At 70.5% G+C, this 113,559-nt stretch carries 103 protein-coding genes and 1 pseudogene (2 of these 104 running past the window's edge); 49 read left to right on the top strand and 55 right to left on the bottom strand.

Going from position 1 to position 113,559, the window contains the following annotated elements; all coding sequences use genetic code 11:
- The 3 genes from rocD to OG219_RS07695 form a co-directional block, all read right to left on the bottom strand.
- Positions 1-514, bottom strand: the 5' portion of a protein-coding gene (rocD, locus tag OG219_RS07705) for an ornithine--oxo-acid transaminase (protein WP_266824227.1). 713 nt of this gene lie to the left of the window's left edge; 514 of the gene's 1,227 nt are visible here — the first part of the coding sequence; the start codon lies at positions 512-514; its stop codon lies beyond the left edge, outside the window.
- Positions 511-1,323, bottom strand: coding sequence for a dimethylargininase (ddaH, locus tag OG219_RS07700; RefSeq protein WP_266824225.1), 813 nt, complete (start codon positions 1,321-1,323; stop codon positions 511-513). The genes rocD and ddaH overlap by 4 nt, the downstream gene beginning before the upstream one ends.
- Before the next feature lie 123 nt (positions 1,324-1,446).
- Positions 1,447-1,950: an Lrp/AsnC family transcriptional regulator gene (locus tag OG219_RS07695; RefSeq protein WP_266824223.1), complete on the bottom strand. Its 504-nt coding sequence runs from the start codon at positions 1,948-1,950 to the stop codon at positions 1,447-1,449.
- 146 nt (positions 1,951-2,096) lie between these two features.
- Here OG219_RS07695 and OG219_RS07690 point away from each other — a divergent pair, with 146 nt between their 5' ends.
- The 4 genes from OG219_RS07690 to OG219_RS07675 all read left to right on the top strand — a co-directional run bounded on the left by OG219_RS07690 (position 2,097) and on the right by OG219_RS07675 (position 6,350).
- The gene (locus tag OG219_RS07690) at positions 2,097-2,852 is read left to right on the top strand and encodes a LytTR family DNA-binding domain-containing protein (protein WP_266824221.1); all 756 of its coding nucleotides are present in this window, start codon (positions 2,097-2,099) and stop codon (positions 2,850-2,852) included.
- Between the two features lie 9 nt (positions 2,853-2,861).
- Positions 2,862-3,221, top strand: coding sequence for a hypothetical protein (locus OG219_RS07685; protein WP_266824219.1), 360 nt, complete (start codon positions 2,862-2,864; stop codon positions 3,219-3,221).
- A gap of 2 nt (positions 3,222-3,223) precedes the next feature.
- Entirely contained in the window at positions 3,224-4,951 is a 1,728-nt protein-coding gene (locus tag OG219_RS07680) for a cation acetate symporter (RefSeq protein ID WP_266824217.1), read from the top strand.
- A gap of 193 nt (positions 4,952-5,144) precedes the next feature.
- A complete protein-coding gene (locus tag OG219_RS07675) occupies positions 5,145-6,350 on the top strand; it encodes a sensor histidine kinase (protein WP_266824215.1) in 1,206 nt (401 codons plus the stop codon).
- Positions 6,351-6,353: 3 nt separating this feature from the next.
- On the opposite strand, the gene OG219_RS07670 is transcribed toward OG219_RS07675, so the two are convergent.
- From OG219_RS07670 to OG219_RS07640, 7 genes are all read right to left on the bottom strand, one after another.
- Entirely contained in the window at positions 6,354-6,536 is a 183-nt protein-coding gene (locus OG219_RS07670; protein ID WP_266471043.1) for a hypothetical protein, read from the bottom strand.
- A 93-nt stretch (positions 6,537-6,629) separates the two neighbouring features.
- On the bottom strand, positions 6,630-8,717 hold the full coding sequence (locus OG219_RS07665) for a serine/threonine-protein kinase (RefSeq protein WP_266824213.1): 2,088 nt from the start codon (positions 8,715-8,717) through the stop codon (positions 6,630-6,632).
- 39 nt (positions 8,718-8,756) lie between these two features.
- Entirely contained in the window at positions 8,757-10,307 is a 1,551-nt protein-coding gene (locus OG219_RS07660; RefSeq protein ID WP_266824211.1) for a DUF6777 domain-containing protein, read from the bottom strand.
- A 123-nt stretch (positions 10,308-10,430) separates the two neighbouring features.
- On the bottom strand, positions 10,431-11,384 hold the full coding sequence (locus OG219_RS07655) for a cytochrome c oxidase assembly protein (protein ID WP_266824209.1): 954 nt from the start codon (positions 11,382-11,384) through the stop codon (positions 10,431-10,433).
- A 172-nt stretch (positions 11,385-11,556) separates the two neighbouring features.
- Positions 11,557-12,582: a 6-phosphofructokinase gene (locus tag OG219_RS07650; RefSeq protein WP_266824207.1), complete on the bottom strand. Its 1,026-nt coding sequence runs from the start codon at positions 12,580-12,582 to the stop codon at positions 11,557-11,559.
- A gap of 187 nt (positions 12,583-12,769) precedes the next feature.
- On the bottom strand, positions 12,770-13,498 hold the full coding sequence (locus OG219_RS07645) for a type 1 glutamine amidotransferase (RefSeq protein ID WP_266824205.1): 729 nt from the start codon (positions 13,496-13,498) through the stop codon (positions 12,770-12,772).
- Between the two features lie 19 nt (positions 13,499-13,517).
- Positions 13,518-14,756: a MurT ligase domain-containing protein gene (locus OG219_RS07640; RefSeq protein ID WP_266824203.1), complete on the bottom strand. Its 1,239-nt coding sequence runs from the start codon at positions 14,754-14,756 to the stop codon at positions 13,518-13,520.
- A gap of 153 nt (positions 14,757-14,909) precedes the next feature.
- Between OG219_RS07640 and def the strand changes: the two genes are divergently transcribed.
- Positions 14,910-15,449 (top strand): peptide deformylase, encoded by a 540-nt coding sequence (def, locus tag OG219_RS07635; RefSeq protein ID WP_266824201.1) that lies wholly within the window; start codon positions 14,910-14,912, stop codon positions 15,447-15,449.
- A 133-nt stretch (positions 15,450-15,582) separates the two neighbouring features.
- Here def and OG219_RS07630 read toward each other — a convergent pair whose 3' ends face one another.
- Positions 15,583-16,227 carry a TetR family transcriptional regulator gene (locus OG219_RS07630; RefSeq protein ID WP_266824199.1) on the bottom strand — a complete coding sequence of 215 codons (645 nt, stop codon included), beginning with the start codon at positions 16,225-16,227 and terminating at the stop codon, positions 15,583-15,585.
- Positions 16,228-16,396: 169 nt separating this feature from the next.
- On the opposite strand from OG219_RS07630, the gene OG219_RS07625 reads away from it, so the two are divergent.
- On the top strand, positions 16,397-17,623 hold the full coding sequence (locus OG219_RS07625; protein ID WP_266824197.1) for an acyl-CoA dehydrogenase family protein: 1,227 nt from the start codon (positions 16,397-16,399) through the stop codon (positions 17,621-17,623).
- A 7-nt stretch (positions 17,624-17,630) separates the two neighbouring features.
- Here the strand turns inward: OG219_RS07625 and OG219_RS07620 are convergent, their stop codons facing one another.
- The 3 genes from OG219_RS07620 to OG219_RS07610 are packed head-to-tail and all read right to left on the bottom strand — an operon-like array spanning position 17,631 to position 20,444.
- Positions 17,631-18,152: a cupin domain-containing protein gene (locus OG219_RS07620; protein ID WP_266824195.1), complete on the bottom strand. Its 522-nt coding sequence runs from the start codon at positions 18,150-18,152 to the stop codon at positions 17,631-17,633.
- A 7-nt stretch (positions 18,153-18,159) separates the two neighbouring features.
- On the bottom strand, positions 18,160-19,374 hold the full coding sequence (locus tag OG219_RS07615; protein WP_266836029.1) for a cytochrome P450: 1,215 nt from the start codon (positions 19,372-19,374) through the stop codon (positions 18,160-18,162).
- A 5-nt stretch (positions 19,375-19,379) separates the two neighbouring features.
- Positions 19,380-20,444, bottom strand: a complete 1,065-nt coding sequence (locus OG219_RS07610) for a type III polyketide synthase (protein WP_266824193.1) — start codon at positions 20,442-20,444, stop codon at positions 19,380-19,382.
- Between the two features lie 181 nt (positions 20,445-20,625).
- On the opposite strand from OG219_RS07610, the gene OG219_RS07605 reads away from it, so the two are divergent.
- A complete protein-coding gene (locus tag OG219_RS07605; RefSeq protein WP_266824191.1) occupies positions 20,626-21,300 on the top strand; it encodes a transcriptional regulator in 675 nt (224 codons plus the stop codon).
- 36 nt (positions 21,301-21,336) lie between these two features.
- Here the strand turns inward: OG219_RS07605 and OG219_RS07600 are convergent, their stop codons facing one another.
- The 5 genes from OG219_RS07600 to OG219_RS07580 all read right to left on the bottom strand — a co-directional run bounded on the left by OG219_RS07600 (position 21,337) and on the right by OG219_RS07580 (position 26,046).
- Positions 21,337-21,576, bottom strand: coding sequence for a DUF6213 family protein (locus OG219_RS07600; RefSeq protein WP_266468554.1), 240 nt, complete (start codon positions 21,574-21,576; stop codon positions 21,337-21,339).
- A gap of 25 nt (positions 21,577-21,601) precedes the next feature.
- Entirely contained in the window at positions 21,602-22,990 is a 1,389-nt protein-coding gene (locus OG219_RS07595; protein ID WP_266824189.1) for an NADP-dependent succinic semialdehyde dehydrogenase, read from the bottom strand.
- Between the two features lie 88 nt (positions 22,991-23,078).
- Complete coding sequence (locus OG219_RS07590; protein WP_266824187.1) at positions 23,079-23,546, bottom strand: NUDIX domain-containing protein; 468 nt, start codon at positions 23,544-23,546, stop codon at positions 23,079-23,081.
- Positions 23,543-25,081: an ATP-dependent DNA ligase gene (locus OG219_RS07585; protein ID WP_266824185.1), complete on the bottom strand. Its 1,539-nt coding sequence runs from the start codon at positions 25,079-25,081 to the stop codon at positions 23,543-23,545. The genes OG219_RS07590 and OG219_RS07585 overlap by 4 nt, the downstream gene beginning before the upstream one ends.
- A 29-nt stretch (positions 25,082-25,110) precedes the next feature.
- Positions 25,111-26,046, bottom strand: a complete 936-nt coding sequence (locus OG219_RS07580) for an NAD(P)/FAD-dependent oxidoreductase (protein ID WP_266824182.1) — start codon at positions 26,044-26,046, stop codon at positions 25,111-25,113.
- A gap of 119 nt (positions 26,047-26,165) precedes the next feature.
- Between OG219_RS07580 and OG219_RS07575 the strand changes: the two genes are divergently transcribed.
- From OG219_RS07575 to OG219_RS07550, 6 genes are all read left to right on the top strand, one after another.
- Positions 26,166-26,786 carry a helix-turn-helix domain-containing protein gene (locus OG219_RS07575; protein ID WP_266824179.1) on the top strand — a complete coding sequence of 207 codons (621 nt, stop codon included), beginning with the start codon at positions 26,166-26,168 and terminating at the stop codon, positions 26,784-26,786.
- A gap of 86 nt (positions 26,787-26,872) precedes the next feature.
- The gene (locus OG219_RS07570) at positions 26,873-27,850 is read left to right on the top strand and encodes an NADPH:quinone oxidoreductase family protein (protein WP_266824175.1); all 978 of its coding nucleotides are present in this window, start codon (positions 26,873-26,875) and stop codon (positions 27,848-27,850) included.
- On the top strand, positions 27,847-29,028 hold the full coding sequence (locus OG219_RS07565; RefSeq protein ID WP_266824172.1) for an acyl-CoA dehydrogenase family protein: 1,182 nt from the start codon (positions 27,847-27,849) through the stop codon (positions 29,026-29,028). The genes OG219_RS07570 and OG219_RS07565 overlap by 4 nt, the downstream gene beginning before the upstream one ends.
- Positions 29,025-30,110, top strand: coding sequence for an acyl-CoA dehydrogenase family protein (locus OG219_RS07560; RefSeq protein WP_266824169.1), 1,086 nt, complete (start codon positions 29,025-29,027; stop codon positions 30,108-30,110). Before OG219_RS07565 ends, OG219_RS07560 begins: the two co-directional genes overlap by 4 nt.
- A gap of 205 nt (positions 30,111-30,315) precedes the next feature.
- Positions 30,316-31,170 (top strand): phosphatidylinositol-specific phospholipase C/glycerophosphodiester phosphodiesterase family protein, encoded by an 855-nt coding sequence (locus OG219_RS07555; RefSeq protein ID WP_266824166.1) that lies wholly within the window; start codon positions 30,316-30,318, stop codon positions 31,168-31,170.
- A 145-nt stretch (positions 31,171-31,315) separates the two neighbouring features.
- Positions 31,316-31,510 (top strand): hypothetical protein, encoded by a 195-nt coding sequence (locus OG219_RS07550; RefSeq protein ID WP_266824163.1) that lies wholly within the window; start codon positions 31,316-31,318, stop codon positions 31,508-31,510.
- Positions 31,511-31,551: 41 nt separating this feature from the next.
- Here the strand turns inward: OG219_RS07550 and OG219_RS07545 are convergent, their stop codons facing one another.
- The 8 genes from OG219_RS07545 to xylB all read right to left on the bottom strand — a co-directional run bounded on the left by OG219_RS07545 (position 31,552) and on the right by xylB (position 40,985).
- Complete coding sequence (locus OG219_RS07545; protein ID WP_266824161.1) at positions 31,552-32,781, bottom strand: phosphodiester glycosidase family protein; 1,230 nt, start codon at positions 32,779-32,781, stop codon at positions 31,552-31,554.
- Between the two features lie 76 nt (positions 32,782-32,857).
- Positions 32,858-33,214 carry a DUF779 domain-containing protein gene (locus tag OG219_RS07540; protein WP_266824159.1) on the bottom strand — a complete coding sequence of 119 codons (357 nt, stop codon included), beginning with the start codon at positions 33,212-33,214 and terminating at the stop codon, positions 32,858-32,860.
- An 8-nt stretch (positions 33,215-33,222) separates the two neighbouring features.
- Positions 33,223-34,746: an aldehyde dehydrogenase family protein gene (locus OG219_RS07535; RefSeq protein WP_266824157.1), complete on the bottom strand. Its 1,524-nt coding sequence runs from the start codon at positions 34,744-34,746 to the stop codon at positions 33,223-33,225.
- A 56-nt stretch (positions 34,747-34,802) separates the two neighbouring features.
- The gene (locus OG219_RS07530) at positions 34,803-36,143 is read right to left on the bottom strand and encodes a helix-turn-helix domain-containing protein (protein WP_266824155.1); all 1,341 of its coding nucleotides are present in this window, start codon (positions 36,141-36,143) and stop codon (positions 34,803-34,805) included.
- A gap of 130 nt (positions 36,144-36,273) precedes the next feature.
- The gene (locus OG219_RS07525) at positions 36,274-36,873 is read right to left on the bottom strand and encodes an N-acetylmuramoyl-L-alanine amidase (protein WP_266824153.1); all 600 of its coding nucleotides are present in this window, start codon (positions 36,871-36,873) and stop codon (positions 36,274-36,276) included.
- Between the two features lie 50 nt (positions 36,874-36,923).
- Positions 36,924-37,937, bottom strand: coding sequence for an acetamidase/formamidase family protein (locus OG219_RS07520; protein WP_266824151.1), 1,014 nt, complete (start codon positions 37,935-37,937; stop codon positions 36,924-36,926).
- 340 nt (positions 37,938-38,277) lie between these two features.
- Positions 38,278-39,486, bottom strand: coding sequence for an ROK family transcriptional regulator (locus tag OG219_RS07515; RefSeq protein WP_266824149.1), 1,209 nt, complete (start codon positions 39,484-39,486; stop codon positions 38,278-38,280).
- Between the two features lie 53 nt (positions 39,487-39,539).
- Positions 39,540-40,985: a xylulokinase gene (xylB, locus tag OG219_RS07510; RefSeq protein WP_266824147.1), complete on the bottom strand. Its 1,446-nt coding sequence runs from the start codon at positions 40,983-40,985 to the stop codon at positions 39,540-39,542.
- A gap of 183 nt (positions 40,986-41,168) precedes the next feature.
- On the opposite strand from xylB, the gene xylA reads away from it, so the two are divergent.
- Positions 41,169-42,335: a xylose isomerase gene (gene xylA / locus OG219_RS07505; protein WP_266824145.1), complete on the top strand. Its 1,167-nt coding sequence runs from the start codon at positions 41,169-41,171 to the stop codon at positions 42,333-42,335.
- A 453-nt stretch (positions 42,336-42,788) separates the two neighbouring features.
- Positions 42,789-43,409 carry a hypothetical protein gene (locus OG219_RS07500; protein ID WP_266824143.1) on the top strand — a complete coding sequence of 207 codons (621 nt, stop codon included), beginning with the start codon at positions 42,789-42,791 and terminating at the stop codon, positions 43,407-43,409.
- A 69-nt stretch (positions 43,410-43,478) separates the two neighbouring features.
- On the opposite strand, the gene OG219_RS07495 is transcribed toward OG219_RS07500, so the two are convergent.
- From OG219_RS07495 to OG219_RS07485, 3 genes are all read right to left on the bottom strand, one after another.
- Positions 43,479-44,822, bottom strand: a complete 1,344-nt coding sequence (locus tag OG219_RS07495; protein WP_266824141.1) for an esterase-like activity of phytase family protein — start codon at positions 44,820-44,822, stop codon at positions 43,479-43,481.
- 88 nt (positions 44,823-44,910) lie between these two features.
- On the bottom strand, positions 44,911-46,194 hold the full coding sequence (locus OG219_RS07490) for an SWF or SNF family helicase (RefSeq protein ID WP_266824139.1): 1,284 nt from the start codon (positions 46,192-46,194) through the stop codon (positions 44,911-44,913).
- A complete protein-coding gene (locus tag OG219_RS07485) occupies positions 46,191-49,043 on the bottom strand; it encodes a DEAD/DEAH box helicase (protein ID WP_266824137.1) in 2,853 nt (950 codons plus the stop codon). Before OG219_RS07485 ends, OG219_RS07490 begins: the two co-directional genes overlap by 4 nt.
- A gap of 245 nt (positions 49,044-49,288) precedes the next feature.
- On the opposite strand from OG219_RS07485, the gene OG219_RS07480 reads away from it, so the two are divergent.
- Together OG219_RS07480 and OG219_RS07475 are read left to right on the top strand one after the other, a co-directional pair.
- Positions 49,289-50,332, top strand: a complete 1,044-nt coding sequence (locus OG219_RS07480) for an acyl-CoA desaturase (protein WP_266824135.1) — start codon at positions 49,289-49,291, stop codon at positions 50,330-50,332.
- Positions 50,333-50,435: 103 nt separating this feature from the next.
- Complete coding sequence (locus OG219_RS07475) at positions 50,436-50,618, top strand: hypothetical protein (protein ID WP_266824133.1); 183 nt, start codon at positions 50,436-50,438, stop codon at positions 50,616-50,618.
- A gap of 214 nt (positions 50,619-50,832) precedes the next feature.
- Here the strand turns inward: OG219_RS07475 and OG219_RS07470 are convergent, their stop codons facing one another.
- Both OG219_RS07470 and OG219_RS07465 read right to left on the bottom strand, forming a co-directional pair.
- The gene (locus OG219_RS07470) at positions 50,833-51,711 is read right to left on the bottom strand and encodes a hypothetical protein (protein ID WP_266824132.1); all 879 of its coding nucleotides are present in this window, start codon (positions 51,709-51,711) and stop codon (positions 50,833-50,835) included.
- A 136-nt stretch (positions 51,712-51,847) separates the two neighbouring features.
- Entirely contained in the window at positions 51,848-52,156 is a 309-nt protein-coding gene (locus OG219_RS07465; protein ID WP_266836028.1) for a hypothetical protein, read from the bottom strand.
- A 114-nt stretch (positions 52,157-52,270) separates the two neighbouring features.
- Here OG219_RS07465 and OG219_RS07460 point away from each other — a divergent pair, with 114 nt between their 5' ends.
- Entirely contained in the window at positions 52,271-53,170 is a 900-nt protein-coding gene (locus OG219_RS07460; RefSeq protein ID WP_266824130.1) for an oxygenase MpaB family protein, read from the top strand.
- On the opposite strand, the gene OG219_RS07455 is transcribed toward OG219_RS07460, so the two are convergent.
- Positions 53,147-53,680 carry a PadR family transcriptional regulator gene (locus OG219_RS07455; RefSeq protein WP_266824128.1) on the bottom strand — a complete coding sequence of 178 codons (534 nt, stop codon included), beginning with the start codon at positions 53,678-53,680 and terminating at the stop codon, positions 53,147-53,149. The genes OG219_RS07460 and OG219_RS07455 overlap by 24 nt on opposite strands.
- Before the next feature lie 109 nt (positions 53,681-53,789).
- Here OG219_RS07455 and OG219_RS07450 point away from each other — a divergent pair, with 109 nt between their 5' ends.
- Positions 53,790-54,548 (top strand): alpha/beta fold hydrolase, encoded by a 759-nt coding sequence (locus tag OG219_RS07450; protein ID WP_266824126.1) that lies wholly within the window; start codon positions 53,790-53,792, stop codon positions 54,546-54,548.
- Positions 54,549-54,552: 4 nt separating this feature from the next.
- Here the strand turns inward: OG219_RS07450 and OG219_RS07445 are convergent, their stop codons facing one another.
- The gene (locus tag OG219_RS07445; protein WP_266824124.1) at positions 54,553-55,152 is read right to left on the bottom strand and encodes a class I SAM-dependent methyltransferase; all 600 of its coding nucleotides are present in this window, start codon (positions 55,150-55,152) and stop codon (positions 54,553-54,555) included.
- 152 nt (positions 55,153-55,304) lie between these two features.
- Between OG219_RS07445 and OG219_RS07440 the strand changes: the two genes are divergently transcribed.
- The 5 genes from OG219_RS07440 (at position 55,305) to OG219_RS07420 (ending at position 60,362) form a co-directional block, all read left to right on the top strand.
- A complete protein-coding gene (locus tag OG219_RS07440) occupies positions 55,305-56,078 on the top strand; it encodes an MHYT domain-containing protein (protein WP_266469052.1) in 774 nt (257 codons plus the stop codon).
- A 61-nt stretch (positions 56,079-56,139) separates the two neighbouring features.
- Positions 56,140-58,671: a sensor histidine kinase gene (locus OG219_RS07435; RefSeq protein ID WP_266824122.1), complete on the top strand. Its 2,532-nt coding sequence runs from the start codon at positions 56,140-56,142 to the stop codon at positions 58,669-58,671.
- On the top strand, positions 58,668-59,105 hold the full coding sequence (locus OG219_RS07430) for a roadblock/LC7 domain-containing protein (protein ID WP_266824120.1): 438 nt from the start codon (positions 58,668-58,670) through the stop codon (positions 59,103-59,105). Before OG219_RS07435 ends, OG219_RS07430 begins: the two co-directional genes overlap by 4 nt.
- A 19-nt stretch (positions 59,106-59,124) precedes the next feature.
- Positions 59,125-59,538, top strand: a complete 414-nt coding sequence (locus tag OG219_RS07425) for a DUF742 domain-containing protein (RefSeq protein ID WP_266824118.1) — start codon at positions 59,125-59,127, stop codon at positions 59,536-59,538.
- A 218-nt stretch (positions 59,539-59,756) separates the two neighbouring features.
- Positions 59,757-60,362, top strand: a complete 606-nt coding sequence (locus OG219_RS07420) for an ATP/GTP-binding protein (protein WP_266824117.1) — start codon at positions 59,757-59,759, stop codon at positions 60,360-60,362.
- Between the two features lie 58 nt (positions 60,363-60,420).
- Here the strand turns inward: OG219_RS07420 and OG219_RS07415 are convergent, their stop codons facing one another.
- Complete coding sequence (locus OG219_RS07415; protein WP_266824115.1) at positions 60,421-60,849, bottom strand: PPOX class F420-dependent oxidoreductase; 429 nt, start codon at positions 60,847-60,849, stop codon at positions 60,421-60,423.
- Between the two features lie 94 nt (positions 60,850-60,943).
- Here OG219_RS07415 and OG219_RS07410 point away from each other — a divergent pair, with 94 nt between their 5' ends.
- Positions 60,944-61,357 carry a roadblock/LC7 domain-containing protein gene (locus OG219_RS07410; protein ID WP_266824113.1) on the top strand — a complete coding sequence of 138 codons (414 nt, stop codon included), beginning with the start codon at positions 60,944-60,946 and terminating at the stop codon, positions 61,355-61,357.
- Between the two features lie 128 nt (positions 61,358-61,485).
- A complete protein-coding gene (locus OG219_RS07405; RefSeq protein WP_266824111.1) occupies positions 61,486-62,481 on the top strand; it encodes a DUF6397 family protein in 996 nt (331 codons plus the stop codon).
- Between the two features lie 64 nt (positions 62,482-62,545).
- Here OG219_RS07405 and OG219_RS07400 read toward each other — a convergent pair whose 3' ends face one another.
- Together OG219_RS07400 and OG219_RS07395 are read right to left on the bottom strand one after the other, a co-directional pair.
- Entirely contained in the window at positions 62,546-63,412 is an 867-nt protein-coding gene (locus OG219_RS07400) for an acyl-CoA thioesterase II (RefSeq protein ID WP_266469070.1), read from the bottom strand.
- 19 nt (positions 63,413-63,431) lie between these two features.
- The gene (locus OG219_RS07395) at positions 63,432-65,945 is read right to left on the bottom strand and encodes an RNA helicase (protein WP_266824108.1); all 2,514 of its coding nucleotides are present in this window, start codon (positions 65,943-65,945) and stop codon (positions 63,432-63,434) included.
- Positions 65,946-66,090: 145 nt separating this feature from the next.
- On the opposite strand from OG219_RS07395, the gene OG219_RS07390 reads away from it, so the two are divergent.
- Positions 66,091-66,885: a metal-dependent hydrolase gene (locus tag OG219_RS07390; protein WP_266824106.1), complete on the top strand. Its 795-nt coding sequence runs from the start codon at positions 66,091-66,093 to the stop codon at positions 66,883-66,885.
- Positions 66,886-66,902: 17 nt separating this feature from the next.
- On the opposite strand, the gene OG219_RS07385 is transcribed toward OG219_RS07390, so the two are convergent.
- The 4 genes from OG219_RS07385 to OG219_RS07370 form a co-directional block, all read right to left on the bottom strand.
- Positions 66,903-67,178 (bottom strand): type B 50S ribosomal protein L31, encoded by a 276-nt coding sequence (locus OG219_RS07385; protein ID WP_266824104.1) that lies wholly within the window; start codon positions 67,176-67,178, stop codon positions 66,903-66,905.
- Positions 67,179-67,214: 36 nt separating this feature from the next.
- The gene (locus tag OG219_RS07380) at positions 67,215-67,685 is read right to left on the bottom strand and encodes a DUF5709 domain-containing protein (RefSeq protein ID WP_266824102.1); all 471 of its coding nucleotides are present in this window, start codon (positions 67,683-67,685) and stop codon (positions 67,215-67,217) included.
- A 237-nt stretch (positions 67,686-67,922) separates the two neighbouring features.
- Entirely contained in the window at positions 67,923-69,704 is a 1,782-nt protein-coding gene (locus tag OG219_RS07375; protein ID WP_266824100.1) for an ABC transporter ATP-binding protein, read from the bottom strand.
- On the bottom strand, positions 69,701-71,533 hold the full coding sequence (locus OG219_RS07370) for an ABC transporter ATP-binding protein (RefSeq protein ID WP_266824098.1): 1,833 nt from the start codon (positions 71,531-71,533) through the stop codon (positions 69,701-69,703). Before OG219_RS07370 ends, OG219_RS07375 begins: the two co-directional genes overlap by 4 nt.
- Positions 71,534-71,804: 271 nt before the next feature.
- On the opposite strand from OG219_RS07370, the gene OG219_RS07365 reads away from it, so the two are divergent.
- Both OG219_RS07365 and OG219_RS07360 read left to right on the top strand, forming a co-directional pair.
- Entirely contained in the window at positions 71,805-73,421 is a 1,617-nt protein-coding gene (locus OG219_RS07365; RefSeq protein WP_266824096.1) for a peptide-N4-asparagine amidase, read from the top strand.
- A gap of 159 nt (positions 73,422-73,580) precedes the next feature.
- Entirely contained in the window at positions 73,581-74,984 is a 1,404-nt protein-coding gene (locus OG219_RS07360) for a cation:dicarboxylase symporter family transporter (protein WP_266824095.1), read from the top strand.
- Positions 74,985-75,102: 118 nt separating this feature from the next.
- Here OG219_RS07360 and OG219_RS07355 read toward each other — a convergent pair whose 3' ends face one another.
- Positions 75,103-75,558 carry a MarR family winged helix-turn-helix transcriptional regulator gene (locus OG219_RS07355; RefSeq protein WP_266824094.1) on the bottom strand — a complete coding sequence of 152 codons (456 nt, stop codon included), beginning with the start codon at positions 75,556-75,558 and terminating at the stop codon, positions 75,103-75,105.
- A gap of 137 nt (positions 75,559-75,695) precedes the next feature.
- On the opposite strand from OG219_RS07355, the gene OG219_RS07350 reads away from it, so the two are divergent.
- Together OG219_RS07350 and mltG are read left to right on the top strand one after the other, a co-directional pair.
- A complete protein-coding gene (locus tag OG219_RS07350; protein ID WP_266824093.1) occupies positions 75,696-77,495 on the top strand; it encodes an ABC transporter ATP-binding protein in 1,800 nt (599 codons plus the stop codon).
- A 43-nt stretch (positions 77,496-77,538) separates the two neighbouring features.
- Positions 77,539-78,381 carry an endolytic transglycosylase MltG gene (gene mltG / locus OG219_RS07345; RefSeq protein ID WP_266824092.1) on the top strand — a complete coding sequence of 281 codons (843 nt, stop codon included), beginning with the start codon at positions 77,539-77,541 and terminating at the stop codon, positions 78,379-78,381.
- 16 nt (positions 78,382-78,397) lie between these two features.
- Here mltG and OG219_RS07340 read toward each other — a convergent pair whose 3' ends face one another.
- The 5 genes and pseudogenes from OG219_RS07340 to OG219_RS48245 form a co-directional block, all read right to left on the bottom strand.
- Positions 78,398-79,510 carry an FAD-dependent oxidoreductase gene (locus OG219_RS07340; protein ID WP_266824091.1) on the bottom strand — a complete coding sequence of 371 codons (1,113 nt, stop codon included), beginning with the start codon at positions 79,508-79,510 and terminating at the stop codon, positions 78,398-78,400.
- 52 nt (positions 79,511-79,562) lie between these two features.
- Entirely contained in the window at positions 79,563-80,588 is a 1,026-nt protein-coding gene (locus OG219_RS07335) for an ABC transporter substrate-binding protein (protein WP_266824090.1), read from the bottom strand.
- Between the two features lie 53 nt (positions 80,589-80,641).
- Positions 80,642-81,385: an ABC transporter ATP-binding protein gene (locus tag OG219_RS07330; RefSeq protein WP_266824089.1), complete on the bottom strand. Its 744-nt coding sequence runs from the start codon at positions 81,383-81,385 to the stop codon at positions 80,642-80,644.
- Positions 81,358-82,236 (bottom strand): annotated as a pseudogene (locus OG219_RS07325) (ABC transporter permease). The gene OG219_RS07330 and the pseudogene OG219_RS07325 overlap by 28 nt, the downstream one beginning before the upstream one ends.
- 123 nt (positions 82,237-82,359) lie before the next feature.
- Positions 82,360-82,443, bottom strand: coding sequence for a putative leader peptide (locus OG219_RS48245; protein ID WP_353962413.1), 84 nt, complete (start codon positions 82,441-82,443; stop codon positions 82,360-82,362).
- A gap of 122 nt (positions 82,444-82,565) precedes the next feature.
- Here OG219_RS48245 and OG219_RS07320 point away from each other — a divergent pair, with 122 nt between their 5' ends.
- The 3 genes from OG219_RS07320 to OG219_RS07310 all read left to right on the top strand — a co-directional run bounded on the left by OG219_RS07320 (position 82,566) and on the right by OG219_RS07310 (position 84,762).
- Complete coding sequence (locus OG219_RS07320; protein WP_266824088.1) at positions 82,566-82,988, top strand: secondary thiamine-phosphate synthase enzyme YjbQ; 423 nt, start codon at positions 82,566-82,568, stop codon at positions 82,986-82,988.
- A 125-nt stretch (positions 82,989-83,113) separates the two neighbouring features.
- Positions 83,114-83,896 carry a VOC family protein gene (locus OG219_RS07315; RefSeq protein ID WP_266824086.1) on the top strand — a complete coding sequence of 261 codons (783 nt, stop codon included), beginning with the start codon at positions 83,114-83,116 and terminating at the stop codon, positions 83,894-83,896.
- Between the two features lie 101 nt (positions 83,897-83,997).
- Positions 83,998-84,762 (top strand): YqjF family protein, encoded by a 765-nt coding sequence (locus OG219_RS07310; protein WP_266824084.1) that lies wholly within the window; start codon positions 83,998-84,000, stop codon positions 84,760-84,762.
- 61 nt (positions 84,763-84,823) lie between these two features.
- On the opposite strand, the gene OG219_RS07305 is transcribed toward OG219_RS07310, so the two are convergent.
- Positions 84,824-86,515 carry an FUSC family protein gene (locus OG219_RS07305; protein WP_266824082.1) on the bottom strand — a complete coding sequence of 564 codons (1,692 nt, stop codon included), beginning with the start codon at positions 86,513-86,515 and terminating at the stop codon, positions 84,824-84,826.
- Between the two features lie 103 nt (positions 86,516-86,618).
- On the opposite strand from OG219_RS07305, the gene OG219_RS07300 reads away from it, so the two are divergent.
- Together OG219_RS07300 and OG219_RS07295 are read left to right on the top strand one after the other, a co-directional pair.
- Entirely contained in the window at positions 86,619-87,116 is a 498-nt protein-coding gene (locus tag OG219_RS07300; RefSeq protein WP_266824080.1) for a MarR family winged helix-turn-helix transcriptional regulator, read from the top strand.
- 19 nt (positions 87,117-87,135) lie between these two features.
- On the top strand, positions 87,136-88,458 hold the full coding sequence (locus OG219_RS07295) for an alpha-amylase family glycosyl hydrolase (RefSeq protein ID WP_266824078.1): 1,323 nt from the start codon (positions 87,136-87,138) through the stop codon (positions 88,456-88,458).
- A 149-nt stretch (positions 88,459-88,607) separates the two neighbouring features.
- On the opposite strand, the gene OG219_RS07290 is transcribed toward OG219_RS07295, so the two are convergent.
- Positions 88,608-89,219: a helix-turn-helix transcriptional regulator gene (locus tag OG219_RS07290; protein WP_266824076.1), complete on the bottom strand. Its 612-nt coding sequence runs from the start codon at positions 89,217-89,219 to the stop codon at positions 88,608-88,610.
- A gap of 365 nt (positions 89,220-89,584) precedes the next feature.
- On the opposite strand from OG219_RS07290, the gene OG219_RS07285 reads away from it, so the two are divergent.
- From OG219_RS07285 to OG219_RS07250, 8 genes are all read left to right on the top strand, one after another.
- A complete protein-coding gene (locus tag OG219_RS07285) occupies positions 89,585-89,854 on the top strand; it encodes a phosphopantetheine-binding protein (RefSeq protein ID WP_266824074.1) in 270 nt (89 codons plus the stop codon).
- Entirely contained in the window at positions 89,847-90,614 is a 768-nt protein-coding gene (locus OG219_RS07280; RefSeq protein ID WP_266824072.1) for an SDR family NAD(P)-dependent oxidoreductase, read from the top strand. Before OG219_RS07285 ends, OG219_RS07280 begins: the two co-directional genes overlap by 8 nt.
- Positions 90,615-90,640: 26 nt before the next feature.
- On the top strand, positions 90,641-91,114 hold the full coding sequence (locus OG219_RS07275) for a MaoC family dehydratase (RefSeq protein WP_266824070.1): 474 nt from the start codon (positions 90,641-90,643) through the stop codon (positions 91,112-91,114).
- The gene (locus OG219_RS07270) at positions 91,114-91,920 is read left to right on the top strand and encodes an SDR family NAD(P)-dependent oxidoreductase (protein WP_266824068.1); all 807 of its coding nucleotides are present in this window, start codon (positions 91,114-91,116) and stop codon (positions 91,918-91,920) included. The genes OG219_RS07275 and OG219_RS07270 overlap by 1 nt, the downstream gene beginning before the upstream one ends.
- The gene (locus OG219_RS07265) at positions 91,910-93,190 is read left to right on the top strand and encodes a beta-ketoacyl synthase N-terminal-like domain-containing protein (RefSeq protein ID WP_266824066.1); all 1,281 of its coding nucleotides are present in this window, start codon (positions 91,910-91,912) and stop codon (positions 93,188-93,190) included. Before OG219_RS07270 ends, OG219_RS07265 begins: the two co-directional genes overlap by 11 nt.
- Positions 93,187-94,500: a beta-ketoacyl-[acyl-carrier-protein] synthase family protein gene (locus OG219_RS07260; protein WP_266824064.1), complete on the top strand. Its 1,314-nt coding sequence runs from the start codon at positions 93,187-93,189 to the stop codon at positions 94,498-94,500. Before OG219_RS07265 ends, OG219_RS07260 begins: the two co-directional genes overlap by 4 nt.
- 5 nt (positions 94,501-94,505) lie before the next feature.
- Complete coding sequence (locus OG219_RS07255; protein ID WP_266824062.1) at positions 94,506-95,222, top strand: alpha/beta hydrolase; 717 nt, start codon at positions 94,506-94,508, stop codon at positions 95,220-95,222.
- A gap of 357 nt (positions 95,223-95,579) precedes the next feature.
- On the top strand, positions 95,580-96,593 hold the full coding sequence (locus tag OG219_RS07250) for an ACP S-malonyltransferase (RefSeq protein WP_266824050.1): 1,014 nt from the start codon (positions 95,580-95,582) through the stop codon (positions 96,591-96,593).
- A 39-nt stretch (positions 96,594-96,632) separates the two neighbouring features.
- Here the strand turns inward: OG219_RS07250 and OG219_RS07245 are convergent, their stop codons facing one another.
- Positions 96,633-97,472 (bottom strand): GntR family transcriptional regulator, encoded by an 840-nt coding sequence (locus OG219_RS07245; protein WP_266824048.1) that lies wholly within the window; start codon positions 97,470-97,472, stop codon positions 96,633-96,635.
- 263 nt (positions 97,473-97,735) lie between these two features.
- Between OG219_RS07245 and OG219_RS07240 the strand changes: the two genes are divergently transcribed.
- From OG219_RS07240 to OG219_RS07220, 5 genes are all read left to right on the top strand, one after another.
- Entirely contained in the window at positions 97,736-99,007 is a 1,272-nt protein-coding gene (locus OG219_RS07240; RefSeq protein WP_266824046.1) for an extracellular solute-binding protein, read from the top strand.
- A gap of 59 nt (positions 99,008-99,066) precedes the next feature.
- Positions 99,067-100,053, top strand: a complete 987-nt coding sequence (locus OG219_RS07235; protein ID WP_266824044.1) for a carbohydrate ABC transporter permease — start codon at positions 99,067-99,069, stop codon at positions 100,051-100,053.
- Positions 100,050-100,889 (top strand): carbohydrate ABC transporter permease, encoded by an 840-nt coding sequence (locus tag OG219_RS07230; RefSeq protein WP_266824042.1) that lies wholly within the window; start codon positions 100,050-100,052, stop codon positions 100,887-100,889. Before OG219_RS07235 ends, OG219_RS07230 begins: the two co-directional genes overlap by 4 nt.
- A 42-nt stretch (positions 100,890-100,931) precedes the next feature.
- Complete coding sequence (locus OG219_RS07225) at positions 100,932-102,464, top strand: beta-N-acetylhexosaminidase (protein WP_266824040.1); 1,533 nt, start codon at positions 100,932-100,934, stop codon at positions 102,462-102,464.
- Positions 102,465-102,545: 81 nt separating this feature from the next.
- On the top strand, positions 102,546-103,973 hold the full coding sequence (locus OG219_RS07220; RefSeq protein WP_266824038.1) for a cellulose binding domain-containing protein: 1,428 nt from the start codon (positions 102,546-102,548) through the stop codon (positions 103,971-103,973).
- A 63-nt stretch (positions 103,974-104,036) separates the two neighbouring features.
- Here OG219_RS07220 and OG219_RS07215 read toward each other — a convergent pair whose 3' ends face one another.
- From OG219_RS07215 to OG219_RS07195, 5 genes are all read right to left on the bottom strand, one after another.
- Positions 104,037-104,930: a peptidoglycan-binding protein gene (locus OG219_RS07215; RefSeq protein ID WP_266824036.1), complete on the bottom strand. Its 894-nt coding sequence runs from the start codon at positions 104,928-104,930 to the stop codon at positions 104,037-104,039.
- Positions 104,930-106,492, bottom strand: a complete 1,563-nt coding sequence (locus OG219_RS07210) for a DUF6519 domain-containing protein (RefSeq protein ID WP_266824034.1) — start codon at positions 106,490-106,492, stop codon at positions 104,930-104,932. The genes OG219_RS07215 and OG219_RS07210 overlap by 1 nt, the downstream gene beginning before the upstream one ends.
- 72 nt (positions 106,493-106,564) lie before the next feature.
- On the bottom strand, positions 106,565-108,706 hold the full coding sequence (locus OG219_RS07205) for a hypothetical protein (RefSeq protein WP_266824032.1): 2,142 nt from the start codon (positions 108,704-108,706) through the stop codon (positions 106,565-106,567).
- Positions 108,706-112,524 (bottom strand): putative baseplate assembly protein, encoded by a 3,819-nt coding sequence (locus tag OG219_RS07200; RefSeq protein WP_266824030.1) that lies wholly within the window; start codon positions 112,522-112,524, stop codon positions 108,706-108,708. Before OG219_RS07200 ends, OG219_RS07205 begins: the two co-directional genes overlap by 1 nt.
- Positions 112,521-113,559, bottom strand: the 3' end of a protein-coding gene (locus OG219_RS07195) for a putative baseplate assembly protein (protein WP_266824028.1). The gene runs 2,108 nt beyond the window's last position; 1,039 of the gene's 3,147 nt are visible here — the last part of the coding sequence; its start codon lies off the right edge, out of view — the gene reads right to left on this strand; it ends in the stop codon at positions 112,521-112,523. Before OG219_RS07195 ends, OG219_RS07200 begins: the two co-directional genes overlap by 4 nt.

Raw genomic sequence — 113,559 nt, 5'->3', positions numbered from 1 at the left:
GCGTGAACGGGCCGAAGCCCGCACGGGCCGTCTCGTCCGTGGAGAAGCTGACGATGGTCGTCGTACGGCCGTGGAAGTTGTCGGCGGCCACGACGATCGTCGCCTGGTCCGGTGCGACGCCCTTCACCTCGTACGCCCACTTCCGGGCCACCTTGACGGCGCTCTCCACCGCCTCCGCGCCCGTGTTCATCGGCAGCACCATGTCCAGGCCCGTCAACTCGGCCAGCGACTGGGCGAACTGGGCGAGCCGGTCGTTGTGGAAGGCGCGCGAGGTCAGCGTCAGCCGGTCGAGCTGGCGGTGCGCGGCCTCGATCAGCACCGGGTTGCGGTGACCGAAGTTGAGGGCCGAGTAGCCCGCCAGCATGTCGAGATAGCGACGGCCCTCGACGTCCTCGACCCAGGTGCCCTCGGCGCTTGCGACGACCACGGGCAGCGGGTGGTAGTTGTGCGCGAGGACGGGCGCCTCGGCGCGGATCAGTTCCTCGGACGTACGCGTGAGCGCGGGAGCGGTCATGAGCGGATCTCCTGAGTGCAGCACTTGATGCCGCCGCCGGCCTTGTGGAACTCCGAGAGGTCGACGGGGACAGGGACATAACCGTGGACTGCGAGTTGCCCGGCGAGCGCCTCGGCGCGCGGCGAGACGAAGACGTGCCGGCCGTCGGAGACGGAGTTGAGGCCGAAGGCCATGGCGTCCTCGCGGGTGGCGAGCACCGCGTCCGGGAAGAGCCGCGCGAGCACCTCACGGCTGCCGGGCGAGAAGGCCTCCGGGTAGTAGCAGATGTTCTCGTCGTCGAGCACGAACAGCGCGGTGTCCAGGTGGTAGAAGAGCGGGTCCACCAGCTGGAGGCTGATCACCGGGACGCCGAAGAACTCCTGCACCTCGCGATGGGCCTCGCGGGTCGTACGGAATCCGGTGCCGGCCAGGACGTACCGGCCTGCCGGGATCAGATCGCCCTCGCCCTCGCACACCGACTCGGGGCGGTAGACGTCGAAGCCGGCCGACTTGAACCAGGTCTCGTACGCGGTGGACTCGGGGCGGCGCTGGGGGGCGTGGAAGTACGAGCCGAAGACGCGGCCCGCCAGGACGAGCGCGGAGTTCGCCGCGAACACCATGTCGGGGAGGTCGGCGACCGGCTCGACGGAGTCGACGGTGTGGCCGTGGGTGCGGTAGGCGCGGATCAGCGCCTGCCACTGGTCGCGGGCGAGGTCCACGTCCACGGGGGTGTCCGGGTGCATCCAGGGATTGATCGCGTACTGCACGGCGAAGTGTCTGGGTTCGCAGACGAGAAAGCGCCGGGGGCGTTGCACACGGCTGTCGGGCACAGAGAGGTTCCTCCGCTTCCTGCGGTGTTGGCTGAGGGTGCCTCCACGGTAAGAAACGGGGGATACGTGCGACAAGCGACGAGAGCTGCGTGTCTGCGCAGGATTGCTGCGTGTTCTGGCGTCTCAGCGCATGTTTGATGCGTCACCCGGGGCCGCGTGGGTCGCCCCGGCCTCCGGGGCCTCCGGCAGCAGATGGGACAGCACCATGTAGCTGATCGTCTTCCGGATGAACGGCTCGTCCCGGATCCGCTCCAGCACCTCCTCGAAGTGCTCCACGTCGGTGGCCCGTACGTGCAGCAGCGCATCCGCGCCGCCGGTCACGGTCATGGCCGCGGCGATCTCGGGGTAGTTGCGCACGACCTCGGCGATCCGCCGGGGCGGCGCCGCGCCCTCGCAGTAGACCTCGACGTACGCCTCCGTACGCCAGCCGAGCGCCGCCGGCTTCACCGTGGCCGTGAACCCGGTGATCACGCCCGTCTCGCGCAGCCGGTCCACACGGCGCTTGACCGCCGTGGCCGAGAGCCCGACCGCCGCGCCGATCTCCGCGAAACTGGTCCGCGCGTTCGCCATCAGGGCAGTGATGATCTTGCGGTCGAGGTCGTCGAACATCGCGGGCTTGCTGCTCATGGCCGCACTGTATCCAGCGACACCCTCCAGGCCCGTGCGGCGGCGACGCCCACGCCGGTCCATCGGCGACATCCGCGCCTGTCGTGCGGCAACCTCCACGTCCCGGACATGTCCAGACGTGGGAATTCCTCCTACACTCCACCTTCATGCTGCGCGCCCTCGCCGTCGACGACGAACAACCGTCCCTCGAGGAACTCCTGTATCTGCTGAACGCCGATCCACGGGTCGCAGGGGCCGAGGGCGCGAGCGACGCGACCGAGGCGCTGCGCCGGATCAACCGGGCGCTGGAGTCCGGCCCGGACGGCCCCGAGGCGATCGACGTCGTCTTCCTCGACATCAACATGCCCGGACTCGACGGCCTCGACCTGGCCCGGCTGCTCACCGGATTCGCCAAGCCGCCGCTCGTCGTGTTCGTCACCGCCCACGAGGGCTTCGCCGTCCAGGCCTTCGACCTCAAGGCCGTCGACTACGTCCTGAAGCCCGTACGCCGAGAGCGCCTCGCCGAGGCCGTACGCCGCGCCGCCCAGCTCATGGACGCCGCCCCGCTGATACCCGTGCACGAACCCGACCCGGACCACATATCCGTCGAGCTCGGCGGAGTGACCCGCTTCGTGGCCGTCGAGGACATCACCCATGTCGAGGCGCACGGCGACTACGCCCGCCTGCACACCGCCCAGGGCAACCACCTCGTCCGCATCCCGCTGTCCACCCTCGAAGAGCGCTGGCGCTCCCGGGGCTTCGTCCGCATCCACCGGCGCCATCTCGTCGCGCTGCGCCACATAGGCGAGCTCCGGCTGGACGCGGGCACGGTGAGCGTCCTCGTGGACTCCGTCGAACTCCAGGTCAGCCGCCGTCACGCCCGCGAACTGCGCGACCTGCTGCTGCGCCGGACCACGAGCTGAGGGGGCGGCGTGCCGCAGGATCCGACCGAACGCCGCGTCACGGTCACCGGTGTGCCCCGGCGCACCCGCAGGACGTCCGGCTACTACCGGCCCAGAACCGAGATCGACGAGCAGACCACCCTCGGCCACACCTATGTCCGCTCGCTCATGCGCAGCCAACTCCGGGTGGCACTCGTGGTGTTGGCGGTCCTGGTGCTGCTCGTCGGACCGCTGCCCCTGGTGTTCGCCGCGATGCCGGACGGCGCGAGCCTGGAGTGGGCCGTGCTCGGCTTCTGCGTGTACCCGCCGCTGGTACTGCTCGCCCGCTGGTACGTGCGCCGCGCCGAACGCAACGAGCGGGACTTCGTGCGCCTGGTCGAGGACCGCTGAACGTGGACCAGAACTACGCCGTCCCCGCGGTCGCCCTCGTGGTCGTGGCGACCGTCCTGGTCGGCGCGTTCGGCCTGCGAATCTCCCGGACCACCTCCGACTTCTACGTCGCCTCACGCACCGTGGGGCCACGGCTCAACGCGGCCGCCATCAGCGGCGAATACCTCTCCGCCGCCTCCTTCCTGGGCATCGCGGGCCTGGTGCTCGTCCAGGGCCCCGACATGCTCTGGTACCCCGTCGGCTACACGGCCGGCTATCTCGTCCTGCTCCTGTTCGTCGCCGCCCCGCTGCGCCGCTCCGGCGCGTACACGCTGCCCGACTTCGCGGAGGCGCGGCTCGGCTCACAGGCCGTGCGACGCCTTGCCAGCATCTTCGTCGTCGGCGTCGGCTGGCTGTATCTGCTCCCCCAACTGCAGGGTGCGGGACTGACGTTGGCCGTACTGACCGACGCGCCCGACTGGTTCGGCGGGGTGCTCGTCGCCGTCGTCGTGGTCGCCACCGTCGCCGCGGGCGGCATGCGCAGCATCACCTTCGTGCAGGCCTTCCAGTACTGGCTCAAGCTCACCGCCCTGCTCGTCCCCGCGCTCTTCCTGGTCCTCGCCTGGCAGAGCGACGGCGCTCCGCGCGACGCCTTCGACGAACCCGCCGCCTTCCGCGAGCAGAGCGTCGTCCGCGTCGACGACAGCCTCGACCTGAAGCTCTCCCAGCCGCTGGGCGTCACCGCGACGGGCACCGTCGACGGTCGCCGGTACGAGGACGAGCGCGTCGAACTCCCCGCGGGAGTCCACCACATCGAAAGCGGCACCCGGCTGACCTTCACCAAGGGCGACCCGGTCCCGGCGGCCGACCGCGGCAGCAACGGCGGCATGTCCACCTCGCTGGCGTCGGGCCGCGAGGAACGCCCGCTGTACGCCACGTACGGCCTGATCCTCGCCACCTTCCTCGGCACGATGGGACTGCCGCACGTGGTCGTCCGCTTCTACACCAGCCCGCACGGCGTTGCCGCCCGCCGCACCACGGTCGCTGTACTCGGCCTGATCGGCGCCTTCTACCTCCTCCCGCCCGTCTACGGCGCGCTGGGCAGGCTGTACGCCCCCGAGCTCACCCTCACCGGGCAGGCGGACGCGGCCGTACTGCTGCTGCCCGACCGGATGATCGGCGGAGTCGGCGGCGACCTGCTGGGCGCGCTGGTCGCGGGCGGGGCCTTCGCGGCGTTCCTGTCGACCGCGTCCGGACTGACCATGGCCGTGGCGGGCGTGCTCACCCAGGACGTGCTGCCCTCGCGCGGCGTACGGCACTTCAGGCTGGGCACCGTGCTCGCCATGGCGGTCCCGGCCGCGGCGAGCGCGCTCGTGGGCGGACTGCCTGTCGCCGACGCCGTGGGGCTCGCCTTCGCCGTGTCCGCGTCCTCGTTCTGCCCGCTGCTCGTCCTCGGCATCTGGTGGCGGCGGCTGACCCCGCCGGGCGCGGCCGCCGGGATGCTCATCGGCGGCGGCTCCGCGCTCGTCGCCGTCGGCGCGACCATGGCGGGCTTTCCGGGCACCGGTCCGCTGCACGCCCTGCTCGCCTGGCCCGCGCTGTGGTCGGTGCCGCTCGGGTTCGTGACGATGATCGTGGTGTCCCTCGCCACGCCGGGGCGGGTGCCGGTGGGCACCGCGGCGATCCTGGCGCGCTTCCATCTGCCGGAGGAGCTGGCCCGGGGCCAGGTGCGGGCGGAGGCCAAGGCGTGAGGCGGGACGGCGAGTGGACGCCCGCCGCGTCATGGGGTGGGATGCGCGCGCAGTGGCCACGTCATGAAGCGACAGGTGCTCGCGGAGGGCCAGGTCATGAGGCGACACGTGTTTGCGGAGGGCCAGGTCATGAGGCGACAGGTGCTCGCGGAGGCCAGGTCATGAGACAACACGTGCGCACGGAGATCACGTCATGAGCGGCTTCATCGCGGGGCTCTGCGTCGCCGTACTCCCTCTCCTCGCCGCCGGTTTCTGGCTCGGCAGGCGCACCGCGCGGCCCGAGAGCCTCGGCGGGCTCGGTACCCCCGTCGAGCACGCCACCTTCCAGACCCTGCACACCGCCTCGCTCGCCGCGCCCCCGCTGCGCGCGGGCCTCACCGAGGAGACGGCGGGCCGGTCCGCCCGACGCCTGCGCACACTCCTCGGCACCGACGCGCTGTGTCTGACCGACCAGGAGACCGTCCTCGCCTGGGACGGAGTGGGGGAGCACCACCGCACCGAGATCATGGCGCGGCTCGCAGGACCGCTGGACACGGGCCGCGGCGAGGCCTTCCGCCTCACCTGCGACGAACCCGACTGCCCGCTGCGCTGGGCCGTCGTCGCCCCTCTCACCGTCGACGAACGGGTACACGGAGCCCTCGTCGCCTGCGCGCCCCGCGAGTCCGCCGTCCTCGTGCGGGCCGCGGGCGAGGTCGCCCGCTGGGTCTCGGTGCAACTGGAACTCGCCGACCTCGACCAGTCCCGTACCCGCCTCATCGAGGCCGAGATCAAGGCACTTCGCGCCCAGATATCCCCGCACTTCATCTTCAACTCGCTCGCGGTGATCGCCTCGTTCGTCCGCACCGACCCCGAGCGCGCCCGCGAACTGCTCTTGGAATTCGCCGACTTCACCCGCTACTCGTTCCGCAGGCACGGCGACTTCACCACCCTCGCCGACGAACTGCACGCCATCGACCACTACTTGGCGCTGGTCAGGGCCCGCTTCGGGGACCGCCTCTCGGTCACGCTGCAGATCGCGCCCGAGGTGCTGCCGGTCGCACTGCCCTTCCTCTGCCTCCAGCCGCTCGTGGAGAACGCCGTCAAGCACGGACTCGAGGGCAAGACCGACAAGAGCCACATCAGCATCACCGCGCAGGACGCGGGAGCCGAGGCGCTCGTCGTCATCGAGGACAACGGCACCGGCATGGACCCCGACCGGCTGCGCCGCATCCTGGCCGGCGAGGTCAGCCCCTCCGACGGCATCGGACTGTCCAACGTCGACGACCGGCTGCGCCAGGTGTACGGGGACGACTACGGCCTCGTCATCGAGACCGCGGTGGGAGCGGGCATGAAGATCACCGCCCGGCTGCCGAAATACCAGCCGGGCGTGCATTCGGCCGCGCGACTCCCGCGCCAGTGAGCCTCAGGTGCTGCGCGAGGCCACCATCCCCAGCGTGATCAGGCCGAGCACGACCCAGCCGAACCACAGCCAGCCGTTGCTGCCGAGCGCCACCGTGTAAGCCGTCACGACGACGAGCCCGCCCACGGTGAGCACTCCCATCGTCTTCGTCGAACCAGGCGTAGAACCGGGCATCGAACCGGGCATCTCAGCACCCTCCTCGGGGCGGGTCCGCGACGTGGGCCGTGGCCTTGGGCCCATTTTCACCCGGCAGGGCGCGATTCGCCAGGGCCGGGCCGCCTACTCGCCCCCGCGCATCAGGGTCTTGTCCAGGCGCTCGACGGCGCAGACCACGAGGTAGTACTTCTTGTCCCACAGACCTGTGCTGCGCAGACCATGACTCCAGTACTCGTCGGAGCTGTAGTCGAACTGCTCCGGCCGGGCGTCCTTCGCGCACTGCTTGTCCGCCTCCTTGTCGGGGTCCTGGCCGGGCGAGACGGTCTTGAGGTGAGTGATCTGCACGACCCGCCCCATGTGCTCCTTGTCGCAGGCGACCAGGTCGTAGTGCGTGTTCGCACGCGCGTCCCCGTCCACATGGCCGAGGCAGTCCCCCCGCTGTATCTGGGTCGCGTCCTCGAAGGTCATCCCGTACGGGCGGCGCTCGCCCAGCGGCCCGTACACCGGCCCGTGCTTCCCGACCAGCAGGCAGGCGACATTGCCACCGGCGGCGTCGAAGCCCTCGCGCGTGGGCACCACCGCCATGCTCCGGACGTTCCAGGCGAGCTTCCCCGCGGTCTCCTCCGTCAGCTCCTCGCACCGGGCCGCTCCGCGGTTGCCCGCCTCCTCGTACGAGGCAGCCTTGTACAGCGCCATCACCTGCCCGTCCGGGACCAGGTCCTCGCAGCTCGGATCGAGCGTGAGAGGCGGCACCCCGGCCACGGAGGAGGGAGGCGGATCGCCGCGGACGCAGTCGCCCTTCCGGAGCGGCTCGGAGAGTCCGACCGTGTCGCCGTACGGTTTCACGGGCTTGTTCGCCATGGCGTACCAGACCCCGCCCGCAGCGAGACCCAGCGCGAGGAGCAGCGCCGCAAGGCCTTGCAGGAGGAGAGGACGCTTACGGCGCCGCCTGCCCGAGGGGCCGGACACCCGGGTGGGCGGGCCTCCGTACCAGGGCGGGCCGTAGCCGTGACCGGGCTGCGGGGTGCTCGGGTTGCTCGTCGGCGGTGGGCCGAAGACCTGGCCCGGCTGCGAGCCGTAGGCGGCCGGGGCGGCTGGTGCCTGGGACGTGGGGGCGTACGCGGGATGGGCGGTGGGGGAGGGAGCAGGGGACGGGGTGGCGTGGGCGGGCGGCATGTAGGCGCCGGGTGAGGCGAGGCCCTGGTCCTGGGCCGGGCCGCCGTAGCTCTGGCCCGGTGGGGTCGCACCCGGCGGAAGCAGGCTCGCCGGAGTCCCGTCGGCGGTGACGAGCCCCGCCCAGGGCGGTTGCGACCCTCCGTCGACCTGGGTACGCGGGTGGGGCTCGGGCGTGATGATCCGCGCGAGCGCCGCCGCCGTGTCCTCCGCCGAGATCCGCAGCGCGGGATCCTTGGTCAGCAGTGCCTCGATGACGGGCCCCAGGGCACCGGCCCGCCGTGGTGGCGGCGGCTCCTCCAGGACCACGGCGGTGACCGCGGCGAGATCGGTGTCGCGGTCGAACGGACCGAAGCCCTCCACGCCGAAGTACAGGGTGCAGCCCAGCGAGAAGAGATCGGCCGCCGCGGTCGGCGGCCCGCCCGTGGCACGCTCCGGTGCCAGATACCCGGCCGTGCCCACCAGGATGGACGTCAGGGTCCAGCGCGTCTCGGTTGAGTCCGGCTGGACGGAGATGCCGTAGTCGGTGAGCAGGACCCTGGACCCCGGCGCGCCCGTGCGGTCCGGCGCGAGCAGAATGTTGGCGGGCTTGACGTCCCGGTGCATGATGCCGCGTTCATGACCGGCGGTCAGCGCGTCCAGGACCGCGAGTCCGATGCGGGCGCACTCGTCGGGGGCCAGCGGGCCGCGCCGGGTCAGCCGGTCGCGCAGGTCCTCCGCTCCGGCCACGTACTCCATCACGATCCACGGCAGGCCCTCGTGCTCCAGGACGTCGTGCACGGTCACCACATGCGGGTGCCCCCGCAGCACCGCCGCGTGCCGGGCCTCGGCGCGGGCCCGCGCGATCCGGGACTCGTGCTCCTCACCGGCCTCCGGCGCGGACCGGAACCTGATCTCCTTGAGCGCGACTTCGCAGTCGAGCAGCCGGTCGTGGGCGAGCCAGACATGGCCCATCCCGCCGGAGCCCACCTGGTCCGTGAGCTCGTACCGGCCGGCGATGATCCGGCCCACTCCCGACTGCGGTGATCCTTGTGCCATCCGGTCGCTCCCCGGGTTCTGCGCTGGTTCCTACGCGGGTCAGGACGGTGCGCTCGACGCCGGTGCGCTGCTCGGCGTCAGGCCGGTCGCCGTCGGTGCGGTCGAGGACGGCCCGGTCCCTGTCGGACCGGCCGAGACGGACTCCGTCACCGTGGGGGCGGCCGACGCGCTGGTCGGCGTGCTGGGCGGAGGCGTACTCGGCGTCGGACTGCTCGGCGGGGGTAACGAGCTCGTCCCGCCGCCCGATCCGGACCCTGGCGGGGTCGAGGTCCCCGGCGAGCCGGAGCCGCCGCCGGACGGTGATCCGCCGCCCGGCGACGAGGGGCCGGACGATCCGTTGGAAGGCGTCGGCGACGTCGTACCGGGAGTGGGGCCTGGCCCGCTGCTGGACTCCCCGGGGCCGGTGCTGGACCCGCTCGGTCCGCTGCTGGACTCCCCGGGCCCAGTGCTCGATCCGCCCGGGTCCGTGGTCGCTCCGCCGGAGTCCGGGGGAGTGGTCGAGCCGCCGCCACTGTCTTCGGGCCCGCCCAGCACGAACAGCGTCACGGGCGCGCCCCACTCGAGCGTGCTGCCTTCGGTGGGCTGGGAAGCGGTGACGAGGGCGTCGTCGGCCGGTAGCGAGTCGCCGTCGTACGCCATCGCCAGGCCCGCGTTCGCCAGGCTCTGGGCCGCCGCGGCGAACGTCATCCCTGTGACGGCCGGAACCCCGAGTTCCGCGTGCGTGTCGAAGGACTTGTCGGCCTCGCCCTCGGTGCCGATCGGGCGGTTGATCCCGTGGTCGGGGTCATGGACGTCGACCAGCTGGAGCCGCTCGATCTTCTGGCTACCGGGCGGCGGCTTGACGACCACGATGCGGTCCTGCTGATAGCCGGCCCACTTCGTGTTCCCGTCGGTGAACTGCACCGACGTCTTTTTGACGTTTCCCTCGTAGGGAAGCAGCGGATTACCGCAGGAGCACTTCACCGCGGGCAGTCCCTGCCGGTCGACGAGAATCGCGATTCCCGCCTGCAGCAATGCGTCGAAGGGGACGGCCTTGTCGTCCTTGTACTCGTGATTCGTCACGAGAGTGTCGTGGCGCAGCACGACGGGTGTGAGCTGATCGATATGCGTCGGGATCTCATCGGTGCTGATATTCCGCACCCGCGCCCATTCCCGCGCCTTCGCGGAGTTCTTGTTGTCGGTGAGGAAGTTCTTGAGCTTCTCCGCATCACAGGTGCCGGGTTTCGTCGAGCCGCCGAATTCACCGGTGGCCCCATCGTCATCACCCTGCCCCGACGAACCGTCGTCCCCGCCCGTCGCGCCGTCGTCCCCGCCAGTGTCTCCGCCGGTGGCGCCGCCGTACAGCCCCGGGCTGTTGCTGGCCTGTATGCCGCCGCTCGGTCGGGCCTCGGGTAGGCGCATGTCCTTGCCGAGGTTGCCGTCCTCCGTGAAGAAGGGATTGGCCTGCGATATCCCAGCGGCAATGGCCCGCACCGCGGACAACTGTTCGGATTTGCTGCATCCGCTGACCATCAGCACGCCGACCAGCAGTAAAGCGATCCTGCGGGCCGCCGTTAATCCGGCCCTTTGCATGGACACGCGAAATGTCATGACCGCTCCCCCTGCGGTTTCCCCCGTGGACCTCGCGGGCCGGACACGAGTCCGGACGCGAGGCTTCGCCCCCATGCTACTGAATAGAAATGCGTTTCACGCAAGCGGAAAAAAGAAGGGAATTCAGCGACTGCGTGCGTTGAGTGAGGCCAGATAGGCGTTGTACGCCTCGAGTTCCTTGTCGCCGTCGCGGTCGGCCGCCCGGTCCGTGCGGCGGGCCTGCCTGCTCTCGGAGGCGTACCACTGGAAGAGCAGTGCGAGCAGCACGAGGACGGAGGGGATCTCGCTGAACGCCCAGGCGATGCCGCCCGCCGCGTTCTGGTCGGCGAGCGCGTCGATGCCGAGCGAGGCGGGCGGGTTCTTGTACGTCTCCACCATCGGCCCGGACGCCATCATCAGCGCGATGCCGAAGAAGGCGTGGAACGGCATGCCCGCGAACAGCTCCAGCATCCGGATCAGATAGCCCGGCCGCTGCGGCCCCGGGTCCACGCCCATGATCGGCCAGAAGAACACCAGGCCGACGGCGAGGAAGTGACACATCATCGTGATGTGCCCCACCTTGGAGCCCATCAGGAAGTCGAAGATCGGCGAGAAGTACAGCCCGTAGAGGCTCGCGATGAACAGCGGGATCGTGAACGCGGGGTGCGTGATGATCCGCATGTACCGGCTGTGCAGGAACATCAGCAGCAGCTCACGGGGTCCCTTGCCGCCACGCTTCGACGCGACCGGCAGCGCGCGCAGCGCCAGCGTGATCGGCGCCCCGAGCAGGATCAGGATGGGCGACAGCATGCTGATCACCATGTGCTGCACCATGTGCACGCTGAACATGACCATGCCGTAGTCGTTCAGCTTGGTGCACATCACGAGCATCACGGTCAGCACGCCGATGACGAAGGAGACGGTGCGGCCCACCGACCACTTGTCGCCGCGCCGCGTCAGCCGCACGACCCCCCAGCCGTACAGTGCGAGCCCCACCAGGCAGGCGACGAGGAAGAACGGGTCCGCGGACCACTCGAGCCCCCGCCCCAGCGTGAACGGCGGCAGATCCATGGTCGTGCCGTGCCCGCTGTGATCCATCCGCCGGCTCCTGTTTCGTACTGGTTGTGCGCAGTCTGTCCGCACCAGAGTAGAACTGCCTCCGCAGCCGACAGTGACCGGGGCGCCCCTTTAGGGGCGCGGGGCTGTGTCCATATGCGGCTCCGCCGCGTGGGCGCGACAAGCCACGACGAACCCGCGGCCGCCAGAACTCTTAAAGCACGCACTCCGCTTCCGCGTACCGCTCATCCGGAACCGTCTTCAACGTCTCGACCGCCTCCGCGAGCGAAACCATCACGATGTCGGTCCCCCGCAGTGCCGTCATCTTGCCGAAGTCACCACGGTGCGCGGCCTCCACGGCGTGCCAGCCGAACCGGGTGGCGAGGACACGGTCGTACGCCGTCGGGGTACCGCCCCGCTGGACGTGCCCGAGGATCACCGGGCGGGCCTCCTTGCCGAGGCGCTCCTCCAGCTCGATGGAGAGCTGGCGGGCGATGCCCGCGAACCGCTCGTGCCCGTAGACGTCCTTGCCGCCCTCGTCGTACTCCATCGTGCCCTCGCGGGGCTTCGCGCCCTCCGCGGCGACGACGATGGCGAACCGCTTGCCCGCTTCGAAGCGTTCGCCGACCTTGGCGGCCAACTCCTCGATGTCGAAAGGGCGTTCCGGTACGACGATGGCGTGGGCGCCCGCCGCCATGCCGGAGTGCAGCGCGATCCAGCCGGTGTGGCGGCCCATGACCTCCACGATCAGCACCCGCTGGTGGGACTCGGCGGTGGTCTTCAGCCGGTCAAGAGCCTCGGTCGCGACGCCGACGGCCGTGTCGAAGCCGAAGGTCACGTCCGTGACGGCGATGTCGTTGTCGATGGTCTTCGGCACGCCGACGATCGGCAGGCCGCTGTCCGAGAGGAGGCGGGCCGCCTTGAGGGTGCCCTCGCCGCCGATCGGGATGATCGCGTCGAGGCCGAGCTCCTCGACATGGCCCCTGGCCCGCTCCACACCGTCACGCAGATGCGCGGGCTGGACCCGGGAGGAGCCGAGCATGGTGCCGCCGCGAGCCAGGATTCCGCTCACCGCGTCGAGGTCGAGCTTGAGGTAGTCGCACTCCAGGAGGCCTTTCCAGCCGTCCCGGAAGCCGATGACCTCGTCGCCGTGGTCGACGACGGCACGGTGTACGACGGACCGGATGACGGCGTTCAGACCGGGGCAGTCGCCGCCGGACGTGAGGACACCAATGCGCATAGCCCGAAATACCTTCTCAACGTGGGCCGGGAACCGGACCACGCTGTCCGGCTGGACCCCGCCACCCTAACGGCAGGAGGGGGCGGGGCAGCACTGTGCGTCCGCCTGCTGGACGACCCCGCTCACCTGTGCGGAAGGGCCGTCAGACGGGCTGGTTACAGCAGGTCGGACAGGAGGTGTACGACGATCAGGCGGGCTGCTGGGCCGCTGTGATGCGCTCGTTGCGCAGCGCCTCGTACCAGCGGTCGTCGATCGGCGGCAGCGCGTTCACGTCCAGCGCCAGCTTCAGCAGCAGGTCCGCGATCTGCGGGTTGCGGGCGAGCACGGGCCCGTGCATGTACGTACCGAAGACGGTGTCGTTGTACGCGCCCTCGGTGCCGTCTCCCGTGCCGTTGCCCTTGCCGAGCCGCACGTTCGCGAACGGGCGCGCGGTGGGGCCGAGGTGGGTGACTCCCTGGTGGTTCTCGAAGCCGGTCAGCTGGGGGAGGCCGAGCCGCGGGTCGATGTCCGCGAGCACGTCACCGACGCACCGCTCGCCCTCGCCACGCACGGAGGTCACGTCGAGCAGGCCGAGGCCCGGCTCGCGCTGCCCGAGGTCGTTGATGAACTCGTGGCCGAGGATCTGGTAGCCGGCGCACACCGAGAAGACGATCGCGCCGTTGCCGACCGCGCGGTGCAGACCGCCGTCGCGGCGCAGCCGCTCCGCCGCGAGCCGCTGCGGCCGGTCCTCACCGCCGCCGATCAGGTAGATGTCGCCGGAGGTGGGGATCGGCTGGTCGCTGCGTACGTCGAGACGGGCCACGTCGAGGCCGCGCTGGCGGGCCCGGCGCTCCACGACGAGGGCGTTGCCCTGGTCGCCGTAGGTGCTCAGCAGGTCCGGGTAGATCCACACGAGACGCAGGCTGTTGTCACTCATCTTCTTCGTCCTTCGTGGCTCAGTTGCCGACACGACGCCTCAGGTCCTGGAAAGCGGTGTAGTTCGCGACGACCTCGATGCGTCCGGGCGGTGCCAGCTGCACGGCCTGGTCGAGGCTCTCGCAGACCTGGAACTGCTGGTTCGCGACCTCCAGGCGCACGGCGAGGTCCAGTTTGCGGTCGCCGAGAACGAAGATCGGGTGACCGGTGAGCTGCGTGTAGTCGACGTCCCACAGCCACGAGGTGTCGGTGCCGTCGGCGCCGCGCGCGTTCACCGAGAGGATGACCGGGGTCGGCGGCGGGTCGATCAGCGAGAACGTCTCCAGCCAGCCCGCGGGGTTCTTGGCGAGCAGTAGACGCAGGTCGCGCTGCATGAACTGCACCACGTCGTAGCGCCCAGCCACCGCCTGCACCTGGTACATGCGTTCCAGGGCGACCTGCGGCGGCACGCCGAAGACGGCGGCGACGGCGGCCGAGGAGGCGGCGTTCGCCTTGTTGGCGCGGCCCGGCAGCTGGAGGTGGATCGGCCAGGCGGAGCCGTGCGGGTCGAGGACGTGGTCGCCGGAGAGCGCCCAGCTCGGCGTCGGACGGCGGAAGCCGCAGTCGCCGCAGAACCAGTCGTCACCGGGGCGCTGCATTACACCGCCGCAGGACGGGCAGGACCAGGCGTCGTCCTTCCACATCTGACCGGCGGCGACCCACACCACGTTGGGCGAGGAGGAGGCGGCCCACACGACCAGCGGGTCGTCGGCGTTGGCGATCACGACGGCCTTGGAACCGGCCAGGCCCTCGCGCCAGTGCTCGGCCATCATCCGCGTCTCGGCGGCCCGGTCGAGCTGGTCACGCGAGAGGTTGAGCAGCGCGATGCACTTGGGGTCGGTGTCGCGAGCGACACCGGAGAGGTACTTCTCGTCGACCTCGATGACCGCGTACTTGGCGTCCGAACCCCCGGCGAGCGCCGAGGTGATACCGGCGGGCATGTTGGCGCCCAGCGCGTTGGACACGACAGGGCCCGCGGCGCGCAGCGCCTCCGCGATCAGCCGGGTCGTGGTGGTCTTGCCGTTGGTGGCCGACACCAGGATGACGTCCAGGTGTGTGGCGAGCCGTGCGAGCAGGTCGGGGTCGAGCTTGAGTGCCACCCGGCCGCCGATCACCGATCCGCTTCCGCGTCCGGCGGCCCGCGAGACGGCCGCGGCCGCCTTGCCCGCCGTCACGGCCAGCTTGGCCCGCGGCGTCAGCGGGTCCGAGTTGCCTGACATCGTGTCCGATCCTCCTTGCGTACGCGCCGCGCCTCTGCCCCCGGCATCGTGTGGGCCTCAGCCTATCGAGATCCACTCACGTGCCCGAATCGCGGCACCACGACGGTGCCCGCGCGACATTCGCGCGCCTCCCAGGACCGTACCCTTGCGGCCATGCGACACGGCTCCATCCCGGGCTCCCGAGGGCGCGTCCGGCCCATCACCCTGCTCGGCGACCCCGTCCTGCACACCAAGTGTGCGGAAGTCACCGACTTCGGCCCCCAACTCGCCCGTCTCGTCGAGGACATGTTCGCGACGATGTACGCCGCCGAGGGCGTCGGCCTCGCCGCCAACCAAGTCGGCGAGGCCCTCAGCGTCTTCGTGTACGACTGCCCGGACGACGAGGACATCCGTCACGTCGGCCATGTGGTGAACCCACGTCTCGTCGAGGCGGACGGTGTGGTCCTGCGCGGGCCGGAGGGCTGTCTGTCCCTGCCCGGCCTTGAGGCGGGGACCGAGCGCTACGACCATGCCGTCGTCGAGGGCTTCACCGTGGACGGCGACCGGGTGCGGGTGCACGGCACCGGTTGGTTCGCACGGTGCCTGCAGCACGAGTGCGATCACCTTGACGGTGGGGTGTACGTGGATCGGCTCACGGGGTGGCGCCACCGCCGGGTGATGAGACAGGCGGCGCGGGCGTCCTGGGGGCGTTGAGCTTTGGCGGTCGGCTGCGGGCAAGTGGGGGCTGGTCGCGCAGTTCCCCGCGCCCCTAAAAACCCCGGGGTGCCGGCAGCGCCCCTTCAGGGGCGCGACCAGCCACATACGGCCCGCGGCTGGAAGACGGCCGTCAGAACCCCGGCCCACCGACACGGTCCCCGGCGGCAGCCAACCGCCCCCACAGCAGGTCGGCGAGACTCCGTACCAACTCGGCCCGGGAGCAGGGCCGTTCACCCAGCCACCAGTCCCCGGCCGCATGCATCATGCCGACGATCCCGTGCCCCCACACCCGCGCCAACTGCTGGCTGCCGGGCCCGAGATCCACCCGCTCCTCGATGACCTCCGCCAGCTCCTCGCCCATGCGGCGCAGCAGCGGAGCGGAGTGCTTGCCCACGTCGAACCCCGGGTCGCCTGGCTGGACGCCCTCGGTGGGATGCATCAGGAACCGGTAGACCTGAGGGTGTGACTCGATGGCCGCCAAGTACGTGTCGAGCGTGGCCTCGACGCGTTCGCGGCGCTCGGCCGGCGCGTCGAGCGCGGCGCGCAGCGATCCGAGGAGGGCGTCGGTGTGCCGCTTGGCGAGGGCGGCGTAGAGTCCGCCCTTGTCGCCGAAGTGGCGGTAGAGGATCGGCTTGGTGATGCCCGCCTCGGCGGCGATGGCATTCATCGAGGCTCCGGGGCCGTCACGGAGCACCACTCTGTCGGCGGCCTCCAGCAGTTCGCGCCGTCGGCGTTCGGCGGACCTCTGCTGATCGGTCCGCTGTGTGGTGTCCATGGTCTCTCCCCACCCGTGCTGATTCGGTGACGCCTGCGCAAACTAACACTCAATGGCGCATGTGTATCGAACGGGCTGCCGAGCGCGGTTCGGGAGTTGACTTTTCCTACTGGTCAGTAACAGACTCCAGTTACCGCAAGTAACACTTTAGTGCATTGCTGGAGGGGTCATGGCCGAGTTCACGATGGAGCTCAACGACGATCAGAAGGAGGTCCGGGACTGGCTCCACGGGTTCGCCTCCGATGTGATCCGCCCCGCGGCCGCCGAGTGGGACGAGCGTGAAGAGACGCCTTGGCCGGTCATCCAGGAGGCCGCGAAGGTCGGCATCTACTCCCTGGACTTCTACGCCCAGCAGTACTTCGACCCCACCGGACTCGGCATACCGATGGCCATGGAGGAGCTGTTCTGGGGCGATGCGGGCATAGCCCTGTCGATCGTCGGCACCGGCCTCGCCGCAGTGGGCGTCCTCGCCAACGGCACCGAGGAGCAGATCGGCACCTGGATCCCCCAGATGTACGGCGATGCCAACGATGTCAAGGTCGCGGCCTTCTGCTCCTCCGAGCCCGACGCCGGCTCCGACGTGGCCTCCATGCGCACGCGCGCCGTCTACGACGAGGCCAAGGACGAGTGGGTCCTCAACGGCACCAAGACCTGGGCGACCAACGGCGGCATCGCCAACGTCCACGTCGTGGTCGCGGTCGTCGACTCCGAGCTCGGCTCCAAGGGGCACGCCTCCTTCATCGTCCCCGCGGGCACCCCGGGCCTGTCCCAGGGCCAGAAGTTCAAGAAGCACGGCATCCGCGCCTCGCACACCGCCGAGGTCGTCCTGGAGAACGCCCGTGTCCCCGGCTCCTGCCTCCTCGGCGGCAAGGAGAAGCTGGACGAGCGCCTCGCCCGCGCCCGTGAGCGCGCCAAGTCGGGCGGTGAGCGGGTGAAGAACGCGGCGATGGCCACGTTCGAGGCGTCCCGTCCGGCGGTCGCCGCGATGGCGGTCGGCACTGCGCGTGCCGCGTACGAGGTGGCCCTCGAGTACGCGATCACGCGCGAGCAGTTCGGGCGCCCGATCATCGACAACCAGGGCGTCGCCTTCCAGCTCGCCGACATGCGGACGTCGATCGACGCGGCGCGGCTGCTGACCTGGCGCGCTTCCTGGATGGCGGTCAACGGCAAGCCGTTCACCGCGGCCGAGGGTTCCATGTCGAAGCTGTTCGCCAGTGAGACCGCGAAGAAGGTCACCGGGCAGGCGATCCAGATCCTCGGTGGCAACGGCTACACCCGTGAGTACCCGGTCGAGCGGATGCACCGCGACGCCGCGATCTACACGATCTTCGAAGGCACGAGCGAGATCCAGCGGCTCGTGATCGCACGCACGCTGTCGGGGATGCCGATCCGCTAGGGCGCGCTCAGCGATGCTTGAGGGGCGTGAGCTGCTCGATGTCGTACCGCGCCCTGAGTGCCTCGATCGCCGTGACATCCGGTGGGCCGCCCGTGCCCAGGATCTCAAGGAGTTCCTCGAAGTACCGCTCGTGGTCCGGCGGCGGTGACGCCTGGAAGAACATCTTCGCGGGCGTCTCGGTGGGGTTGGAGAAGGCGTGCGGGCATCCCGGTGGTACGACGATGACCGTGCCCGGGGTCGCCCGCACCACCCGGGTGCCCGAACCCGACTCCCAGCGCTGCCAGTTGTCGGGTGTCCGAACCCGCGGCTCGAAGGCGAGGACGTCGACCTCGCCTTCGAGGACGTAGAACAACTCCTCGCTGCGCGTGTGCACATGGGCGCCCACGTCGAAGCCGGGGGGCACCACGACCTCGAACGTGGACGCCATGCGCGAGTGCGAGCCTGTGACCTTGAACGTCACATGCTGGGCGGGCGTCTGCACGACCCGGCCGTGACCGGGCGGTACGAGCAGCCCCTCGGGCGCGGTCATCCGCCGCTCACCACGTCACGGGCAGGGCCTCGGGTCCGCGGATCAACGCGCCCTTCCTGAAGGGGACCTGCTCCGGCGGTACGGCGAGTCCCAGCCCCGGCAGCCGGTCCAGGAGCGCGTCGACCATCAGCTCGGACTCCAGCCTGGCGAGCATCCCGCCCGGGCAGTAGTGCGGCCCGAATCCGAACGACACATGCGGGTTCGGATTGCGCGAGAAGTCGATCATCTCGGGGTCCGGGAAGACGTCCGGGTCTCGGTTGGCGGCCAGGTACGACACGTACACCGCGTCGCCCTTCCGGATCCGTACGCCATGGACGTCGACGTTCTCCATGGCGATCCGGGAGAGGCCGACGGCGCTGCGGTGCGGGATGTAGCGCAGCAGCTCGTCGATGGCCTGGGGCCGGATCGCCGGATCGGCGCGGAGCTGTTCGGCCAGCTTGGGGCGGGTCATCAGGATGAAGAACATCTGCCCGCTGTTGTTGGTGACCGCCTCGCCGCCGATCTGGAGGAGCACGGCGAGGCCGACGGCCTCCTCCATGGTGATCTCCTCCCGGCCCACGGCCGCGCCGAGCAGCGAACCGACGTCCTCGCCGGTGCTGCCGGCCCGCTCACCGATGAGCTTCGTGAAGTACGCGCCCATCTCGTTCTTGGCCTTCTCGCTGACCTCGGCGCCGTGCGAGGAGGACAGGATCAGCTGGGTCCAGATGTGCATGCTGTGCCGGTCGGCGGCCGGGACACCCATCAACTCGCAGATGACGGCGATGGGGAAAGGGCTCAGGATCGCCTCGGTGAGATCGGCGGGCGGACCGGTGTCGAGCATCTCGTCGACGAGTTCGCCGAGGATCCGCCGGGCGCTGTCGCGCAGCCGCTCGACCCCGCGCGCCGTGAAGGCCGCGGCGACCGAGCGGCGCAGCCGCGTGTGGTCGGGCGGGTCGAGGAAGCCGACCGCGCCCGCCGAGGGGATGAAGTGCGGGGCGAGCCGGGTGACCTGCCGCCCCATGACGGCCTCACGGCTGAAGCGGGAGTCGTTCGTCACCATGCGGACGTCGTCGTACCGCGTCACCAGCCATGCCCAGCCCTCGCCGTTGGGCAGCTGGATCCGGGTGACAGGGCCCTCGCGCATCAGCTCGGTCAGGACAGGGTCGAAGTCCACGCCCGTCAGGTTGAGCGCGGGCCAGTGGCGGACCGGCGGCAGGGCTTCGGTGATCGTCTTCTCGGTCATCCAGGTCACGTCGTCTCGTTGGTTGCGTTGCTCCAGCGGCCCAGCGACATCTCCGCGGTGATGCCGGGGCCGAAGCCCGCGAGCATGCCTCGCGCGGCGTTCTCCGCGCCGCCCTCGTCGAACAGCCGGCGCAGCGCGTCCAGGACGACGGCGCTGGCGATGTTCCCGTACTCGGTGAGGGTGGCCCGGCTGAAGCGGAAGGCCTCCGGCGGGACTTCGAGGAACTTGCTGAGGTCGTCGAGGATTCGGGGGCCGCCGGCGTGGATTATGTAGAAGTCCAGGTCGGAGGCGTTCCAGCCGTGCTGGCGTGCGAGGTTGTGGAGCGCCGGAGCGAGCGGCTCCATGGTGGCCGGCACCCGCTTGTCCAGCAGGAAGTGGAAGCCCGTGGCTCGGACGTCGTACATGATCCAGTCCTCGGTCTTGGGGATCAGGTACGAGGCGTTGCGCTCCAGCTTGATGCCCGTGCCGCCCTTGCCGCGGACGACCGCGGCGGCGATGCCGTCGCCGAACAGGCCGTTGCACAGCAGCGAGCCGACACCGAGGTCGGTGGGCTGGTAGCAGAGCGAGCAGAACTCGCAGGCCACGATGAGCGCGTTGGCCTCGGGGTAGGCCGAGCAGAAGTCGTGCGCCCGGTTGACCGCGGCGCCCCCTGCCGCACAGCCCAGCTGGGCTATGGGTATCTGCCGGGTGTCGCTGCTGAAGTCCATCGCGTTGATCAGCCAGGCCGTGAGCGAGGGCATCATGAACCCGGTGCACGACACGTAGATGATCACATCGATGTCGGTGGTGAGGAGCTCGGCGTCGTCCAGCGCCCGCTGTACGACGGCGGGCACGCGGGCCTTCGCCTCGTTGCCGTAGACCTTGTTGCGGTCCTCGAAGCCCGGGTGCTTGAGAGTCTCCTCGATGGGCTGCACGATGTGCCGGGTACGAACACCGGTGTTCTCGATCAGCCGCAGGGCCAGCGGGAGTTGGGGGTGGTCGGCGTGACGGGAGCGTGCCAGCTCCAGCGTCTCCTCCATTGTGATCACGTACTCGGGGACTGAGACCGCGGGTCTGCACAAAGTCGCCATGAGGAAGCGCCTACTTTCGCCTTCCGGGGAACCGTTCGTCCCCCGGCGGAAGGGTGGTTCCCCCACGATCACCCGGCAGGGCGTGGATATCTCGTCGGATTACGCCAGATCGGGGACATGGCCCGACAAGTGGGATCCTGGCCGAAGGAGCTCGGCGACCGCCGCACCGAAGGGGTACGCGATGACACGGACGGCCAGTGACCTGCGGGAGAGCATCACCGGGAGGCTCGCCCCCGACCCCCACGCCAACCGGCTTCTGCCCCTGATCGCCCGGGGCGCGGCGCAACCCTCCACGCTCGCCGCCCTCGCCCTCGAACAGCGCCATGTGATCGCCGCGGACCACCGCGCGTTCCTGCATCTGGCGCAACGGCCGGATGCCGGGCCCGAGAGCGCGGCCTTCTTCGCCATGCTCGCTGAGGGTGAGGCTCTGGCCGGGGACCGGCTGGGCGCGTACACCGCCGCCTGCGAGGCCGAGGAGGCGTGGGCGGCCGCGTACGAGCCGCTCGCGGACTGCCAGGCCTATCCCGCCTACGTCGCCTGGCTGGCCCTGAACGGTTCACCGGCCGACGTGGTGCTCGCGCTGAGCGCCAACTTCGCGGCGTGGGGCGGCTATTGCGCGACGATCGCGGAGGCCCTGCGCCGCCACTACGGCTTCGACGACGAGGCGTGCGGCTTCTTCGACTTCTTCACCGAGCCCGCGCCGGAGCTGGAGCGGAAGGCACTCGCGGCCGTGCAGGCGGGGCTGGACGCGGGAACGGTCGACGAGGGCGAGGTGTACCGGTACGGCCGCCTGCTGCAGGGCTGCGAGGCGAAGTTCTGGCACGCGCTGTGGGAACTCGACCAGCGACAGGGCTGACACGGCGTCGGCCGACGCCGCGTCGATTCGGGGCGATCAGTCCGACGTCGTCCCGCTGCTGTGCGCGATGCAGGCCACGTCGATGCGGTCGGCGAGCTTGGCGAGTTCGATCGTGAGCGCCGCCACCGTGTCCTCGTCGAGCCCGTCCTGGCCGGCCTCCACCAGATGCAGCCACCGGCCGCCCACCGTGCGCAGCAGTTTGCTGACGTCGGCGGCCGCCACCTGCAACGTGCCGCGGTCGTCGACGATCAGAGGCAGGGTCACTTCGCGGTTCACAGGGGGGATCGTAACCGCGGAACGCTCACGCTCCGTGCCATACGGTGGTGATGTTGCAGAACTCGCGGATTCCGTGCCCCGACAGTTCACGCCCGTAGCCGGACCGCTTCACCCCGCCGAACGGGAACGCGGGGTGGGACGCCGTCATCCCGTTGACGAACACGCCACCCGCCTCCAGATCACGGACGAACCGGTCCACCTCGGCCCCGTCGCGCGTCCACACGTTCGAACTGAGTCCGAACGGCGTGTCGTTGGCGAGGGCCACCGCCTCGTCCAGGTCGGCCACCCGGTAGAGGGTCGCGACGGGCCCGAAGGCCTCCTTCTGGTGGATGCGCATCTCGGGCGTGACGTCGGCGAGGATCGTCGGCGCGTAGTACCAGCCGGGCCCGTCGTCAGGACGTTCCGCGCCGCAGAGGACCGTCGCACCGGCCTCGACCGCGTCGTCGACCAGTTCCTCCAGGTCACTGCGGCCCTGCTCGGTGGAGAGCGGCCCGACGTCCGTGTCCTCGTCGAGCGGGTCGCCGACCTTCAGAGCCTTCATGCCGGCGGTGAAACGCTCGGCGAAGGCGTCGAACACGTCCGTGTGCACGATGAACCGTTTGGCGGCGATGCACGACTGCCCGTTGTTCTGGACACGCGCCGTCACGGCGGTCTTCGCGGCCCGGTCGAGGTCGGCGGACGGCATGACGACGTAGGGGTCGCTGCCGCCCAGTTCCAGCACCGTCTTCTTGACCTCGTCCCCGGCGACGGAGGCCACCGCGCGCCCCGCCGGTTCACTCCCGGTGAGGGTGGCCGCCTTGACGCGCGGGTCGCGCAGGATGCTTTCGACGGCGCCGGAGCCGATGAGCAGCGTCTGGAAACAGCCCTCGGGGAAGCCCGCGCGGCGGAACAGGTCCTCCAGGTAGAGGGCGGTTTGCGGCACGTTCGAGGCGTGCTTGAGCAGGCCCACGTTGCCCGCCATCAGCGCGGGCGCGGCGAACCGGATCACCTGCCAGAGCGGGAAGTTCCACGGCATGACGGCAAGGACCGGGCCCAGCGGGCGGTAGCGCACGAGTACCCGGGAGGCGCCGGAGTCCTTGACGTCGGACTCGGCCGGCTCCTCGTCGGCGAGGAGTTCCTCCGCGTGGTCGGCGTACCAGTGCATCGCCTTGGCGCACTTCGCGGCCTCCGCGCGGGCCTGCTTGACCGGCTTGCCCATCTCGGTGGTCATCACCCGGCCGATGTCCTGCTGATCCTCTTCGAGGAGGTCGGCGGCCTTGTGGAGCAGCCGCGCCCGCTCGGCGAAGGACGTGCTGCGATGGGTGCGGAACGCGGCCTCGGCGGTCGCGAGCCTGCGCTCGATCTCCTCGGCGCCCAGGGCGTCGTACGTCTTGAGCGTCTCGCCGTTCGCCGGGTTCACCGTCGCGATGGGCATGGCCGACCTCCAGAAGCTGGCTGTTCCTCGACCCTCCCGCGCGGCGGGGTGCGGCGCAACGTGGAGGGTCCGGTGCGGACACCGGCTCTCAGCCCGAGTGCTCCACCAGGCGGTCCAGGAACTCGGCCTGTGCCTTCACGATCAGCGCCCGGGCCCGGTCCAGATCGAGCCATTCCACCCGGTCCAGCTCGGGGAACTCCTGTCTGCGTCCCGACTTCGGCGGCCACTCCATCTCGAAGGTGCCGGGGACCACGGTCGCGGGATCGAGGTCGGCCTCGATCGCCCAGGCCGTGACGATCTTGCCGCTGTTCTGCCGGACCTCGCCCAGGGGCAGGGCCTCGCCGTCGGGCGGCGGCAGCCCCAGTTCCTCCTGGAACTCGCGGTGCGCGGCCTCCCAGGCGGTCTCGTCCGGCTCGTACTCGCCCTTGGGCAGGGTCCAGGCCCCGGCGCCCCGCCGCGCGAAGAAGGGGCCGCCCATATGGCCGAGCAACACCTCAAGGCCGTTGTCCGTGTGCCGGAACAACAGGAGTCCGGCGCTGCGCTTGGCGGTCGTCACGGGGTCACCTCCGGGTGCGCGGCGAGCAGGGTCGCGACCGTGTCGGCCTCGGCCGGGGTCTTGTCCTCGCGGTAGCGCACGACGCGGGCGAAGCGGAGGGTGACGCCGGCCGGGTAGCGGGTGGACTTCTGGAGGCCGTCGTAGGCGATCTCGACGACGAGTTCGGGTCGTACGGTCACGACGTGGCCGTTGTCCTCGACGGCCAGCTCCCTCAGGCGCTCGGTCTGCCAGGTCAGCATCGCGTCCGTCATGCCTTTGAACGTCTTGCCCAGCATCGCGAAGGACCCGTCCTCGTTCCGTGCGCCGAGATGCAGGTTGGACAGCTTCCCGGTGCGCCGCCCGTGCCCCCACTCGGCCGCGAGAACCACCAGGTCCAGAGTGTGCACGGGCTTGACCTTCAGCCAGGAGGCACCGCGCCGGCCCGCGCTGTAGGGGGCCTCGAGGCCTTTGACCACAACACCTTCGTGGCCGCGCGCGAGCGTGTCGGCGAGGAACTTCTCCGCCGCGGCGAGGTCTCCGGGGCCTGCCACGAGCGTGCGCCGCACGCGCAGTGGCTCGGGCACCAGCCGCGCCAGCTCCGCGTGCCGCTCGGTGAACGGCAGGTCCAGCAGATCCTGCCCGTCGACGGACAGCGCGTCGAAGAAGACGGGGGAGACGGGCACCGCGGCGGCGGCCGTGGCCACGTCCACGCGGGAGCCCACGCGCCTGGCGATCTCCTGGAAGGAGCGCGGGCGCCCGTCCTCGTCCAGGGCGATGACCTCGCCGTCCAGGATGAACCGCTCACCCTTCAACTCCAGTGCGGCGGTGGTGAGTTCGGGTAGACGGTCGGTGATGTCGTCGAGGGTGCGGGTGTAGATCCGTACGCCGTCGCCGTCGCGGTGGACCTGTACGCGAATGCCGTCGAGCTTCTCCTCGACCGCGCAGGAGCCGAGCTTGTCGACCGCCTCGGACACCGAAGCGGCGGTGTGCGCCAGCATCGGCAGCACCGGGCGGCCGACGGTGAGCCGGAAACCGTCCAGCGCCGCCGGGCCGTGCGAAAGAAGCGCCTGCGCCACTGTCTGCAGCGAACCGGCGAGCATCACCGCCCGTCGTACGTCCCCGGCGGGCGCGCCGGTCGCCTGGGCGAGCCCCTCGACCGCGACCGCGTCCAGCGCGCCCTGTCGGACCTCACCGGTGAGCAGCCCGAACAGGAAGCGCTGCTCGCTCTCGGTGGCCGCCGCCATCAACTCGCCCACCAGACGCGCCCGTTCGGCCTGCGATCCGGTGCCGGAGACCCCGCCGACTGCGGTGAGCCGGGCATCCACCTCGCGGACGGTCAGCGTCGGTTCCGATGCGGGGGAGACGGGTGTGCTGAGGATCCTCCAGCCGATGCCGAGGCGCCCCTGCGGCAGGCGGCCCGCGAGATACGGGATCACGATCGGCACGTCGTCCGCGTCGGCGTCGCGGAAGAGCTCGGCGAGCAGAGCGGTCTTCCGGGACCGCGCCGAGGTGGCGGCGACCTCCTGGGACACATGGGCGAGCCGGCTCAGCAGCATGCAGCCATGGTGCTACGGAGCCGGCCGCTCTACACCCGCACGGCCGCGTCGAGGTCCGCGAAGAGCAGGTCCGCGTTGATCATGGCGCCGGCTCGGTAGCCGCCGCTCGCCGCGTTGACGACCTGCTCCGAGAACCCCATCGCGTTGCCCGCCGCCCACACGCCGGGCACGGTCGTCCGGCCGGTCTCGTCGACCACCGGATACGAGCCGAACGGAGTTTCCCGCAGCTCGGCGCCCAGCCGCTCCAGCAGACCGGTGCGCGGGACCGCGCGGGGCGCGACGAACAGCGCCGTTCGCTCATGGACCGTGCCGTCGGCGAGCTCCACCGCTGTGAGCCGGTCGTCGTCGACGACGAGCCCCGCGACCTCGCCGGGCACCACGGCGACCCCGGCCGCGGCGAGCCGACGCAGGTCGTCATCGCTGAGCTCGTCCTCGGCGACCGTGTGCAGGAACAGGGTCACGTCCTTCGACCACTGGCTGACCATCAGCGCCTGGTGCACGCTCATGGGAGTGGTGGCCAGTACGCCGAAGGCCTGGTCGCGGACCTCCCAGCCGTGGCAGTACGGGCAGTGCAACACGTCCCGCCCGAAGCGCTCGGCGACACCGGGAACGGACGGCAGTTCGTCGGCAAGGCCGGTGGCGACGACCAGCCGCCGCGCGTGCACGGTGCGCCCTTCCGCCAGCCTCACGTCGAACTCCCCGGTGCCGTCCGGGACCACGTCCACCGCACGGTCCCGGACCAGGTCGACCCCGTACCGCTCGATCTCCCGGCGCCCCTCGGCGAGGAACTCGGCGGGCGGCATGCCGTCCCTCGTCAGATAGCCCTGCATGTGTGCGGCGGGCGCGTTGCGAGGCTCGCCCGCGTCGACGACCAGGGTGGAGCGCCGGGCGCGCCCCAGGACGAGTGCGGCCGACAGTCCTGCCGCGCCGCCGCCGATGACGATCGCTTCGTACCTCTCGGTCATGGTGACCACCTCCACGAAGAAGGTCCCTCGCGGGTGGCAGGATTGACAAATGGCTTTGCCGATTCTGCAATATGGAGATGAACGGGATGAGTGGGACGAGCGGGATGAGTGACGCAGGCATGAGCGAGGACTCCCGGACGGGCTCCCCGGAGGGCGCCCAGGAGGCCTCCGGCCCCGACGAGGTCCTGGCCGAGGTCGGGCCGCGGCTGCGGCGGATCCGGAAGGAGCGGGGTGCGACGCTCGCGGGCCTGTCCGAGGCGACCGGCATCTCCGTGAGCACGCTGTCGCGCCTGGAGTCCGGTTTGCGCAAGCCCAGCCTGGAGCTGCTGCTGCCGATCGCCCGCGCCCACCAGGTGGCGCTAGACGAGCTGGTCGGGGCGCCACCGGTGGGCGACCCGCGCGTCCGCTCCAAGCCGATCGTGCGGCACGGTCGCACGTACTGGCCGCTGACTCGGCAGCCCGGCGGACTCCAGGCGTTCAAGGTGCTCGAACCCGTTCGCAGGATGGAGCCCGAGCCGCGGACTCATGAGGGCTACGAATGGCTGTACGTGCTCTCCGGACGGCTGCGGCTGGTGCTCGGCGACCATGACGTCGTACTCGGTCCGGGGGAGGCGGCGGAGTTCGACACCCGCGTGCCGCACTGGTTCGGGTCGACGGGCGAGGGGCCCGCGGAGTTCCTGAGCCTTTTCGGTCCGCAGGGGGAGCGGATGCACGTCAGGGCGCGGCCCACCCGGGCGTGACGGACGCGACTGTTCCCTGATCGGCAAGCGACCGCTTAGTATGCGAGGGACCCCGGTCAGACGAAGAAGTCCCGTGGAGGCCCCGCATGCAGGCATGGCAAGTGCACCAGAACGGCGAGCCGGGCGAGGTGATGCGCCTCGACGACGTGGAGCGGCCGGTGCCCGCCGAGGGCCAGGTCCTGCTCAAGGTGCGCGCGGCGAACATCAACTTCCCGGACGCGCTGATGTGCCGTGGGCACTACCAGGTCAGGCCGCCGCTGCCGTTCACGCCCGGCGTGGAGATCTGCGGCGAGACCGAGGACGGCCGCCGCGTGCTCGCCAACCCCGCGCTGCCGTACGGCGGTTTCGCCGAGTACACCGTCGCGGATGCCGCCGCTGTGCTGCCCGCTCCCGAATCCCTCGACGACGCCGAGGCGGCCGCACTGCACATCGGCTACCAGACGGGCTGGTTCGGTCTGCACCGACGTGCCGGGCTGGAGGCGGGCGAGACCCTCCTCGTGCACGCGGCGGCCGGCGGCGTCGGCAGCGCCGCCGTGCAGCTCGGCAAGGCCGCGGGCGCCACGGTCATCGGCGTCGTGGGCGGGGCCGACAAAGCCGCCGTCGCCCGCGAACTGGGCTGCGACGTCGTCATCGACCGGCGCGCCGAGGACGTCATCGGCGCCGTGAAGGAAGCCACCGGCGGCCGGGGCGCCGACGTGATCTACGACCCCGTCGGCGGTGAGGCCTACACCCAGTCCACCAAGGTCGTCGCCTTCGAGGGCCGGATCGTCGTCGTGGGTTTCGCCAGCGGGTCCATTCCGAGCGCGGCGCTGAACCACGCCCTCGTGAAGAACTACTCGATCCTCGGCCTCCATTGGGGCCTCTACAACACCAAGAACCCGAAGCTGGTCCAGCACTGCCACGAGCGGCTCACCGAGCTGGCCGCGCAGGGTGCGATCAAGCCGCTGGTGAGCGAGCGCGTACCGCTCGGCGGTGCGGCGGCTGCCGTGCAGCGCGTCGCGGACGGTGTCACGACGGGCCGCGTCGTCGTGGTGCCCGCCCTGGAGAACGGAGCGACCGCATGACCGACGCCGCCGAACTGCGCAGTCGTACGCAGGAGTTGCTGGCCGCTCACCCGCCTCGTACCACTGACCGACTGGACTTCCTCAAGGCCCGCTTCGACGCCGGCCTCGCCTGGGTGCACTACCCCGAGGGCCTCGGCGGACTCGGCACCCCGCGCACCCTCCAGGCCGTCGTGGACGCCGAGTTGGAGGCCGCGGGCGCGCCCGACAACGACCCGCGGCGCATCGGCATCGGTCTCGGCATGGCCGCGCCCACGATCCTCGGCTTCGGGACGGAGGAGCAGAAGAGGCGTTTCCTGCGCCCGCTCTGGGTCGGCGAAGAGGTCTGGTGCCAGCTCTTCAGCGAGCCCGGTGCCGGTTCCGACCTCGCGGCACTCGGCACTCGCGCGGTTCGCGACGGCGATAGCTGGGTGGTCAACGGCCAGAAGGTGTGGACGTCCAGCGCCCACCTCGCCCGCTGGGCCATCCTCATCGCCCGCACCGACCCGGACGTGCCCAAGCACCGCGGCATCACGTACTTCATCTGCGACATGACCGACCCGGGTGTCGAAGTGCGGCCCCTGCGGCAGATCACCGGCGAGGCCGAGTTCAACGAGGTCTTCCTCACCGACGTACGCATCCCCGACAGCCACCGTCTCGGCGAGATCGGCGACGGCTGGCGGGTCGCGCAGACCACGCTCATGAACGAGCGCGTGTCCATCGGCGGCATGCGCATCCCGCGCGAGGGCGGCATGATCGGCCCGGTCTCCAAGACCTGGCGCGAGCGCCCGGAGTTGCGCACCCATGACCTGCACCAGCGGCTGCTGAAGCTGTGGGTCGAGGCGGAGGTCGCCCGGCTCACCGGCGAGCGGGTGCGTCAGCAGCTCGTCGCGGGCCAGCCCGGCCCCGAAGGCTCCGGACTCAAGCTCGCGTTCGCCCACCTCAACCAGGAGATCAGCGGCCTGGAGGTCGAACTCCTCGGCGAGGAGGGCCTGTTGTACGAGGACTGGACCATGCGCCGACCGGAGCTGGTCGACTTCACCGGCCGCGACGCCGGCTACCGCTACCTCCGCTCCAAGGGCAACAGCATCGAGGGCGGGACCAGCGAGGTCCTGCTGAACATCGTCGCCGAACGCGTGCTGGGCCTGCCCTCCGAGCCGCGCACCGACAAGGACGTCGCATGGAAGGACCTGGCGCGATGAGCGACCTGCTGTATTCGGAGGAGGAAGAGGCACTGCGGGCCGCCGTTCGCGACCTTCTCAGGGACCACTGCGACGCTGCGGGTGTGATCGCGGGGACCGAGTCGGACGCGCCGCACGACCGCGAACTGTGGAAGGCGCTCTCCGACGGGATGGGCCTCGCCGGTCTCCTCGTGCCCGAGTCGCAGGGCGGCCAGGGTGCCACGCACCGCGAAGTCGCGGTGGTTCTGGAGGAGTTGGGCCGAGTGGTCGCGCCCGTGCCGTATCTGACGAGCGCCGTCGTGGCAACGGAGGCACTGCTCGCATGTGAGGGTGAGGAGGCCGCGGAACTGCTGGGCGCCCTGGCCTCCGGACGGACGGTGGGTGCGCTCGCCGTCGCCCTGTCCGTCGCACCGGGCGGCGCCTACAAGGTCGTACGACATGAAGACGGGTCCCTGAACGGGGAGTTGACCGGCATCGCCGACGCGGTGGCGGCCGATGTGTTCCTGGTTCCGGCAGCGGACGGCGGCCTCTACGCGGTGGACGCGGACGCCGTCACCGTCACACCGCAGGTCTCCCTGGACCTCACACGGCCGGTTGCCACGGTCGCCTTCGACGGAGCGAGGGCCCGTCGTGTGGGCGCTGCCGAACACGCCGTACGACGGGCTCTGCGCGCCGGTGCCGGACTGCTCGTCTCCGAGCAACTCGGCCTGGCCGACTGGTGTTTGACGGAGACCGTCCGCTACCTGAAGGAGCGCAAGCAGTTCAACCGGCCCGTCGGCGGCTTCCAGGCGCTCAAGCACCGGCTCGCCCAACTGTGGCTGGAAGTTGTGCACGCGCGTGCCGCCGCCCGGAACGCCGCCGACGCGCTCGCCACCGGCAGTGAGGACACCGACGTGGCGGTCGCCGTTGCCCAGGCGTACACGGCGCCCGTCGCCGTCCACGCCGCCGAGGAGGCCGTCCAGTTGCACGGCGGCCTCGGCATGACGTGGGAGCACCCTGCCCACCTCTACCTCAAGCGCGCCAAGGCGGACTCGATCGCGTACGGCACGGCGGGCGCGCACCGCGAGGTGCTGGCGGGGCTCGTCGACCTCCAGATGCCCTGACGGAGGCCGTAGTTCCCAACAGGCCCGCCCCCACCTCGGGGGCGGGCCTTCGTGTCGCCCGTCATGCGGCCTGCGTCTGAACGCAGGGCCGACGAGGTGAACGCACGGAGGCAGTCCAGCCAACTCCCCGCACGGGCCTGCTCCTTGGGCGCCCATGGATCGCATACTCGCTGAGGTCCTGTACGGCATTCCAGGGAGGCAGAGCATGGCCCTTACCACCCGACGCAGAGCCCTCACCACCCTCGGCGCCGCCTTCGCGGGCGCCGTCGCGCTGCCCGCCACGTCCGCACTGGCGGGGGAGCAGAAGCACCGCCCGCGCCCGCTGTGGCGCGCCCACGCGCACAACGACTACGACCACCCGCGCCCCCTCTTCGACGCCCTCGACCACCGCTTCGGCAGCGTCGAGGTCGACATCTACCTCGTCGGCGACCAGTTGCTCGTCGCCCACGACCCCGTCGACCTGGACCCGACCCGGACCATCGAATCCCTCTACCTCGACCCCCTCGCCGCCCGCGTGAAGGCCAACCACGGCTCGGTGTACCGGGGTTACCGCACACCCCTGCAACTCCTCATCGACATCAAGACCGAGGGCTCCTCGACGTACCTCGAACTCGACCGTCATCTGCGCCGGTACAAGAACCTCTTCACGACGTACGCGCACGGCCGTGTGCACCCCGGTGCGGTCACCGCCGTGATCTCCGGCGATCGCGCCGCCCGTGCGCCCATGGAGGCCCAAACGGTGCGGCGCGCCTTCTACGACGGCCGGCTCGCCGACCTCGGGAGTGCGGCGACCGCCTCCTTCATCCCGCTGATCAGCGACAACTGGACGCTCAACTTCACCTGGCTGGGCACCGGCGCGTTCCCCGCCGCCGAGCGCGAGATGCTGCGTGGCATCATCGCCGCGGCGCACGCGCGCCGGCAGAAGGTGCGGTTCTGGGCGACGCCGGATCTGGCGGGCCCGGCCCGTGACGCCCTGTGGAGCGAACTCCTCGCCGCCGACGTCGACTACTTCAACACCGACGACCTCGCGGGCCTCGAAGCATTCCTGGACGCCCACTGACCCGCAGCACACACGCACGAGCGACGCATGAGTGGTCGTAGACACCACACGTTCGGAGGACACGTCAGCCGCCCGGACGAACCCTCCGCTACGCGACACTTGCGGCCGAAAGCCGCGGTGTCGACGTGGCGGAGGAGGTTGAACGATGGCCATTTCCATCTCTGTGGTGGTACTGCTCCTGATCCTCGCGGTGATCTTCGTGCGCAACGGCGCAATGAAGCTCTCGCACGCCGTGGTCTGTGTTCTGCTCGGCTTCTATCTGGCGAGCACGAGCATGGCGCCGACCATCCACGACGGGCTCACGGCAACGGCGGACATTGTGAGCAGCCTCAAACCGTGAGCCCCTGCGAGCTCGGTCGAAGCCCCTGCGGCTCTATGGCATCAGGGGCTTGAGAACACGCCGATGGCGTTCGGGACCGGGCGTTCGGCGCCTGCGCTGGGGTGGTTGAGGACGCTGACGGCGTCTGCCCCCGGCTGCTCGGCGACCATCGTGGTGGACCCGCCGCCGTCGAGACTGAAGGCGTCGACCGAGCCCAACTTCCGCATGGTGTTCGCGACTTCGGCGATGGTGAGCCCATTGCGGTATGCGGGGGCTCCGTCGAGGGCGAGAAGCAGCAGACGTCGTCCGCCGTCCGCGACGCCGACGGCGGTCCGTACGGCCGAGGTGGTGTTGTCGAGGCCGGGCAGCGGCAGGCCGTCGTCGAGCACCGGATAGCCGCCGAGCGCGAAGCGGTACGGGATCCAGGAGGTTTCCGCGACCAGACGGTGCCGTAGCCGGACCGGTTCGCCCGTCGACAGCTTGCGCAACTGCTGGGCGCCCGCCTCGCGGCCCACCAGGACGGTGGTGCCGGGAGCGATGGGGCCGCTGCCGGGTGTGTCGGCCGACGACACGACCCTCCCCTTCCCGATCGTCACCTCATAGGTGTCCGTACTGCAGGGCGCGGCCCGGTCGGTGTCCGTGCCACATGTGGAGCGCACCCGGGAGACACTTCCCCAGTCCGAGGTGAACGCGCCGATCGAACCCACCGGCAGCGCGTACTGGTTGAGCCCGCCGAGCGGCCACTTGCCGTCGGCGCTGCGTACCGAGCCGTCGAGGGCCAGGCCGTCCAGCCGGGCCTTGCGGTCGACGCCCACACCGAGCACGTCCTCGGTGGTCGTTCCCGGCGGTAGAGCCGGCCCGAAACGCTGGCCGTTGGGGACCGCCGCCTTCAGCGCGCGCCCGCTCGCGATCGCCGGGCCCACGCTGGCGCCCGTCGCCGCGACCCCCGGATGCTGGGTTTCCGTGATGTTGAAGAAGTCGCCGTTGATGCCCGCGACGGCTCCTCGGGCACCGGCCAGTTGGGAGACGGGTGCCCGGGACGCGACGGCCCCGGGGTAGAGGAGGTCGACCCGCACATGTGGGTCGCGCATATCGATGGTCAGCACATGTGCGTGCGCCACACCGTTTGCGGCCGGGATGTCCAACTCCTCGTACTGGACGCCCGCCGCGATGCGCGTGACTCTCGGCGCGCCGCTGGCCGGTGCCGCCCCCACAAGGGCAGTACCGGCCAGCGCACTCCATGCCGCGACAACCGTCAGCGCCGTTCTGAACCGTCGGTTACGACGTGCCACCGTGCCCCCTGATGTCTCGTCAACTGTCGTAGAACTCAAGGGGAGTTCATCAGACGGAAGGTGGCCGTGGCAGTGGCTACCCGCCGACCAGACGGGAACGGGTCAGAAAACGCACTCCTTCGGGTGCTTCCAGCGAGAAGCCGCTGCCGCGGCCCGGCACGACATCGACGATCAGCCGCGTGTGGCTCCAGAGCTCGTACTGGCTCTTCGCCATCCAGAACGTCACCGGCTCGTCGACGCCGTCGACGTCCAGCTCGGCGAGCAGGACGTCCGAGCCACCGGTACGGAACTCGCCCTCCGGGTAGCACATGGGCGCGCTGCCGTCGCAGCAGCCGCCGGACTGGTGGAACATCAGCGGGCCGTGGACGTCCCGCAGCCGCCGCACCAGTTCGGCGGCCGCGGGGGTCAGCTCCACGCGCGGGGTGGCGTCCACCGCGGCGGCTAGAAGAAGCCGAGCTTCTGCGGGGAGTAGCTGACCAGGAGATTCTTGGTCTGCTGATAGTGGTCCAGCATCATCTTGTGGTTCTCGCGGCCGATGCCTGACTGCTTGTAGCCGCCGAACGCCGCGTGCGCGGGGTAGGCGTGGTAGCAGTTCGTCCAGACGCGGCCCGCCTGGATGGCACGGCCCGCGCGGTAAGCGGTGTTGATGTCCCGCGTCCACACACCGGCCCCGAGCCCGTACAGCGTGTCGTTGGCGATCTTGATGGCGTCGTCGAAGTCGTCGAACGACGTGACCGAGACGACCGGGCCGAAGATCTCCTCCTGGAAGATTCGCATCCGGTTGTCGCCTTCGAAGATCGTCGGCTGGACGTAGTAACCGCCCTTCTGCTCTCCGTCGTACTCGACGCGCTCGCCGCCGGTGAGAACCTTGGCGCCCTCCTGCCGGCCGATGTCGAGATAGGAGAGGATCTTCTCCAACTGGTCGTTGGAGGCCTGCGCGCCGATCATCGTGTCGGTGTCGAGCGGATGCCCCGGCTTGATCAGTTCGGTGCGGGCGACCGCCTCCTCCAGGAACTCCCGGTAGTTTCCGCGCTGGATCAGCGCCCGGGACGGGCAGGTGCACACCTCGCCCTGGTTGAGCGCGAACATCGTGAAGCCTTCGAGGGCCTTGTCGCGGAAGTCGTCGTCCCTGGACCAGACGTCGTCGAAGAAGATGTTGGGCGACTTGCCGCCCAGCTCCAGGGTGACCGGCTTGATGTTCTCCGAGGCGTACTGCATGATCAGCCGCCCCGTCGTGGTCTCGCCGGTGAACGCGACCTTCGCCACCCGCGGGCTGGACGCGAGCGGCTTGCCCGCCTCCACGCCGAAACCGTTGACGATGTTGACCACGCCGGGCGGCAGCAGGTCCGCGATCAGGCTCATCCAGTAGTGGATGGACGCCGGGGTCTGCTCGGCGGGCTTGATGACGACCGCGTTGCCGGCGGCGAGGGCGGGTGCGAGCTTCCAGACCGCCATCAGGATCGGGAAGTTCCACGGAATGATCTGCGCGACGACGCCGAGCGGCTCGTGGAAGTGGTACGCGACGGTGTCGTCGTCCAACTCGCCAACCGAACCCTCCTGGGCGCGGATCGCCCCCGCGAAGTAGCGGAAGTGGTCGATGGCGAGCGGGATGTCGGCGGCCAGGGTCTCGCGTACGGGCTTGCCGTTCTCCCAGCTCTCGGCCACCGCCAGCTTCTCCAGGTTCGCCTCCATCCGGTCGGCGATCTTCAGCAGGATGTCACTGCGCGCGGTGGTCGAAGTCCGCCCCCAGGCGGGCGCGGCCGCATGAGCCGCGTCGAGCGCGCGCTCCACGTCCTCCGCGGTGCCCCGAGCGATCTCGGTGAACGGCTGCCCGTTCACCGGACTCGGGTTCTCGAAGTACTGCCCCCGAGCCGGCGGAACGTACTCTCCGCCGATGAAGTGGTCGTAGCGAGACTGGTAGGAGACGATCGCGCCATCAGTGCCGGGCGCCGTGTAACGGGTCATGCGGGTCTGCCTCCCGGAGAAGCGCTGCCCGCCGTTGGGCAGCTCTCGCCGCGAGGCTAGGAGCGGGGACGTTGCAAGGACGTTGCGGACGTTCGCAGGTCCCTGTGACCTGCCGGTCGAGTCCAAGGCGCGTGCGCCAAGCGTGAGCTTGGCGCCGACAGTTCGGACTCCAGCGCGCTCAGGCGTGCGCGCACGACCGCTGTGGGACGTACGGCGGCCAGCGCCCGCCAAACGTCGAGGTCGTCCTCGCCCCACGGCGCGCGGGCCCACTCCGCCAACAGGTCGGGATCACGGTGGGCGATGAGCGCCGCTCGCAGCCCGTCGGCGAGCCTGCGCCGCAACCGCACCACCGCCGGGGCCTCCGATCCCGGCAGCAACGGACCCGCGTACGCCGACGCGGCAGCCGTCACGGCGCCGGCACCGAGCCGCCGCTCGACGACCGAGACGTCGGACTCGACCGGTGCCGTCAGCCGGTAGGGGCGCGAGTTCAGCAGCCCCGGGCCAAGCAGCCGGCGCAGCCGGGTGAGTTCGGCGCGCAGGGTCACCGGGGTCACCGACTCGTCCTCGTACAACGCGCACAGCAACTCGTCGCCCGTCAGCCCTTCCGGGTGCCGGGCCAGCAGCACCAGGATCTCGCTGTGCCTGCGGCTGAGCCTGACCTTCCGGCCGCCCGCGACCAGTTGAGCCTCGTCGCGGCCCAGCGCGGACAGTTCGATGGTGTCGTCGGCTGCCTTCGGCGGTGCGAGCAGTGCCAACTGGGACTCCGCCGCCCGCGCCACCGCCTGGACGAAACCGAGACTGTGCGGATGCGCGAGCCCGTCCCCGCCGGTGATGTCGACCGCGCCGAGCACTCGCCCGGTACGTGGATCGTGCACCGGCGCCGCCGCGCACGTCCAAGGTTGGACGCGGCGGATGAAATGCTCGGCCGCGAACACCTGCACCGGCCGGTCCAAGGCGACCGCCGTGCCCGGCGCGTTCGTCCCGACCGAGGTCTCCGACCAGCGCGCACCCGGCACGAAGTTCATCCGCCCCGCCTGCCGCCGCGTCGCCGGATGGCCCTCGACCCACAGCAGCCTGCCCTGGGCGTCGCACACCGCCAGCAGATGCTCCCCGTCCGCCGCGAACGTCCCCATGAGCTCACGGAACAGCGGCATCACCCGGGCCAGCGGATGCTCCGCCCGGTACGAGCCGAGGTCACCGTCCGTGAGCTCCACGCTCGCGGTGCCGTCCGGTATGACTCCGGCCCGCGCCGAACGCCGCCACGAGTCGGCCACCACCGAGCGGACCGGCCGCGGCACCGTGCCCGCCTCGGTGAACGCCTTGTGGGCGCGGCGCAGGATCCGCACCCGCTCGACGGGATCGGCGCCCGGCTCCAGGGCCACCCATGGATCGGTCAACTCGGCCTCCCGGAAGGCGATGCGGCTGGGACCATCGTCACTCCCGGTGCGGGCACGGACAAGCGCTGCGACCGTCCCATCGGCTGGACGGTGCCTGGCAGGACCGTCACCTGGCCGGACGGGCAGGCACTCAGGCGAAGTTGACGAGCCTTATGAAGCGCGTCCAGTCCCAGTTCGGCCCCGGATCGGTGTGGTCGGAGCCCGGTACCTCGTAGTGGCCGATGATGTGCGCGCGGTCCTTGGGGATTCCGTATCTGGTGCAGATCGCCGCGGTGAGCTTGGCCGACTCCTCGTACAGGGCGTTGGTGAAGTAGGCGGGCTGGTCCACCCAGCCCTCGTGCTCGATGCCGATGCTGCGCGTGTTGTAGTCCCAGTTCCCCGCGTGCCAGGCGATGTTGCGCTCTCTCACGCACTGCGCCACATGCCCGTCGGCCGATCGCACGAGGTAGTGGGCGGACACCTTCTTCTGCGGGTTCTGGAAGATGGACAGGGTGTCGGAGTAGTTCTCCTGTGTGACGTGGATGATCACGTAGTCGAGCGGATAACTCGTCGGCCGGCTGGACGCCGTGTAGTTGGACGTGGTCGCCGGAGTCCATTCGGCGAGCGGATAGTCGACGGCTTCGGCCTGTGCCGTGGCCCGTGCGTCGGGGAGTAACGCGTACGGGAGGGCGGCGAGGGCGGCGCCTTTCAGGAGACGTCGTCGACTGGGGAACGATCTGGCCCGTTCCATGGGGAATCTGCCTTTCGGTGTGGTGGGGCGAATGCTCGGTGCCCGTTGCTTCACAGCCCGAGTGCCGCGACCCTTCCGCGAAGTTGTGTGTGCAGCCCGCGGTGCGTCTCACGTGCGGGCAGCCATTCCTTGCGGAGCTTGGCGACGCACGTGTAGTTGGTGTCGCAGACGTTGGCGAGCGGAGACTCGACCGCCTGGGTCGCGAACTGGTACGCGTCCAGCTCGCTGAATCCGTAGTCGCGCACCAGCCATCGCACCAGGTCGAGCTGGGATATCCGGAACGCGTCCTCCAGCGGGCGTGCCGACCCGGTCGAGATGATGTGGGTGTCGGATTCGATGCGGGGCCAGGGGGTGGCGATCCCCTTGAGCAGTTCGACGATCACCACTGTGTTCATCGCGCACTCGACGGCGACTCCGCAGGTCTCTCCCTCGCCCTGCCGCGCGTGCCCGTCTCCGAGGCTCAACAGGGCGCCCTCGACGTTCACTCCGAGATAGCAGGTGACGCCGGCCCGCATCTCCGGAGTGTCCATGTTCCCGCCGTGCGCGTCGGGCACCAGCGCGGAGCGCACCTCCAGGTTCGCGGGCGCCACGCCGACGGTTCCGTGCATCGGGTCCATGGGCAGCTCGATCTGGATGTCACTCTCACGCGCGCGGAACAGCGCCGTGCGCCGCTCCCGGTCGAGCTGCCAGATCCACACGGTCTCCGGCAGCGGCGGCTGCAGAGTGGCTGTGGTGTGGGTGGAGGTGAGCGCGCCGAAGAGGGGGACCGTCGTCGACGCCGCCCAGTCGCGGGCCGGTTCGATCGACACGAAGTGCACCGCGATTGTGTCGCCGGGTTCCGCTCCCTCCACATGGAAGGGTCCCGTCTGCGGGTTGAGGAAGGGGAACTCGCAGACCTCGGACACCAGGTCCTTCTCGGACCGCACCCGTCCGGCGAAGCAGTCCTCCGTGTACAGGTCGAGGACGGTGCCGGGCGTGATGCGCGCGACGGGCGGCGCGCCGCCGAACGTCCACGCGTACTCGCCCGGTTCGGGCCGCACAGCCAGGATTCGGGGGTCGCTCATGTCTGCACGGCTCCGCTCTGCCAAGGGTTCGGTGGTCCCGGACACGCTGCCGTCGGTCCGACGGCCGTGCCTCGCGTGAATCACGGTACGGCGCTTATCGGTTGAGCAGGGAAGACGCGCATGAATCAGTGGACCGGCGCGGGGTTGTGGACAACTCGGTCACCCGAAAGGGGGAACTGGTGTTCCGCGGCGCACGTTCTGACGCATACCGACCGCGGCAACGCCTACGCCGAGCGCCTACGCCGAGCGCCGTCGCCCGCGCCGCGACCGTGCTGCTACCGACCGCCCTGCCACGTCGTCCGTGCTGCGACCACCCCGCGCGACGACCGCCACCGCCCCGCTACGACCGCCCCGCCACCGCCGCTGGATCGTCGAGCACCGCCCGAACCACCGAATGCGCCGCGCCCAGCAGCGGTCCCTCCGGCCCCAGCCGCGAGACGGACACGGCACAGGCAGGGCCCGCCGTGCGCCGCGCCAACTCGCGTTCCAGTTCCGGCAGCAGCCACGGCGCGAGGCCGGAGAGCGCGCCGCCCAGCACGACGGTCTCCGGATCCAGCAGGTTGACCGCTCCGGTCAGCGCGATGCCGAGTGCGGTCCCGGCTCCGCGCAGCGCACGTCGTACGTCCGCGTCGCCCTGGGCGGCACGCGCGGCGAGGAGACCGACCCGGTCCGCGCCCGGTTCCAGGCCGGCGGCACGCATGACGGCCTCCTCACCCGCGTACTGCTCGAGGCAGCCGCGTCCACCGCAGGGGCACTGCGGCCCCTCCGGCCGGACCGGCACATGCCCCAACTCGCCCGCGAAACCGCGCGTTCCGCGCAGCAGGTGCCCGTCCACGAGCACCGCCGCGCCGATGCCGATCTCCGCCGACACATGCAGAAAGTCGCGGGGAGTCGCGTCGCCGAGCCAGAGTTCCGCGAGGCCGCCGAAGTTGGCCTCGTTGTCGACGGTCAAAGGCAGGTCTCCGGGCAGCAACGCGCCGAGGTCCGTGTCGTGCCAGTCGAGGTTGGGCGCGCGGACCACCGTCCGGGCGTCCCGCGCCACCAGGCCGGGCACAGCGACCGCGAGGCCCGCGGGCCACAGCCCTTCCCGCTCCGCCTCGGCGACGACCTGGCGGACCAGCGAAGTCAGTTCCGCGATCACGGGCTCGGGCGCCCGGCCGCGGTTCGTCCCATGCCGTACGGCCTTCGCCCGCACCTCACCGCGCAGATCGACCGCGCACACCGCGAGATGATCGACGCCCACTTCCGCGCCGATCCCCGCGGGACCGTGGCCGCTGACGGCGAGCGCCGAGCCGGGTCGCCCCACCCGCCCCGGCCGCTCGGGTCCCAGCTCTTCGAGGAGCCCCGAGCGGATCAGCTCGTCCACCAGCGTCGAGACGGCCGCTCGTGTCAGCCCGATGCGCGAGGCGACGGCGGCACGCGACAGTGGCCCCTCGGCGTTGACCGTGTGCATGACCCGGGAGAGGTTGCGGCGGCGCATGCCCTGCTGGGTGTCGGGCAGGCGGCGGCCGGAACCGGTCGGATGGGCCTCGTGCAGCGGTGCGGTCATGCCTCCGTCAGTCCTCGTCCGGCCGGTCCCCAGCCATGTCGGTGCGGTCCTCGTCAGTGCCTGTCCGGCTCCCGCTCCAGCAGCGGGGCCGCGTCGGAGAGTACCCCGGCGATCCTCGCGAGCGTCTCCTCGTCCCGCTCCACGGTGTCGAACACGGGCCCACGGGCCGTGTTCCAGCGGCGGGCTACCGCGGCCGGGTCCTCTCCGGTCAGCAGCCCCGCAGCCTGCGCGGCGGCGCCAAGGGCGACCAGTTCCTTGGCTTCCGGTACCTGAACCGGCCGCCCCGACAGACGGCGTACGGTCTGCTGCCAGGCTGTGCCCTTGGCGCCCCCTCCGATGAGCAGCAGCGGCACGGAGCGGTCGGCGTCCGCGTCGAGCACCAGGTCGAGGGCGCCGAGCAAGGAGTGGACCGCGCCGTCGTACGCCGCCTGGAGCAGCTGTCCGCCGGTCGTGTCGTGCCGGAGCCCGTGCAGCAGCCCCGAGGCGTGCGGCAGGTTCGGGGTGCGCTCACCGTCCAGGTAGGGGAGCAGCGTCACGCCCGTGCTGGGCTCGACGGCCTCGCGGTCGCGGCCGAGCAGTGCGGCGATACGGTCGACGGCGAGCGTGCAGTTCAGGGTGCAGGCCAGCGGGAGCCAGTCGCCGCGTGCGTCGGCGAAGCCCGCCACGGTGCCGGTCGGGTCGGCGGGATGCCTCGTCGAGACGGCGTAGACCGTGCCGGAGGTGCCGAGGCTCAGCACCGGAGTGCCGGGGCGCAGCCCGAGCCCGAGTGCGGCGGCCGCGTTGTCACCGGTGCCGGCGGCGACGAGCGTGCCTCTGGAGAAGGGCAGCCCACCCTTGGAATGCACGGTTCCGGCAACCTCGCCGGGCCGGACGACGCGGGGGAGCAGGGCAGGGTCGAGGCCGACGTGGGCGAGGATCTCGTCGTCGTACGCCTCTGTCCCGGATGCCCACCAGCCCGTGCCGGAGGCGTCGCCGCGGTCGGTGGTGCCCTCTCCCGTGAGGCGTTCGGTGAGGTAGTCGTGGGGCAGGCGCACGGACGCGGTCGCGCGGACGGCGTCGGGTTCGTTCTCGGCCAGCCAGGCCCACTTCGTGACCGTGAAGGAGGTGCCCGGCACGCTGCCGGTGCGCTCGGCCCAGGCCTTCGGGCCGCCCAGCTCCGCCACCAGTCGGCGGGCCTGCGGCGCCGACCGCACGTCGTTCCACAGCAGGGCAGGCCGTACGGGTTCGCCCTGGGCGTCGAGCGTGACCAGCCCGTGCTGCTGGCCACCGATCGACACCGCTGCGGCCTCGCGCGCCGCGTCGCCGCACTGGTGCAGCGCCTCACAGAGCGCGTCCCACCACTGCCGTGGGTCGCTCTCGCGGCCCGATCCGGTGGTGACGGTGTGCGGCGCCTGTCCGCTCGCCACCACCTGTCCGGTCGACGCGTCGACGACCAGGGCCTTGGTGGACTGGGTGGACGAGTCCACCCCGACGACGAGCGGGCCCTCGGCTGCTGACATCGGGTTCTCCCTCTTCCGCGGCTCCGCGGGATCGGCCTGTTTTCGGGTGCTCCGGACCACTGTGGCCTGGATTTCGCACCTCGTCCTTGTGCTGACTCACGTTGTCTCTTCCCAGAGATGCCTCCGCATACTAATTTGTTAAGCGCCATGACGAAATAGTCGGAGCAAGCGAGGAGCCGCGTTATGAACTACCAGCCCACCCCCGAGGACAGGTTCACCTTCGGCCTGTGGACCGTCGGCTGGCAGGGAAGGGACCCGTTCGGCGACGCCACCCGGCGCGCCCTGGACCCGGTCGAGTCGGTGCAGCGCCTGGCCGAGCTCGGCGCCTATGGAGTGACCTTCCACGACGACGACCTGATCCCCTTCGGGTCCTCGGACAGCGAGCGCGAGTCCCACATCAAGCGGTTCAGGCAGGCCCTCGACGCGAGCGGCATGAAGGTGCCGATGGCCACCACGAACCTCTTCACGCACCCCGTCTTCAAGGACGGCGCGTTCACCGCCAACGACCGTGACGTACGTCGCTACGCGCTGCGCAAGACGATCCGCAACATCGATCTGGCCGTCGAGCTGGGCGCCGAGACGTACGTCGCCTGGGGCGGCCGTGAGGGCGCCGAGTCCGGCGCCGCCAAGGACGTACGCGTGGCCCTTGACCGCATGAAGGAGGCCTTCGACCTCCTCGGCGAATACGTGATCTCTCAGGGGTACGACCTGAAGTTCGCGATCGAGCCGAAGCCCAACGAGCCGCGCGGCGACATCCTGCTGCCCACGGTCGGCCATGCCCTGGCGTTCATCGAGCGCCTGGCGCGTCCTGAGCTGTACGGCGTCAACCCCGAGGTCGGCCACGAGCAGATGGCCGGGCTGAACTTCACGCACGGCATCGCGCAGGCCCTGTGGGCGGGCAAGCTCTTCCACATCGACCTCAACGGCCAGTCCGGCATCAAGTACGACCAGGACCTGCGCTTCGGGGCGGGCGATCTGCGCTCCGCGTTCTGGCTGGTCGACCTCCTGGAGACGGCCGGTTACGCCGGGCCGAAGCACTTCGACTTCAAGCCGCCGCGGACCGAGGACCTCGACGGCGTATGGGCGTCGGCGACGGGGTGCATGCGCAACTACCTGATCCTGCGCGAGCGCACGGCCGCCTTCCGTGCCGACCCCGAGGTCCAGGACGCGCTGCGCGCCTCGCGCCTGGACGAGCTGGCGCAGCCCACCGCCGCGGACGGCATCAAGGGACTGCTCGCGGACCGCGCGTCCTTCGAGGACTTCGACGTGGAGGCGGCCGCCGCGCGCGGGATGGCCTTCGAGCACCTGGACCAGCTGGCCATGGACCATCTGCTGGGTGCGCGAGGCTGATCCGCGGGGAGGGCGGGGCAGCTCCTGGTGGGTGCAGGCCCCCGCTTCCTTCTGCTGATCTCTGCGCGGAAGTTTCCGGAATCGTGCGATCCATTGCATGGGTTCGTATCAACTTCCGCGCAGGGGTCGCCTCATGACCGCTTCGAGGCGACTCTTGACGGTATGGCCATGCCGCCCTTACCGCCCCAGCCTCCTCGGCCGCCGGGAGAAACGCCGGGAGAACCACCGCCTTCCGGAGGCGGTGGTTTCGGCCCACCGTCGTCAGGAGGCTACGGGCCTCCACCCGCCGGCTCCGGTGGCTATGGTCCGCCTCCAGGTGACTCCGGCGGCTACGGTCCTCCTTCGGAGGGCGGCGGTTGGCCGCCCGGACAGGGCGGGGGCGGCTGGCAGCCACCACCGCCGCCCGGGTCACAAGGTGGGCCAGGCGGTCATCGTGGAGGGCGGCGCCGCAACGTGCTGTTCCTCCTGCTCGCCGTGATCGTGGGCCTCGGAATCATCGTCGCCGTGGCGTTGGCGGCCACCGGCGGTGACGGCGATCAGGACAAGAAGTCACCCACTGAGAGCGGCGGGAGCACGGGGTCGCCCACTCCGTCGTTCAGCATCCCGTCCGAACTGCCCAGCGAACTCCCGTCGCTGCCCTCGGAGCTGCCCAGTGAACTGCCGTCCCTGCCCTCGGAGTTGCCGAGCGGCCTGGAGTCGCTCATTCCGAGTCTGGCGGACGACGAAGTGCCGTTCTACTTGCTGAGGACAGGCGATTGTTTCGACACGAACGACAGCCTGCCCGGGCAGGCCGCCAAGCGCTCCTGCGGCACACCGCATGACGCCGAGGTCGTGAAGGTGGCCGAACTCAACGGCAGTTACACGACGGAAGCCGCCCTCAAGAAGGCCGCGTCGGCCCTGTGCGAAGCCTCTCTGGAACGCAAGGCGGCCCAGCAGCCCACGGGCACGGTACGCGGCACCCTGGTGCAGTACCCGGACCCCGGCGGCTACGAAATCGGCATCGACAGCGTCGCCTGCAGCCTGGCCGCCGACATCGGCAGCGGCACGCACAAGCTCACCGAGCCGCTGACGTGAGCGGCACGCGTGCGTGGCCGTCGTTCACGGCTCACGCGCGCGTGGCGCACCGAAACGGCTCCCTGGGGGTCAGATTCCGCGAGGCAGCCGCACGTAAGTGACGGTCGTCTCGATTCCGCTGTCCACCAGTCGGCCCTGCGCGTCGAAGGCGCCCGTCCCGTCGGTCATCCCGAAGTCGTTGTCGTTGATGAGGGCGAGCGTGTTGTCGTCCACGCGCGCGACGCCCTCGATCTTGCCGGGCACTCCGTCGACCGTGCCGAGGTCCACGACCAGGCTCTTGCGCAGCACCGGGATGCCGGAGGCCGCCGGGTCGTCGAGCTGCTCCAGGGAGGGGGACGTCGTGTCGCTGTCCCACGGGCCGCCGAGGAGGTTCGCGCTGCTGGTGAGCTTGACCGTCTGCAGGCGCGCCGCCTTGTCGGTGCGCTCTTCGACGAGCAGCTTGTCGCGGCCGACGGCCACCACGGAGGAGATCTTCAGCTCGGACGTGTCGTCCTCGCTCGGGTCGACCACGTTCACGGGGTCGAAGCGGTACGCGTACTCGGCGGTGACGGCCCGCTTCTTCGGCGAGAAGCGCAGCAGCCGCGTCGTGAGCGAGGCGTCCCCAGTGTCGCCGTCCGGCAGTGAGAGCGGGCTCTGGACGGCCACCACCAGGTCACCGCCGGGGAGCAGGGCGAGACCCTCGAAGCCGCGGTTGATCTTCCGGTGCAGCAGGATGGAAGGGAGCGCCTCGACGACCGGGTAGTCCGTGCCCGTGAGGTTCAGCCCCTTGGGCACGTAGCGCGTGAGCACCTTCCCGCGCGCGGAGACATGCAGCAGCGACGGGCCGTACTCGTCGACGAGCCAGAACGAGCCGTCCTCGGCCCGCACGATGCCCTCGGTGTCGACACCGTTCGGGTTGTACGTGAGCGGGGTCTGCGCGTTGTAGGAGTACGGCGCCTCGTCGCGCCCCGCCTGGTTGGACAACCCGGTGACGGGCTTCCCGCCGGACGTGGTGATCGGGATCGCGTCGAGCACCTTCACGGTGTCACCGGACACCCGGATCTTCACGATGGCAGGGTCGAAGCCGGGCACCGGGAACGTGCGGCGCTTCGTGCCGTCCACCTTGATCTGGCCGTTGGGCCCGCGGTCGGTGACCGTCCAGAACTCGCCCTTGCGCCCTGTCGGGTAGATGTCGCTGCCGATGCCACCGAGGTCCACACCTCGGTCGTCGGCCACGGTGCCGGGCAGCAGCGTGTTGCTGAACGTGCCCAGCGGGATGTCGCCGAGCGTCGCGGTGCGCGTGACCCGCGGCAGTGACGGGTGGCCCTCCGCACTCGCCGTACCGGCCACCACGAGGGAGGCCACCACGGCGAGCGGCAGGCCCGCGGCGACGGATCGGTGGACGCGGCGCCGGCCGACGGCGTGCGGGGACATCTGGCCTCCTGGGGCACAAGTTCGGTGACAGCGGCCAGAGTTCGCCCCGGCACCGAACGCCGCGTGACTCCAGGATGAACGTGGCGCGTCAACCAGTCATCGGGTCGCCGCTCAGGTCCCCTTCCATCAGGGCGAAAGCTGTCGCGGGATCCCCGGTCGCCGGTCCCGCGGGACTCCATCGGCCATGCTCCTTGCGATAGGGCCACCACCGTCCGTCGAGCCCCAGCCGCAACTGAGTCGCCGCGTCGACCGCGGTCCAGCGGTTGCGCGTGGCACGCAACCGCGGCCGCTCGTCCTCGTCCCAGGCCGACTCCAGGGCCGCACGCGCGCGTGCCAGCGATTCCGCCTCCACGGCCCAGTCGTCCTCAAGGACGGACAGCGCGGCGACACCCCCGTACCGCCAGGCCCGTACCGCGAGTTCCAGCTCCTCGCGGTCGCGACCCGAACCCTCGGCGAGCCGCTGGATGATCGCCCTCTCCGGGTGGTCGGCGGCCATCCGTACCGCATCCTGGGCGAGCGTCAGCTCGGCCTCGACCGCCTGCTGTCCGTGCCCGGAACGGAGCGCCTCGGCGAGCAGCAGAAACGCCTCGCCCGCGGTCGCGGCTGCGAGGAACTCCAAGGCGGCCGGGTCGACTTCGGCAGGCGGAGCGGCCTCCGTGTCCAGGGAAGGCGGCTGCCCCGGCCCCTCGGGCAACACCGGAAGGGCCGGCAGCGGCGGAAGGATTCCCCCGACCGCGTACACCTCGGCGGCGTCCACGCCTTCCGGAGGGAGGTCCGGCGCTTCCGCCGACTCCTGTGCGGGGGCGCTGCTGCGCGCCTGCAGCTCATCCAGCAGGGTGCGCTCGTCCCGCCCCCGCATCAGCAGCAGGACGAACGGATCCTGGTCCAGCAGTCGCGCCATCTGGTAGCAGAGCGCGGCCGTGTGTCCGCAGTGGTCCCAGGCGCCGCAGCCGCACTCCGCCTCCAGATCGCCGAGTCCCGGCAGGAGTTCCACGCCGGCGGCCGCCGCGTCCTCCACCAGGTGCGGCGGCATGTCGCGGTCGAGGAGCGCGGCGATGTGCCCGGCGCGTTCGACGGTCATGCCGAGGAAGCGGTCCCACTGGTCCTCGGACAGTTCCTGAAGCAGCACGTCCGCCCGGTGCGCGGTGCCGTCGCGGTCCTGTACGACGGCCGTGATGCGCCCGGGACGCACCGAGACGGCGCCGACCGCGCCCGCGCGCGCGAGCCTGCGGCCCGTCTTCACCGGCTCCGAGTCCAACGCCGCGTCCTCCAGGGCCTGCAGCCAGGCCCGGCCCCACCAGGTCTGCGCGAAACCCCGCCCGTGCGCGGGCGGCAGCGCGGCAAACGTGCGCTCATCGTTCCGATCCGTCATCGTGCGCCCCCTCGCAGCTCCACCAGGTCGGCCAGTTCGGCATCGGTCAGCTCCGTGACCGCCGCCTCCCCGGCCCCGAGCACCGCGTCCGCCAACCGCTGCTTGCGCCGCAGCATGTCGGCGATCCGGTCCTCGATGGTCCCCTCCGTGATGAACCTGTGCACCTGCACGGGCCGGTTCTGGCCGATGCGGTACGCGCGGTCCGTCGCCTGCGCCTCGACGGCTGGATTCCACCAGCGGTCGTAGTGCACGACATGTTCGGCCCGCGTCAGGTTCAGCCCCGTGCCCGCCGCCTTCAACGACAGCAAGAAGACAGGGATTTCGCCCGCCTGGAAGCGGTCCACCATCGCCTCACGCTCGTTGATGGGAGTCCCTCCGTGCAGGAACTGAGTCGACACACCGCGCGCCGCCAAGTGACTCTCGATGAGACGCGCCATCCGCACGTACTGCGTGAAGACCAGAACGCTCGCTCCCTCGGAGAGGATGGTGTCCAGCAGTTCGTCGAGCAGCTCCAGCTTCCCGGACCTGCCCGGGATCTTCGGCCGGTCCTCCTTGAGGAACTGCGCCGGGTGGTTGCAGATCTGCTTCAGCCCGGTCAGCAGCTTCACGATCAGGCCGCGCCTCGCCATGCTGTCCGCGCCCGAGATCTCCGCGAGGGTCTCGCGCACCATGGCTTCGTACAGTCCGGCCTGCTCCTTGGTGAGCGACACGGCGCGGTCGGTCTCGGTCTTCGGCGGCAGTTCGGGCGCGATACCTGGGTCCGCTTTGCGGCGGCGCAGCAGGAACGGTCGTACGAGCTGGGCGAGCCGTTCGGCCGCCGCGGGGTCCTGGCCGCCCTCGACGGCCTGCGCGTACCGAGTCCGGAACGTACCGAGCCTGCCGAGGAGACCAGGAGTCGTCCAGTCGAGGATCGCCCACAGCTCCGAGAGGTTGTTCTCCACCGGGGTGCCGGTGAGCGCCACACGCGCGCGTGCGCCGATCGTGCGCAGTGCCCGTGCCGTCGCCGAGTAGGGGTTCTTCACGTGCTGGGCCTCGTCGGCGACGACCATGCCCCACGTCACCTCGGCGAGCCGCGGCGCGTCGAGCCGCATCGTGCCGTACGTCGTGAGGACGAACTCCCCGCCGGCCAGGCCCTCAAGGCTGCGCCGAGAGCCGTGGAAACGCCGTACAGGGATGCCAGGGGCGAACTTCTCGATCTCGCGCTGCCAGTTGCCCATCAAGGAGGCCGGACAGACCACGAGTGTGGGGCCCGCGGTCGGCTCGTCGCTCTGCCGGTGCAGATGCAGGGCGATCAGTGTGATCGTCTTGCCCAGGCCCATGTCGTCGGCGAGACAGCCACCCAGTCCCAAAGAGGTCATCCGGGCGAGCCAGTTGAGCCCCCGTAGCTGATAGTCCCGCAGCGTCGCGGCGAGCGCCGCGGGCTGCCCGACCGGCTCCTGCGCCTCCGGGTCCGCCAGCCGCTCGCGCAGCGTCGCCAGCCACCCTGTGGGCCGTACGTCGACCCGGAGGCCGTCGACCTCCGTCGAGCCCGTCAGAGCGGCACCCAGCGCGTCGATGGGTGTGACCTTGCGGTCCTGCTGGGCCTGGGCGCGGCGCACCTCCTGCGGGTCGACCAGCACCCACTGGCCGCGCAGCCGCACCATGGGCCGGTTCGATTCGGCGAGCCGGTCCAGTTCCTGTCGGGTGAGCTGCTGATCGCCCAGTGCGAACCACCAGTTGAAGGCGAGCAGCGCGTCCGCCGACAGGAACGAGGGCGTGTCCGACGAGGCCTTGGCCGGACCCTTGTCGTCGTCCGGCGGACCGATGACCGCGCGTGCGGTCAGCTTCTGTGCCAGCTCCTTCGGCCAGTGCACGTCGACGCCCGCGAACGTCAGCATGCGGGCGCCTTCGCCGAGCAGTTCAGTGACTTCCTCGTCGGCGAGTTCGACGGCCTCCGGCACGGCTGCCGAGAGCAGGGGAGCCAGCGGGGCCCAGGCCCGGACCGCGCGACGCAGCGCGAGCAGGGCGTCCATCCGCGCGCGCGGGCCGAAGGCCGAGGACCCGGCCCAGACGGCGGAGGCGTCCGCGACGAGGGCCGGATCGCTCACGCTGTGGACCTGCGGCACCACGTGGAAGGACAGGCGCGTCTCGTCCGACACTGCCGACGCGAGTCCCGGTACCTCGACGCGCAGGGAGATCCGTACGTCCGCGTCGTGCCCCGCGGCGATGTCCGCGGCCCAGGCGCGCTGCTCCGGCACATGCTGCGGCTCAGGCGCGGCGAAGGCCCGACCGCCCGCCACGAGCGCCGCCGCGGGCGAGCGGGGCAGCGCGTCGGCGACCGCGTCGAGGAAGGCCCGCAACAGCCGCTCCGGATCGGGCAGCCGCAGCGGTCCGGCGCCCACCAACGGCACCGCGTGCGCCTGGGGCGGCATCGCGGCCGCCAGCTCACGGATCCGCTCCAGATCGTCCGCACGCAGTGGGCCCGCACGCCATGCGTCGTGGTCTTCGGCGGTCAGTCCGGGCAACAGCAGTCCGCGGGCGGCGAACTGGAGGGCCAGCACGGCGGCCGCGCCCCAGAACGAGGTCGCCCGGTGCGCCTGCGCGGCGGCACGCGCGCGCGTGAGCACCGGCAGCGCGGCGCGTACGGGAAGGAACACGGCGGGTACGGTCACGAGGTCGACGTCCTCACCCGCGGGCAGGACGACGGTCAGATCCTCGGCGGAGCCGGACGCCACCTCGGGAGGAGCGTCGCCGTCCGGGTGCCAGAAGGCGACGCTGCCGGTGCGGGACGGATCGGCGGGCACGAACACGGCACAGCAGCGGGCCAGTTCAGCGATCTCGGCGGGAGTTGCAGCAGGAATCCTCTGCACAGCGATGGCGCATTCCTCAAATTTGACTACCGGGGGCCGGTCGCCGAGGGTACAGCACTCCGGGCGCCGGGCGGGAACGGTGAGTCGTGGCGTGGGTCACTAAATACCAGGGGGTGTAGGCAGCCCCCCTGGCGGGCGGGGGAGGCCCCCGCATCAACACGGGTGGTGGCGCCATGGTCGCCGATGGTCACTGATTCGTACGTTTCATCAGGTCAACCCGTTTCTCCAGAGACCGGAGACCCGCCATGCCCCAGCTCGCCGCAGCCGTCGCGGAACATCCGCCCGGGACGGCCCCGGGAAGCGACTTCGCGCCCCTCCTGCGAGCCGTCAAGGGTGAGGGCCTCCTGAAGCGGCGCCATGGCTGGTACGCGCTCACGATCGCCGTCAACGCGTTCTCCCTGGCCGCCGTCGTCACCGCCGTAGCCCTGACCGGCGACTCCTGGTGGACGTTGCTCCTCGCCCCGCTCCTGGCCGTTCTCTCGGCCCGGACGGCGTTCATAGGCCACGACGCGGGCCACTCCCAGATCACCGGCAACAAGCCCGCCGGACGTCTGATCGGCCTGCTCCACGGCAATCTGCTGCTGGGAATGAGCTACTCCTGGTGGAACGACAAGCACAACCGCCACCACGCCAACCCGAACCACATCGACAAGGACCCGGACGTCGTCGCCGACATCCTGGTGTTCACCAGCGAGCAGGCCCGGGGCAGGGCCGGGTTCCGGCGCTGGCTGACTCGCCACCAGGCCTGGCTCTTCTTTCCGCTCACCCTTCTCGAAGGCGTCGCCCTGAAGGTGCACGGTTTCCAGGACCTTCGTCGGCAGCCGCCGCGTGAGCGGACCGTGGAAGCACTGCTGCTGGTGACCCATGTCGTCGCGTACGCGGCCCTGCTGCTCACCTCCATGTCCCTCGGCAAGGCGCTCGCATTCGCCGCCCTCCACCAGGCACTGTTCGGCCTGCACCTGGGCATGGCCTTCGCGCCCAACCACAAGGGCATGGAGATGCCCGACCCGGAGGGCGATCGCTGGGGACATCTGCACCGCCAGGTGCTCACCTCACGCAATGTCCGTGGTGCCGCCCTGACCGACTGGTTTCTCGGTGGCCTCAACTATCAGATCGAGCACCATCTGTTCCCCAGCATGCCCCGCCCACATCTGCGGCTCGCGCAGCCTCTGGTGCGCGCGCATTGCCGAGAGTTGGGTATCCCCTATGTGGAGACCGGGCTCGTCGACTCCTACCGGCAGGCCCTGGGCCACATGCACGAGGTCGGAGAGCCCCTCAGGGTTGGCTAGGGGTCGGGCCTCAGGGTCGTATCAGGGTCTCGTTCCGGAACCGTGGGAGGCACGGACCCGTTCTCAGGACAGAGAGCGGCAGTAGCCGCAGAGGAGGCGACACATGTCGAAGAACGCGAAGATCGCCGTAGGGGGTGTGGCGGTCGGGCTTCTCCTGTTGATCTGGCTGCCCTGGTGGGCCGCCTTCCTGATCGTGGTGGGAGTCCCGGCGGCCGCATACCTGGCGCTGGACCCCTCGCAGCGGCGCAGGCTGCGCCGCGTCACGCGCAAGGAGATCGGCCGCTGAGGCGCCACCGACCTGGCACGTCTCCGCCCAGCGCGCCGGAGCCGGGCGCAGCATCGCTCGCGGGCCTGCCATCGGCATGATCCGCGAGCGGTGATGCGCGCCTGACTCACCCGCGGGGTGGGCAAGCGCGCTTCCTCACCCGCGGGGTGGGCAAGCGCGCTTCCGCTGACAAGACACAGGGCCGTGCAACCGGGGCATCGCGCGGCGCGGTAGCTCAGCTGGGGCGTACCGCCAGCTTGTCGAGGGCCTCCAGGAGGCCGGGCAGCTCCGGCCCGCGGCCGACCGGCAGGACTTCTCCGGGCTCCTCGTCGAGGAGGACGAAGGCGATGTCGTCGGTCCTGGCGACCAAGGACCAGCCGGGGCCGTCGGCGCGCAGGGTCCGGGCGTCGCTCGTGGCGAAGGCCGAGCGGACGCGACCGAGCGGGGGTGGCGTGTCCACGTAGGAGCGCGCCTCCGCCAGGACCCGGCGGATACCACTGGGTGCCTCCGCGTCGGCGCTCTCGGTCTGGTCCTGAGGATCCTGAGAGACGTCTTCGGTCTGTGTCCTGGCATCCGGTTCGGTCTGTGCCCCGGCGTCCGGCTTCACGAAGTCGGCGTCATCGATCTGCTCCCGCCAGATCGCCCACTGCAGCGCGATCTCGTCGGCGCCGAGGCGCCGTTGAGCCGGGCCCCACGTGGTGGTGTCCGGCGGGCGCAGCGGGGGCCGCTCCGTGAACTCGGGCCCGGGGTCGTGGGGATCCGGCACTCCCGGGGCCTGGACGGCGACCTCAAGGGGCCAGCCGGGCAGTGCGGAGACGACCGTGCGTTCGTCCGGCGACAGATCGTGCTCCATTCCGCAGTCCCAGGACGCGATGGCGACGGCGACGAGCGAGACGTCGTCGATGACGACCGTCCACCGCGCACCGTCGCCGTCCTGGCCGATCACCAGACCGTATCCGTCGGCGAGCGGTGCCAAGTCGAGCGCCGCGCAGGCCGCCGGGTAGTCGTCTCCCAGCACACTGGGGAACTTCGCCGGTGTCAGCAGCACCGCAGTCAGCACGTACAGCGCGTCGTCGTCCCCGGTGGCGATGGCGTCATCGTCCGTCCCGGCCATCCCAGCCTCCCCATTGCTACATCCGTCGGCGCACCCTAATGCGACCGCAAGGCGCTTGTCACGAGGCCCAAGCGCTCGCGGAGCTGCAGCTATCCGGCTGGACAGGGGCGAATCGACCGTCCGGGGCGGTCGCGGGTCACACGGCGGGCAGTCCGAGCAGCGTCCGTGCCACTGTCTGCGGCGACTCGTCGCGTTCTCGCGCCAGGGCGATGACGGCCCGGCAGGCCAGCTCGTTCACGCCGAACGACAGGGCTTCCGGCGACACCCAGGCCGCTGCCTCTTCGATCTGGTCCTGATCGTCCTCCGCGCACGCCGACACATACACAGCGGCCGCCTCGAACAAGTTGTGCGTACTTTTCTCCGGCCGTCGTATCGCGGGCTGTTGCCCTTCCTCGGGCCGCTCGGCCGTCTTCTTACGCCACGTCTTGCGGAGTCTGCCGAACATACCGGACATCTGGCCGCCTTCCCCCTGTGGAGCCCGCGCGGGCCGTCGCTCATCGGTCAACCAATGCTACTCAACGTAGAGTTGGAGCCTCGGCGGCAGAAGGGGGTCGTCCCGGTGAAGCGCTACGAACGACTCGAACAGATCCGGCGGATGGACCCGGTGAGGGACGCGTCGCAGATCTACCGGCTCACCGCCGCGTACGAATTCCCCTGGGACTTCACCCGAGCTCTGGAACTGGCTCTCTACCGCACCTATGCCGTTCCCAGTATCGGCCGGCTGCTCGCCGAGACGGCGGAGCTCACCGACCGCGCACAGAAGCGCTACGACGACACGGTGCTGCTCCTCGACACCGTCGTCGAGCACGGCTTCGACGGGGACGACGGCAGAACCGCGATCCGCCGGATCAACGAGATGCACCGCAGCTACGACATCAGCAATGAGGACATGCGGTACGTGCTCTGCACGTTCGTGGTGATGCCCAAGCGCTGGACCGACCTCTACGGGTGGCGCAGGATGTCGCGGCACGAGATCGTCGCGTCCAGCGTGTACTACCGCACGCTGGGGCGGCACATGGGCATCAAGGACACTCCGGTTACCTACGAGGACTTCGAGACCTGTCTCGACGCCTACGAAGAGGCCCATTTCGGATGGGACGAGAGCGCGCGCCGAGTCTCCGACGCGACCCTGGAGCTGATGACCTCCTGGTACCCGCGCCCGCTCGCACCACTGTTGCGGGTGTCGACGCTCGCCCTGCTCGACGAGCCGCTGTTGCAGGCCTTCCGGTACGAGCCTCCGGGTGCCGCCACGCGTGCGCTGGTCCGCCGAATGGTGCGGATGCGCGGGCGCCTGGTGCGCCTGATGCCGCCGCGCCGCGCCCCGCACTTCGCGCGGCAGAACCGGGAGATCAAGGGCTATCCGAACGGCTACCGGGTGGCCGAGCTGGGCACCCGTCCGGTGCCCGGCGTGCGGGGCTGCCCCGCCTCGCCGGCCTCACCTGCCGCTCCTGTCGAGTGAGTCGATCGTGGCTCGCAGCCAAGCCAGTTCGGCCGTGCTGGTGGCCCGCGCGATCGTGAGGATGCCACGCCGGAAGGGGTCGTCCAGCTCCTCGGCGCGCAGCGGCCTGTCGCCGTCGTAGAAGAAGCTCGCCGGCTCCTCCAGGAAGGTGAGCCTGCGTCGCAGCACGACGGCCTGGGCCGCCGGGTCTTCCAGATGTCTGAGGAAGGCGAGCACCGTGAACCAGCGGTTCTCGTCGGTGATGTCGCGCCGCGCCGGTTCCGCGAGCCTTCGGCGCAGGTCGCCTCTGCCCTCCTCCGTGAGTGTCAGGACATGACGTGGGGCCGCCACGGAGCCGGGCTGGGTGGCCCGCGCCAGCAGGCCGGCCGTCTCCAGGCGCTTGATCGCGGGATACAGCGTGCTCTCCGCCACGGGCTTCACATGGCCTGTCAGTGCGGTGATGCGCTTGCGCAGCTCATAGCCGTGCAGCGGGGCGTCGTACAGGAAACCAAGGATGGCCAGTTCGAGCATGCTCACATTCTGCCGCACTCTCGCTGTACATCGCTTCATCTATACCTCGGTTCCGATGTATTCTCCTGGAGGTGCGAGAGACGATGACGCGACACATGAGGAGAGTGCGATGAAGCAGGCCGAGTTCGACGGCAAGGGAAGCCACATCCGCTGGACGGAGGCGGCGGGCGTCGAACCGGCACGCGTGTACGTCCATGGGCTGGGGGCCGCATCGACCGTCTACAACGCGCACATCGCGGCCCGGCCCGAACTGGCAGGCCGCCGAACCCTGTTCGTCGACCTGCCCGGCCACGGCATCAGTGACAGGCCCGCGGACTTCGGCTACACACTGGAGGATCACGCCGACGCGCTGGCGGCGGTTCTGGACGCCGCCCAACTCATCGGGGCGGAGCTCGTCGCGCACAGCATGGGCGGCGCCGTCGCCATCGTGCTCGCCCACCGGCGGCCGGACCTCGTCTCACGGCTGGTCCTCACGGAGGCCAACCTCGACCCGCAGCCCCCGGTCAAGGCGGGCAGCAGCGGCATCGCCTCCTACGAGGAGGACGACTACGTCGAAAACGGCGGCCACGCGCGCGTGCTCGACAAGGTGGGTCCCTCCTGGGCGGCGACCATGCGCCTCGCCGACCCCCGTGCCCTGTACCGCACGGCGGCCGGACTCATGCGCGGCACGAACCCCACGATGCGCGACATGCTCCGGGAGCTGACGGCGGACCGCGTCTACCTCCAGGGCGAGCTGAGCGGCGAACTCCCGGGCAGGGAAGGTCTGGAGGCGGCCGGCGTACGGGTGGTGACCGTGCCCGGCGCCGGGCACAACGTCATGTTCGACAACCCCGACGCCTTCGTGGCGGGGGTCGCCGGAAGGGCCTGAGGCGTCAGTCGCGGCGTACGGCCAGCGCCAGGAAGCGGGCGTCCTCGTCGACGTACGAGGTCATGTCCCAGCCGGCGCCGGCTAGCAGGGGGTGGAGGTTGGCCTCGTCGCGCAGGTCGTCCGGGGTGATCCGCCGGCCCTGGCGGGCCGCGAGTGCCGCCCGGCCGATCGGGTGGAAGAGCGCCAGGGTCCCGCCGGGCCGTACGACTCGTGCCAACTCCCGCAGGTTTTCGCCGGGGTTCGGCAGATGGGCGATGAGGCCCGCCCCGAACACGGCGTCCAGCGTCTGTGCGCGCAACGGCAGCGCGGCGACGTCGGTGAGCAGCAACTGTCCCTCGCTGTCCCGTCCGGCCCGTACGGCGGCCTCCAGCATGGCCGGGGTCAGATCGGCCCCGAGCACCACTCCGGAGGGCCCCACGGCCGCTCGCAGCGGCGGCAGGGCACGCCCGGTGCCGCAGCCCGCGTCTAGGACGCGGTCGCCCTCACGCAGCCCGACTTCGGCGACCGCTGCGGCGTACGCGGGGCCGTCGTCGGGGAACCGGGTGTCCCAGTGCGCCGCGCGCGCCCCGAAGAACTCCTGGACATGTGTGTGGTGGTCGCTCATGTTCCGCATGATCCCTCACCGACACGAAGTACGACGCGGCGCACATGTTCGAGCGTGCCGCGATCGTTGAGTTGCACGTCTCCGTCATATTTCAACACCTTTCGAAATGCGCCCTCTTTGTGCGCCCCTGCCCGGACTAGCGTCCCTGGGCCATGGGACACCTGGACCACGCCGCCTTCGGCTGGCTGACCCCCGTGCTGTCGTACGCGATGGCCTGCATCGGCGCTGCCCTCGGGCTGCGCTGCACCGTCCGAGCGCTCGGCGCCACCGGCCGGTCGCGCCGCAACTGGCTCCTCACCGCGGCCTCCGCGATCGGCACCGGTATCTGGACGATGCATTTCGTGGCCATGCTGGGCTTCAGCGTCACCGGTACGGAAATGCGCTACAACGTGCCGTTGACCATCCTCAGCCTGCTCGTCGCCATGGTCGTCGTCGGCGCGGGCGTCTTCGCCGTCGGCTACGGCCGCGACCGGGGCCGAGCCCTCGTCCTCGGCGGGCTCACCACAGGGCTGGGCGTCGCGAGCATGCACTACCTGGGCATGGTCGCGTTGCGGCTGCACGGCGACGTGCACTACGACCCGGCGCTCGTCGGGCTCTCCATCGTGATCGCCGTGGTCGCGGCGACCGCGGCCCTGTGGGCGGCACTCAACATCAAGTCGCCGGTGGCCGTCGCTGTCGCCTCCCTCGTCATGGGAGGGGCCGTGAGCAGCATGCACTACACCGGAATGATGGCGGTCAGCGTGCGCGTCAGCCCCTCCGGCGAGGTCCTGCCCGGGGCCACGGCGATGCAGTTCATCTTCCCCCTCGCCGTCGGCCTCGGGTCCTATCTCTTCCTGACATCGGCGTTCGTCGCGCTGTCGCCGACGACCGGTGAGCGCGAGGCGTCCGCTTCGGCCCAGCGGCCGGTCGAGAGCGTCGCCCGCTGACGGCGGCCCCGGAGTCATGACCGACCGGAAGGCACGTCCCGAACCATCGAGCGAGGAGGCCATGCGTACACCCCGTAGGACCCCCAAACCCGGCGCCGAGCAGCCGCCCCAGGCCCCGGCGCGCGGTCGGCGTGCGCACGCGGGCCCGCCGGCGGACGAGCGCGCGGACACCGACGAGACCGCCACCGGGGCACTGCCAGAGGCACCCCCGCGCGCCGGCACGTGGCGCATCCGCCCCCGTACCGTTCGGGCCAAGATCGTCTGCCTGCTGATGGTGCCGGTCGTCTCGCTGCTCGCGCTGTGGGCGTACGCAACAGTGACCACCGCCCAGGACGTCGCACGGCTACGGCAGTTGCAGAGCGTGGACTCGACGGTCCGGGCCCCGGTCGACGCCGCCGTCGCCGCTCTCCAGACCGAACGCGCGGCCGCCGTCCGGTACGCGACCGCCCCTGCCACCCAGCAGGAGAGCGACCTCAAGGAGCTCGCCAGGCGCACCGACCGGGCTGTGGCGAAGCTGCGACTGGGCGAGCACGACACCGTCGCCAGCGGCGCGGACCTGCCCGCCGGAGTGGCCACGCGTCTCGACACCTTCGTCACCGGAGCCGAGCAACTGCGGACCCTGCGCACCGCCGTGCTGGAGCGCCGTGCACCATGGGACGAGACGTACAGGACATACACCAGGACCATCTCGACGGCCTTCGCCGTGGGCGGCGCGCTCACCGGCATCCAGGACGCCGATCTGGGCTCCGACGCGCGCGTGCTGCTCGAATTCTCCCGCGCCGGGGAAGCGCTCGCCCAGGAGGACACGCTCCTGGCCGGCGCCCGGCTCGCCAGGACCCTCGACGGCGAGCGACTGCGGCTGTTCACCGGGGCTGTCGAAACCCGCCGCACGCTGACCGACGCGGCTGTGGCGGATTTCGGCGGGCCCGAACGGGCCGCCTGGCGCGACCTCGTGGAAGGGAGCGCGTACGCCGACGTGGGCGCGGTCGAGGACAAGGTGCTCGCGTCCCCATCCGGCGGCAAAGCGATCTCTGCCGCGCCGGAGGCCGGCTGGAACACCGCCCACGCGCGCGTGCAGGACGGAATGCGGACGATCGAGGCGAACGCGGGCCGCGGTGTCGCGGACCGGGCGGACCCGTTCACGCGCGGGCTGCTCACACCGGCCGGTGCCGCGGTCCTGTTCGGACTCGCCGCTGTCATCGCGTCGCTCGTCATCTCCGTACGCATCGGACGCGGACTCGTCGTCGAGTTGGTGAGCCTGCGCAACAGCGCCCTGGAGATCGCGCGCCGCAAACTCCCGCAAGCCATGCGCAAACTGCGCGCCGGAGAGGAGATCGACGTCCGCGCCGAGGCCCCGCCCGGGCCGCCCGCGGAGGACGAGGCCGGACAGGTCGCGGAAGCCCTGGGCACCGTGCACCGAGCCGCCCTGCGCGCCGCCGTCGAACGCGCCGAACTCGCCAGCGGGATCTCCGGGGTCTTCGTCAATCTCGCTCGCCGCAGCCAGGTTCTCGTGCACCGCCAACTGAGCCTGTTGGACAGCATGGAGCGCAGGTCCGACGACCCGAACGAGCTGAGTGACCTGTTCCGGCTCGACCACCTCACCACACGTATGCGGCGCCACGCGGAGAGCCTGATCATCCTCTCCGGGGCCGCGCCCGGCCGGGCCTGGCGAATGCCGGTCTCGCTGACGAATGTGGTCCGCGCGGCCGTCTCCGAAGTCGAGGACTACGCGCGCGTGGAGGTGCGACAACTCCCCGAGGCGCTCGTGGTGGGCGGCGCGGTGGCCGACCTCACCCACCTCCTGGCGGAGATCGTGGAGAACGCCGCCCAGTTCTCGCCGCCGCACACCCGAGTCCGGGTCACCGGCGAGCCGGTCGGCAACGGCTACGCAGTGGAGGTCGAGGACCGGGGACTCGGTATGGGCAAGGAGACGCTCGCCGAGGCCAACCGGCGGATCGAGCAGTCCGAGACCCTCGACCTGTTCGACAGCGACCGGCTCGGCCTCTTCGTGGTCAGCAGGCTCGCGGCCCGCCATGGCATCAAGGTGCACCTGCGGACCTCGCCCTACGGCGGCACCACCGCGGTCGTTCTGCTGCCCACAGCACTGCTGCACGGCGGTGCGGCGGAACGTTCCCCCCGCAGGGGCGACACCGAAAGGCCCGCGGAACGCGAGTACGCGCGGGTGACGGCCGCCCCTGAGCAGGACTCCGTCCAGGCCATCACCGAGCGGCCGGCACTGGTGCCCCCCATCCAGACCGCCGTCGAAGCCCCGGCGAACGGTTCGCCCGAAAACCCCCCTCCCGGAGTCACCACTTTGCGGCTGCACCGACCCCCGGACGACGCCGAAGAGTCCGACCTCCCTCGGCGTGTACGGCAGGCGAACCTCGCGCCCCAACTGCGCGAACAGCGTTCCGAGGAGCCGGTGCAAGCGGCGGATGACCAGGCCGACGACAAGCGCACCCCCGAAGTCGTACGGGACCGCATGTCGGCCTACCGCGACGGCTGGGCGCGCGGGGGCGGCAGGTCACCCGGCCTCCGTGCCACACCCGACCCCGAAGCGGCCAGCGACAGCAGCGAAGGAGACCCCGCATGATCCAGGATCCGAGCATGAGGGCCGCCCAGCAGTCCGGCGAACTCGACTGGCTGCTGGACGACTTGGTGCTGCGTGCGGCTGAGGTGCGGCACGCCGTGGTGCTGTCCAACGACGGACTCGCGGTGGGTGCGTCCACCGCCCTGCGGCGCGAGGACGCGGAACACCTCGCGGCCGTCGCCTCCGGCTTCCACAGCCTGGCCAAAGGTGCAGGCCGTCACTTCGGCGCCGGAGGCGTGCGTCAGACGATGGTGGAGATGGACGACGGTTTCCTGTTCGTGGCGGCCGCAGGTGACGGCTCATGCCTCGCTGTCCTGACCGCCGCGACAGCCGACATCGGCCTGGTGGCGTACGAGATGGCGCTGCTGGTCAAGCGCGTCGGCGAACACCTCTACACACCGCCGCGCGTTGGCGCACAACCGCCTGCCGCCGGATGACCGAGGACGGTCGGTGCAGATGACCGAGAACATGCCGGGCGCCTCTCCGCATGAGGGCAGCCAGTGGTACGACAACGAGGCCGGACCTCTCGTCCGCCCCTACGCGATGACGGGCGGCCGCACAAAATCCGGCCCCACGGGCGTGCACTTCGACCTGATCGCCCTCGTCACGCTCGACACGGGTGCACCCGGCGTCGACGACGACACTTCACTGGGGCCGGAGCACCGGGCCCTGATCGAGCTGTGCCGTATCGAGACGCAATCGGTGGCCGAACTCTCCGCTGACGCCGACCTGCCGGTGGGCGTGGTCAGGGTGCTTCTGGGCGATCTCCTGGAACTGGGCTGCGTCTCCGTGAGCCGCCCGGTGCCGCCCGCCCAACTGCCCGACGAGCGGATCCTCCGCGAGGTGATCGAGGGACTGAGGGCGCTCTAGATGAACCAAGTCGGATTGTCCTGCGCTCTTTTGCCGACACATCCGGGTACCAAATGGGGTGCCTGTCGGCCGCAACGGTCAATAGCGGTCCAATCCTTCGAAAGGGTCCTGCAGTTGCCATGATGCTGACTTCGCGCACCCGCACAGATGTACCGACCCGGAATCCGTACGGACGTACCCACGCCGACCGTTGCCGGCACACCCGAGAGAAGTGATCGATGGTCTCCGAGAACTCCGATGCCTCGGATGGTGACATGACCGCCCTGGCATTGAAGATACTGGTCGCCGGCGGATTCGGCGTGGGCAAGACCACCCTGGTCGGCGCGGTCAGTGAGATCAGGCCGCTGCGCACCGAGGAGCTGCTGAGCGAGGCGGGACAGTCGGTGGACGACACCGACGGCGTGGACCAGAAGGTCACGACGACCGTCGCCATGGACTTCGGGCGTATCACCATCAGGTCCGGTCTCTCGCTCTACCTCTTCGGAACCCCCGGTCAGGACCGGTTCTGGTTCCTGTGGGACGAGCTGTCACAGGGCGCCCTGGGCGCCGTCGTCCTCGCGGACACCCGGCGGCTCGAGGACTGCTTCCCCGCGGTGGACTACTTCGAGCACCGGCACATCCCGTTCGTGGTGGCCGTCAACTGCTTCACGGGCGCCCGTGCTTACGGCGCACAGGACGTGTCCCGCGCCCTCGACCTCGACCGGGGTACGCCTGTGGTGCTCTGCGACGCCCGTGACCGGGACTCCGGGAAGGAGGTGCTGATTCGTCTCGTCGAGTACGCCGGGCGGGTACACACCGCCCGGCTGCTCGACTCCGTCGGCTGAGCCACGTCGCGGCCCCTCCTGAGGGGCTTCGGCGCCGGGCCGGGCACGGAAGGGACTCTCAGCCGGCCATCGAGGCGTAGGCCAGAACCTTCTTGATCCTTACGCGTACGAGGAGTTCACCCGGAACCCCGTTGCGCTCCCCGAACTCCGCGGCGCGCTCCTCGCCCATGTAACGGGCGCCGATCCGAGCCGCCCAGTGCCGCAGCTCGTCGAGATCCTCCGAAAGCTCGGCCCGCCCCTCCAGCACGACGAAGTCGAAGGGCGGCCGGTCGTCGTCCACACACAACGCAACCCGCCCGTCTCTGGCCAGATTCCGTCCCTTGACGGTCTCCCTTCCGGTGTTGAAGACCACGTCGTCACCGTCCAGCAGAAACCAGATAGGCGCCACATGCGGACCTCCGTCGGCCCGGACGGTCGACAGTTTTCCCGTGCGGGTTCCGTGCGAGACGAACGCCCGCCATTGCTCCTCGGTCATCTTCTGTGCCATGCCCCCATCCTCCTTGCCCGGGCCCCGGCTGTGGTGAAGGCTGGCTGGTCAGATCCTCCGGTCAGGGGGATCGACACCACGGGGAGACCGGATCATGGCGCAGAACAAGGGACTTGGCTGGCTGCTGGACGATCTGACGGAGCGCGTCGAACACGTACGGCACGCGTTGGTGCTGTCCAACGACGGGCTGGTGACCGGTGCGAGTACGGGACTTCGGCGCGAGGACGCCGAACATCTCGCAGCCGTGTCGTCAGGTCTGCACAGCCTCGCCAAGGGATCCGGACGCCATTTCGGTGCTGGCCAGGTGCGCCAGACGATGATCGAGTTCGACGACGCGGTGCTCTTCGTCACCGCGGCGGGCGCCGGCAGCTGTCTGTGTGTCCTCGGCGCCGCGGAGGCCGACATCGGCCAGGTCGCTTATGAGATGACCTTGCTCGTGAACCGCGTCGGCGAGCACCTCGGCGTGGATACGCGACATCCGAAGAGCGCGCCCGTCAAAGACCTCTGACCTGCGCATACGTCGGCGCGGTCGAAGTTATCCACAGGCTCGGCGCGAGATCCGTCGAACCGGCTACGGTTTTTCTCGAAGCAAGCGCACGCCAGCGCGAGCAACTCGTACGACGGGGGAGAACCGCCATGTCCGGCAACACCATCACGACCATCGACCAATCCGCCACGTCCGCGGCCGGCATCTCCGTGTCCGCTATTCCTGCCACAGCCCCGGCAGAGGCAGGGACACGCCGACCGTCCCTCGCGCTCAGCCGTGCCGCGCGAGAACTCGATCTCAAGCGCGGTGAGTTCGACCTCGCTGTACAGCTCGGGTGCGTCCGGACCCTTCCGGATGAAGGGGGAGGAGGACGCAGGGTCTCCCGGACGGAGATCGACCGGGTGCGCTCCGAGGACGGCTATCCCGAGGCCCTGCGGGACCGCGTCAAGACCGTGGGTACCAAGGAGGGTGCCGCTCTCATGGAAGTGACGACCGCAAGGTTCACGCGCCTCGCGCGTCTGGGGCTGGTGGTGCCGGTGAAGTTCTATCTGAACCGGTACCGGGCGGTCGTGTGGCTGTATCTGGCAGAGGAATTGCGCCAGTTCGCGGCCGACAAGGACAACGCCCGGCTGCTGAGCGGCCGTACACCAGAAGGACTCCGCGATCAGCTGGACGAAGGCCTGGACCTCCGTCCCCGAAACTGGCGGGGGCGCCACATGGGGTTCCTGCTGCGACAGACCGAGGACCCGTGGGAGCGGGCCGCGGTTGTGGCGTCCCTGCTCGGCACGGTCCAGGTCGCCGAGATCGTCAGGGATCCGTACGAGCGCGCCCTTCTGAACCGCTGCCGGCCCGAACGCGCCTCCCACGGTGCACCCGACTCTCCCGCCGCGCACACCGCCTCGCGGATCATGACAGCCGAAGATGCCGACGAGATCAGCTGGCTCCGGGCCGACTTGGGGCAGCTTCTCGCCGAAGCCCGCGATCTCCGTCCCGCTCCGCGCCCCGCGCCGAGGGCTTCACAGCCGACGGTCCCACGCCCGGGACCGGCCGTAGGACCGGCTGTGGGACGGCCGGATCGGCCCGCGACCGAGGAACCCGAGCGGCCACGGAGGCTGCTCGGCTGGCTGCGCCGCAAGAACCCCTGAAGGCCCGGCACTTCCCTCGGGCCCGGCACTTCCCACAACCCCGGACTGGCTACGGCCCCGGAGGCTACAGGGCCCTGAAAAGCCCCTCTTGGACGACCGAGACGAGCAGGCGTCCCTCCAGGTCGTAGATGCGTCCACGGGCGAGCCCGCGCCCGCCCGTCGCGATGGGGGACTCCTGGTCGTAGAGGAACCACTCGTCCGCGCGGAACGGCCGGTGGAACCACATGGCGTGGTCCAGCGAGGCCATGTCGAATCCCCGCGGACCCCACAGCGGTTCCACCGGAATGCGGACGGCGTCCAGAAGGGTCATGTCGCTTGCGTACGTCAGCGCGCAGGTGTGCACGAGCGGGTCGTCGCCCAGCGGCCCGACGGCGCGCATCCACACGGCGCTGCGCGGCTCGGCGTCCTTGATCTCCTCGGGGGTCCAGCGGAGCCGGTCCACATAGCGGATGTCGAAGGGCTGACGCCGGGCCATGCGCTCCAATGCCTCGGGGAGCGCGCCCAGATGCTCTTTGATCTCCTGCGCCAGCGTCGGCAGCGACTCCGGATCCGGGACCTCGCGGGCCGGCGGCAGCTGGTGCTCGAAGCTCCCTTGCTCAGGCTTGTGAAAGGAGGCGGTCAGATTGAAGATCGTGCGGCCCTGCTGCACGGCGGTGACGCGACGCGTGGTGAACGACCGCCCGTCCCGGACCCGTTCGACCTGGTACACGATCGGCACGCCCGGGATGCCCGGGCGCAGGAAGTACGCGTGCAGTGAGTGCACCGGCCGGTCGCCTTCCGTGGTGCGCCCGGCGGCGACCAGAGCCTGGCCCGCCACCTGGCCGCCGAACACCCGCTGCAGTGACTCCTGCGGGCTGCGGCCACGGAAGATGTTGACCTCGATCTGCTCTAGATCGAGCAGGTCGACAAGCCTCTCGGCTGGATTCGTCATGTCTGGGATTCTCCTGTGCTCACAGCTGGCCGACGTCGGTGACCCGGACGACCGCACGGCCCTCGGCGTCGGAGGCCGTGAGGTCGACTTCCGCGCTGATGCCCCAGTCGTGGTCGCCGTTCGGGTCGGCGAAGGTCTGACGGACGCGCCACAGGCCGTTCTGCGGCTCTTCCACGATCGACAGCAGCTTGGGGCCGCGGGCATCGGGGCCGGTGCCGAGGTCCTCGTACTCGTCCCAGTACTTGTCCATCGCCTCGCCCCAGGCATCGGCGTCCCAGCCGGCGTCGGCATCCAGCTCGCCGAGCTCGTTCACGTGGTCGAGGGCGGCGAGTTCGACGCGGCGGAACATGGCGTTGCGGACCAGGACGCGGAAGGCGCGGGCGTTCGCGGTGACCGGCTTGACCTCGTCGGCCTTCTCCTGGGCCTCCTCGGCCGTCATCACCTCGGGGTTGGCGAGCTGCTCCCACTCGTCCAGGAGGCTGGAGTCGACCTGACGCACCATCTCGCCGAGCCAGGCGATCAGGTCCTCCAGGTCCTCGGACTTGAGGTCGTCCGGGACGGTGTGTTCAAGGGCCTTGTAGGCACTGGCGAGGTAGCGCAGGACGATGCCCTCGGTGCGGGCGAGCTCGTAGAAGGAGACGAACTCGGTGAAGGTCATCGCCCGTTCGTACATGTCACGGATGATCGACTTCGGCGACAGGGGGTGGTCACCGACCCACGGATGGCTCTTGCGGTAGACGTTGTAGGCGTGGAAGAGCAGCTCCTCCATCGGCTTGGGGTACGACACGTCCTGGAGCCGCTCCATGCGCTCCTCGTACTCGACGCCGTCCGCCTTCATCGCCGCCACGGCCTCACCGCGCGCCTTGTTCTGCTGGGCGGCGAGGATCTGCCGCGGATCGTCCAGCGTGGACTCGAGGACCGACACCATGTCCAGGGCGTACGAGGGGGATTCGGGCTCCAGGAGGTCGAACGCGGCGAGCGCGAAGGTCGACAGCGGCTGGTTGAGCGCGAAGTCCTGCTGCAGATCGACGGTGAGACGCACGATGCGGCCCTCGGCGTCCGGCTTGTCGAGCTTCTCGACGACGCCGCCGTCGAGAAGCGAGCGGTAGATGGCGATCGCCCGCCGGATGTGCCGCAGCTGCTGCTTGCGCGGCTCGTGGTTGTCCTCCAGCAGGTGCCGCATCGCCTCGAAGGCGTTCCCGGGCCGGGCGATCACCGAGAGGAGCATGGTGTGGGTGACCCGGAAACGGGAGGTCAGCGGCTCGGGCTCGGAGGCGATGAGCTTCTCGAAGGTGGTGTCCGTCCAGCCGACGAAGCCCTCGGGAGCCTTCTTGCGCACCACTTTGCGGCGCTTCTTCGGATCGTCGCCGGCCTTGGCGAGCGACTTCTCGTTCTCGATGACGTGCTCGGGCGCCTGAGCGACGACGAAACCCGCGGTGTCGAAGCCCGCGCGCCCGGCGCGGCCCGCGATCTGGTGGAACTCGCGGGCACGAAGGGTCCGGACCCGCGTGCCGTCGTACTTCGTCAGCGCGGTGAACAGCACAGTGCGAATGGGGACGTTGACGCCGACGCCGAGGGTGTCCGTACCGCAGATGACCTTCAGGAGACCGGCCTGGGCCAGCTTCTCCACGAGCCGTCGGTACTTGGGCAGCATGCCCGCGTGGTGCACGCCGATGCCGTGACGCACGTAACGGGACAGGTTCTGGCCGAACTTGGTGGTGAAGCGGAAATTGCCGATCAGGTCGGCGATCTTGTCCTTCTCCTCGCGCGTGCACATGTTGATGCTCATCAGCGCCTGCGCCCGCTCCACGGCCTGCGCCTGGGTGAAGTGCACGATGTAGACGGGCGCCTGCTTGGTCGCCAGCAGGTCGGTGAGGGTCTCAGTCAGCGGACTCAGCACGTACTCGTAGGACAGCGGCACGGGCCGGGTCGCCGAGCGCACCACCGAGGTGGGCCGGCCGGTGCGCCGGGTGAGGTCCTTCTCGAACATCGAGACGTCGCCGAGCGTCGCCGACATCAGAATGAACTGCGCCTGTGGCAGTTCCAGGATCGGGATCTGCCACGCCCAGCCGCGGTCGGCTTCCGCGTAGAAGTGGAACTCGTCCATCACGACCTGGCCGACATCCGCGTGCTTGCCGTCGCGCAGGGCGATGGAGGCCAGCACCTCGGCGGTGCAGCAGATGATGGGGGCGTCGGCGTTCACGGAGGCGTCGCCGGTCAGCATGCCGACGTTCTCGGTGCCGAACATCTTGCACAGCTCGAAGAACTTCTCCGAGACGAGAGCCTTGATCGGCGCCGTGTAGAAGGTGACCTCGTCGCGGGCGAGAGCCGCGAAGTGCGCGCCCGCGGCGATCATGCTCTTGCCCGAGCCGGTGGGCGTGGAGACGATCACGTTCGCGCCCGAGACCACCTCGATCAGCGCCTCCTCCTGGTGGGGATAGAGGGTGAGACCGCGTTCCCCGACCCACGACTCGAAGGCTTCGTAGAGGGCGTCGGGGTCTGCGGTCTGCGGCAGCTGATCGATAAGGGTCACGCCCCCATCTTGCCTGTGAACCGACTCGATGGGGGAATCGGATGCTCGTCCGAAGATCACGAACGCTACGCTGTGGCGCCGACGAAGCGTCAGCGCATGCGGGCAACTGGACAGCGGCACAAGAGGAATGGGGCGGGGAACGGCCATGATGGGACCAGCACACTCACTGTCGGGAGCTGCGGCCTGGCTCGGCGTCGGAGCGGCGGCAGCCGCGGCCGGTCACACGATGCCCTGGCCGGTTCTCCTCGTCGGGGCCCTGATCTGCGCGGGAGCCGCGCTCGCCCCCGACCTGGACCACAAGGCGGCCACCATCTCGCGGGCCTTCGGACCCGTCTCACGAGGTCTGTGCGAGATCGTCGACAAACTCTCGTACGCCGTCTACAAGGGGACGCGCAAGCCGGGCGACCCGCGGCGCTCCGGCGGGCACCGGACGCTGACGCACACCTGGCTCTGGGCTGTGCTGCTCGGCGCGGGCACCTCGGTCGCCGCGATCACCGGAGGCCGCTGGGCGGTCCTGGCCATCCTCTTCGTGCACCTGGTGCTCGCCATCGAAGGGCTGCTCTGGCGGGCGACCCGTGGTTCCAGCGCCGACGTCCTGGTCTGGCTGCTGGCCGCGACCAGCGCCTGGATCCTCGCCGGAACCCTGGACAAGCCGGGCAACGGCGCGGACTGGCTGTTCACAGCCCCGGGTCAGGAGTACCTGTGGCTCGGTCTGCCCATCGTCCTGGGCGCCCTGGTACACGACATCGGGGACGCCCTGACGGTTTCCGGCTGCCCGATCCTGTGGCCCATCCCGGTCGGCCGGAAGCGCTGGTACCCGATCGGCCCGCCCAAGGCGCTGCGCTTCAGGGCCGGCAGCTGGGTGGAGCTCAAGGTGCTGATGCCGGTGTTCATACTGCTGGGCGGGGTGGGGTGTGCGGCGGCGCTCAATGTCTTCTGAGTGACCGTGCCGCGTGGTCACTCAGTGGCGGCCCCGCCACTTTCCTGGCCCGCACCCCCGTACCGCCGCTCGAACTGAGCGATCCGGCCCTCCGTGTCCACCGTCCGCGCCTTCCCCGTGTAGAACGGATGGCTCTCCGAGGAGATCTCGACGTCGACGACGGGGTAGGTCTCGCCGTCGTCCCAGTCGATGGTGTTGTCGCTCGTCGCGGTGGAGCGGGTGAGGAAGGCGTAGCCGGCGGCGCGGTCGCGGAAGACGACGGCGTGGTAGTCGGGCTGCTTGTCCTGCTGCATGGTGGGTGCTCCTTGCGGGGGAGTGACGAGGGCCGGTCAGCCGGACAGGGTGTCCTCGTCGACGATGTGCATCGCGGCCTCCTCGGCGGAGGCCGCTGCGCCGTCGATGCCTACGTCGGTGGCGATGAGCCCGCTCTCCTCGTCTTCGTGTGCCCCTTCGTCGGGGGCCACGAGACGGCCGGAGCGGAGGGCGCCCACCTCGTTGTCCAGAGGTTCGCCGTCGGTGCCCTCGCAGTCGCCGATGCCGTCCCCGTCGGGTTCGGCGACGTCGGGGAGCTCCTCCGAGAGACGCTGGTCCAGGGTCTCGCCCCGTTGGCGTTCCTCGGCGGTCACTCCGGAGTGCTCCACCGCCCACGGCCGGTCCGGCGGGGACCAGCCACGGTCGAGGGGATCACCGACGCCGTCGGTGTCCAGGGTGTCCTCGGCGTCGAGCAGCCCCGCGTCGTCCTGTACCTCGGATCCGTCGGGCTGGTAGACGTCGTCTCCCCATCCGTCGGCGCTGTCCACGGGTACCTCCAGGTGGTGCGGGCCGGGCCCGGTACCGCCGCGCTCGACGGCGGGCGCGCGGGCCGCTGGACACAGGTGTCACCCGGTGCGAACCGGGTGGTTCCCGGGGGTTCCCCGGGCCGGTGTCCACGTCCAGCCTTCCACCCCCCTTCGGCACCGCGCAACGCCACACGGTCCGAGCATGGGCGCCCACGGCAATTCAGGGGCGCCCATGGAGGACCGGCGCGGCCCGCTCGCTCACCCGTGCCAGGACCGCCACAGTGCCGCGTACGCGCCGTCGGCGGCGACCAGCTGGTCGTGGCTGCCGAGTTCGCTGATGCGGCCGTTCTCGACGACGGCGATGACGTCGGCGTCGTGGGCGGTGTGCAGCCGGTGGGCGATGGCGACGACGGTGCGGCCGTCGAGGACGCGGGCCAGGGAGCGTTCCAGGTGACGGGCCGCGCGCGGGTCGAGGAGCGAGGTCGCCTCGTCCAGGACCAGCGTGTGCGGATCCGCGAGCACCAGCCGGGCCAGCGCGATCTGCTGGGCCTGGGCAGGGGTGAGTCCGAGCCCGCCCGACCCGACCTCCGTGTCCAGGCCGTCGTCGAGGGCCTGCGCCCAGCCGTCCGCGTCGACCGCGCCGAGCGCCGCCCACAGCTCCGCGTCGACGGCACCCGTCCGGGCGAGCAGCAGGTTGTCGCGCAGGGAGCCCACGAAGACGTGGTGCTCCTGGTTGACCAGGGCCACATGGGAGCGCACCTCCTCGGCGGGCATCCGGGACAGTTCGGCGCCGCCGAGGGTGATCCGGCCGTCGCGGGGCGCGTAGATGCCGGCGAGGAGTCGGCCCAGCGTGGACTTGCCCGCGCCGGACGGGCCGACCAGGGCGAGCCGGGTGCCGGGCGCGACCGCCAGGGAGACGTCGCGCAGTACGTCCACGCCGGCGCGGTAGCCGAAGTGCACCCGGTCCGCGTGCACGTCGCGCCCGTCCGGGGCCACCCCTGGGTCGCCCGCGTCGGGCTCGATGTCCCGGACACCGACCAGCCGGGCCAGCGAGACCTGAGCGACCTGCAACTCGTCGTACCAGCGGAGGATCAGCCCCACTGGGTCGACGAGCATCTGCGCGATGAGCGCGCCCGTCGTCAGCTGGCCCACACCGATCCAGCCCTGCAGGACGAAGACCCCGCCGATCATCAGAACCGAGCAGAGGACGGTGACGTGGGTGGCGTTGATGACGGGGAAGAGCACCGAGCGCAGGAAGAGCGTGTAGCGCTCCCAGGAGGTCCACTCCTTGACTCGGCGATCCGACAGGTCGATACGGCGCACGCCCAGGCGGTGTGCCTCGACGGTGCGCCCGGCGTCCACCGTTTCGGCGAGGACGGCGGCCACGGCGGCGTATCCGGCGGCCTCCGAGCGGTAGGCGGAGGGTGCGCGCTTGAAGTACCAGCGGCAGCCGACCACCAGCAGCGGTACGGCGACCAGCACGGCGGGCGCGAGGGGCGGCGCCGTCACGGCGAGTCCACCGAGGAGCAGGGCCACCCACACGACGCCGATGGCCAGCTGGGGCACCGCCTCGCGCATCGCGTTGGCGAGCCGGTCGATGTCCGTGGTGATGCGGGACAGCAGGTCGCCCGTTCCGGCCCGCTCCAGCACGCCGGGGGGCAGCCCCACCGAACGTACGAGGAAGTCCTCACGCAGGTCGGCGAGCATCCGTTCGCCGAGCATGGCCCCGCGCAGCCGTACCTGACGTACGAACACGGCCTGTACGACGATCGCGAGGACGAACAGCGCGGCCGTGCGCTCCAGATGGAGTTCGCGTGCCTGGTCCGAGACCCGCTCGACGACCGAGCCCAGCAGATAGGGCCCGGCCATCGAGGCCAGGACGGCCACCGTGTTGACGGTGACGAGCAGCAGGAAGGCCCGGCGGTGCCGTTGGAACAGTTCGACCACGTAGGCGCGTACGGTCGCGGGGGCGCCGACGGGCAGCGTGTTCGCCGTCGTCGGGGCCGCCGGGTCGTACGCCGGTGGCGCCAGGCCGATCATGCGGTCTCCTCGATTTCTTCCAGTACGTCTTCGAGCGCGTCGTCCAGTACGGCTTCTTCGTCCAGTACGTCTGTCAGCGCGCCGTCGGCCGAGGCCTCCTCGTCGGTCTCGCGGGTCACGACGGCCCGGTACCGCGGCTCGCTGTGCAGCAGCTCGCGGTGGACGCCGACCGCCGCCACCTGGCCCTCGTGCACCAGCACGACCCGGTCCGCGTGGTCCAGGAGCAGCGGTGAGGAGGTGAGGACCACCGTCGTGCGGCCGGTGCGCAGCGAGCGCACGCCGTCGGCGATCCGTGCCTCGGTGTGCGAGTCGACGGCGGACGTCGGCTCGTCGAGGACGAGCACCTCGGGGTCGGTGATCAGCGACCGGGCCAGTGCGAGGCGCTGCCGCTGGCCGCCCGACAGGGAGCGGCCGCGTTCGGTGACGCGGGCGTCCATCGGGTCCTCCGCCTCCAGCGACCCTTGGGCGAGCGCGTCAAGGACGTCGCCGCACTGTGCGGCCGCCAAGGCCTCGGCGGGGCTCACCGCGCCCGACGAGGGCACGTCGAGGAGTTCGTGCAGCGAGCCGGACAGCAGCACCGGGTCCTTGTCCTGGACGAGGACGGCGGTACGGGCCGAGTCGAGGGGCAGTTCGTCCAGCGGTACGCCGCCGAGGAGCGCCGAAGCGCCCTCGACGCCGGGATGTCCGCCCAGCCGCTCGGCGAGCAGTCCCGCCAGGTCCGGGTCACCGCACACCACGGCGGTGAGCCGTCCGGCGGGCGCGAGCAGCCCGGTCGCGGGGTCGTACAGATCCCCGGTCGGCACCTCCGCCGATCGCGACCCGCCACTGTCCATGGCGCGTTCGAGCGAGAGCACCCGGGCAGCGCGCTTGGCGGACGGGCGCGAGAAGGAGTACGCCATGGCGATCTCCTCGAAGTGCCGCAGCGGGTAGGTGAGCAGCATGACCGCGCTGTACACGGTGACCAGTTCGCCGACCGTGATCCGGCCGTCGCGGGCCAGACCCACGCCGTGCCAGACGACGGCGATCAGCAGCAGACCGGGCAGCAGTACCTGGACCGCCGAGATCAGGGACCACATCCGGGCACTGCGTACAGCCGCATGGCGCACTTCCTGGGAGGCGCGGCGGTAGCGGTCGAGGAACAGTTCCTCGCCGCCGATGCCGCGCAGCACCCGCAGGCCCGCGACGGTGTCCGAGGCCAGTTCGGTGGCGCGGCCGGCCTTCTCGCGCTGGAAGTCGGCGCGCCTGGTGGCCCGGGGCAGCAGCGGCAGCACAGCGAGCGCCAGGACGGGCACGCCCACGGCGACGATCACACCCAGTGCCGGCTGGTAGACGACCAGGCCGATACAGACCAGCACGATGGTGAGCGCCGCCGCCGTGAACCGGGACACGGCCTCCACGAACCAGCCGATCTTCTCGACGTCGCCGGTGGAGACCGCGACGACCTCGCCGGCCGCGACCCGGCGGGTCAGCGCGGAGCCGAGCTGAGCGGTCTTGCGTGCCAGCAGTTGCTGGACGCGTGCGGCGGCCAGGATCCAGTTGGTGACCGCGGCACGGTGCAGCATGACCTCGCCCAGCGCGATGCCCGCGCCACACAGCACCATCAGTCCGCCGGTCAGCGCCAGCCGTGTGCCGGAGCGGTCGACGGCGGCCTGGACGGCGAGGCCTACGCAGAACGGCAGTCCGGAGACCGACACGAAGTGCAGCAGTCCCCAGGCGAGGGCTTTGACCTGCCCACCGAGCTGATTGCGGCCGAGCCACCACAGGAATCGGGGACCCGAGCGTGCGTCAGGCACTCCCGGGTCGGGATACGGAAGGTCTTGAATCTGCATGACGTCCCAGTGGCTCGTGTCAGGGGGGTGGAGGTAACCGTGAAATCCGCGGCCGATCGACCCCGCGGAGCTCGACATCCGTCGGCAACAAACCGTGAAAGGTTCGCGTCGCAGCGTGGTCGAAAGCAAACGATTTTTCGCCCCAGGGCAAAGATTCAGCCCCCCACCCGGCCGTGGTGATGAGTGACAAGGTGGACCTGAAGGCCTGAGGGACCGGTGTGGCGGAAGGGCCTCATTGCGGCCGGGGCCAACTCCCCGTAGAACACCGCCCATGAGAAGACGGATCATCATGTCCATGCTCGCCGGGGCGACCCTCGTGGCGAGCACCCTCCTCGGAGCGAGCCCGGCGTCCGCCGCCCAATTCGCCGACCCGCCCGCCGAGTTCGGCACCGACTGGCACGACCCGCTGACCGCGGCGTCGCCCGTCACCAAGCCCGACACGAGATCATGCGAAGTCACCGTCGCCCAGGCGCAGTTCAGGAACTTCACGCCGTACGAGGGCGACTACACGCCGCCCGGCGACTGCGGCGACCGCTGGAGCAAGGTCGTGCTGCGGCTCGACGGCAACGTCAAGGGGCGGCAGTACGACCGTCTCGGCTACCTCCACATCGGTGGCGTCGAGGTTTTCCGTACGTCCACTCCGCAGCCTTCGCCCGACGGCATCGAGTGGTCCGTCGAGAAGGACGTCACGCGGTACAGCGACACTCTGCGCACCGAACAGCCCGTCGAGATGCTCATCGGCAACGTCGTCGACGACACGTACACCGGCATCATCGACGTCAAGGTCACGCTGACCTTCTACGCCGCCGAGGGCACCGCCAAGAAGGCCGAGGCCGCGACCCCCGACCGCGTCCTCACCCTTCAGGACGGCGCCCTCACCACTCCGCGCAACAGTGAGCGCATCGTCGCCGAGGTGTACGCGACGGGGTCCGGCGGCGGCTGTGAGGAGTACTGGTATCTGACGGTGCCCGAGCCGGCGCCGTACTCCTGCAAGGCCGACAACGGCCCCTACCGGGAAGTGCAGATCAAGGTCGACGGTCAACTCGCCGGTATCGCCGAGCCGTTCCCGACCGTGTGGACGGGCGGCTGGTCCAACCCCTTCCTCTGGTACGTGATTCCGGGCCCGCGTGCCTTCGACATCAAGCCCGTCGAGTACGACCTGACGCCGTTCGCGGGACTCCTCAACGACGGCCGCCCGCACCGGATCGACGTCTCCGTCGTGGGCGTCCCCGAGGGGCAGACCGGCTGGAGCGCTCCGGTCAACGTCCTCGTCTGGCAGGACGCGAAGAGCGAGCACGTGAGCGGTGCGCTCACGGAGGTCAAGGCGGGAACTCTCGCCAACTCCTCGACGTACACGCCTGGTTCGGAACACCGTCTCGACACCGAAGGCGGTCACCGGCTGACGGTCGCCGGGTACGTCGACACCTCGCACGGCCGGGTGAAGACCACGGTGAGCCGCAAGCTGGCGAACGCCTCCGTGCACCGCTGGACCGAGGGCGAGAACACGGACGGGCTCAAGGCCACCTGGACCGACGACGAGACGGTCACCGTCGACGGGCGGGGGCCGGCCACCGCGACGCGCACGCAGCGCACGTACACGATGGACGGAACGACCACGCTCGGCACGGACGACCGGCTGCGCACCGTCCTCACCCTCGGCGACCGGGCGGCGGTCGACGAGACGCGCGGCGGGCGGCGCACCTCGTGGTCCCGGCTCGACGACACCTACGCGGGTGACGCGACGTATACGGCGAACGTGCCGCGTGACCAGCGCCACGCGGTCGGTACGACGAGTGAGCGCTACCGGCTGTACGGCTCGGCCGGGTGCTACGACCGCAGCCTGGTCACCGTGCAGGGCGTGTTGACGGAGGACCGCAGCGACTGCTGAGGCGACAGAGGTCGCGGAGGCCCTGGGGAGACTTCCGTGTCACGTCCATGATTTACATGGACGTGACACGGAGGTCTCCAGCGGAATCAATCACTCCTCAATAGTGATCATCGCGGAAGCGCTTTTCCGCATCCCAGAAGTCGTTCGGAGGAGTGCCCCGTGCCGCCGTCTGTACCGTCCCCGCGACGCGTCGCACACATATTGCGTACCTCACTGTTCGCGCAGGTCGCCTGCGCGCTCGTACTCGGAATCATCGTCGGAAAGCTGTGGCCCGACGTGGCCACGGACCTTCAGCCGCTCGGCGACGGTTTCACCCGCCTCATCAAGACGATCATCTCGCCGCTCGTGTTCTGCGTGGTCGTCGTCGGTATCGCCAAGGCCGGAGACCTGAAGGCGTTCGGCCGGATCGGGCTGAAGGCCCTGATCTGGTTCGAGGTCGCGTCGACGGCCGCTCTGCTGATCGGTCTGGTCGCTGCCAACGTTGTCCAGCCCGGTTCGGGCATGAACGTCGACCCGTCCACGCTCGACACCTCGGCGGTCGACGCGAAGACGGGGGGCGGCTCGCTGCCCTCGACGACCGAGTTCATCGTCAACGCGATCCCCACCAGTTTCATCGGCGCATTCGCCGAGAACTCCCTGCTCCAGGTGCTGATCCTGGCCTGTCTGGTCGGTGCCGCGCTGCTCCATCTCGGCCACACCAAGGTGCCGAAGGTCCTGCCCGCCATCGAGCAGGCCCAGGAGATCATCTTCGCGGTCGTCGGCTTCATCATGAGGCTGGCCCCGATCGCGGTGTTCGGCGCGATGGCCGTTCTGATCGGCCAGTACGGGCTCGGTGTGATCGAGACGTACGCCAAGCTGATCATCCTGTGTTACGCGGCCGCGGCGCTCTTCATCGCGCTGCTCGCCGTCGCCCTCAAGATGGTCACCGGACTCAGCCTCTGGAAGTTCCTGCGTTATATCCGCGAGGAGATGCTCCTCGCGCTCGGCACCGCCTCCACCGAGTCGGTCATGCCGCGCGTGATGCAGAAGCTGCGCCGGGCCGGCGCCCGTGACGACGCCGTGGGTCTGGTGCTGCCGACGGGCTACTCCTTCAACCTCGACGGCGCCTCGCTCTACCTGTCCATCGGCACGCTGTTCATCGCGCAGGCGGTAGGCGTGGACTTGAGTCTCGGCCAGCAGATCACCGTGGTCCTCGTGCTCATGCTGACCAGCAAGGGCATGGCGGGCATTCCCGGTTCGGCCTTCCTCGCGCTGTCCGCGACCGCGTCCTCCCTGGGGGCGATCCCCGCCGGCGCCGTCGCCCTGCTCCTGGGTGTCGACCGCATCATGGACTCGATGCGTGTCGTGACGAACCTGCTCGGCAACTGTGTCGCGGTCTTCGCAGTCTCTCGCTGGGAGGGCGCGCTGGACACGGACCGGGCGAAGAAGGTGCTGGACGGGGAGATCGTGTTCGTGGAGGAGGACGAAGCGGAGGAGCCGGTGGCGCCCGTACGGGAGCCGCAGCCGGCCAAGGCCGACGTGCCCGTGCAGACAGCCAAGGAGACCGCTTCCGAGGTCAGTTGACCGGGTGAGCGATTCCAGGACGGGCCGCGGCGCCGACTCCAGTGGTACGGAGTCGGCGCCGCGGCCCGTTGCGCGGCCTCTCGTGGTGGCGGACCCACCGTGTGTGCAGTGGGGGACCTCAGCAGTCGTGGTCCGGCCTCGGCACCCCGTCCACCAGCGTGTTCAGCAGCCCGCCGAGCACCTCGCGCTGCCCGTCCGTCAGCGGGGCGAGGATCTCCTCCGCGGCCGAGCGGCGGGCGGCGCGCAGTTCCCCCAGGGCCTTGCGCCCCTCTTCCGTGACCTCGATGCGGATCACCCGCCGGTTGGTGGGATCGGGGACCCGGCGCACCTTGCCGCTCGCCTCCAGGCCGTCGACCAGGGTGGTCACGGCGCGAGGCACCACCTCCAGGCGCGCGGCCAGATCGGCCATGCGTGGCGGTGAGCTGTAGTGCGCGAGCGTGCGCAGCAGCCGGGACTGGGCCGGTGTGATGCCCAGCTCACGATGCTCCAGATGGCGCTTCTGGATGCGGTGCACTCGGCGGGTCAGCCGCAGCAGTTGCTCGGCGAGCAGGCCGTCGGCATCGGGGGTGGTCATGTGGGAACAATATCAGGACCTTGTTCATTGTGAGTATAGGTAACAATGAGCTATGCTCCGCCAGGCGTCACTAAATTCCGCAAGTCGTGATCACTGGTCACCCCAAGTCATCGTCGTCTCATCTCCCGTAGGAGCCCATGCGTCCCGAACGGCCCACCTGGACCCCGTCACCTGCCGACAAGGAACAGCCTCGGCAGGTGCGCCGCATCCTGAAACTCTTCCGGCCCTACCGTGGCCGTCTCGCGGTCGTCGGCCTGCTGGTCGGCGCCGCCTCCCTCGTCTCCGTCGCCACGCCCTTCCTGCTGAAGGAAATCCTGGATGTGGCGATCCCGCAGGGCCGCACCGGTCTGCTGAGCCTGCTCGCGCTCGGCATGATCCTCAGCGCGGTCGTCACCAGCGTCTTCGGCGTGCTGCAGACTCTGATCTCCACGACCGTCGGCCAGCGCGTCATGCACGACCTGCGCACCGCCGTCTACGGCCGCCTCCAGCACATGTCGCTCGCCTTCTTCACCCGGACCCGCACGGGCGAGGTCCAGTCCCGCATCGCCAACGACATCGGCGGCATGCAGGCGACCGTGACCTCCACCGCCACTTCGCTGGTCTCCAACCTCACCAGCGTCGTCGCCACGATCGTGGCGATGCTCGCGCTGGACTGGCGGCTCACCGCCGTGTCGCTGCTCCTGCTGCCGATCTTCGTCTGGATCAGCCGCCGGGTCGGCCGCGAGCGCAAGAAGATCGCCACGGAGCGCCAGAAGCAGATGGCCACGATGGCCGCCACCGTCACCGAGTCGCTCTCCGTCAGCGGCATCCTGCTCGGCCGCACCATGGGCCGCGCCGACTCGCTCACGAAGTCCTTCGGGGACGAATCCGAGAGCCTTGTCGACCTCGAAGTGAGGTCGAACATGGCGGGCCGCTGGCGCATGGCCGTCATCACCATCGTCATGGCCGCCATGCCCGCCGTCATCTACTGGACCGCCGGCATCGCCTTCCAGCTCGGCGGCCCGACCGTGACGATCGGCACACTCGTCGCCTTCGTCTCGCTCCAGCAGGGCCTGTTCCGGCCGACGGTCAGCCTGCTGTCCACCGGCGTGCAGATCCAGACCTCGCTCGCCCTGTTCCAGCGCATCTTCGAGTACCTCGACCTCCCCATAGACATCACCGAGCCGGACAACCCCGTCCACCTCGACCGGGTCAAGGGCGAGATCCGCTTCGAGGACGTCGAGTTCCGCTACGACGACAGAAGCGGCCCGATCCTCGACGGCATCGACATCACCGTCCCCGCGGGCGGCAGTCTCGCCGTCGTCGGCCCGACCGGTGCCGGGAAGTCCACGCTCAGCTATCTGGTGCCGCGGCTGTACGACGTCACGGGCGGGCGGGTCACCCTCGACGGGGTCGATGTACGGGACCTGGACTTCGACACGCTCGCGCGCGCGGTCGGCGTCGTATCGCAGGAGACGTACCTCTTCCACGCCTCGGTCGCCGACAACCTGCGCTTCGCCAAGCCGGACGCCACCGACGAGGAGCTGGAGGCGGCGGCGCGGGCGGCCCAGATCCACGACCACATCGCGTCCCTGCCCGACGGGTACGACACGGTCGTCGGCGAGCGCGGCCACCGGTTCTCGGGCGGCGAGAAGCAGCGGCTCGCCATCGCCCGCACCATCCTGCGCGACCCGCCGGTGCTCATCCTCGACGAGGCGACGAGCGCTCTGGACACCCGTACGGAGCACGCCGTCCAGGAAGCCATCGACGCGCTGTCGGCCAACCGGACCACGCTCACCATCGCGCACCGGCTGTCCACCATTCGTGGCGCCGACCAGATCGTGGTCCTCGACTCCGGCCACGCGGTCGAACGGGGCACGCACGAGGAGCTGTTGGAGCATGACGGGCGCTATGCCGCCCTCGTCCACCGGGACGCCCAATTGGAGCCGACAAGATGAAGATATGTCGGGTTTGTAGGCATTAGCGGGTTACCGTGCCCGCATGCAGATGAACACTCCGCCACGGAGCACGATTCGACTGACGCGCCGGGGCCGAGGCGCCCTCATCGCGGCCGGAGCCGTCGTGGCGGCCACCGCCGTGGCGGTGCCGCTGCTGAGGACGGGAGGCGAGGCCGCGCCGCCTGCGGCCCTCGTGATCCCGGAGGGCTGGCGCTCCGGACAGATCTACGACGCCGTCGACAAGGCCCTCCGGGTGCCGCCGGGCACCGCCAAGAAGTCGCTCGGGAAGGCCAACCTGAAGCTGCCGAACGACGCGGAGGGCAACCCGGAGGGTTATCTCTTCCCGGCGACGTATCCGATCGACAAGAAGGCGACTCCGGAGTCGCTGCTGTCCTTCATGGTCAGCACCGCGAACCAGAAGTTCAACAAGGCCCCGGTCACCGCCGGGGCGCAGCGCAACGCGATGAACGTCTACCAGGCGGTCACCATCGCGAGCATCGTCCAGGCCGAAGCGGCGACCAAGGAGGACATGGGGAAGGTGGCCCGCGTCATCTTCAACCGCCTGGAGCGGGGCATGCCGCTCCAGATGGACTCCACCATCAACTACGCGCTCAACCGCTCGACCCTGAACACGAGCCAGGACGACACGAAGATCAACAGCCCCTACAACTCGTACCAGCGCATGGGCCTGCCGCCCACGCCGATCGCCAACCCCGGCGAGGAGGCGATGCGTGTCGCGATCGCCCCGACCCCGGGCGACTGGCTGTACTTCGTCACGGTCAAGCCGGGCGACACGCGCTTCACGGCCAGTTACGAGGAGCACCTGAAGAACGTCGCCGAGTTCAACCAGAACCGGAAGAGCACCTCCCCGAGCCCCACCCGCTGATCCGTCGTACGGGGCATCACGCGGCGACCGGCGCCCCCGCCAGCAGCCGCCTGATGTCCCGCACCGCGGCGCGTCCCGCCCGGTTGGCGCCGATGGTGCTTGCCGAGGGGCCGTAACCGACGAGATGGACCCGTGGATCGGCGACCGCGCGCGTCCCCTCGACACGGATGCCGCCGCCCGGCTCACGCAGTCGCAGGGGCGCCAGATGGTCGATGGCGGCCCGGAACCCGGTCGCCCACAGGATGACGTCGGCGTCCACATGCCGCCCGTCGTCCCACGCGACACCGTCCGGTGTGATCCGGTCGAACATCGGCTGCCGGTCGAGGACGCCGTCGTACAGGGCCTGCCGGATCGCGTCGTTCAGCGGCAGTCCGGTCACCGAGACGACGCTCTTCGGCGGGAGCCCCTGACGGACCCGTTCCTCCACGAGCGCGACGGCCGCCCGGCCGAACTCCTCGTTGAAGGGACCCTCGCGGAAGACGGGCGGCCGGCGCGTCACCCAGGTGGTCGCGGCCGCGTACGGGGCGATCTCCATCAGATGCTGGGTGCCGGAGGCGCCGCCACCCACGACGATCACCCGCAGTCCGGCGAACTCTTCGGGGCCCGGGTACTGCGCCGTGTGCAACTGCCGCCCACGGAAGGTCTCCTGCCCGCGATAACGCGGCCAGAAAGGCCGGTCCCAGGTCCCGGTGGCATTGATCAGCGCACGCGCCGACCAGGCCCTGGCCGAGGTCTCCACGAGCAGCCGCCCCCGGGAGCCCTCGCGCACCGCGCGCACGTCCACCGGCCGGCGCACCCGCAGCTCGAAGGCGCGCTCATAGGCGTCGAAGTACTCCGCGATGACCTCGGCGGACGGGCGCGAGGGGTCCGCGTCGGTCAGTTCCATGCCGGGCAGGGAGTGCATCCCGTGCACCTTGCCGTACGTCAGTGACGGCCAGCGGAACTGCCAGGCGCCGCCCGGACGCGGCGCGTGGTCCAGGACCACGAAGTCACGCCCGGGCTCGAAGCCGGTGCGCCGCAGGTGATAGGCGCTCGACAGTCCGGCCTGCCCAGCGCCTATCACGACCACATCGACATCGGTGCCGACCTCCGTGTCGACTTCGCGTGCCTGTACCCCGGTGTTATTCACGCTTCTACCAACCGGACCGGGGTCCGGGATCTTCCCGGAGGGCCGGTCGTGGCTACGACTCCTTGTAGACGCGAGGCGCGGTCGTGGACGGCGGCAGGTCGCCGTTGAAGCGGGTGTCCACGAAGTCGGCGAAGTCGACCTTGTTCGGGATGAGCTTCAGGCCGGTGAAGGTGTCCGCGATCTGCTGCTCGGAGTCGATGAGCGGCTGGTCGACGGCCACCGGGACTCGGGAGGCGTTGGTGCGCTTCACCGACGCCAGCGCCACCTCGTACGGCAGTCCGGTGTCCTTCGCCCAGACCTCGGCCCACTCCTGAGGATGGTCGTAGACCCAGTCCTGGGCGCGCCGCAGCCGGTCCAGGTAGTCCTTGACGGCCGCGGCCTTCTCCTTGTCCGCGAGTGCGGTGGGCGCCGCCACCTGGAAGTTGAGTCCGTTGACCGCACCGTCCCCGTCCGCCAGGATCCTGCCCTGTCCGCCCTGGAGCACCTGCGAGGTGTACGGGTCCCACACCGCCCAGGCGTCGACCTTGCCGCTGGTGAACGCGGCCAGCGCGTCGGCGGGCTGGAGGTACTTCACCTGGACGTCGCTCAGCTCCAGCCCGGCCTCCTTGAGCGAGGCGATCAGCTGGTAGTGCGCCGACGACCCCTGAGCCACGGCGATCGACTTGCCCTTGAGCTCCTCCGGCTTCTTCAGCGACGAGTCCTCCGGCACGAGGATGGCCTCGCCCTTGGACGTGCCGTGCCAGGCCGCCACCACGGAGATCTTCGAGTTCGCGCCCGCCGCGAAGACCGGCGGGGTGTTGCCGACCCCACCGATGTCGACGGCCTTGGCGTTGACGGCCTCAAGGAGTGGCGGGCCGGACGTGAACGTCGACCACTTGATCTTGTAGGTGAGGTTGTCGAGCTCTCCGGCGGCACGCAGCACCGCCTCCGAACCACCCTTCTGGTCACCGACGTTGAGCGTGACGTCGCCCTTGCCGTCGGTCCCGGAGCCGGTGTCGGCCGCCGAGTTGCCGCCGCAGGCGGAGAGGAGCAGGGCCATGGGGAGGAGCAGAGCGGCGGGGGCGAGGCGTCGTCGCATGGCGAATCCGTTCAGGTGAGGGTTTGGTGCAAGCGAGAGGCGAGCGGGGTGGTTCAGGCGGCGGTGCCGACGCCGAGACGTTCGAGGAGGCCGGCGCGCAGCTCGGCGAAGCGGGGGTCGGCGATGTCGCGCGGGCGGTCCAGGTCGACCCGTGTCTCGTACGCGATGACGCCGTCGTCCATCACGAGGACACGGTCGGCGAGCAGCACCGCCTCCTCGACGTCGTGCGTGACCAGCAGGACGGCGCAGCCGCGGCGCTGCCACAGTTCACCGACCAGGCGCTGCGCCTTGATCCGGGTGAGGGCGTCGAGCGCGCCGAACGGCTCGTCGAGCAGCAGCAGATCGGGTTCGCGGACCAACGCGCGGGCCAGTGAGGCGCGTTGGGCCTCGCCGCCGGACAGGGTCTTCGGCCAGGCGTCCGAGCGGTGGGTGAGGCCGACCTCGGTCAACGCCTGTTCGGCGACGGCTTGTTCGGGCTTGCCGGGCAGCCCGAGCAGGACGTTGCGCCACACCTTCTTCCATGGCATGAGCCGCGGTGCCTGGAACGCGACGGCCTTGCGGCGCGGGACGAGGACGGTTCCCTCGATGTCGCGGTCGAGTCCCGCCAGGATCCGCAGCAGGGTGGACTTGCCGCAGCCGCTGCGCCCGAGCAGGGCCACGAACTCGCCCGGCCTGATGTCGAGTTGGAGGTTGTCGATGACGGCGCGGCCGTCGAAGGCGCGGTTGAGGCCCTGCACTCGTACGGCTGAGGGCGTGGCCTTCTGGGCGCTCATCGGCCCGTGAACGTCGGTCGCCATTGCAGCAGCAGCCTTTCGAGGGTGCGGACGATGAAGTCGGCGAGCAGGCCGAGGAAGGCGTAGACGATCAGGCAGACCACGATCACGTCGGTCCGCAGGAAGTCGCGCGCCTGGACCATCAGGAAGCCGATCCCGGCGTCCGCGTTGATCTGCTCGGCGAAGACGAGGGCCAGCCAGGCGATACCCAGCGAGTAGCGGAGCCCCGTCATCGCGCCGGGCAGTGCGCCCGGCAGTACGACATGGCGGACCAGGCCCCAGCGGGACAGCCCGAGGGACTCTCCGGCCTCGATCAGCTGGGAGTCGACGCCGCGGATACCGGCCTACACGTTCAGATAGAGCGGGAAGGACACGCCGAGCGTGATGATCGCGACCTTCGGGGCCTCGCCGATGCCGAACCAGATGATGAACAGCGGGATCAGCCCGACGAACGGCACGGTCCGCAGCATCTGGACGCTCGCGTCCACCAGATCCTCGCCGATCCGGAACAGCCCGGACACCAGGGCGAGCCCCGTACCGACGACGGTTCCGAGCAGGAGCCCGACGGCGACGCGTTGCAGCGATACGCCCATCGCATTGGGCAGCGAACCGTCGGCGATCAGATCTCTCCCGACCCGGGCGATGGTGCCCGGCGAGGCGAGGACTTCGGGGGCCAACACGCCTGTGGCGCTGAGGAGTTGCCACAGGACGAGCAGCAGGACGGGGCCGGAGGTGCGGCGCAGCCAGCGCGGCACGCGGGAGCGGCGGGTGGAGGTGGGGACCAGGGGAACGAGCTCTGGCGGATCCGGATCATCCTTGGATATGGACGAAATATCCGGCTCGGAGGAGCTGGGCGGGGCATGGCTGATGCTCATGAGTGCTCCACAGGGGGGCGGGGAGAGAGCGACCGGAGAGGGGTGTGCCTCGGCGCCGCTACGTCAGTTCGGACGTGCGGGCAGGGCGGAGCTCAGGCGGGAGGGAAGGCGGGTGAAAGGGCGTCAGCAGCCGCGGCGACACGCGGCGGAGGCCACCCGCAGCAGGTCGATGTGACCGCGCGTGGTGAGCATGACTGAACGCAACATGCGCCTGAAAGTAGCCAGCTCGTTCGCGTACGGTCAATGGTGTCTCGCGGGATGGACCCCTCGTATCACAGGGTGGTCGGCCGACCGGATGCGGAACCCGGCGCGTGGGCGAGGATTGGGGCATGCCCGATGCCTTCACCACCCGAGTCCTGAACGTCGTCACCGGTTCCTCGGAGACGGTCGTCGACCTCACCCGCGACTGCGAGGCCTTCCTCAGGGAGGCGGCAGCGGGCCGCGACGGCCTTCTGAATGTCTTCGTGCCCCATGCGACCGCCGGCATCGCGATCATCGAAACCGGCGCGGGCAGCGACGACGACCTCCTCACCGCCCTGCACTCCCTGCTCCCCGCGGACGACCGCTGGCAGCACCGCCACGGCAGCCCCGGCCACGGCCGCGACCACGTACTCCCCGCCATCGTCCCGCCCCACGCGACGCTGCCGGTGCTGGGCGGGAGGCTGGAGCTGGGGACGTGGCAGTCGGTGTGTCTGGTGGATCCGAACCGGGACAATCCGAGCCGGCAGGTGCGGTTGAGCTTCCTGGGGTGAGCTGGACCGCCCTCACTGCCCCTTCCAGGTGAAACCCTCGCCCCGCCGGGCCCGATACGCCTGACGGTGGCGTGGGATCGGCATCGTGTCGGGTGTCGTCCGTACCGGCCCCCAGGAGGAAACGCATGCTTGGTACCGAGTTCCGTACCGGATCGCCCAACTGGATCGACCTCGGCAGCCCCGACACGACCCGTGCCGCCACCTTCTACGGCAACGTCTTCGGCTGGGAATTCGTCTCGGCCGGGCCCGACGCCGGAGGGTACGGGTTCTTCCAGAAGGACGGTAGGACCGTCGGCGCGCTCGGGCCCCTGACCGAGGAGGGTTCCCAGTCGGCCTGGACGACGTACTTCAAGACCGACGACATCCACGCGACCGAGGGCAAGGTCGTAGCGGCCGGTGGCTCGGTGCGCGCCCAGCCCATGGACGTCATGGGCGAAGGCTGGCTGGCCCAGTTCACCGACTCCCAGGGCGCGAAGTTCGCCGTATGGCAGCCCGGGAAGACCAAGGGCCTGGAGAAGGCGTCCGAGGACAACACCCTGGTGTGGGTCGAGCTGCACGTCCAGGACCCGGTCCGCGCCATCGCCTTCTACAACAGCCTGTTCGGCTGGCGGTCCGAGGAGATGCAGGCACCGGGAATGACCTACCGCGTGCTCAGCATCGAGGAGGGCGACCAGCAGGACGGTTCCTTCGGCGGCGTGGCACCGCTCCAGGAGGGGCAGCAGGAGGCCCGCTGGGTGCCGTACTTCGCCTCCGCCGATGCCGATGACATCGTCACGGCGGTGGAGGGCGACGGCGGATCGGTGCTCATGCCGGCCGCCGACGTGCCCGACGTCGGCCGGATCGCGTGGCTGGCCGACCCCTACGGCGCGGTGTTCGCCGTACTGAAGCCGAACCCGCGTCAGAGCTAGGAGGAGCGCCCGATCGTCGGGTCGCTGAGCTGGTCGGCAGAGCCACTTCGGGAGCAGTGGCCGACGACGGTGCTCCCGCGGCTGTCTGGGATGCTGGCGCGGTGTCGACCACACCACGGATACCCGAGCCAGTCACCCCGGACGCACCGACGGTCCTTGCGCGGCCATTGCTCACCCAGCAGTGGCTGGATCTGGCCTTCGTCCACTGGGCGGTCGACCCCGGCGACATCGCCGGGCTGCTGCCGGACGGAACCGTCCCGGACACGCTCGGCGGGGTGAGCTATGTGGGTCTGGTCGCTTTCCGGATGCATCGGGTGGGCTGGCTGCGTTCGCCGGGGGTGCCGTATTTGGGGACGTTCCCGGAGACGAACGTGCGCCTGTACTCGGTGGACGCGCATGGACGGCGCGGCGTGGTCTTCCGGTCGATGGACGCCTCCCGGCTCGTGCCCGTGCTGATGGGGCGGGCCGGCTTCCGGCTGCCGTACGTATGGTCCCGGATGAGCGTCCGTACCGATGACGACGTCGTCACCTACACCAGCTCACGGCGCTGGCCCGGGCCACGCGGCGCGTACAGCCGCATCGTCCTGCGCAAGGGCGAACGCGTGGTGGAACCAACCCAGTTGGAGCACTTCCTGACGGCGCGATGGGGTATGCACAACGTCTTCCTCGGCGACACCGGGTACCTTCCGAACCAGCATCCGCGCTGGCCGCTGCACCGCGCGAAGCTGATCACGTGCGAGGAGAACCTCGTAGCGGCCGCCGGAGTGCCGGCGCCGCTGGGCGAGCCGGTCAGCGTGCTGTACTCGCCGGGTGTGCCGGTTCGGCTCGGGCGGCCCGCCCGGCCGGGCGGCATCCCGACGCCTTGAGCCTCGGCAGACCGTTGATCGGCGAGCACGTCGAAGAGGGCCGGCGAAGGGTTCTGACCTGCTATTTCTGTATGGGTGGGACCGCAGTCCGCTCATGCGGTGGAGCCGGTTCCGCAGGAGGCGGGCGATGCTCTGCGTGCCTTGGCCGTGCGGGGTGCGCCCGGGGCGGTGGAGTGGGCTCGGACTTGGCTGGCGGCGGGCCGAACAGGCCTGTGAGGACGTCGAGTTGGGTGTCGATCCCGGCAAGAGTGGCGAGAGCGTTCTGCGCGGCTGGAGCGGTCGGCCGGACCGGAGGCGGCGGTGTCGGCTCCGGGATGCCTGGCGGTGCCGGGCGGCGGCCGATGATTCGGCGCACGGCGAGCGAGTGGGCCGCGACCTCGGTGCGCCGCCGCCCCACGGCCGGGTCGTCGGCGAGAGCGTCCGGCGCGGAAGCGACGGCGGCGGCAAGGTCGCCGACGGATCCGGCGCAGTGCCGCAGGGCCGCCACGGCACGCAGCGCGCCGAGGCTCCGGCGCAACCGTGTCGACAGCGCGCGGGGGAGGGGCAACGCAGCCAGCAGACGCAGCGGCGCGGTGGCGACGCCCAGTTGTTCCACGCCGTGGGCGAAGCGGGCCCCTGCCGTGCGGACGGCGCGGTCGTCGCGCCAGTCGGCCTCCAGCAGTTCGCCCAGGTTGGCCAGCGCGGCGGCGGTGCGGGCCCGCACCGCCAGCGAGGTGCGGATGGGCAGCACCAGCCAGGACGCTGCGACGCCCAGGACCGCACCGACCGCGATCCCTGCCAGCCTGGTGTGCAGCAGACCACCCGGGCTCTGCCCGAACCAGTCGTAGAGCAGCGACAGCACGGCCGTGACGCAGCCTGCCCAGTACGCGTAGCTCAGCTCCCGCAGCCAGGTGGCCACGGCCAGCACCGCGAAGATCAGAACCACCACCGCGTCCGACCGCGGTCCGAATGATCCGGCGACGGCGCCGGCCGCCACCGTGCCGGCCGAGGCGCCGACCGTCCGCCACGCACCCTTCACCAGCACGTCCCCGCGGCTGCGCGCCCCGCTGCAGACCAGGAACGCGGTGAGGACCACCCAGGACCAGTGGTCCGGCCACAGATTCCGGCCGACGACGAACGCCGCGGCCAGCGCCACCGCCATCTGCAACGCCATCCGGGTACTGGCGGGCACCCCGCTCCGCGTTCGCGCGGTCGCCCCGACCACCCCGGCGGTCGGCGGCCTGCGGACCAGACCGACGCGCTGTGCCGCCCACGTCAGCAGCGTCCCCCAGGCGACCGCGACCAGGGCCGTCGCTGCCGCCCACCACGCGCGCTCGTACCCGCCGCCCACGGGTGCGACCCCGCCGGGCACGACCAGTACGGCGACCAGCGGCAGCACGACGAGCGTGCCCGCTCGGGTGGCGCGCGGCCCGAACCGCCGTACCCAGATCGCCCCCGTGACCCCGAGGACGAACACCGCATCACCCACATCGGGGTGGCGCTGGATCAGCGTGCTCAGCTCCGTCCCGCCGAACGCCGCGCACGGCAGCACGGCGCATGCCAGCAGCCGGTCGGTCGGGTCGAAGACGCGCTGCACCCGGCCGAGCGCCGAGGCGATCACGACGGCCTGCACGACGCTGTCCACGTGTAGTCCGGCTGTGTGCTCGACGAGCAGCGCCCAGCCGTACGTGCCGAGCACGGTGGCCATGGTCACAGCCGTCGCGCGCAGGTGCTCCCACCTCGGGTCGAAGTGCAGTGCCCGTCGCAACGACACCGATAAGGTAAGCAGCACGTAGAATCACCACCGGTTCGGGTCGGGCGAGAAAGTCTCCAGGCGGGCTTGCCCTCGGATATTTAGTAAGTGATACCTTAATGATGTGACGTCGCAACCACCAGAGCGTGAGGGTCGTGGGCAGCATGAGGAAGGGCGCCCGGATGCCCGGGCGTCCGCCGAGATCCGGCAGGGCGTCGTCCGGCTCGCTCGCAGGCTGAGCGCGGAGCGCCCCGCGGACGGGCTCAGCCTCAACAAGAGCAGCGTCCTCGGCCATCTGAGCCGGCGCGGGCCCATGTCGGCCGGTGCCCTTGCCGCCGCCGACCATCAGCAGCCGCAGTCCCTGACGCGGGTCTTCGCCGAACTCCAGAGCGACGGTCTGATCAACCGGACCCGTGACGGACACGACGGACGGCAGCGAGTGCTGGAGTTGACGCAGACGGGCCGCCAGGCGCTCGCCCTCGACATGGCGCAACGCGACGCCTGGCTCGACGTGGCGCTGGCCGACCTCACCGAGACCGAGCGCGAGGTCCTGCTGCTCGCCGCCCGTCTGATGAACCGCCTCGCCGATTCCCCGGCCGCGCTGCCCGAGAGCACGACCTGACCCGCTGACGGAGGCTGCCGTGCCCTGGTCCGAACACGCCATTTGGTGGCACGTCCACCCACTGAGCTTCCTCGGCGCGGAACGCACCGCACTGCCCGCGGACGAACCGCCGCGCCACCGGCTCCCGGCCCTCGCCGACTGGCTGGACCACCTGGTCGCCCTGGGCTGCAACGGGCTCGCCCTCGGCCCGGTCTTCGCCGCCGAGACACACGGCTACGACACGGTCGACCACTTCCGCATCGACTCCCGTCTGGGTACCGAGGACGACCTGACCGAACTGGTCGAGCGCGCCGCGTCCCGCGGGGTGCGCGTCCTGCTGGACGGCGTCTTCAACCACGTGGGCCGCTCCTTCGGCCCCTTCGCCGACGTGGCGCGGCATGGCGCGACGTCTCCGTACGCCGACTGGTTCGTCCCCGAGGACGACGACTTCCGCACCTTCGAGGGACATCACCACCTGGTCGCCCTCAATCACGACTCGCCCGCCGTCGCCGACCATGTCGCAGCGGTTCTGGATCACTGGCTCGACCGCGGTGTCTTCGGCTGGCGCCTCGATGCCGCGTACGCCGTCCCCCGGCCCTTCTGGCGCGCCGTCACCGACCGGGCCCGGGCCCGCCATCCCGAAGCCTGGTTCAGCGGCGAGGTGATCCACGGCGACTATGCCGCGTACGTCACCGAGGGCGGCCTGGACTCCGTCACGCAGTACGAACTGTGGAAGGCGATCTGGAGTTCGCTGAACGATGCCAACCCGCACGAACTTGCCTGGGCGCTGCAGCGCCACAACGGGCTGCTGGGCAGCTTCGCCCCGCAGACGTTCGTCGGCAACCACGACGTCACCCGTATCGCCAGCCGGTTGTGCGAGCCCCGGCACCTGGCGCACGCGCTCACGCTGCTCTTCACCCTCGGCGGGATACCGTCCGTCTACGCCGGTGACGAACGTGGCCTGCAGGGCGTCAAGGAGGAGCGCGAGGGGGGTGACGACGCCGTCCGTCCCGCCTTTCCCGCCAACCCGGCGAGCCTCGGTGACGAGGGGCTGGCAGTGCAACGGCTGCATCAGACCCTGGTGGGCATCCGTCGGCGGCACCCCTGGCTCGTGCGCGCGCAGACCCGCGTCCACAGCCTCGGCAGTGCCGTGCTCAGCTACACCCTCGCCGACCAGGACAGTGGTGCCGCCGTCGCCGTCGCGCTCAACTACGGTTCGGCTCCCGCCGTGGCAGGCGTCCCGGCCGCCCCTTGGACGCGGGCCGCGGGTGACGCCGTCATCGATCCGGCCACCGGTTCGGTGTCCCTCCCACCCCTCGGCTGGTTCGTTGCCACGGCTGCGGAAACGGGTCCTGATCTTTGACCGCCTACTACGGCGATATCCGGTCACCGGTCGCTTGAATTCTATTCACTATGCGGTCCGCTGATTTTTATGCGGTCGTCGATCGGTAATTCACGAGGAATTAACTAACGGCCACTCGGGAGACAATACTGGTGTTCCGGGAAGGTCTCTCACGCCGCGTCGGATCCAAGAGCGCGGGCCCAGGCGTGACGCCACAGCGTGAGATGGTGACCGTGCTGGCCACAGGCGCGGACGTAGGCGACGAGGAGTTCCTCCGACGGCATGCGAACGCCTGCCAGGACATCGGCGACGGTGCTGCGGGGAAGCGGTCCCGTACCGAGATCGCGGGCTCGCTTCTGCATTTCCCGCAGGGACGGCTGACCGGCGGCCAGCCGCACCCGGTGCATCGCCTCCAAGAGGTGGGCGGGCTGGTAGACGAGTTCGAGCCGACGGCCCGGACGGGCCATGGGCGGCGTCTCCCGTCCGCCGCCCGCGGCGCCGGCCTGCTGTGCAGCGCGCTCCCAGCGCAGTCGTGCCTCGCGGCGCGTCGCGCCGCAGACCTGGGCGTACGCCTCCACGACGTGCTGGCGGGGCAGGAAGGTGCCGCGGTCGGCGCGGGACAGGGTCACCGCCGAACAACCGGGTCCGGTGAACCGGACGCTCTCGCTCAGCTCCGACATCTGTCGGTATGTCAGTCCTGACCGGCGGCGCAGTGAGCGCAGCCATTGAGCCAGTTCGTAGTACCGCGCGGACTGCGGGACCGGCGTTCTACTGCGTCCCACCACTGCCTCCCCGGTTTTCGAGACGCGATCGGATCGGATCGAATGAGGGCCGGAATGAGCTGGCGCGGAACAACGCTATGGAGCGATTTGATGAACGGTCAAGGAGGCTTTACCCAGCTTTACCTGTCGAGCCCCTTTCTTGACCCGTCGTGAGATGACTGTTTCATTCTGTCCGAGAAGTGGAGTGATGAGTTCTGTGGATCAACAAGGCGTTTTCCCAGCGGCGTCCGTAAACGTCCGAGCCGATGTCCGGTGCTCCGTGCACGAGCCGCCTTGCGGTCGCATTCCGCGCTCTGTTGGCATGGATTGCGTCGGCCGGAAAGGCCGGTCACACCCACCTCTCACAACCTCTGCGGAGGAACACGATGACGACTGCATCCAACGCCACCCTCGACGAGATCATCGATCTGATCAAGGAAGTCAAGCCGGGGATAGCCGACCAGGAAATCCAGCCGGACCAGTCCGTGGTCGAGGAACTGGGTCTCGACTCGCTCGACCTCCTCCAGCTCTCCCGCCGGATCAACCGGAACTTCGGTGCCGACTTCGACCTCGACACCTGGAACGCCGACGCCGAACAGCACCACCGCAGCGTCGCCTCGATCGCGGCCGCGGTGGCCGCCGGCAGCCGTGCCTGAGTCTGCCGCGGCCCCCCGGGTCGCGCTCGTGACCGGCGGTTCGCGCGGCATAGGCGCTGCCATCGCGCACCGGCTCGCCGCCGACGGCCTCACCGTGCACCTGGTGTGCCGCAGCGCGCAGGACGCCGGACGCCGTGTGGTGAAGGAGATCGAGGCCGCCGGCGGCCACGCGGCACTGCACCGCGCGGACGTCGGCGACGAGGCCGAGGTCGAGGCCCTGGTGGACGGGGTGACCAAGCAGGAAGGCGCGCTGCATGTCCTGGTGAACAACGCCGCGGTGATCGACGATCAGCTCCTCGCCGTGACTCGTACCGACCGCTGGGAGAAAGTCCTGCGGAGCAATCTCACCGGCCCCTTCCTGACCAGCCGGGCCGTACTGCCCGTGATGCTCGACCAGGGATGGGGACGCATCATCAACATCTCCTCCAACTCGGCGCGCACGCCCGGCCCCGGCCAGAGCGCCTACGCCGCGTCCAAGGGCGGCATCGAGTCGCTCACCCGCGCCCTGGCCGTCGAGGTCGGACGCAAGGGCATCCGGGTCAACTGCGTGGCGCCCGGCAAGGTCCGCACCGAGATGACCGCGGCCGTCGCCGACCGGCTCGGCGCGGACGGCGACGGGACCCGCTGGGGGTTGCCGGAGGACATCAGCGGCCTCGTCGCCTTCCTCGCACGCGACGAGGCGGACTACATCCAGGGCCAGACGTTCACCGTGGACGGCGGCCGAATGGTGATGCGCAGCGGCTCCCGGCGGTCCCGGTGAGCCGGGCGGCGGAAGGAGGGGCGGCCGTGGGGGCCGTGAAGTACTGGGAAGACCTGGCCCAGGCACCCGTCCGCCGGTTCGGTCCCGTGGTGTTCACGAGCGCGCTCCTTGACCAACTCCTCGACCTGATGGGGGAGAAGCACCCGGTGCACGACAGCGACGACTTCGCCCACGGCACCGATCGCAGGCAGCGCATCGTGCCCGGCGGATTCATCCACTCGATCACCTCCGGCTGGGTGGTCCAGCACGGTTCGCCGGCTGCCATCGTCGGCATGCGGAGGCAGAGCTGGGACTTCGTCCGGCCGCTGTACCCCGACACGCCGTTCTGGTTCACCACCCGCACGGACCGGGCGGCGGAGATCGACGACCGGCTCGGCCTGGTCGAGACCACCCGCCGGGTGTTCGACGAGAACGACCGTACATACGCCATCGGACGCATGAGCGTCGTGCTGCTGCGGCACGCCGCACGAGCGACCGCCACAACGGGAAGGGCTCAGTGATGGACAGTCAGTACCAGCCGCTCAAGGGCCGGGTGGCCCTGGTGACCGGCGGTTCGCGCGGCATCGGCGCCGGCATCACCCGCAAACTCGCGGCATGGGGAGCGACCCTGGCCGTCAACTACGTGGACCGCGAAGGCCCCGCGAAGGAACTCGCGGCGGAACTCGGCGAACAGGGCACGGAAGTGACCCTGCACCGTGCGGACCTGAGCGACCCGGCGCAGATCGAGAATCTGATGGCGGAGATCGGCGAGATCCATCAGGACCTGCACATCCTCGTCCAGAACGCCGCCGCGACCAAGTTCACCAGCCTCGCGGACGCCTCCCTCGGTGACTGGCAGTTCGTGCAGGACACCAACTCCCGTGCCACCTGGCTGCTGGCCAAACACGCGATACCGCTGATGCGCGACCGTGCAGGCGCCCGCCTCATCACCATCACCAACTCCACCACCACGCGCATCATCCCGCGCGCCGGCCTCTTCGCGGCGGCCAAGGCGGGGCTGGAGTCGTTGACCGACTACCTCTCCTACGAACTGGCGCCGTACGGCATCGTCGCCAACTGCGTACGCCCCGGCCTCGTACAGACAGGCGTGTTCAAGGTCCGCCCCGACTTCGCCCACGGCGTCGCCAAGGAACTGGCCGTCTCTCCGTGGCCGGGCGACCGCATGACCACATCGGAGAACAGCGCCGACGTGGTCGCCCTGCTCTGCCTGGAGGAGGCTTCCTGGATAGCCGGGCAGACCATCACCGTCGACGGCGGCTACCGCCTGTGGGGCGGCATCGGCAGCGGAGGCCGCCGTGCCGAGTGAACGCGACGGAGCGCGGCCGGACGTCGTCGTCACCGGCATCGGCGTGATTTCCCCGGCGGGCCTCGGCGCGGCCCGGCTGTGGGAGGCCATGGCCGCGGGCAAGACGTTCTTCGGCACCGGCGACCACGACGGACCGGCTCCCGCCCTGCCGTGGCCGTCCGCCGCCGTCGACACCTCCGAGATCACCTGGCCCGTCGGCCGCTCGTGGGCCAACAGCGGCAAGTACGCCAACCAGTCGGCCCGTTGGGCGGTGGCCGTAGCCCGGCAGGCCCTGGAGCAGGCCGGGATCACCGGCGAGACGGAGGACGTGCGCGGTGGCACGGTCATGGCGGTCGGCAGCAGTGGCGACGAACTGAGCGACGTCATCCCGAAGTTGGCATCGCGCTTCCGGCACGACTCCAGGCCACTGGCCAAGTTCCTCCACGACGAGGTGCCCGACTACTCCTACATCCGCGGCATCCCCTCCCAGCTCGGCCAGTTCGTGTCCATGGCGAGCGGATTCCGCGGCTCGAACGTCGCGGTCTACGGCGAGGCGGCGGCCGGTGGCACGGGCGCCCTCGCCCTTGCCGCACGGTTGCTGGAGAGCCACGAACTCGACCGGGTGCTCGTGGTGGGTGTCGGCGCGCCCCTGTCGGTGACCGCGATGGCCGCCTTCGACCAGGACGAGCCGTTCGGCACCCGTGCCACGGCCGGTGCCGGGCCGTTCGACGCCGACCGGGCCGGGACACTGGTCGGCCAGGGGGCTGCCGCCGTGCTGCTGGAGCGGGCCGACGCCGCGCGCGGACCGGCCCGCGCCCGGTTCCTCGGCTGCGAGGTGCTGGCCGCAGCCGACCTCGCGACGGCCGCGGGGCTTGCCGTCGACGCGGTTCTCGCAGGGGCGGGTACCGCCCCGAGCCTGTGGTGGGCGCACGGCGCGGGCTCGGCCCGGCTGGACGGCGTCGAGGCCATGGCGGTGCTGCCGCGCGTCGGCCGTCTGCCCGTCACCGGTTCCAAGGGCACCATCGGCAACGCCTTCGAGTGCTCGGCGCTCATCGACACCGCGCTGGCCGTGGAGAGCCTTGCCCGCGGCGAGTTGCCCCCGGTGGGCCTGCTGCGCCGTCCCGACCCCGAACTCGGCGGCCTCGACCCGGTGATGGGCGAGTCCCGCTCCGTCGGCCCGGCGGCGACAGCTCTGGTCACGGCGTTCAACCAGGGACGCGGCGCGTCAGCGGCGGGAGCCCTCGTCGTCGCCGCGACCGAATCGGCGAACAGTGGGGAGTCACGAGGATGAGCGACGACATCGTCATCACCGGCATGGGGGTGGTCACTCCCATCGGGGGTGACGTCGAGACCTTCTGGTCGGCCAATCTCGAAGGCCGCTCCGGGGTGGTCCTCGAGGAGCGGATGGACACCGCCGGACTGCCCTGCGGCTGGACGGCCGGGCTGATCCCGGACGACGTCAAGGAGAAGGTCGCGGCCGGCTACGGAGCACCCGACCGGTCCTGGGGCGACACCCTCATGCACGCCGCCGTCGACCAGGCCCTGGAGGACGCCCGATTCGCCGCGCTGCCACCCGCCGCCGGGCCCGCCGCCCTGGTCTACGCCCGGGTGTGGCCGGGCCCCTCCGGGTCGTTCCCGCAGGACTACGTCACGCACTTCCAGGACCTCGCCGAACGCTACGACACCGTGGGCAGCGCGCCCGCCGCCGTCCTGCGGCATGCGCAACGCAAGCGTCTTCCGCTGGAGACGCACGACCTGTCGGCCTACCCGGGGGAGATCGCCGAGCGCCTCGGCGCGGCCGTCGTCCCCGTCCGCCTGGAGGCCACCTGCTCCGGAGGACTGCGCGCCATCGCCGAGGCCGCCCGGCTGCTGCGGTCGGGACGCGCGCAGTACGCCGTGGTCTCGGCCGCGGTCTCCCGCAACACCCCGTACGTCCTGTCCCAGTACGGTCAGCTCATGGCTCTCTCGCGCTGGAAGGGCGATCCGGCCCGGGCGTCCATGCCCTTCGACAAGCGCCGCACGGGCATGGTGATCAACGAGTCCGCGGGCGCGCTGGTCCTGGAGACCGCCGAGCACGCCGCCCGCCGCGGTATGGCGCAGACGCACGCCGTCATCGGCGGATGGGGTCTGGCCGTGGACACCAGTCACATGACCGCTCCCCGGGTGGAGATGATCGAACGTGTCATGCGCACCGCCCTCGACGAGGCGGGCGCGGAACCCGACGACGTCGACGCGGTCAACGCCCACGGCACGTCCACCCGCCTCAACGACGTCACTGAGGCCCGCGCCCTGCACCAGGTCTTCGGCGAGCGGACGGCGGACCTCGACGTCAGCGCCGTGAAATCCCTGACCGGGCACGGTTCGGCCGCGTCCGGTGTCGTGGAGACCGTGGTGGCGGCCCTCACGATGTGCCGCGGGGTCGTCCCACCGGTGACGACCTGCACCGAGCCCGATCCCGCGTGCGCCGTACGGACCTCCCTCACTCCGGTGGAGCGGCCGGTCAGGACCGTGCTGAAGAACTCCTTCGGCTTCGGCGGCCAGTACGCGTCGATTCTCTTCCGCCGTCCCGACGCGCCGCGGTCGGCACCTCAGTCGGTGTGAGCGCCGTGGACCGGCTGGATTACCTGGAGTACGAGGAGATCGAGCCCGACGGACCGCACCGTGGCACCGTCGTGTGGCTGCACGGCATCGGCCAGGTACCCGGTGACCTGGCGGCCGTGGCCGGCCGGCTCCGCCTCGGAGAGGCAGGCGTGCGCGGGGTGTTCCCGCGCGCGCCCGTCGCTGCCCCGAGCCTGCTGACCGGCCTGCCGGTGCCGTGCTGGTTCCCGCAGAGCATCCTCGCGCTCGAACGGATCGACGCCGAGGGCCTCATGGCCGTGCACCGTCCACTCGCGGCCCTCCTGGCGGCGGAGACCGGGCGGATCGGCGCCGGGCGGACCGTGGTCGCCGGTTTCTCCCAGGGCGCGACGGTCGCCCTGACGCTGGCCCTGCGGTATCCAGAACGGCTGGCGGGAGCGGCCCTGTACGCGGCGTACCTGCCGCCCGACCTGGCCGCGCTGCTTCCCGGCGGCCGGCCGTCGCCCGCGAACGCCCGACTGCCGGTGTGGATGGGGCACGGGGCACGGGACTGGATCGTCCCTGAGCGGAGCGGGGCCGGGCTGCGAGACCTCCTCACCACGTGGGGCCACCCGGTGACGTGGCAGCGCTACCCGGGCGGACACGAGCCCTTCGCCGGGGTCCGGGCGTCGCTGCCGGAGTACCTCAGCGAGGTGCTGAGGATCCCCGTACCGAAGACTCCCGGGCCTGCGACCCGGGCTCGTTGAGGGTCGGCCGTGGAATGTCCCGCCCTGCTCGACAGCCCGGAACCGACACCGCCTTTGCCGGTTCCGGGGCCAGGCTTCGTGCACGTCCAGCGTACCCCGCCGACCTGCCCGTCGGCGGACAGGGCGCTCGCGTCGGCGGCACGAGTGCGCGGTGGGATACGCCGATGCGGCAAGCCCTTGCTGCCCGGCCATGGGGCCGGCGGGCTCCCGTTCGAGCCTGAGTCACCGCAGCGACCGTGCTCCGCCGCCGACCCGGTCCGCCGCCGTGGCGCTCTGCCGCGCCGTCGGCCCGGGCCGGGGATACACCGCGGCCGTCGCCGTACCGCCGTACCGCCGTACCGAGAAAGGACTGGAAGGTTGTCCGTACCGACTTCACCGGCGGCGCCACCGGCGCATGCTCGCCCGCCCGCTGCCGCACAGTTCGGCACCGGGCTGCTCTTCCCCGGTCAGGGAGCCCAGCGGCCCGGCATGGGTGAGCCCTGGCGCGACACCCCGCACTGGCAGGTGGTCGAGCGGCTCTCCGAGGTCTGCCGACGCGACCTCGGACGGCTCCTGCTCCATGCCGACGCCGAGCGGCTGACCCGTACCGACAACGCACAGATCGCCACCTTCGCCATGGAGATGATGGTGCTCGACGCACTGCGTGCGGCCGTGGGCACGTTCCGGCCGGTGGTCTGCGCGGGACACAGTCTCGGTGAGTACGCCGCGCTGACCGCCGCCGGGGTGCTCACCCCGGAGGACGCCGGGCGGCTGGTCGCCGAGCGCGGCGCGGCGATGGCGGAGACGACCCGGCTGGTGCCGGGCACGATGACGGTCCTCATCGGCCCGGACGTCGCACGGACCGCGCAACGCCTCGCCGCCCGGTTGCGCGCCGTGGCCCGGGCGAAGGTCTGGGTGGCCAACATCAACGGCCCCGACCAGGTCGTGGTCTCCGGTACCGCCGAGGCCGTCGCGGCGCTGGCGGCCGAGGCCACCGGCGTCGGTGCGCGGGCGGTCCGCATCCCGGTCGGCGGCGCCTTCCACTCCCCACTGATGGCGGCGGCCAGGCCGCGTTTCGCCGCCGCCGTCGGAAGCATCACCCTGCATCCCGCCCAGTGCTCGGTGATAGCCAACGTCGATGCCCGCGCCTATCGCGATGAGAAGGAACGCTGGCGCGACCTGATGCTGCGTCAACTCGTCATGCCGGTCCGCTGGTCCGGCTCCATGCGGACCCTCGTCGCCGTGACCCGCGGACCGCTCCGCCTCGTCGAGCTGGGACCCGGCACCACGCTGAGCGGCCTTGCCCGCCGCCTCCTGCCCCCGGACATCCCGGTCCGCTCCGTCGCCACCCCCGCCCAGTTGAACGCCCTCGTTGCCGAGTGGTGGCCGTGACATCACCCGGCCCGGATCGGAAGTGGTTGCTTCACCGGGTCAGGGTGCCGACTGGATGTCCCCGCTGGTGGAGGAGGCGACGGGGTCGCGGTGTGCGAAATCGCCCGGGGGGATTCCCGGGTGGTGTCCGAGCCGGGCCGGGGACACCGCGACCGACGAACCCAGGGTGAGCCGGGAGACGATGCGGTAGCGGTCGCCGCGGTAGATGGAGTGCACGTACTCGACGGGCAGGCCCGTGGTGTCCGAGGTGAGCCGCTCGAAGAGCAGCGCAGGGGACAGCTCGGGCACGTCGAGGAGCTCGGCCTCCGCCTGTGTGACCACGGTCGGCTCGATCGTCTGCACCGCCTCGTGGACGTGCACCCCGTGCTGCTCCCGCAGATGTTCGTACAGATCGCCCTCTTCCAGTTCCTGGGCCGACAGTTCGGGGACGAGGTCGGCCCTGATGTGCAGATGCTCGATGGCCATCGGAGCGCCGTCGACCAGGCGCAGCCGTGCCACGTACACGATGTCGGCGCCCGGGGACATGCGCAGCTTGCGGCCCACGCGCGCGCCCGCCTGGATGGTCGTGAACTCCAGCAGCCGGCTCGACCAGGCGCCCGAGGCCTGAGGGACCGTCAGTCTCTGCTGGCCCGAGACGAGTTCCTGGGTGATCTTCTCGGGCGCCACGAACATGCCGCGGCCGTGCTCCCGTACCAGAAGGCCCGCCGCGACGAGCTCGTCGACGGCCGCGCGCAGCGTCGGGCGGGACACTCCCAGGCGGGCGCACAGCGAGCGTTCGGAGGGAATCGCGTCCCCCGGCCGATGCGACTCGATGAGTTCGAGGATGAAGTCGCGGACCCGCTCCCGCTTGAGCACCGCCCCTGGTGCGTCGGCGTTCATGGTGTGCCCTCTCTTGTGCGGATTCCCTTGACCAGTTGACCTATTGCCCGACCCTGTCGGGCGGTCTACTGGTCAAGAGGAGTGTAGTCGCTCTCGTGTGTGGGGCCAGCGCATCTCGACAGGTAGGCAGGTCAACGGCCTTTGATGCAGCAGGGGTTGACGGCCTCATTGGTCTATGCCACCTTCAACGACCATCAAGAGGTAAGCTGTCCAGTGGGCTTCACTGGTCAGGTGGTTTGGTCATGTCTCCTCCGAGGTGAACCGTGAAGCTCCGCTTGCTTGCCGGCATGTCCGTGCTCCTGATGACCGCCGGGCTGAGTGCCTGTAGCAGCTCCTCCGACACGTCCGACGGCGCCTCCGCCGGCGGGAAGACGACGATCGACGTCTGGCTGATGCGCGACAGCGTCTCCGCCCAGTTCCAGAACGAGTTCGTCAAGGGCTTCGAGACCGCTCACCCCGACATCCGGGTCAAGGTGCAGATCCAGGAGTGGGACGGCATCGGTGAGAAGGTCACCGCGGCGCTCGCCAGCAACGACGCGCCCGATGTCATCGAGACGGGGAACACCCAGGTGGCCCAGTTCGCGCAGAGCGGGGGGCTGCTCGACCTCAGCGACAAGGTCGACGAACTCGGGGGCCAGAACTGGCTCACGGGCCTCGCCGAGCCGGGCGCCTACGAGGGCAAGCAGTACGGCATCCCGTACTACGCCGCGAACCGCGTCGTCGTCTACCGCACCGACCTCTTCAAGGAGGCGGGCGTCGACGCCGCGACCGTCAAGACCCGCGACCAGTGGCTGGCCGCGACGCGCAAGCTCAACACCGGCGGCACGCAGGGCATTTACCTGCCCGGTCAGATGTGGTTCGCGCTTGCCGGCTTCGTCTGGGACGAGGGCGGCGACCTCGCCACCGAGTCCGGCGGCGAGTGGAAGGGCACGCTGGACACCCCCGAGGCGATCCGCGGCATGAACTTCTACAAGCAGCTCCAGACGCTCGGCAAGGGGCCCAGGGACTCCGACGAGGCCGAACCCCCGCAGGCCGAGGTCATGGCCAAGGGGCAGGTCGCCCAGATCATCTCGACGCCCGGCGGCGCCAACACCGTCATCGAGAACAACCCCGAACTCAAGGGCAAGCTCGCCTTCTTCCCGATCCCCGGCAAGACCGCCGAGAAGCCGGGCGCGGTCTTCACCGGCGGCTCCGACCTGGTCATCCCCACGGTCTCCGGCAAGCACGACGCCGCATACACCTTCATCAAGGAACTCACCGGCGACACCTGGCAGAAGAAGCTCGCCGTCGCCATGAGCTACGTCCCGAACAAGACGACGCTCGCCGACGCCGTCGCCGGGGATCCCGGCGCGTCCGCCATGGCGGTCGGCGCCGCCGTCGGCCGTGCCACGCCCAACACGCCGGGATGGGCCGCCGTCGAGGCCAAGAACCCCATCAAGGACTACATGACCGCCGTGCTCACCGGAAGCAACGCCCAGCAGGAGGCGACCACGGCCTCGGATGCCATCACCACGGCCATGAACTCCGGCTCCTGACCACCGCCGGTACGTCCCCCGCAGGCCTGGAACCCCAACGCACCGGAAGGAAGAGCGCCGTGTCGGTCATCCGAGAGCGGACCGCACCCCGTCCCCGCAGCGCGCGGCCGACGCGGCGCTCCACCGGCCGGGGACCCTACGTCCAGCCGAAGTCCGGCGGCCGCGGCGTCTGGCCGTACCTCCTGATCGCACCCGCCGTCCTCGGCATGCTCTATCTGCTCGTCTACCCCCTGGCCCGCGCCGTCGTGATCTCCCTCCAGGACTTCGGACTGCGCCAACTCATCCTCGGCGACGCGCACTTCGTCGGACTCGACAACTACCGGACACTGCTGAGCGACGACCGCTTCTGGGAAGTCGTCCGCCGCACCTTCCTCTTCATGGCGATCAACGTCGCCCTGATCATGGCGCTGTCCACCCTGGTCGCGCTGCTGATCGAGCGGCTCGGCAGGTTCGGGCGCACCGCGGTTCTCAGTGCCCTCGTGCTGACCTGGGCGATGCCCGTCATCGCCGCGACCACCGTCTTCCAGTGGCTGTTCCACTCGGAGTTCGGCATCGTCAACTGGGCGCTGAAGGGCCTCGGGTTCGAGTCCTTCGACCGCTACCCCTGGTTCGCGCACGGACCGGCGGCCTTCGCGATTCTGATCGCCCTGATCGTCTGGCAGTCCGTACCGTTCGCGGCGATCACCCTGTACTCGGCGCTGACCACGGTGCCCGTCGAACTGTACGAGTCGGCGCGGCTCGACGGGGCGTCGGGACCGCGGATCTTCCGCTCCATCACCTTCCCCGTCGTCCGGCCGATCTTCATGCTCGTCTTCTCGCTGGAGGTGATCTGGACGTTCAAGGCGTTCGTCCAGATCTGGGTGATGACCAACGGCGGCCCGGGCGACGCCACCACGATCCTGCCCGTGTACGCGGTGCAGACCGCCCTCTCCAGCCAGCGCTACGACCTCGGTTCGGCCGCCTCCATGGTCACCGTCGTGCTGATGGCGGGCGTGCTCATCTTCTACTTCCGTCAGATGTTCCGTCAGGAGGACGAGCTCGCATGAGCACCACGCGCCCTCGGATCCGCCGCATCCCGCTGAACGCCGCCGCCTTCGTCACGGTCGCGGTCTGCCTCTTCCCCGTCTACTGGATGGTCGCCACCGCGTTCAAACCGAATCGGGACATCCAGTCCGACAGCCCCCAACTCCTGCCGCGGACCTGGACACTCGACCACTTCCGCACCGCAGTGGACGCGGACGGTTTCGGCCTGTTCTGGCGCAACAGCATCCTCGTCACCCTGAGCGCCGTCCTGCTCGCCCTGCTCGTCGCGCTCGGCGCCGCCTTCGCGGTGGCCAGGATGCGCTGGAAGGGGCGGCGCCAGTTCATGCTCATGGTCTTCCTCGCCCAGATGGCGCCGTGGGAGTCCCTGATCATCCCGATCTACATCATCTCCCGGGACACCGACATGCTCGACCGGCTGCCGACCCTGACCCTCGTCTACTTCATGATGACGCTGCCGTTCACCATCGTCGTGCTGCGCGGCTTCATCGCCACCATCCCGCCGGAACTCGAGGAGTCCGCCCAGGTCGACGGGTGCACCCGGCTCGGCGCCTTCCGGCACATCGCCTTCCCACTGCTCGCCCCCGGGCTCATGGCCACCTCGCTGTTCGGCTACATCACCGCCTGGAACGAGTTCACGTACGCCAACTTCCTGATCATCAAGCAGCAGGACAACCGCACCCTGCCCGTGTGGCTGTCCTCGTTCCAGAACATCTTCGGCACCGACTGGGGCGCCACCATGGCCGCCTCCACGCTCTTCGCCCTCCCCGCGCTCGTGGTGTTCCTGCTGCTCCAGCGCCACGTCACCTCCGGCTTCGCCGCCGGCGCCGTCAAGGGCTGACCCCGAGCCGTCCCCCACGCGACCCACTCCGGAGGCCGACCTGTGCCCGCACACCACCCCGAACCCGACCTCGTGCCCCGCCCCGCCAAGGCCGCACTCAGGCCCGGCCACTTCACCCTCGACGCCCGCACCACCCTCCGTACAGGCGCCGGAGCCGAACCGGCCGCGGACCTGCTGCGCACCCTGCTCGCCCCCGCCACCGGACTGCCCCTGCGGGCCTCCCGCGACGGACAGTTCGTCCTCGCGCTCGACCCACAACTCGGTGGCCTGGGCGAGGAGGGGTACGGGCTCACCGTCGGCGAGAACGCCGTGCTGCTGCGCGCCGCGCACCTGACCGGGCTGCTGCGCGGCATCCAGACGGTCCGTCAACTCCTGCCCGCGCAGGCCCTGTCGGAGACATCGCAGCGCCGCACGCGATGGCTGCTGCCGTGCGTCGAGATCACCGACGTCCCGCGGCACGCGTGGCGGGGCGCGATGCTGGACGTCGCACGCCACTTCCAGCCCGTGTCGTATCTGCGCCGGTACGTCGATCTGCTGGCCCTGCACAAGGTGAACGTGTTCCATCTGCACCTCACCGACGACCAGGGCTGGCGCATGCCGGTCGCCGCCTACCCCAAACTGACCGAGATCGGCGGCCACCGCACCCAGTCCATGAAGGGACCGGCGGGCAGCGACACCTACGACGGCGTCCCGCACGAAGGGGCCTACACGCGGGCCGAACTCTCCGCCCTGGTCGCCTACGCGGCCGACCGCGGCGTCACCGTCGTACCCGAGATCGAGATGCCCGGCCATGTCCGGGCGGCCCTCGCCGCATACCCCGAACTGGGCAACAACCCCGGGCAGGGCCTCGACGTGTGGACCCGGTGGGGCGTGTGCGACACCGTCTTCGGCGTCCACGACCAGGTCCTCGACTTCTGCCGCGGCGTCCTCGAAGAGGTCATGGACGTCTTCCCCTCGCCCCACATCCACATCGGCGGCGAGGAATGCCCCACCACCGAGTGGACCCGCAGCGCGGCCGCACGTGAACGGGCCGCCGCGGAAGGGCTGCCCGGCCCCGAAGCACTGCACGGCTGGTTCCTCGGCCGGATCGGCGACTTCCTCGTCCGGCACGGCCGCCACCCCGTCGCCTGGGCCGAAACCGGCACCGAACTGCCCCTCGACTTCACCGCGATGACCTGGCGCGACCCGGGCCACACGCTCGCCGCGGCGCGCCGCGGACACCCGGTGATCAGCGCCTATCACCGGTCCACCTATCTGGACTACGCCCAGACCGCCGACCCCCGCGAGCCGCAGGCCCAGCCCGGAGCCGTGGTCGACCTGCGCGCCGTGCACGGCCACGACCCGGTCCCCGAGCAGGCCGACGCCCAGGAGTCGGCGCGCGTGCTCGGCACGCAGACCCAGCTGTGGACCGAGTTCGTCACGACGCCCGCGCACATCGAATACCTCACGTATCCGCGGCTGTGCGCGCTCGCCGACCGCGGTTGGAGCGGCCCGACCGGCTGGGCCGACTTCGAGGCGCGCCTCGGCACGCACACCGAACGCCTCGACGCCCTCGACGTCCGCCACCACCCCTGACCCCGCGGTTCCAGCACGGCACCGCGGCAGTACCGACAGCGCGATCCGCAGGTAATCCCCCCACCGTTCTGGAGGAAGACGATGAGATTCGCCAAGAACCGGCTGCGCACCGCCGCGGCCACCGCCACGGCCGTGGCCCTGGGCGCGGCGGGACTCGCCGCGCTCCCGGCCACCGCGAGCGCGGCCACCACCGGGCTGAACGTCCAGTACCGCACCAGCGCGACGGGCGCGACCGCCGACCAGTCCGAGCCCTGGATCAAGGTGAAGAACACCGGCGACAGCAGCGTGCAGCTGAGCGGCGTCAAGGTCCGCTACTACTTCAAGGCGGACTCGGCGAGCGCGACCTACCGCTTCGCCTGTTCCTGGGCGGTCAAGGGCTGCGCCAACGTCACGGGCACCTTCGGCACCCTCACCACTCCGACCGCCACCGCCGACCGCTACCTGGAGATCGGCTTCACCTCCGGCGCCGGCTCACTCGCTCCGGGCGCCGACACCGGCGACATGCAGCTGCGCTTCTACCAGTCGTCCTGGCAGACACTGACCCAGAGCGACGACTATTCCTTCGGCGCCTCGCAGACCTCGTACGGGGACTGGTCGAAGATCACGGCGCAGCTGGCGGGGAACACACTGTGGGGCACGGCACCGGCGGGCAACGAACCGACGGATCCGCCCACCGACCCGCCGACCGATCCTCCGGCCGACGGCGCCACGCTGTTCGACGACTTCAACTACAGCGGCTACAGCGATCCGCGGATCTCCGCCAACGGCTGGAACGTGCGCTCCAACTCCGGCGGACCCGGCGTGCCCGGAGCCACCTGGGCCCCGGAGAACGTCACCTTCTCCACCACGGGCGGCAACTCCATCATGAACCTGGAGACCTCGACCGCGGGCACCGCGGGGACCACCGAGCAGACCGAAGTCCTCACCAAGGCGACCAAGTTCAAGAACGGCACCTACGCGGCCCGCGTCAGGTTCAGCGACGCTCCCCGGTCGGGACCGGACGGCGACCGCCTCGTCCAGACGTTCTTCACCATCAACGACCTCACGGCGCCGATGGCGGACAACTACGCCGAGTACGACTTCGAGTACCTCCCCAACGGCGGCTGGGGCGAGCCGGCCAACATCCTCTACACGACGTCCTGGGAGACCTACAACCCGGACCCGTGGCAGGCCGTCAACCAGCACACCGAGTCCCGGCAGAGCTTCAGCGGCTGGCACGACCTGGTGCTGACCATCGACGGCAGCTCCATCAAGTACTACATCGACGGGCAGCTGTTCGGCACGCATGATGCCGCCTACCTGCCGGAGCGGCCGATGTCGATCAACTTCAACCAGTGGCTGATCGACCTCGCGGGCCAGACCAGCACGACAGCGAGGTCGTACGACCAAGGGGTCGACTACGTCCTGCACATCAAGGACCAGGTCCTCACCCCGGCGCAGGTCACCACGAAGGTGAACGCCTACCGCTCGGCGGGCACGACCTTCCAGGACACGGTGCCCAGCAGCTGATCCCCGGTGCCATGAGCAGGGGTGGAGCGAGTGCCTCGGGCCGCACTCGCTCCACCCCTGCCCCTACCGTCGCGGCGCCGGTACCTTCAGCCTGTCCCAGCTGACCTTCCCCGGAATCCCGTCCGCGTCCTTGCCCTTGAAACCCTGCTTGTGCTGCCAGGCCGTGTAGGACTTGCGGTCCGCGTCCGTCCAGTCGGGGCTCGGGCCGTCCTCGTAGCGGCCGCAGCCCTCCGCGACCAGGCGCTTGCCCATGGCGGTGATCAGCGGATCGTGGCGGCCGACCTGGAAGAAACCGGCGCCGGGGAACGGCTCGTACGAGGGCTTGGGCTGCGGCTTGGGGTCGGGGCTCGAGCCGCCGCTCGGCTTGCCCTTCAGGCGGGCCGCGATACGGGAGCGCATGCCGTCCATCGTGAAACCGCGCGGGTCCTGCTTGCCCGGCTGCCATTCCTTGTGGCCGATGACGGAGCGCTCGCTCCAGCCGTAGTGGCGGCAGATCGCGGCCGAGACCCTCTCGATGGCCTCCTTCTGGACCTCGGGCCAGGGGTCCTTGCCGTTGCCGAGGTTGACGCACTCGAAGCCGTAGAAGTGGCGGTTGCCGTCGGTGTCGGCCTCGTTGTCCGGCGGCAGTTTCGTCTCGTTGACAACGGCGCGCAGGACGTCGCCGTCGCCGAGCCCTGCGTGGTTGGCGCGGCCGTTGCCGACCAGGTGGACATGGCCCTTCTTGTCGATCACGCCGTGGCACAGCGGGCCGGGCAGGGCCGAGTAGCCGTCGTAGCACAGGGCCACGGATGAGTTGGTGCCTGAGGTGACGGTGTGGTGGATCATCACGCCGTTCATCGGGCCCCAGGGGCCTTTTGAATTGCGGTTGTGCGTACGCCAGTTGCGTACCTCGTGGACCGTCACGCCCTCCGCGCGCAGGATCTCCACCAGCTTGGACGCGCTCATCGGCTTGGCCATCACTTGTCTCCTTCCGCTGCGGCTTCCGCCTCTGCCGTGGTCTGGGAGCGGGGGTTGGACGGTGCGTCGACGGCCTCCGCCGTGGACTCCTCCTGTGCCGCGAGCGCTTCCGCGGCGAGCGCGGCCTCGTCGGCGGCCGGGATGCTGTGCGCGAGCGTGGTGAAAGCGAGCCGCAGGTCGACGGGGGCGTCCTCGCCCTTCACCAGGGCCAGCGGCGCGAAGTGCCGGGCGATGCCCGCGGGGGCCTGGAGCAGCGGCTTGCGCGCGTCGTTCACGGGCCACTCGACGCTGCCGGTCGCGGTGCGTGCCGGGATGATCCAGTGGTCGCCGGTGCGGTAGGTGCCGCCCTTGGCGAAGTACACTTCGACGCCGTCCTCGAGGGGCAGCCAGTCACCCTCCTCGACGCGGATCGCGCCGTCCCGCAGTCCGGAGGTGCGGCCCTTGCGCTTGGGGCCCGCCTGGTGGTCCCAGCGGCGCAGGAACGGGTGCAGGTGGGGCAGCCGTCCGACGCCGGGCTCCGGCTCGGCGGACAGCCGCACCCGGCGGCCCGGCAGGTCGAGCTCCTCGACCCGCAGCAGCGGGAGTGCCTCCAGGCGGGAGGCGTAGGCGGTGTCGGTGAACTCCACCTGGTCGCCCACGTCCAGATCCAGCTTGTCGTCCTGGCCGAGCGAGGCCAACTGCACCCAGGTGCCGTCCAGTTCGTCGACGGGGAAGACGACCGAGCCGTTCTCGCGCGACCACTTGAACGTGGCGTCGGCGGCCGGCCCCTCGGCGTGCACCTCCACCCGGTAGAGCTGGTTCTCCGGGCCGCGGTAGCGGGCGTCCGGCTTGACCAGGCAGGGGTCCTCGTCCGCGTGATCGGGCCGCTGGGCGCGGGCCGCGAGGTTGGCGGAAGGGGCGCTGCGGTCACGCGCCCACTGGGTGAACTTGGCGCTCACCTGCTCCTTGGTGGGGTCGGTCTCCTCCACGCCGAGTGCGGCGAGGGTCAGCGGCAGGACCTGCCAGACCACCTTCGAGCGCGCCGCCGTGTCCGGCATCGCCGAGCCGAGCGCCACCTCGCGCAAGGCCGGGTCCTCCGCCGCGGTCACCGCGCGCTCCCACACCGACAGATAGACCACGAAGGGGGCTTGGGCCGGTGAAGGCAGCCGGTCGCCCGGCTTCTCCGGGTCACGGAAGCCGTCCGGCTGGTCCCAGTACGTCCAGAACGCGGGTGGCACCACGGCCTCCACGTCGTCGTCCGCAGCGTCCTCGTCCGGCACCGGCACGCCGGGCGCGGGCCGGTCCGCGTCGCACAGGATTCCGTCGACGTAGTAGCGGCCGCCGTAGATGTTCAGGGTGTCGATGTCGTGCTTGCCGCCCACGTACTGGATGCGGAAGCCCGCGGCGTCGCGCGGCCCGCCGTGCCGGCCTATGAGGTCGGCGGCGAGCGTGCGCGCCCGGTGGAGCTCGATCGCGGTCTGCTCATTGGCGTCGGCATCGAGCTGGACGCGGCCCTGCTGGGCGATGACCGCGGAATAGTGCCGCTCCGGACGGAACGTGGAGCGGGAGAGATCGGCGTGCATGAAGGGAGTCCCCCTGGTTCAGATGTGTGCGGGTGAGTCGGTTGTCGCGGTCGGATCAGGTCACGTATCGGCTCAGGTCACGTAGAAGATCCCGGCGTCCGTGCCCGCGGGCGTGTACTGCGCGAGCCGCGCCCGCAGGCTGTCCTCGCGCTGCGGCCGGTACAGGTCGTGGAAGGCGCCCATCTCGGCGCCGTCCTGCGCGCCGCGCCGGATCTCCTGGGCGCAGCGGTCCGCCAACTGCCCGTACCAGGGCGTCCCGTAGCGCTCGGACGTGAACAGCGGACGCACGCGCGCCGCCTCGCCGCGACCGGCCAGATCCGGCTGGCAGCGGTACCTGCGCGGCGTGCGCGAGCCGGCCGGGACGTATGAGAAGCGCATGCACCCGATGCCGCGCCGCGCCACATGGAGCCGGCCGGTGAAGACCGAGTCCTCCGCGATCTCCACCGCGTGCGTGTGCACCTCGCCGATGACCGTGGTGCGGTGCGCGTGCAGGACTGCGTGGGCGTGCCGGCAGTCCGGGGCGGACAGGGCCGGGCGATCGCTCGCGGTGGCGTCCAGGACGCTGTCGCGGATGTGGATGTCGAGCGGCTCCTCGGACACCTCGTCGCCGATGACCTCGATCGTGCCGAGGACGCTGTCCTCGATCTGGAGGCACGCCGTGGTGCGCTCCAGGACGAAGCTCGGCTCCTGCGGGGAGTGCGGCTCGCACTCGGGCTCAAGGGACCAGCCGGGCACGAGCGTCGAGTGGCGCAGGACGACCGCGCCCATCCGGCCCGTCACATTGATGCCGCGTCCGGCGACGAGCAGCCCGTCGAGGACGATCCGCGGCCGCTCGCCCGGCGCGCAATCCTCGGACACGGCACGGATGTTGAGCGCGTCCGGACGGTTGCTGTACCAGTCGAGGAGCCGGATCACCGGGCGGGTGCCCTCCGCCGCACGTACTTCGAGGCGGTCGCCGGGGTCCAGGTCGAAGTCCAGCTGTTCCTGGTAGGCGCCGCTGTGGGTGATCTCGATGATGCCCTCGGGCCCGCAGGTTCCGGCCCGCCGGTCGTGCTGCCAGGCCTGGTACGCGTCCATGATCTGCCGGTACGTCTGGCCGGGCCCGACCCGGTAGAACGCGGCGTCCGGGCGCGCTGCCCGGTCCCGCGCGTACTCGCCGCCTCCCATGTCGGCGCCGGACGCGTAGTGGTAGTCGACCCAGACACCCTGCCGGGGCGCCGACCGCGCCCCGAACGCGATCCGCCCGAGCTCCGGATCGACCGCCACCTGTCCGCGCCCCGGCCGGTAGCGCCAGTCCGACAGGTCGGCCACCACGATGTCCGACGGAGGCACCGGCTTGTCCTCGCCGTCGCGGCGGATGACGAGGCTCTTGCCGGGTCCGTAGTAGTCGGCGAGCCGGTCGTGCAGTTGGCGCCGCCGGACGAACGCCGGGACGTTGTCGATCGTCGCGATGTGCGTCGCCGACGGCTCCGGTTCCGGCTTGGTGACCAGCGGGCTGTCGTTGCCGAGGATCGAGAAGGTGTAGAGGTTGCGGGCCCGGTCGATGCAGTACGCGGGGGAGGACGTCAGCGAGTGCGCCTTCAGCCGCCAGACGTGGAGGCCGACTCCGGCCGGAGTCGAACCACCCTGCCTGCGACGGGAGTTGGCGCTCCTGACATCCACCGAGCGGGCCACCGTCCCGAAGGCGGAACCGGCCAGGTCGAGCGCTGAACCGTCCCGCAGGTCGGCGAGACGCCCGCGCCGCGAACGGCCCGCGTCCCCGGACCCGTACAGCTTGACCGGCTGCTGGTGCGAGACGAGCCGCGACAACTCGACCGCCCGCGACGGCCACTCAGTCACCTGCTCGCAGAGCTCTTCGAGCAGGTGCAGCGTTCCCTTGCGGCGTAGGTTGGCGACGGTGGCGGCCACATCGCGGCGCGGCGCGATCGCCTCCGTCAGCGCGGCCGAACTCCCGCCCCGCAGACCGGTGGTGAGGACCCGCTCATAGCCGGGCAGCGTCCGATAGCCGACCAGGTCGCCGAGGTACGGCAGCAGCCAGGGCGCCGCCGTCTCCACGAACAGGTCCTCGTAACTCTGCTCGACCCCATTGCGTACGACATCGATCTGCTCGGCCATCACCGCGAGCAGGGCGCGCAGCGGCTCACCCTCGTCGGTGTCCCTGAGGCGGTGCCACTGGGGGAGCAGCGATACGAGCCCGTCCGGCTCCCTGGACATCACTTGACCTCCGTCAGAATCAGGGTGTCCGCGGCCTTCGGCGTCAGCAGCGCGAGCTGCGCCGGGCGGATGCCGCGGAAGACGAACACCGAACGGCCCTTGGCGAGGCGCCGGGTGTCGGTGATGTCGGGGTTGAGGCGCAGGAGTTCGGCGAGCGGAACGCCGTGCCGGGCACAGATCTCCGACAGGGTCTCGCCGTCCTTCCTGCGCACGGTGTGGATCTTCTCGTCGTACGTCGCCTCGCGCGCCGGGACCGAGGACCTCGGCTCGCCGGGTGTGCCGAGCAGCCGCGTCAGCTCCTGTGCGGTGGCGCCCGCGACGGCGGACGCGGAGATCCCGGTGAAGACATCGACGTCCATGTAGTCGACGCCCGGCACCGAATGCGCCGTCGCCAGGATCTCCGAGAGGCGGGCCGGTTGGCCCAACTCCCGTCCCTCGTAGCCGAGTCGGCGCAACAGGGCGCCCCGGAGGCGGGGTTCGACGACCTCCCAGGTGTGGTCGGTCGCGAGCTTCACCTTCGCGGCGATCAGCAGCAGTACGAGTTCGCGTACGTCCACCCGGACGGGCAGCCGGGGATCGCCGTACTCGGTGAGCGAGCCACGCAGGGCGCGCAGTACGTCGGCGTCGTCGGCGATCGGAACATCGTCCGTGCCCGCGACCGTCACGTGCAGTACGCGCCGTCGCCCGTCGAAGAGTTCGCGCGCCGCGGCCCGGCCGATACCGGCGCGGGAGCGTGCGAAGTCCTCGTAGTCGGGCACGGACACCAGACGGTCCAGGGCCGCCACGGAGAGGGGAACCGTGCGCCGGGTCAGTGCGGGACCGTCCGCGTCGGCACCGCCCGTCGCCGGGCGCGGATTGGTCACCGCGGTGACGCCGAGCGGCCGGGTCAGCGCCTGGGTGACGCGCTGCGCGGCCACGTTCGCCGCCTTGCCGGTGCCGAAGCGGTAGCGGGCGCGTACGTTCTCGTGGCCGCTGGACAGCCGCGCGCCGTGCACACCGTCGCCGAACGTCACCGTGGTACGGCCGTCGCCGGTGGCGCCCGTGATGTAGACCCGCTCGCGCGGCCCGCGGCCCGCGAGGCTGTCGACCGCGTGCCAGAGCAGGCCGTCGACCCGGACCTCCAGGACGGGCGTGGCGCCCAGCGGAGTGTCCGACGCCATCCAGGTGAGCGGCGACTGCCACAGGGTGAACGTCTGGTTCGTACGGTCGGCGTCGCCGCTGCCGATCGGTTCGTCCCGGCCCTCGCCGTGTGTCGCCTCCACCACGTTGCCGAGGATCTTCACCGTCTCGCGCCGGTAGCGGTGGGCGAGATCGGCGGTCAGCGTCAGCTTCGTGTGGACGTGGTCGCCCGGGAGTTGGGGATCGAGCGAGGGTTCGGCGGCCGCGATCACCACGACCTCGGTGGCCTCGACGCCGACGGTGCCGGGGATGTCGCCGCGCAGGCCGCTGACGACGAGAGTGCGGCCGGGGCGCAACCCGTCGTACAGCTCGGCGAGTTCGAGCTCGTTGCCGGACACGTCCTCGGCGAGCGGCCCGTCCGCCGTGCGCAGCGGCTCACCCGCCGCGTGCACGGTGGTGTCGCGAATGTGCGAGAGCAGTACGTCCTTGTCGTCCAACCAGGCGTCGGCCAGCACGAGTTCGGTGCCGCGGCCGGTGATGCCGTAGTTGGTGTACGCGGCCGTGCGCACGGCCGTGACCTTCGTGGTGACCAGCTTGAACTTCTTGTCGCCGGGGTGCGCGTCGTCGTCGCCCTTGGCGGGCCGCTCGATCGCGACCCAGCTGCCGACGGTGATGCCGTCGTACACGGTGTCCAGCTGCACCACATGGCGGTCGGCGGGAGCCGGCCTGGTGGCGATGACGATCTCCACGGTGGGGGCGGTGGTGCCCACCGTGTAGCGAAGGGTCACCTCGTACTCGCCGTGCGTGAAGCGCACCGGAACGTTGGGGCTGAGGGGGATCTCCCTGGCCGCGCCGTTGTATATGCCGACGTTGACGACCCCTTCCGCGTCCGGGCGCGACACGAAGAGCGTGCGCTCGGGCAGGCCCGAGTGGAGGCGGGCCGTGACGCCTGGCTCCTGGGAGTCGGTGGGGCGGCGGCTGAGCCAGTTCAGCTCGCGGTCCTGGCTGTTGCGGGTGGACAGCTCGACCTGGCCGGGGCCGAGGGGGAAACTCTCCGGCTGCGCGATCGGGAGCGTCCTCGCCCGCTGGTCGGAGCTGCCGCCCTCGATGTACTGGAACTCGGCCGCCTGCGGCACCCTGCCCGCGGGGTCGAACACCACACGCATGCTGGTCAGGACAGCGCCCGTCAGCGGCCAGTCGGTGGTGCGGATCACCCGGCCGCGATCGTCCTGTACCGGCTTCAAGGGAGCCGTCGCGCCGAAGGGGGTCGCCTTCGCGCGCAGGGCGAGCAGCTCGCGCAGGAGGTTCGGCGCGCCGGGCGCCGCTGCCTGCCGCCACGCCGGGTAGAGGGCCCCGAGTGCCGGGTCGAGGGTCTTGAGCAGGCGTGCAGTGTCCGCGCCCGGAGTGGCCGCGAAGGTGCCGCCGCTCGGGGCGGGAGCCTTGCCGCTCAACGCGGGGAGGAGGGCGGTGAGCGCCCCCAGCGCGGCCTCGTCCGGGCGGGGGAGCGGGGCGGCGGCGGACGCGCCCTGCTCCGACCGGCTCGCCGATGAGGCCTCCGGCTGGTCTTCCGGTTGGGAAGGCGCCAGCTCTCCGGCCCGTTCCGCGAGTTCGGCGAGCATCGCCTCCAACTGGGCGAACCACTCGGCCACGTCCTCGTACGGTGTCGCCAGGACCTGAGCCTCGGCGAGACGTGCGAGGGGCTCGGTGAGAGCGGACATCAGCTGTTCCGGCGTCTTCACGCCGTCCAGGCCGTCCCGCAGCGGGGCCAGCACCTGGTCGTCGAGGTCGTCGATCAGACGGCTCACCGGACGGGGGTTGGGCACCTCGGGCGTGGGCGGCTCGTCGCCCGGCGCGCCCGGAGCCTGTGGCTCGGTGGTCCAGCGGCGTACCTCGTCGACCAGTTCCTTGAGGGTCGGCGGGGCCGACCGGGGCAGGCCGATCGCCATGATCTCGTCGTCGCGGTCGATGCGTACGCGCGAGACGGGAAGCAACAACCGTTCGCCGCCCGCCTGTTCACCGAAGACGAAGAGCAGCTGGTCTCCCGTCTGAAGGGAGTTCGCGGTGCCCTCGACGAAGAGTTCCGAGCGGCGCGTGAGGTCCTGAGGGGTGATCAGGGAGGGGCGCCTGCGGCGCAGTCGGAGCTCGTTCCAGTCCCAGCGGGCCGTGAGGTCCCGTCTGGTCTCGAAGGTCTGCGACTCCTCGTCGGCAGACGCCGGGACGCTGTTGCTGCGCGCCCCACGCGGGATGACCACGGGCAGGGTCTCGGCCCGTGGGTCGCGGTCGAGGGTGTACGCGAGATGTGTGTTCGCGGCGACACCGGGACGCGGCCGGTGACCGACCAGACGGCCGAGCAGCACCAGCGAGCGGTGCTCGTTCGCGGTGCGCAGATAGGCCTCGTCGGCGATCCGCTCGGAGTGGAACGTCAGCAGGTCGCCGAGGACGGCGGTCGCGTCGAGGAGGCCGATCGCCGGGTCGTCGGGGGTGCGCACGGTCAGCCCGGCGAGCGCCGGGTAGGCGGGGGACGCCAGGCGGTCGCGCAGGGCCGACAGGAAGGAGCCGTACTCGCCGACGCGGTAGTCGAGGGCGCTGCGCCCCGGCGGGTTGTGCGGCGCGGCGGGTGCCACCCGCTCGTTGTGACCGCCCGCGCAGGTCCCGGCGCAGCCGCAGCCGCAGTCCGGGGTGAGCTCGTCGCTCGTCATCGGGCACCCCCAAGGGATATCGCCAGCCGGCCGTTCTCCGGCCGGTCGGGGTCGTTGTCGCAGATGGCGATCTCCAGCGGGCCGAGCCGCAGCACGCCGTCCTCCCTCTCTCCTCGGTCTTCTTCGAACAGCCGCCGCAGACGGGTGACTTGAACGCTCTCCACGCCCTGGACGGCCGCCGCGGCAGCGACCAGGCGGCTGAGCCTGACCGGCTCGCCGAACGTCAGCGCGTCGGGGTGGAAGAAGCCGAGCCGTCCCCCGGCGAGTCGGCCACGGCCGAGTACGCGGTACAGCTCGGCCAGGATCTGGCCCTGTTGGTGTCCGGGCCGCGCGCACACCGTCAGCGCGATGTCGAGCGGCGTCAGGCGCGCGGGCTTCACCACCACGTCGTGGCCGATGCGCCGGTAGGCCTCCAGGGACTGGGCCACCGCGTCGAGCAGCGCGGACGTCGGGGCGCCGGTGCCGTGCGCGTCGATCGCGATGTGCGCTTCCTGGACGCTGCCCGTCCAGCGCAGCTCCGCCGCCGCCCGCTGCACTCCGGGCAGGGCCGAGGCGAGAGCGGCGTAGTCGTCGGCGGTCACGGCACGCAGCCTCGTGCGGCGCAGGTCCAGCGGCGCCAACTGGCGTACCTGGTCGATTGGTTCGGGCTCGGTGCCGCCGACGGCGGGGAGCGGATTGCGCACCCCGGCCACCGGTACCCCGGCCACCGGCACCTTGCCGCTTTCGTCGTCGTCGCGGCAGAGCACCAGGTGGTTGATGGCTTCGGCGCCCACGTTGCCCGCGAGGCCGCCGCCCAGCCTGTAGTGGAGTTCCAGGCGTGCGCCGGGGGTCGGCTTCGCGCCGTGCCGTCCGTCGCCGAAGCGCAGCGCGAGCCGCCCGTCGTCCTCCAGCTCACCCACGAAGTGCCGGTCGCGGGGCCCACTATCGAGCAGGTCGCGGCGCGGACTCCAGCGCAGCTCGCCCTCTTGGAGGTGTACGGCGGGAAGGGCGCGGCGTGCGTCCTGTGCGAGCCCCGCCGAGGCGGAACCCCGCAGG

Source organism: Streptomyces sp. NBC_00038 (assembly GCF_026343635.1).
In the GTDB taxonomy this organism is placed as follows: domain Bacteria; phylum Actinomycetota; class Actinomycetes; order Streptomycetales; family Streptomycetaceae; genus Streptomyces.
The sequence above is the reverse complement of the archived record's forward strand: the minus strand, read 5'-3'. Positions and strand labels throughout refer to the sequence as shown.

What these genes read in the sequence shown, in the direction of transcription:
- OG219_RS07695 (WP_266824223.1), bottom strand. Translation starts at nt 1,950, where the DNA reads ATGAGCAGCAAGCCCGCGATGTTCGACGACCTCGACCGCAAGATCATC.
- OG219_RS07690 (WP_266824221.1), top strand. Translation starts at nt 2,097, where the DNA reads ATGCTGCGCGCCCTCGCCGTCGACGACGAACAACCGTCCCTCGAGGAA.
- OG219_RS07675 (WP_266824215.1), top strand. Translation starts at nt 5,145, where the DNA reads ATGAGCGGCTTCATCGCGGGGCTCTGCGTCGCCGTACTCCCTCTCCTC.
- OG219_RS07670 (WP_266471043.1), bottom strand. Translation starts at nt 6,536, where the DNA reads ATGCCCGGTTCGATGCCCGGTTCTACGCCTGGTTCGACGAAGACGATG.
- OG219_RS07665 (WP_266824213.1), bottom strand. Translation starts at nt 8,717, where the DNA reads ATGGCACAAGGATCACCGCAGTCGGGAGTGGGCCGGATCATCGCCGGC.
- OG219_RS07660 (WP_266824211.1), bottom strand. Translation starts at nt 10,307, where the DNA reads ATGACATTTCGCGTGTCCATGCAAAGGGCCGGATTAACGGCGGCCCGC.
- OG219_RS07655 (WP_266824209.1), bottom strand. Translation starts at nt 11,384, where the DNA reads ATGGATCACAGCGGGCACGGCACGACCATGGATCTGCCGCCGTTCACG.
- OG219_RS07650 (WP_266824207.1), bottom strand. Translation starts at nt 12,582, where the DNA reads ATGCGCATTGGTGTCCTCACGTCCGGCGGCGACTGCCCCGGTCTGAAC.
- OG219_RS07645 (WP_266824205.1), bottom strand. Translation starts at nt 13,498, where the DNA reads ATGAGTGACAACAGCCTGCGTCTCGTGTGGATCTACCCGGACCTGCTG.
- OG219_RS07640 (WP_266824203.1), bottom strand. Translation starts at nt 14,756, where the DNA reads ATGTCAGGCAACTCGGACCCGCTGACGCCGCGGGCCAAGCTGGCCGTG.
- def (WP_266824201.1), top strand. Translation starts at nt 14,910, where the DNA reads ATGCGACACGGCTCCATCCCGGGCTCCCGAGGGCGCGTCCGGCCCATC.
- OG219_RS07630 (WP_266824199.1), bottom strand. Translation starts at nt 16,227, where the DNA reads ATGGACACCACACAGCGGACCGATCAGCAGAGGTCCGCCGAACGCCGA.
- OG219_RS07625 (WP_266824197.1), top strand. Translation starts at nt 16,397, where the DNA reads ATGGCCGAGTTCACGATGGAGCTCAACGACGATCAGAAGGAGGTCCGG.
- OG219_RS07620 (WP_266824195.1), bottom strand. Translation starts at nt 18,152, where the DNA reads ATGACCGCGCCCGAGGGGCTGCTCGTACCGCCCGGTCACGGCCGGGTC.
- OG219_RS07615 (WP_266836029.1), bottom strand. Translation starts at nt 19,374, where the DNA reads ATGACCGAGAAGACGATCACCGAAGCCCTGCCGCCGGTCCGCCACTGG.
- OG219_RS07610 (WP_266824193.1), bottom strand. Translation starts at nt 20,444, where the DNA reads ATGGCGACTTTGTGCAGACCCGCGGTCTCAGTCCCCGAGTACGTGATC.
- OG219_RS07605 (WP_266824191.1), top strand. Translation starts at nt 20,626, where the DNA reads ATGACACGGACGGCCAGTGACCTGCGGGAGAGCATCACCGGGAGGCTC.
- OG219_RS07595 (WP_266824189.1), bottom strand. Translation starts at nt 22,990, where the DNA reads ATGCCCATCGCGACGGTGAACCCGGCGAACGGCGAGACGCTCAAGACG.
- OG219_RS07585 (WP_266824185.1), bottom strand. Translation starts at nt 25,081, where the DNA reads ATGCTGCTGAGCCGGCTCGCCCATGTGTCCCAGGAGGTCGCCGCCACC.
- OG219_RS07580 (WP_266824182.1), bottom strand. Translation starts at nt 26,046, where the DNA reads ATGACCGAGAGGTACGAAGCGATCGTCATCGGCGGCGGCGCGGCAGGA.
- OG219_RS07575 (WP_266824179.1), top strand. Translation starts at nt 26,166, where the DNA reads ATGAGCGAGGACTCCCGGACGGGCTCCCCGGAGGGCGCCCAGGAGGCC.
- OG219_RS07570 (WP_266824175.1), top strand. Translation starts at nt 26,873, where the DNA reads ATGCAGGCATGGCAAGTGCACCAGAACGGCGAGCCGGGCGAGGTGATG.
- OG219_RS07565 (WP_266824172.1), top strand. Translation starts at nt 27,847, where the DNA reads ATGACCGACGCCGCCGAACTGCGCAGTCGTACGCAGGAGTTGCTGGCC.
- OG219_RS07560 (WP_266824169.1), top strand. Translation starts at nt 29,025, where the DNA reads ATGAGCGACCTGCTGTATTCGGAGGAGGAAGAGGCACTGCGGGCCGCC.
- OG219_RS07555 (WP_266824166.1), top strand. Translation starts at nt 30,316, where the DNA reads ATGGCCCTTACCACCCGACGCAGAGCCCTCACCACCCTCGGCGCCGCC.
- OG219_RS07550 (WP_266824163.1), top strand. Translation starts at nt 31,316, where the DNA reads ATGGCCATTTCCATCTCTGTGGTGGTACTGCTCCTGATCCTCGCGGTG.
- OG219_RS07535 (WP_266824157.1), bottom strand. Translation starts at nt 34,746, where the DNA reads ATGACCCGTTACACGGCGCCCGGCACTGATGGCGCGATCGTCTCCTAC.
- OG219_RS07525 (WP_266824153.1), bottom strand. Translation starts at nt 36,873, where the DNA reads ATGGAACGGGCCAGATCGTTCCCCAGTCGACGACGTCTCCTGAAAGGC.
- OG219_RS07520 (WP_266824151.1), bottom strand. Translation starts at nt 37,937, where the DNA reads ATGAGCGACCCCCGAATCCTGGCTGTGCGGCCCGAACCGGGCGAGTAC.
- OG219_RS07515 (WP_266824149.1), bottom strand. Translation starts at nt 39,486, where the DNA reads ATGACCGCACCGCTGCACGAGGCCCATCCGACCGGTTCCGGCCGCCGC.
- xylB (WP_266824147.1), bottom strand. Translation starts at nt 40,985, where the DNA reads ATGTCAGCAGCCGAGGGCCCGCTCGTCGTCGGGGTGGACTCGTCCACC.
- xylA (WP_266824145.1), top strand. Translation starts at nt 41,169, where the DNA reads ATGAACTACCAGCCCACCCCCGAGGACAGGTTCACCTTCGGCCTGTGG.
- OG219_RS07495 (WP_266824141.1), bottom strand. Translation starts at nt 44,822, where the DNA reads ATGTCCCCGCACGCCGTCGGCCGGCGCCGCGTCCACCGATCCGTCGCC.
- OG219_RS07490 (WP_266824139.1), bottom strand. Translation starts at nt 46,194, where the DNA reads ATGACGGATCGGAACGATGAGCGCACGTTTGCCGCGCTGCCGCCCGCG.
- OG219_RS07480 (WP_266824135.1), top strand. Translation starts at nt 49,289, where the DNA reads ATGCCCCAGCTCGCCGCAGCCGTCGCGGAACATCCGCCCGGGACGGCC.
- OG219_RS07475 (WP_266824133.1), top strand. Translation starts at nt 50,436, where the DNA reads ATGTCGAAGAACGCGAAGATCGCCGTAGGGGGTGTGGCGGTCGGGCTT.
- OG219_RS07470 (WP_266824132.1), bottom strand. Translation starts at nt 51,711, where the DNA reads ATGGCCGGGACGGACGATGACGCCATCGCCACCGGGGACGACGACGCG.
- OG219_RS07465 (WP_266836028.1), bottom strand. Translation starts at nt 52,156, where the DNA reads ATGTTCGGCAGACTCCGCAAGACGTGGCGTAAGAAGACGGCCGAGCGG.
- OG219_RS07455 (WP_266824128.1), bottom strand. Translation starts at nt 53,680, where the DNA reads ATGCTCGAACTGGCCATCCTTGGTTTCCTGTACGACGCCCCGCTGCAC.
- OG219_RS07450 (WP_266824126.1), top strand. Translation starts at nt 53,790, where the DNA reads ATGAAGCAGGCCGAGTTCGACGGCAAGGGAAGCCACATCCGCTGGACG.
- OG219_RS07445 (WP_266824124.1), bottom strand. Translation starts at nt 55,152, where the DNA reads ATGAGCGACCACCACACACATGTCCAGGAGTTCTTCGGGGCGCGCGCG.
- OG219_RS07440 (WP_266469052.1), top strand. Translation starts at nt 55,305, where the DNA reads ATGGGACACCTGGACCACGCCGCCTTCGGCTGGCTGACCCCCGTGCTG.
- OG219_RS07435 (WP_266824122.1), top strand. Translation starts at nt 56,140, where the DNA reads ATGCGTACACCCCGTAGGACCCCCAAACCCGGCGCCGAGCAGCCGCCC.
- OG219_RS07430 (WP_266824120.1), top strand. Translation starts at nt 58,668, where the DNA reads ATGATCCAGGATCCGAGCATGAGGGCCGCCCAGCAGTCCGGCGAACTC.
- OG219_RS07425 (WP_266824118.1), top strand. Translation starts at nt 59,125, where the DNA reads ATGACCGAGAACATGCCGGGCGCCTCTCCGCATGAGGGCAGCCAGTGG.
- OG219_RS07420 (WP_266824117.1), top strand. Translation starts at nt 59,757, where the DNA reads ATGGTCTCCGAGAACTCCGATGCCTCGGATGGTGACATGACCGCCCTG.
- OG219_RS07415 (WP_266824115.1), bottom strand. Translation starts at nt 60,849, where the DNA reads ATGGCACAGAAGATGACCGAGGAGCAATGGCGGGCGTTCGTCTCGCAC.
- OG219_RS07410 (WP_266824113.1), top strand. Translation starts at nt 60,944, where the DNA reads ATGGCGCAGAACAAGGGACTTGGCTGGCTGCTGGACGATCTGACGGAG.
- OG219_RS07405 (WP_266824111.1), top strand. Translation starts at nt 61,486, where the DNA reads ATGTCCGGCAACACCATCACGACCATCGACCAATCCGCCACGTCCGCG.
- OG219_RS07400 (WP_266469070.1), bottom strand. Translation starts at nt 63,412, where the DNA reads ATGACGAATCCAGCCGAGAGGCTTGTCGACCTGCTCGATCTAGAGCAG.
- OG219_RS07390 (WP_266824106.1), top strand. Translation starts at nt 66,091, where the DNA reads ATGATGGGACCAGCACACTCACTGTCGGGAGCTGCGGCCTGGCTCGGC.
- OG219_RS07385 (WP_266824104.1), bottom strand. Translation starts at nt 67,178, where the DNA reads ATGCAGCAGGACAAGCAGCCCGACTACCACGCCGTCGTCTTCCGCGAC.
- OG219_RS07375 (WP_266824100.1), bottom strand. Translation starts at nt 69,704, where the DNA reads ATGATCGGCCTGGCGCCACCGGCGTACGACCCGGCGGCCCCGACGACG.
- OG219_RS07370 (WP_266824098.1), bottom strand. Translation starts at nt 71,533, where the DNA reads ATGCAGATTCAAGACCTTCCGTATCCCGACCCGGGAGTGCCTGACGCA.
- OG219_RS07365 (WP_266824096.1), top strand. Translation starts at nt 71,805, where the DNA reads ATGAGAAGACGGATCATCATGTCCATGCTCGCCGGGGCGACCCTCGTG.
- OG219_RS07355 (WP_266824094.1), bottom strand. Translation starts at nt 75,558, where the DNA reads ATGACCACCCCCGATGCCGACGGCCTGCTCGCCGAGCAACTGCTGCGG.
- OG219_RS07350 (WP_266824093.1), top strand. Translation starts at nt 75,696, where the DNA reads ATGCGTCCCGAACGGCCCACCTGGACCCCGTCACCTGCCGACAAGGAA.
- mltG (WP_266824092.1), top strand. Translation starts at nt 77,539, where the DNA reads ATGCAGATGAACACTCCGCCACGGAGCACGATTCGACTGACGCGCCGG.
- OG219_RS07335 (WP_266824090.1), bottom strand. Translation starts at nt 80,588, where the DNA reads ATGCGACGACGCCTCGCCCCCGCCGCTCTGCTCCTCCCCATGGCCCTG.
- OG219_RS07330 (WP_266824089.1), bottom strand. Translation starts at nt 81,385, where the DNA reads ATGGCGACCGACGTTCACGGGCCGATGAGCGCCCAGAAGGCCACGCCC.
- OG219_RS48245 (WP_353962413.1), bottom strand. Translation starts at nt 82,443, where the DNA reads ATGTTGCGTTCAGTCATGCTCACCACGCGCGGTCACATCGACCTGCTG.
- OG219_RS07320 (WP_266824088.1), top strand. Translation starts at nt 82,566, where the DNA reads ATGCCCGATGCCTTCACCACCCGAGTCCTGAACGTCGTCACCGGTTCC.
- OG219_RS07315 (WP_266824086.1), top strand. Translation starts at nt 83,114, where the DNA reads ATGCTTGGTACCGAGTTCCGTACCGGATCGCCCAACTGGATCGACCTC.
- OG219_RS07285 (WP_266824074.1), top strand. Translation starts at nt 89,585, where the DNA reads ATGACGACTGCATCCAACGCCACCCTCGACGAGATCATCGATCTGATC.
- OG219_RS07270 (WP_266824068.1), top strand. Translation starts at nt 91,114, where the DNA reads ATGGACAGTCAGTACCAGCCGCTCAAGGGCCGGGTGGCCCTGGTGACC.
- OG219_RS07260 (WP_266824064.1), top strand. Translation starts at nt 93,187, where the DNA reads ATGAGCGACGACATCGTCATCACCGGCATGGGGGTGGTCACTCCCATC.
- OG219_RS07245 (WP_266824048.1), bottom strand. Translation starts at nt 97,472, where the DNA reads ATGAACGCCGACGCACCAGGGGCGGTGCTCAAGCGGGAGCGGGTCCGC.
- OG219_RS07230 (WP_266824042.1), top strand. Translation starts at nt 100,050, where the DNA reads ATGAGCACCACGCGCCCTCGGATCCGCCGCATCCCGCTGAACGCCGCC.
- OG219_RS07220 (WP_266824038.1), top strand. Translation starts at nt 102,546, where the DNA reads ATGAGATTCGCCAAGAACCGGCTGCGCACCGCCGCGGCCACCGCCACG.
- OG219_RS07215 (WP_266824036.1), bottom strand. Translation starts at nt 104,930, where the DNA reads ATGGCCAAGCCGATGAGCGCGTCCAAGCTGGTGGAGATCCTGCGCGCG.
- OG219_RS07210 (WP_266824034.1), bottom strand. Translation starts at nt 106,492, where the DNA reads ATGCACGCCGATCTCTCCCGCTCCACGTTCCGTCCGGAGCGGCACTAT.
- OG219_RS07205 (WP_266824032.1), bottom strand. Translation starts at nt 108,706, where the DNA reads ATGTCCAGGGAGCCGGACGGGCTCGTATCGCTGCTCCCCCAGTGGCAC.
- OG219_RS07200 (WP_266824030.1), bottom strand. Translation starts at nt 112,524, where the DNA reads ATGACGAGCGACGAGCTCACCCCGGACTGCGGCTGCGGCTGCGCCGGG.